We start from the raw sequence: 115,343 nt of genomic DNA on the forward strand, positions 1-115,343 counted from the left end.
TTATTGGCGATTCCGATTTTGATACTTTTTGGAATGGCAAAATTGGGAAAATTGTAATGCTGGCATAACTTTTGAAAAGCCTTTAGTAAATATTAAAATTTAACAAAAATGAAAAAACTAGTATTATTTTTAACAATCATGTTTGTGACTATGTCTTACGGCCAGGAAATCAAACAAATACCTCTAATCAATGTAAATGGGGAAGGAAAAGTAAAAGTAGCACCTGATCAAGTTTGTATTTCAGCTACGGTTGAAACAAAAGGGAATAATGCTAAAGATGTTAAAAAACAAAACGACGAAAAGATTGATGCGGTTTTAAAATTCATCAAAAAAATGAATATTCCAACGGCAGATTTCAAAACAAAACAAGTTGCTCTTAATCCGCAGTACGATTATGAGAAAAAGAAAACTTCTTACAATGCTACACAAACAGTAGAAATCGTAGTTAAAGATTTAACGAAATACGATGAATTGATGGAAGGTTTGGTTCAACAAGGAATTAACAGAATTGACAGAGTTTCTTTTGAATCATCTAAATTAGCGCAATACCAATCTGAAGCTAGAAAATTAGCGATGAAAGATGCTAAAGTAAAAGCAGAAGAATATGTATCTGTTTTAGGACAGAAAGTAGGTAAAGCTTTTACAATTTCAGACAATTCTCAAGTGTATCATCCACAGCCGGTATATGCGGCAATGAGAATGAAAGAAGCTGACTCTATGGGCGCTTCTAATGAAACTTTAGCAATTGGCGAAATCGAAATTACTGCCAATGTGAGTGTAAGTTTTGTTTTAGACTAGAAAATCTAAATACCAATATTTAAAATCCAAATTCCAAATTAACTGGGATTTGGATTTTTTTATTTTAAACATTTTTTAATGGTAAAGTAAATTTGAAAGCGCTTCCTTCTCCAGGTTCGCTTTCTACCCAAATTTCACCATTGTGTAGCTTAATAAATTCACTGCAAAGGAGCAATCCTAGTCCGCTTCCTGTTTCATTTTCGGTGCCTTTCTGGGTCACTTTTGTATTAATTCTAAACAGGTTTTCTTTTATATAATCTGGAACTCCAATTCCGTTATCGGTAATAGATATCTTTGCTTCCTGATTTATTTTAAGGAGTTTAATTTTAATCTCACCATTTTTGTCTGTAAATTTAATGGCATTACCAAGTAAATTACGTAAAATGGTGCCTATCATATTTTGATCTACTTCGGCTTCTATAAGATCAGTAGATTCCAATACAAGATTTATATTTTTGTTTAAAGCAGCATTTTTGGTGAGTTCAATATTTTCTTTAATTAATGTATTTAAGAGAACTTTTTTAGGCGAAAACGTAATCATTCCAGTTTGCACTTGTGACCATTCCAAGAGATTTTCAAGTAGTTTGTAAATATTTTTATTGGAGTCATGCAAGGTTTCTGAAATCTCTTTAATTTCTTCCCGATCGTATTGTTCCATATTCTCCAATAAAATTTCTGAAAGCGAAACCGATGAGCCAATTGGACCTCTTAAGTCATGAGAAATAATAGAAAAAAATTGGTTTCTGTCGACCAATAGTTTTTGAATTTTATTGTCTTGTTTTTCTTTTACTAAAAGCAAAAATCCAACAATTCCAATTAGAGTTAAAAGAAGCAAACAAATACTGTACAAACTGTCTAAATTATCATTAGCAATAATAAGATTTTGTGGTTCTAGATATCTGTAAACTGTTCGTATAAGAATTAAGATTTCAAATCCGATATAACAAAGAACATAAAAGGTCTTAAAGAAACTTTTTTCTTTTTCTAAAAAATAAATGATAGTAGGAAGTAGATAAATAGCAAAAACGCCAGCTCCACCAATTACCACTCGAGTATTCATTGTGGCTCCTAAAAACGTAAATATGTTGAAGACAATGATTGCAACAGTGGTAATGGCTATTTGAATCCGATATTCTTTTTTAGCATTTGCTTTTATCAGAGATAACATGGCTATAGTTTCATAGCAACAGGCAGCAAAAATCATCGAATTTGCAATATTAATTGAAGCAAAATCACTAATGATATTTCGTAAAAGAGCCAAAATCCACGCCAGGGTAAGTACTAATTTTCCAACACCGAACCATTTTAAGATCTTTCTATTATCGATTGTAGCATAAGAGAAAGAATAACTGAAAATGAGAATGCAAGTAAAAAAGTTTCCCCAAAAATAAAGAAGAAATATGGTTTTGGGATCTACTGGTAAAAGTTGGAACATTGTTAACTTAATCGTGATTAAAAATCGTGGATGCAAATGTACGGATAAAAGACACAGTGGATTATATTTTTATATTGAAGCTAATGTTAAATTAGCGAAAAAATATGTTATTTGTCGTATTTTTTATACTTTTTATCGGTAATTTTTAATATTACATTAAAATTAACAGATTAAATCCTATAAAAAAAGTACAATCAGAACGTTGTAATTTGACAGTTTTGGTTTGGTAAAAAGAAACCATGAAAGATTAAAATAAAAAAAGACAGTTTAACTTTACATATAACTAGATTTCTTAAATTTGTAATACACCATAAATCTTTCTGTTATGCCAATAATTGAACAATCAGAATATAATTTTCCTTCTATTATTCATCGTAACAGGCATATTTCTACTATTTATGCGGCTTTGATTAAGAAGTTTGATGCGCCAGGGTATGTCAGAGAAAAACTGGAGTTAAATGATGGAGATTTTATCAATATCGATTTTATTATAAATGATTCCAAAAAGGCTGTTATATTATGTCATGGTTTGGAAGGAGATTCAAGAAGAACTTACAATAACAGTTGCGCAACTTATTTTCAGGAAAAAGGTTTTTCCGTTTTTGCCTGGAATAATCGTACTTGCGGAGGCGAAATGAACCGATTGCCAAGACTTTATCATCATGGTGCAGTTGACGATCTTAATGAAGTAGTTCAGTTTGCTTTTCAGAAAGGATTTGAAGAGGTTTATTTAATCGGATATTCAATGGGAGGTGTTCAGCTTTTGAATTATTTAGGATGGACAAAAATTGATTCCAGAATAAAAGCTGCTGTCTCGATTTCTGTTCCCACTCATATTGCAACAAGTGCCGAAGTGCTTAAACAGGGTTTTAATAAAGTTTATTTAAAGAACTTCACAATTGATATCAAAAGAAAGCTGAAATATAAAGCGGCACAATTTCCAGATTTTATAAATCGTGATCAAATTGATAAGATTTCTACTTTTGATGAAGTTGATCAGTATTTTACAGCACCGCTTCACGGTTTTGCAAGCCGTGATGACTATTACCAACGTGTTTCTCCAGAATTTTCTCTTAAAGATATTACAACTCCTGTTTTAATTATTAATTCACTTGATGATCCTTTTTTAGGGGAAAGATGTTATCCGAGAGCGATAGCTCAGGACAGTAATTATGTATATCTTGAAACACCAAAATATGGAGGACATTGTGCTTTTCCACTTAGAAATTCAACCTATTCCTACGCAGAAAAAAGAGCGTATGAATTTTTTAAATCTTATAAATCTGCCGAAACTAATCAAGCATAAGGGATTCGGGTAAAAAGGCAGTTTCAGGTAAGTGCTCCATTTTTAACTTAACATACAATTTATAATTAAGTAAAGTTGCGATTGTATCCTTGTAAGTTAAATTACAAGCGATGACTAGGATATTACTATTTTTTTACTTTTTCACAATATACTCATTTGGACAGCAGATTAAATTCGAAAATTTTACTACAAATCAAGGATTGTCCAATAATTCGGTAGTTGATGTAGAAAGCGGAAAAGACGGAGGATTATGGATTGCCACCTGGGATGGTTTAAATTATTTTGACGGATACAATTTTAAAATTTTCAAGAATAATTTTAATGATCCTAAAACGATTTCCAGTAATTATATCATGAAACTTCGAAAAGATGCAGAAGGCCAAATTTGGCTTCTCACAAATGAAGGTCATGTGAATAAATATCTTGGAAATGATGAGTTTCATGAATTTAAATTCAAAAGTAAACCTACAGATCTTCATTTGTCACACAAAGGAAACATTGTAGTGCAGACTGGTGCAAAGTATTATGAGTTTAAAAATAAATCGTTTGTCGAAATACCTAGCAACAGCATCAGAAAAAATGATTTTAAAAGTCTTAAAAATATCCTTTACCGAAAATATCCTAATATCATCATTAATGACATTCTAAAAGATAAAGCAGGAAATATCTGGTTTGCTACACGAGAAAATGGCTTGTATATTATTACAAATGAATCGGATGAAAATAATATACAGCATTTTACATCCGATTTATATGCTCCTTATTCTTTTAAAAACAATGAAATAGAAACCCTTCACGAAGACGATTTTGGAAACATTTGGTTAGGACAAAAAGACGGTGGATTAAGTATGGCATACAGTGGTTCTGAAAAAATAAATTCGGTTATGCCACATCCTGTCAAAGAGCCAAATCTTCCAAATGAGACTATTAGAGCTGTGACAAAAGACAGTAGAGGGAAAATCTGGTTGGGTTATTATACAAGAGGACTTTACAACTATAATGAAAATAGTCATTTTTTTGAAAAGTTTAAAATTGATAAAGCCGCTTCAAATCCAGATTGGGAAAGAATTCGAACTTTATTTACAGCAAGCGATGGGACGGTCTGGGCAGGAACGTATAAAGGAATTCTACGAATTTCAGATCACAATGTAACAAGTTATGAAAGTAGTGCTGTAGAGGGAACGCCAATTAACAGATGTTATTCTATTTATGAAGATCAAAGCAAACAACTTTGGATGGGATGCTGGGAAGGTCTTGCAAAATTTAATCTGATATCCGGAAAATTTGAGAAGTTTAAAGGGCAAGAATTACTGAATAAAAGCCATATACGATGTGTTAAGAAAAACAATCAGAATCTAATATTATCTACAGAAAATAATGGTGTAATTGTTTTTAATCTGACAAATGGAACGCTAAAAAAAATAACGACAAAACAAGGTATTTTAGGAAACAGTATTTATTCGGTTTTTGTTGATAATGAATCGGATAATTACTGGATCGCTTCTTTGGGCGGAGTAACGATCTACAATAAAAAAAAGGGCGTCGTAAAAAATATTACCGAATCTGACGGATTGCCAAGTCATATGGTTTACGGACTTATAGATAATGGCGATAAGGTTTGGGTAAGCACTACAAAAGGAATTGCTTCTATTGATAAGAAAAATTATGCTGTTACTCCCTATAATCCTGATTTTGGATGGCAGGCAACCGAATTCTCTGAAGGAGCTTACTATCAGGATTCTAAAGGGGTTTTGTTTTTTGGAGGTGTGGGTGGACTTAATTATTTTAATCCAAATAATATACAACCGAATAATTCAATAGCAAAAATAAAACTAAAAGTAGATGGAAGCGAAAATTATGCAACAGCTATTGAAAAAGGGTTTACAGATAATGAAATAAAAATCGAAGTTATCCCAATTTTGTTTCCTACTGGAAAAACGGATATTTATTACAAACTGGAAGGGAAAGATGAAGATTGGATTTTGTTGCCTTCAGATAAGAAAATAACGTTTTCTAATTTATCATCGGGAAATTACAGTTTATTGATAAAACAAGGAAAAGACGGAATTGCTGAACCGGCTTTTTTTACGCTTCATATAACAGAAGCTTTTTATGAATCTATTTTGTTCTACATCTTATTATCAGGATTGATATTAGTGGGATGTTTAGTGGCGATGTATCTTAAAAATAAAACCACACTTGCCCAGCAAAAGTACATGGAAGAACTTATTAAAGCCCGTACCGCTGTTATTGAAAATCAGAAAAAAAATCTGGAAGAAATTAATGCAGAACTCGATCAGAAAAACAAAAAAATTGTTGAACAAAAAGAAAAACTTTTGATTCTGCACAGCAATTCAAAAAATGGAAATTTTGAAATTGAAAAGTTTAAGTCTTTTATGCTGGCCGAGTTTCAGGAACCGATAGCCAAAATAATTAAGACTTCGGGTACTTTGAAGAAAGATACAGAAACACAACGTATTTTGATGTCAGAGTCGGGTAAATTGGTCAATCTTATTTCTGAATGGAATTATCTGGAACATGTTAAAGATTTAGGACCTGTCAAAGAAACAGCTGTAAATTTATTTCCAGTTTTAAAAAATAAAGTAGAAAAACTAAAAAAAGATTCACAATTAAACGAAGTAAATTTTAGTTGTGAAATAGACAATAAAGATTGTTTTGCTATTGTAGATGTATTGCGCTTAAAACTTTCGATTTTGTACTTCTTTAATGATTTGAGTAAATATTCAGATAAAGACAGTACGCTCCGAATAATGATTACTCATGAAAATGGTTTTATAGAAGTAAAAGCAGTTTCAGACAGTATTATATTAAAAAATAACTGGGATAACATTTTACATTACAGTCCTTATTTTAGAGCGCTTGAAGTTTTATTGCAGGATTTGAAAGGCGAAATTATTTCTTCGTCTGAAGAACAATTTCAAGCAAAATTGCGCATTCCAGTAGAAATTGTAGATTCGAATGCCAATTTTAAGGAAACAATTTCCTGGAAGAACTTTAATTATCAGGATCAGTTGTCTGCAGACAAAAAATGCCTTTTGGTTTTTGGAGATCCGTATAATAATATTGCTGCCAATCAGATTTTGGAAAGTGATAAATACAATTTGATTTTCGAAAGTTCAATATCGAACTTAAATGCGATCATTAAACAGATTGATATTTCGGCTTTGGTTTTTTATCAGGCAGAATTTTCTAGAGAGCTTATTAACTTTTTAAAACTAAATAAAGAAAATAACGCTGCCAAAATTCCTCTGATTTATGTTTCTGAAAATATTAATTACGAAGAAGACGAGCAATTATTAGAATTAGGCATTGATACCCATATTAAATTACCGGCTAGTGTATCCTTTATCAGTAAAAAGATAAATAGGTTGATTAATCAAAATATGGAGCCTCTTAAAGAGTACAAAATTCAACAAAAGATATTTGAGATTCTGACAGAAGATAACCAACACATTACACCAAATGAAAAGCTTTTAAAAGAAGCTTTAGAAATCATAAAAGAAGAATTGCAAAACCCTTCATTTAATGTCGAAATGTTGGTAGAGCAATTAGGGATTTCGAGAGTTAAATGTTATCGTTTGTTTAAAGAGACATTGAATCAATCTCCTTCAGATATTTTAATGTCACTTCGGTTACAGAAAGCAGAAGTATTATTAAAAACCAAAAAATTAAACATCTCTGAAATAAGTTTTGAGTGTGGTTACAATGATCCAAAATACTTTGGACGTTCTTTTAAAAAGTATTTTGGTAAAAGTCCGAAGGAATATAAAGAATATTCTCTGTAGTATTTTTGTTAGCCCTGTATTTGCAGAAAGTTAGCCTAATGTTAATGAACAAAATTCACCCTTTTTCGGTGTTAATTCTATCCTAAATTGAATTAAAAGTCCTCTTTTCAAAAACAAAAATCCTCCCTTTGGAGGGATCGTTAAAATACTTTTGGCAAAACAAAAAAAGTATTTTAAATGAAAAAAATTTATGCATTTCTAATTCTTGCCTTCGGATGTATGTCATACTCCTATGCGCAGATTAATGTATCAGGAATTGTAGTTTCTGATGTTGAAAAAGTGCCGGTTCCCGGAGTCTCTGTTTATATAAAAGGAGAACCGAAAGGAGCTGTTACAACAGATTTTGATGGAAATTTTAAAATTAAAGCACAACAGAATCAAGGTGTTTTAGTTTTTTCTTATGTTGGATTCCAAACAAAAGAAGTTTCTTTTTCAGGTACTCAAAAATTAACTGTTTCTTTAAAGGAAGAAGTGAGTACTTTAAATGAGGTAGTAGTAGTAGGTTACGGTTCTCAAAAGAGATCTGATGTAACGGGTGCTATTGGTTCTGTAAAAGCTGAAAATTTTAATAAAGGAGTTGTTGCAAATGCAGGACAATTGATTCAAGGTAAAGTTGCCGGAGTTAACGTTGTTGCTGCGAGTGGTGAACCTGGTGCAGCTCAAGATATTATTATTCGTGGAGCAGGGAGTTTACGTTCGGGAACTACACCACTTTATGTAGTTGACGGATTTGCATTGGACAATTCTGGAACAGGAGTAGCTTCTAATCCAATGAACTTTATTAATCCTCAAGATATAGAAAGTATTGAAGTTCTTAAAGATGCATCTGCAGCAGCTATTTATGGTTCGAGAGCAGCAAATGGAGTAATTGTAATTACAACTAAAAAAGGATCAAAAGGTCAGACGAAAATAAATCTTTCTATGACAACGGGACTTTCGACTTTGGCAAATAAAGTTGATGTTTTTGGAGCTGATGAATTTAGAAGACAAGTTGCAGCTGTAAATGGAACTTTAATTGATGGAGGAGCAAATACAGACTGGCAAGATGAATTGACTAGAACTGGAGTTTCTCAAAATCTTAATTTGTCTATGAGCGGTGGGACAGATAAATCTACTTATGCCGCATCATTAGGTGTAGATAACCAGCAAGGTGTTTTACAAAATAGTGATTTAAAACGTTACACAGGACGTTTGAACTTAAATCAGAAAGCACTTAATGACAAATTTAATATTGCTTTTAACATGACAGCAAGTAAGGTTGACAATGCAAGACCAGATGCTAGAACTGTAGTTGGAAATATGTTGACTATGAATCCTACGGATGCAGTTTATGTTAACGGACAACCAAATCTTAATTTAAGCAATGATATTTTAAATCCGATGATCAGTCAGAGCTTATATTCTGATAAAGCAATCAACAATCGTATTTTAGCAAATATTTCTCCATCTTATGAATTTTTAAAAGGATTAACTTATAAATTCAATCTTGGTGTTGATTATTCTATGGCAGAAAGAGATATTCAAGTTTTACCATATGCATCTGCTACGAATACAACTTTGGGTACTTTAAACAATATTACTAGTAATAATAATAATATTTTATACGAAAATACTTTGACGTATAATTTTAATAAAGGAGCCCACAGTTTTACTGTTCTTGCTGGTCAATCTTATCAGAAAATTCAAGTAAATCAAAAGAATTACAGTTTTAGAGGTTTCCCTAATAATGGTGTTGAACCAAAAAATCAGATTGGAGCGGCAAGTGAGCTTGTGAGTAAATATTCAACTGCGGTAGAAAATGAATTACAGTCATTCTTTGGAAGATTAAACTACGCATATGATAATAAATATCTTCTTACTGCTACTATGCGTGCTGACGGTTCTTCTAAATTTGGTGAAAATAACAGATACGGGTATTTTCCTTCTGTTGCCTTAGGATGGAATATTACAAAAGAAGATTTCTTAAAGGATTCTGAAACTTTAAACAATCTTAAATTAAGAGCGAGCTGGGGACAAACTGGTTCTCAAGAAATTCCTTCTAAAATTACTAAAGCTAGTTATACAGAAAGTAATTCAGGAAACAATACCTATCCTCTTGATCCATCTGCTGTAGATTTAGGAAGTTACCCATATGGAACAATCTTTACACGTTTAGCTAGTCCAGATATTCAGTGGGAGGTTTCAACACAAACAAATGTTGGTCTTGATTTTAGTTTGTTTAATAATAGATTATCAGGTACTGTAGATTATTTTAACAAAGTTTCAAGTAAATTATTACTTCAAATTGCACCTACAGATCCTATTCAACCTGTTCCAATGTACTACACTAATATTCCTAACATGGAAATTAAAAACAATGGTGTTGAGGTCGCTTTAGATTATAGCAGTGATAAAAGCCGTGATTTCTCTTATAGCATTGGAGGGAACATCTCTTTTACAAAAAACAGAGTAGAAAATTCAGCTTATAAAATATTAACTACAGGAGGTGCACAAGGTGGTGGACAATCTGGAGCAACTATTAATGGTATTATTAACAATCAGCCAATCGGTTCATTTTATATGCTTGACTTTGTAGGAATTGGACCAGATGGTTTAAATCAGTTTGCAGATACAAATGGAGATGGGCAAATTTTGGATGATGACCGTATCGTTGCTGGAAGCGCTTTACCTGATTATATCTACGCTTTCTACCTGAATTTAAAATATAAAAACTTTGATTTTGGAGCTAATTTCAATGGTGTAGGTGGTAACAAAATTTACAACCACGTAGCAATGACTTCATTCAATAGAGGAAATTTAGCAAATTCTTTTAACACTACAGATAGAGCTACTCAATATTTAAACGAAGCGTCTACAAACTCTAATACAGTTTCTACTAGATATTTAGAAAAAGGAGACTACCTAAGATTAAATAATGCTACACTAGGATATAATTTAAGTCCTAGATTAATTGGATTAGGAGATGTAATGGATAACATTCGTCTTTCTGTAACAGGACAAAACTTATTCGTAATTACTAAATACAGCGGTTATGATCCTGAATTAAATATGGGAACTTCTATTGGAGAAATTCAGTCTTTTGGTATTGACTATTTCAGTTATCCAAGAGCAAGAACCATTGTATTTGGTCTAAACGTGGCATTTTAATAAAAAATAATAAAACATGAAAAATAAAATAATAGTAGGAGCACTGGCATTCAGTTTATTATTTACTTGGAGCTGTACCGACTTAGAAGAAAAAATATTGGATGAATCCTTAAACGGAATTGGACAAGCAGAGGCAGTAAATGGAGCAATTGCTCCAGCTTATGGTCAATTAAAATCAACTTGGATACATACCAATAATTTTGGTCTGCAATTAATTGCAAGTGACGAAGGTATCTTACCTTACAGAGGTGGTACTGACTGGTATGATGGAGGTAAATATTTAGCAGTTCATGCACATACAACGACTCCAACAAATGATTTGGTAACAAGTACTTGGAATGAAATTACAATAAACCTTTCTAGAACATTGTCAGCAATTGAAGTTCTAACTCCTCTAGCTGCAAATGGAAATGTAGAAGCACAAGGAGCTCTTTATGAAATGAAAGCCTTAAGAGCTTATTTAAGTATAATGACCTTAGATAACTGGGGAGTTGTATTTAAAAAAGAATCATCTACGATAAACTCTCAAATTATTCGAGGTGAAGAGGCAGTTAATTATATTGAAAGTGAACTATTGTCTGTTGCTGATGTAATCAACAAAGATAAAGGACCAGGAAGAATGACACAATCTGCAGTTTGGGGGCTTCTTTCAAGATTGTATTTGAATGCAGCCGTATATCGTGATCCTTATGGAACTCCTACATTTTCAGCTGCTGATATGGATAAGGTAATCAAATACACAGATAATATTGTGAACTCAGGTAAATTCAGTTTATCTCCTGAATATTTTGATTTATTTGATGATAATAACAATTCAAATAAAGAAGTAATTTTTGCATTGGATCAGCGTGGTGTTATCAAAGAAGAGCACAATCGTTGGGCTTATTGGTCAATTCCTGGATCAATGTTCCCAAGACCTGAAAAAATCGATGCTGACGGAACTGACGGACCTGCTATTACATCTGATTTTTATCAAACATGGGTTGATGCTTACGGATCTGTAGATCCTGCTAATGCTGACGCAAGATTTTATAAGAATAATGCAAAAGTACCAGATAACTTAAAAGATCTTACAGGACTTTCTCCGTTAAATGATGAAAATCACTACTACTGTGTAAAAGCAGAAGAATTTGAAATCGACAGAGGAATTATGAGAGGCATTCCTTGGGCTGCAAGAAAAGATGCTAACGGAGCATTTTACAAATGTGATACAGGATACAGAATTTATCCAGTTAAACAAATTAAAGGAAACGGACCTGATAAAAACGTTGGATACGTAAACCTTACTTTGAAAGTAGATTTTACAAGAGAAGGGAGTATGCACTATTCTGGTTATAGAGTTTCTAAATACCAATTCAGCCACACTTCTCCAGACGGAAATAACTTTAGTAGTGTAGATATGGTTTTACTAAGATATGCTGAAATTTTGATGATGCGTGCTGAAGCAAAACTTAGAAAAGGAGATACTGCAGGTGCATTAGCAGATATGAATACGGTAAGAACATCAAGAACGGCTCGTGCTCCAATTCCTGCTGCACTTCCAGCTATCAATTTAGATATTTTGTACAGAGAATACGGTTTTGAATTTTACTGGGAAGGTTTGAGAAGAAATACTCAAATCCGTTTCGGTCACTTTGAAGATAAATGGACTGAAAAAGCAGATACGGATGTTAATAAAAGATTGTTCCCAATTCCTCAAAAAGCAATTGATGGAGCGTCTAATACACCTGGATATTTAGTTCAGAATAAAGGATACTAGTTTAAGTTTGTTTTTTTACGTTAAGTGTTGAAGACTGCTCTTTGTTTTGTTTATTTTTTATAAGTAAGCAGTCTTTATTGTGTTAGTTGTTAAAAGCAGGGGAGTTTTGAACCTTTACAAACCCCCTGCTTTTTTTTAATCCATATTTTAATTTTTTTGAAAAGATTTTTTTTGAGATTAAAAGTCTAAACAAAAATCTCTTTATTATTAAGTACTCTTTTTGCCCCACTCCCAATCTACCATTTTGTTCATTCAAAATACATTAATATAATCCAAATGAAAACATCAGTTTTATTCATCTGGTTGTCTCTCTTTTTCTGGGGAACACCGGGTAAGTTGCATTCTCAAAATCCGGTTAAAATACATTCGCACAACGATTACAATCAGGTAATTCCTTTTTGGGATGCCTATTCAAACGGAGCTTCGTCTATAGAAGCAGATATTTTTCTGAAAGATAACAACTTATATGTTGCTCATAGTGAGAAAGAAATAACTACTGCAAGAACTTTAGAAGATTTGTATTTAAAACCGTTAGAAACGGCTCTAAAAATGAATTATAAAAAAGAGCAAAAGTTATTTTTACTTATAGACATCAAAACAGAAGCCGAAGCAACTTTAAATAAGCTTATTTCGGTTTTAAAAAAGTATAAAACAATAACGGACAATAAGGATATCAAAATCATTATATCTGGAAACAGACCTGATGCTGAAAGCTATACAAAATATCCATCTTTTATTTCATTTGATTTTCAGGAATTAGGAAAATCTGTCTCCAAAGAAAATTGGGAAAAAGTAGCGATGATCAGTGTCGATTTTAAAAAATACTCGGTTTGGAATGGCTTAGGAAGATTAACTCATGACGATTACAATAAAGTAGGTGCAGTTATTGCTAAAGCTAAAGAAACCAAGAAACCGTTTCGTTTTTGGGGAACTCCAGATACAAAAAGTGCATGGAAAGTGTTTTTGGAATTGGGTGTAGACATCATCAATACAGATTCTCCTTATAATTGTGTTCAGTATGCAAAGGCTTTACCTAAAAGACTTATAACGGCAAGTAATATTTCGCAAGTTTATAAACCAACTTATAAAACCGATCAAAAAGAAGTTCCTGTTAAAAATGTTATTCTTTTAATTGGAGACGGGAATGGTTTATCTCAAATATCTTCTGCTGTTTTGGCCAATAAAGGAGCATTATCTGTAACACAATTAAAAAGTGTTGGTTTTATCAAAACACAATCTGCAGATGATTTTACAACAGATTCTGCGGCGGCTGGAACTGCATTGGCAACAGGTCAAAAAACAAATAACAGAGCAATTGGAACCGATAGTTTAAAAAGACCAATTGCCAATATTATGGAAGTTTTACAAAAGAAAAACTACAGTACAGGTATCATTACAACTGATGAAGTAACGGGCGCAACTCCAGCATCTTTTTATGCTCATACAGAAGAAAGATCAAATACAGAAATAATTGCTAAAGATTTATTGAAAAGTAAATTGAATTTATTTGTTGGAGGTGGGGCTTCTACTTTTAAAAATACTTCAATTAACTCTAAATTTAAAGTATTGAATTCCGTTAAAGAATTAGAAACAGTTGCAAACGATACCGTTGGAGTTTTTATTTCTGAAGGCAGAGTTCCGTCAGTTTTAGAAGGTAGAGGAGAATTATTGGCAGACGCTACAAAATACAGTCTTGATTTTTTAAACAAAAAGAAAAAACCTTTTTTCCTAATGGTTGAAGGAGCACAAATTGATAGTTTCGGACACGTTAACAATGTTGGCGGAATAGTAGCTGAAACAATTGATTTTGATACCGCTATTTCTCAAGCGCTTATGTTTGCAGATCAAAACGAAGGGACTTTGGTTATTGTTACAGCAGATCACGAAACTTCAGGATTTGCTATTCCACAAGGAAATGTAAAAAAACGTATCATTGAAGGTGATTTTATAACCAACGATCATACGGCGACAATGGTTCCTATTTTTTCTTATGGACCTCATTCGCAAGATTTTCAAGGAGTTTATGAAAATAATGAAGTGTTTACTAAAATACTTTCTTTATTGAAATAAAGTCAAATCCGTTCAAATGATAAAAGTAATACCGAATGAAAATACCAAATAAGTCTCTCATTTTTTCAGCGATCACTTTTCTTTTTGCTTTAAACAGTAATTCGCAAACCGTTCATCAATATGTCGATCCGATGATTGGTTCAGAAGGTGTGGGAAGAGTTTTCGTAGGACCATCATGTCCTTACGGAATGGTAAAACCAAGTCCAGATTGTACTTCAAGTCCGAATAGTGGTTGGCTTCCAATACCTAAAGAAGTAACAGGATTCAGTCAGGTTCACGTGAGCGGAACAGGAGGCGGTCCCAAATACGGAAATATATCCATAATGCCTTTTTCTGGAGCTTTAGACAAAATGGACCAGACTTCTTTCAGAGCAGAAGAAAATGTAAGACTGGGTTATTATGAAACGGTTTTCAAGGAAAATAACATTAAAACTGAAATTACGACAGGCGAGAAAGTTTCATTTTATAGAATAACCTATCCCAAAAATAAATCAAAAGAATTAAAAATCGATCCAGGATTTTTCCTTGGCGAAGAAAAAATTCCAGATGGAAGAGAAGCCCAGCAGTTTGTAGGTTCTCAGATTGAAATCGTTTCAGATACCGAAGTGAGAGGTTACAGCCGAATTCGAGGAGGATGGAACAACGGACGCGCTTATACCGTTTATTTCTGGGCAACTTTTGACCAGCCGATAGCCAAATTCGTGACTTTCAAAGACGGAAGATTTTATACTGAAAAAGCACAGTTTGATTCTGGAAAGAAAACAGGAGCACTTTTATCTTTTGGAAACTCAGGAAAAGAGGAACTGAATGTCAAGATCGGAATCTCATTCTTAAGTGAATTAAAAGCGAAAAACAATATAGAAGTTGAGATTCCGCATTGGAATTTCAATGAAGTTTTGAAGACTTTAGAAAACAAATGGGAAAATCTGTTAAGCAGAATCCAGCTTTCTAAAGATACTTCAGACGAATACAGAAAAATGTTCTATACAGGTTTGTATCATACCATGATTATGCCCGTGAACAGAACAGGAGAAAATCCGTTATGGACGAACGACGAACCGTATTACGATGATTTTTATACGATTTGGGATACCTTCAGAACTTCAAGTCCATTGATCACATTGATTGACAGCAAACGAAAAGTGGAAATCATCAATGCGATGCTGAACATCTACAAACGTGAAGGCTATATGCCGGAAGGAAGAAGTGGTAATGACAACGGAAGAACACAGGGAGGTTCCAACGCTGAGGTTGTAATTGCTGATGCTTTTGTGAAAAACCTGAAAGGAATTGATTACGAATTGGCACTTCAAGCGATGTTGAAAGATGCAGAAGTTCCACCAGGTGGAAACGAAGAAAAAGAGGGAAGAGGCGGACTTATCGATTACCTGAAATTAGGCTATGTTCCTTACGGCACCGACCGCGCAGGAAATAGAACCATCGATTATGCTTACAACGATTATAATATTGCAACGGTAGCCAAAGGTTTAGGAAAAACGGAGATTTACGAAAGATACATCAAACAAGCCGACAACTGGCAGAATTTATGGCGTCCCGATTATGAAAACAACGGAGCCAAAGGATTCATCATGCCGAAAGATAAAGATGGAAACTGGCTGGATGATGTTGTTTTCGGAGAATCTAAAATCCAGAAACCGACTTTCAAATATACACCTGTTATTATCGAATCGCCTTGGTATGTATGCCATTGGTGCGTATTTTTCTACGAAGGTAATTCATGGGAATATTCATTGAGCATTCCGCACGATGTTCCAGAATTGGTTAAAAAATCGGGAGGAGAAAAAGCATTCGAAAACAGATTAAATACTTTGTTTGATTCAAAATTGTATAATGTTGCCAACGAACCTTCGTTTTTAACTCCTTGTTTGTATCATTGGATTGGGAAACCATATCTGAGCAGTGACAGAATCAGAACTATTATAAAAAACAGTTTTAATGCTTCTCACAACGGACTTCCAGGAAACGACGATTCAGGAGCGATGTCTTCTTGGTTGGCTTTCCACATGATGGGATTGTATCCGAATGCGGGACAACCTTATTATCTGATCAATACACCTTTGGTTATGGAAAGTACCATGAAGTTGGAAAACGGTAAGAGTTTTAAAATCACTGCAAAGAAAATGAGTGATAAAAGCAGATACATAAAATCGGCTTCATTAAACGGAAAAGCCTACAACAAAGCATGGATTTCTCATGATGATATTATGAACGGCGGAGAATTGGTTTTAGAAATGGATTCAAAACCTTCAACTTGGGGAACAACGATTCTGCCTCCAACAAAATAAAATGACAAGCAAGATGAAAAATATAGTTACAACATTCCTGTTTTTTGCATTTTATCAAACGGGAATAGCTCAAAATTACATTCCAACATTAAAAAATAATACAGAACTACATTATGTCTGTAAACTTCACGGACAGACCAGAACACTTCAGCTTACAGCAGAAACCACAGATAATAAACTGGCTTTTAAACTGGAAACTAGAGGTGTGAAAAGTAAGATTGTCATGCTTCCAGAAGCAGTTAAAAGCGGGACAGAATTGAGTTTTAATCAAGGAGAATCTGCACCTGTTTTAAACTTAAAACCGACAGAAACCTTTTTTATGATTTCGCAGTCGGCTTATCAGGATTTGATCAAAAACGGTTCTTTCCTATATAATAAAACAACCTATGTTTTGGATAAGAACGAAGATGCAAATCGTTTTTCGCTTGACGGAAAAAAGGTAGAAGTTTTACACGTCATTGCACAAATCGATGAAACAGAAATGTGGATCATCAAAAATCCGGAGTTTCCTTTAATTTGTAAAATCATTAAAAATCCGTTAGGCATTAATCCGACATTAGTAAAAGTAGTCGACAAGTAAGAAGATTTCAGAATAACATAATAATTTAAAGAACAGCGCCCCCAACTGTTCTAGTAGCCCGCCAGTTTTATTTAGTAACGGCGGGCTGCTGCGTTTCTATACTTTGGAGTAAAAGGTTCAAAATATTCTGATTGTCTTTTATTTAGTAAGGTAACATTACTTTATTGAACCACAAAACATCCCAACTACAGAAAGAATATGTCTATGTTTTTGATTGATTTGTCCATTTTAAAAAAATACAGGATGTGTAATTTTATTTTCAATTCAGAAATCAGTTTTTTCATTTTGAGTTTCTGAATTAGGATTAGTAATTATTAGTAAATTTTTGTTAGTTTTTATTTGAGTGGGAGATTAATGAGAGCGATTAATCTCCCTTATTTTTTATTCATGAATTAAGATAGTTTAATAAATATATGATTTATATGAAAAGTGAGAATTTTAAATTTAAAAAAGGCGATTCCATAAAAAGAGCTGTAATGCTTTCTTTGCTCTTATTTTTTGGTTCGGTTAAAGCATTTTGTCAGAACCAGGAACAGACAAAAAGCGCTTTTGGAGTAATTGAAAGACTTGTTGGTAATCGAGCCACTGAGTTCGAGTTGAGTATTGTTGAAAACAAGAATAACAAGTCGGATTGGTTTGAAATTGAAACGAAGGATAATCATGTAAAAATAAAAGCATCAAACAATACTGCAATCTGTTATGCGGCTTATAACTTTCTGAGAGACATTGGAGCAGTTTTAGTAAGTTGGGAAGGAAATAGAGTGAATCTTCCTAAAGCATGGCCAAAATATTCAAAAAAAGGAGATACTCCTTTTCAATATAGAGAATACCTAAATGCCTGCACTTTTGGCTACACCACGCCATGGTGGGACTGGAAACGCTGGGAACAAGAAATTGACTGGATGGCCATGCACGGAATCAATCTTCCTACGGCTATGGAAGGTCAGGAAGCTGCTTGGCAGGAATTATGGAAAGAATACGGTCTGACGAATACACAATTAGCGTCACATTTTGCTGGACCTGCTTATTTGCCATGGCAACGAATGGGAAACATTAATAGTTTGGAAGGACCATTACCACAAGAATGGTTTGTTAAAAAAGAAGAACTTCAGAAGAAAATTTTAGAGAGAATGCGAGCTTTAGACATGCATCCTGTTGTACCAGCTTTTAGTGGTTATGTTCCAAAAGCTTTCGCTGAAAAACATCCTGAAGCCAAAATAACAGAATTGAAATCATGGTCTGGAGGAGGTTTTGCCAGTACTTTTCTGTTAGACTCAAAAGATCCTCTGTTTAAGAAAATCGGAAAACGTTTTATTGAAATTTATACTAAAATGTATGGAAAATCTAATTTCTATTTAGCTGATTCTTTTAATGAGATTGAACCTCCGGTTTCTGAACATAATAAATATGAAGAACTTTCAAATTACGGAAGTGCCGTTTATGAAACTATAAATGAAGCACAACCAGGCGCAACTTGGGTAATGCAAGGATGGCTTTTTGGAGATAATAAAGAATTCTGGACCAAAGAAGCTACAAGTGCATTTTTAAGTAAAGTTCCAAATGATAAAGTAATGGTTCAGGATTATGCCAACGACAGATATAAAGTTTGGGAAACTCAGGAAGCTTTTTATGGCAAACAATGGACGTATGGTTATGTACATAATTATGGAGGATCAAATCCTGTGTATGGAGATTTAAGTTTTTATAAAGACGAATTGACCAGTTTATTGAAAAATCCAAATAAAGGAAATGTAGTAGGTTATGGGGCAATGCCTGAAGGTCTAAATAACAATTCAATTGTTTACGAATATATATATGATCTTCCGTGGAGTAAAGGAGAACAGCCAATAAATGACTGGATGACCAAATATCTCAATGCAAGATATGGGCAAACGACTTCTAAACCTGTAATGCAAGCTTGGGAATTATTACTGGAATCTGTTTATAATGTAAAATACTGGGAAACACGTTGGTGGAATGATTGGGCTGGAGCGTACTTGTTTTTTAAACGTCCAACAGCAACGATTACAACATTCAAAGGAAATCCGGGTGATAAGAAAAAGTTGAAAGAAGCTTTGGATATTTTAAGTAAAGAAGCCAAAAAGTTCGATAAAAAGAATCTTATTCAGTATGATTTAATTGATGTAACAAGACATTATTATTCACTTTCTATTGATGAAGATTTGATTGAATGTGTAAAAGCTTATCAGAATAAAGACATTTCTAAGGGAGATCAGCTTTTCAAAAAGATAGAGAAACAAGCTTTAGATATTGATAAAGTAATGTCAGGACAACCATTAAATAACGTCGATCAATGGGTAAAATCGGCTTCTGATTATGGAAGCTCACCTGAAGTTTCTAAATTATATGCAAAGAATGCCAAAACCTTAATTACGCTTTGGGGCGGAGAAGGTCATTTGAATGATTATGCTTCGAGATCTTGGCAAGGAATGTACAAAGGATTTTACTGGCCAAGATGGAAAATGTTTTTAGAAGCCTTAAAAAAATCAGCTGTAAATAATACTTCATTTGATGAAACCAAAGAAAGAGAATCAATCAAAAATTGGGAAATTAAATGGACAGAACAAAATTAATACAATACTTAATTACGATTAATACGTATATAAACTAAAAATTAACTTATTCTTTTAACTTAAACTTAAATTATGCCAAAAAATACGATATGAAAAAGTACCGAAATCGTTTTATTAGTAAGTATTTGATTATAGAATTTTAGAAAAATAACCTTGCGAAGCCTTACTATCACTGACTTTATAGAAATTATCCATGTTTATGAATAACATGTCCATTTGTTAACATTTCTTTAGCACTAATTTCGTCAATACTATTTAACCAATTAACCAATATCACAATGGAAAAACTTAAACTTTTATTATTAGCCTTCTTCTTTGGCTTCTCAATTAATACCTGGGCACAAAAAACAGAAGTGACCGGTGTAGTTTTAGATGACAAAGGCATTCCACTGCCAGCCGCCAATGTACTAGAGAAAGGTACAACGAATACAGTAACAACAGATTTTGATGGAAAATTTAAATTTTCGGTTTCAAATAAAAATGCAACATTAGTATTTTCCTTTATTGGATTTGAAGATCAAACTTTAAAATTGGACGGAACAAAATCTAATTATTCAATTAAATTACAATCTGCTACAAATAATCTTGAACAAGTTGTTGTAGTAGGATACGGAAAAGGATCTCGTAAAAACCTGACCACTTCTGTAACTTCTGTTAAAGCGGAAGATTTAAACAGAGGAGCAATTAGTGATGTGGGTCAGCTTTTACAAGGTAAAGTTTCTGGTTTGAATATTTCGTCAAGCGGTGACCCGACAAAAACGGCTTCTGTGGTTTTGCGTGGAGCTTCTACATTAAATAGTTCACAAGGACCATTTTATGTAATTGATGGAATTCCGGGAGTTGACATCTCAGTAATTTCTCCGGATGACATTGCAACTATCGATGTTCTTAAAGATGCGGCTGCAACAGCTATTTATGGTAACAGAGCAGCAAATGGAGTTATCATGGTTACAACTAAAAAAGGGAGTAAAGGTAGAACTCAAGTTGCCTATAATGGATATGTAGGTTGGGAAGAAGTTTCAAATAATCTGGATATGATGAATGCAGATCAATTGAGAGCTTTTACAACTAAAAACAATTTGAATTTTACTCCTGAAAATGATAAAAGTGCTAACACTAACTGGCAAAAAGAAATTTTAAGACCAGGACGCGCGGCATCAAGTAGCCATAACTTGTCTATGAGTGGTGGTGGAGATCACGGAAACTATACAGCAAGTATTACTTCTCTTAACAAAGAAGGGGTTTTGCAGAAAAGTGATTTCTCTCGTATCATTGCTCGTTTATCTGTAGAACAATATGCTTTTGATGATAAGGTTAAATTTGGTTTAAATGTTACTAATTCTAGTACAAAATATCAAAATGTACCACAACGTAATACTGTTCTTTTACAAGCAGCAAGTTATCTTCCGATTTCTCCAGTAAAAAATGCTGACGGAAGTTATTTTGAAAATTTTGTGAGTACAGGATATTTTAACCCAGTGGCTTTAATTCAGCATGGTACTGATGAAACTAAAACAGATAATCTTGTAGGTAACCTTACTGCAGAAGTAAAACTTCCATTTGGATTTACTTATAATTTGAATTTAGCACATCAGAGATTAACAGCAACTCACGGAGAGTTCTATGATAGTTATTATTCACAATATAACAGTGCGAACTTTTATAACAATCCAGATCCACCTTTGACAAAAACATTGGTTAACTTTGGTGTAAATGGTGCAGCGTTAAGAAATTCATATGAGACTAGAAACAATATTATTGAAAGTTTCTTGACATGGGATAGAACTTTTGGTTCTCATAAAGTAAAAATAGTTGGAGGTTATTCTTGGCAAGAGAATACTTTAGGAGACGGATTCCAAGCTACAACAACGAACTTTCCTGTAGACAATGTTGGATATAACAATTTAGCTTTAAGTAATTATACTTCTGTTAATGGTTATGTAGTAAATTTTGGAGATAGTAAAGCATATCAAAAAACACGTCTAATTGCTTATTTTGCTCGTTTAAATTACAATTACCAAGATAAGTATCTTTTACAAGGATCAATCAGACGAGATGGTGGATCAATGTTTGGAGAAAATAATAGATGGGGATACTTTCCTTCTGTAGGAGGTGCGTGGAGATTGGACAAAGAGAATTTTATGAAAAATCAAAGTTTCTTTAGTGATTTAAAATTACGTGGAAGCTGGGGGGTAACAGGAAACTCATCTGGATTTAATGCTTACACAGCACAGTTTATCTCTGGAAGTTTAGGAACTTTCTACTATAATGGACAACAAATTGGAGCTTACGGACCTAACCAGGCAGCTAACCCTGATTTGAAATGGGAAAAAACAGCGACAGCAAATATTGGACTTGATTTCTCTATCTTAAAAGGAAAAGTAACTGGTTCTGTTGACGTGTACGACAAGAAAACAACAGACATGATTTTCAACTACAATGTGAATCCAGTATTAGTACCAGTAGGGTCAATTGTAGCAAACGGAGGAACAATGTCTAATAAAGGTATTGAGGTTAGTTTAAGCACAACTCCTGTAAAAACTGCAGATTTCAGTTGGACTACTAACTTGAACTTAGCACATAACAAAAATGAGATCGTTAAATTAACTAGTCCATTCTTTGTTGGAGGAGATTCAATTCGTCGTGTACAACCTGACGGAGGTGGACAAACAGGAAGTACTTTACAAATCTTTAAAGAAGGAAAACCTCTTGGACAATTCTTTACATTGAAATATGCAGGAAAAAATGCTAACGGAGTTTCTCAGTATTATGACAAAAACGGTGATTTGACTACTACACCACAAATTGGAGTAGATTATCACTATGCAGGAAGCGCACAACCAAAATTATTGGTAGGATGGGCAAATAATTTTCAATACAAAAAATTTGATTTAAGTATTTTCTTCAGAGGAGTATTTGGAAACAAAATTTTCAATGCAACACGTGCAGATTTATTCAGACCAAGTACAGCAATGACCACTAATATTTTAGTTGATGCAGGAAATGAGTCACCAAACGACATAAATGCTTATAGATACTCAGATCGTTTTATAGAAGACGGTAGTTATGTAAGATTAGATAACATGACTTTAGGATATAATTTTGGTAAAGTAGGAAGGTACATTAGTGGTATACGTATTTATCAAACCATAAACAATGTATTTGTAATTACTAAATACAAAGGAATTGATCCAGAAGTTGAACAAGGAGGAACAGCTCCAGGTGTAGATTCAAATAACTTCTATCCAAAGACCAGAACGTATATGTTCGGTTTAAATGTGATGTTCTAAAAATTAAATGCTAAAAATTATGAAAAAGATATTAAAATATTTAGGGCTTCCAGTACTTATGGCTGGTTTAGTATGGTCTTGTGATGATCTTGATGTGCCTATTACAACGCAGTTGACACCTGAAGTATTTCCTCAGAATTCAACACAATACATTCAGACAGCAGGACCAGTTTATGCAGCTTTCCGCGGTGAGTTTTCATTTGCTTGGTGGTGGTCACAGACATTAACTACTGATGAAGCTATTTTGCCAGCACGTGGAGGAAACTGGTTTGATAATAGAGGTTATGCTTGTCAGCATTACCATGATTGGACACCAGATAATGGGGTTGGACCATGGGATTGGGCAGAAAAAGTTATTGGAACCAGCAATCAGGCCATCTCAATTTTAAATAGAACTATGCCTACTGGAGCAGAAAAATCAACAATGATTTCTGAATTAAAAACGATGCGCGCTATTTCTTATTTTATGATGATGGATTCTTATGGAGCTGTGCCACTTGATACAGTATATGGAGATTTCAGTTCTAAACCGAGATCGAGCCGAATAGAAGTTTTCAATTTCATAGAAAAAGAATTGAAAAGTGCAGTTCCAAATTTAAATGCCGCATCTGGAATTTCTACTTATGGTAGACCAAATAAACAAACGGCTAATGCTATGCTTGCCAAATTATACTTAAATGCAGAAGTATACACAGGAACGCAGCGCAGCAATGATTGTATTGCGGCTTGTGATGCGGTAATTAATTCAGGTTTGTATGTAATTGAACCTAGAAGCACTTACCTTCAGATGTTTTATCCGAATAATGGTCCAGCTATGAAAGAATTCATTTTTGCTGTTCCTTACGATCCTGCAGCAGTGACAGTTGGTTTTAATGGACAAATGTATCACGCACGTTATGATGTGCCTCGTTCTGAAAGAACTAAATTCGGATTGCCTTTTACGCCAAGTGCACCAAGAAGTACACTTCCTGAATTTTACGCTTATTTCAATGATGTAAATGATATTCGCAACAAACAATGGCTTACAGGACTTCAGTTCATGAACGATGGTGTTACACCAGTAACAGTTACCACAACTAAAAAAGGATACGATCAGTTTTATACAGGAGCTGATGGTGGTGCAGCGTATACGTATCAGGTAAATTTAACACCAGATATTGTACTTCGCCAGAATCCAGCTTTATTTGACTTAGGAAATGATGAAATTGCTTGGAACATGGGGTACAGAAACATAAAATTCTATCCTGATGCAACATCAACAAACCGTAACCAAAATAATGACGTACCTTTTTTACGTTATTCAGATGTTATCTTGATGAAAGCAGAAGCAATCTTACGTGGAGGAAGCGCAACTTTAGGACAAACTCCAATTTCATTGGTTAATATGGTTCGTTCAAACCGTACAACATCTGCGGCATGGACAGGGGTAACCTTAGAAGAACTTTATCAAGAAAGAAGTCGCGAATTTACTTGGGAAGCATGGCACAGAAATGATATGATTCGTTTCGGTAAATATGAAGGAAAATGGGGATTCAAAACAAATGCAGACACCTATCGTCGTATTTTCCCAGTTCCAACTTATGCAAGAGTACTAAATCCTGCTTTGGATCAAAATCCTGGCTACTAAGATTAAAGCTTAATTAGAGCGCAAATTGTAATTTAATATTGATTTAATAAAAAGGAGAGGGGAGTCAAAATTCTTCTCCTTTTTTACTAAAAAGAAAACTGGTCGATTAGTTGCTCATGATAACCAGTTCAGTTTCATTTTTGAATGAACAAAGCTTAATCGAATGCCGTTTCATAAAGCAAGGAAAGATTAAGCTTTGTAACATTCTATCAATTTGAGAATAAGTAATTCTCACTTAAATCCTATTGACTTATATTTTCGATTTAGCAATAAATCAATACAAACGCAATCCTGTCTAAAAACCATTCCCCCATCAACAAACAGAATAAATGGAATTAAAGAAAATCTTAAAAATAGGACGTATTGGAATAGGTTTAACGCTTATTTTTTTAGTGTCGTGCAACGCCCAGAAAGCTGTTTCTGTACAAAAGAAGCAAATCTCAGATCTGGTTTATCCGTTGTTGGACACTGAAAATTCAAGATGGTTTTACTTCTCTTCTGCAAGTCGTCCGTTTGGAATGGTAAATCTAAATCCCGACACTGAAATTAAAGGTGATTGGGGAGGCGGATATAAATATACCACAGATACCGTTAAAGGTTTTAGCCATGTTCACGAATGGCAGATGTCGGGTGTATCGGTTATGCCTGTAACAATTTCGGCAAAAAATAAAGCAGGAATTTTTAAAGACTTTTATTCAAAATTCAGTCATAAAACAGAAGTAATAACGCCAGGATATCATTCTTTAAAATTAGACAGGTATCAAATACAAACAGAATTAACCAGCACACCACGAGTTGGTTTTCATAAGTATACTTTTCCAGCAAAGGCACAAAAAGCAGTTCTTTTTAATCTGAATACGATTTTAGGACCTTGTGAAAACACCAACGGGAAATTAGAAAAAACTAGCGATTACGAACTTTCAGGATCATTAGTTTTAAGTACTAATTTTAGACGTCCAAAACCGTTGACTGTTTTCTTTAAAGTGAAAACAAAACAGCCGATTGCTTCTGTAGAAAGAGATCATGCAACAGGTAATTATTTGGTTTATTTTAATGAAAAAACACCAACGATATTGATGAAAGTTGGTATTTCGTACACTTCAGTTGAGAATGCCAATAGTAATATACAAACCGAATTACCAGATTGGGACTTCAATAAAACAGTGGCTGATTCCAAAAAACAATGGAGCGATTTATTGGGAAGGATAAAAATTGAAGGAGGAACAGCAACCGATCAAAGAAGATTTTACACCGATCTATGGCATGCCCTGCAAGGGAGAAAAACGATCAGTGATGCAAATGGAGCCTATCCTGATAATACAGGGGACAAATTCAGGGTGGGACATTTGCCATTAAATGCAGACGGAAAACCAAAATTCAACCATTACAATTCAGATGCCTTTTGGGGTGCGCAATGGACGATCAATAATCTTTGGGGATTAGTTTATCCAGAAATTATGGAGGAATTTGTGTATTCGTTAATGCAATATTACAAAGACGGAGGAATCATTCCGCGTGGACCTTCAGGAGGGAACGATACGTATGTAATGACGGGAGCTTCAACCACACCTTTTATCGTTAGTGCCATTCAGAAAGGAATTGTAAAAGAAAATTTGGAAGATATTTATATCGCGCTCAAAAAAAATCATATGCCAGGCGGTATCATGGAAAAAGCGGGCTATGAACACAATACCAATATTGGTGGCGGATTAAAGTATTATTTAGAGAAAGGTTATGTGCCGTATCCGCTTCCAGAAGGTAATTTTGGAAGTCACGAAGACGGAGCCAGTCAGACTTTAGAAAATGCTTATCAGGATTGGACTTTAGCGCAATTAGCTAAAAAACTAAATCACGAAGAAGATTATAACTATTTCATGAAAAGAGCCAAAAATTATCAGAATGTTTTTGATCAATCCATTGGATGGATGCGTCCGAAAAACGTAGAAGGGAAATGGCGTGAAAATTATGATCCGTACCAATATGAAAACGGTTTTATAGAAGCAAATGGAGCGCAATCAACTTGGTTTGTGCCACATGATATTGATGGTTTGGCCGATTTAATGGGAGGAAAAGAAAAAGCAGTTACTAAATTAAATCAACAGTTTGAAACCGCTAAAAAGCAAAATTATACTTCTGGTACATCACACGATGCAGAATTACACCCAGAGTTCAGCCGAATTCCAGTCAATTTTGGAAATCAGCCTTCTATGCAAACTTCGAATATTTTCACATTATTAGGAAGACCAGATCTAACGCAATATTGGACAAGAAATGTAGTAAAAGCAACTTTCAGCGGATTATCGCCTGCAACAGGTTATAATGGCGACGAAGATCAGGGATTAATGGGGAGTTTAAACGTTTTGCTTAAATTAGGTTTATTTCAAATGAATGGAGGAACAGACAAAGATGCTGTCTATCAAATTGGAAGCCCGATTTTTAATAAAATCTCCATTGACTTAAATCCGAAATATTATTCAGGAAAAACATTCGTTATCAAAGCCAATAATAATAGTCCTGAAAATGTGTATATAAAAGACATTAAATACAACAACAAAGCAGTACAAAATTTCACACTGTCGCATCAGGAAATTACCAATGGAGGCGAATTAGTTTTAGAAATGTCGAAGTAAAATTTTATGCCACAGATTAAAAGGATTTAAATGATTTTTTACTCAGATTGAAACTAATCCTTTTAATCTGTGAAATCTGTGGCAAAAAAAAGTTTTTAGTTCTTAAAGAAATACATAAGTAATGAAAATATACAGTAAAAAAATACTTTTAGGAATATCATTTTTGTTTACAATATTCATCAACGCTCAAACCGTTCATCAATATGTAGATCCAATGATTGGTTCCGAAGGCGTAGGCAGGGTTTTTATTGGTCCGTCATGTCCTTACGGAATGGTAAAACCAAGTCCAGATTGTACTGTGAGTCCAAATAGCGGTTGGCTTCCAATGCCGAAAGAAGTAACAGGATTCAGTCAGGTTCACGTGAGCGGAACAGGAGGAGGTCCGAAATACGGAAATATATCTATTATGCCTTTTTCGGGAGCTTTGGACAAAATGGACCAGACTTCTTTCAGAGCAGAAGAAAACGTAAAATTGGGTTATTATGAAACGGTTTTCAAGGAAAATAAGATTAAAACCGAAATTACGACAGGCGAGAAAGTTTCATTTTATAGAATAACCTATCCAAAAAATAAATCAAAAGAATTAAAAATTGATCCAGGATTTTTCCTTGGCGAAGAAAAGATTCCAGATGCCAGAGAAGCGCAGCAATTTGTAGGTTCTCAGATTGAGATCGTTTCAGATACCGAAGTTAGAGGTTATAGCAGAATTCGCGGTGGCTGGAATAATGGTCGTGCTTACACCGTTTATTTCTGGGCGGTTTTCGATCAGCCGATAGCCAAATTCGTCACTTTTAAAGACGGAAAATTTTATACTGAAAAAGCACAGTTTGATTCAGGAAAGAAAACAGGAGCATTACTTTCTTTTGGAAACTCAGGAAAAGAAGAACTGAACGTCAAAATTGGAATCTCATTCTTAAGCGAACTAAAAGCCAAAAACAATATAGAAATAGAAATCCCGCATTGGAATTTCAATGAAGTTTTGAAGACTTTAGAAAACAAATGGGAAAATCTGTTGAACAGAATCCAGCTTTCTAAAGACACCTCGGACGAATACAGAAAAATGTTCTACACAGGATTATATCATACAATGATTATGCCCGTGAACCGAACAGGAGAAAATCCTTTATGGACTAATGACGAGCCGTATTATGATGATTTTTATACGATTTGGGATACCTTCAGAACTTCAAGTCCGTTAATCACATTGATTGACAGCAAACGAAAAGTAGAAATAATCAATGCAATGCTGAATATCTACAAACGTGAAGGATATATGCCAGAAGGCAGAAGCGGTAATGACAACGGAAGAACGCAGGGAGGATCCAACGCTGAGGTGGTGATTGCCGATGCTTTTGTGAAAAAACTAAAAGGAATTGATTATGAACTGGCGCTTCAAGCGATGCTTAAAGATGCAGAAGTTCCTCCAGGAGGAAACGAAGAAAAAGAGGGAAGAGGAGGACTTATCGATTACTTAAAACTAGGCTACGTTCCCTACGGCACCGACCGTGCAGGAAACCGAACTATCGATTATGCTTACAACGATTATAATATTGCAACGGTAGCCAAAGGTTTAGGAAAAACAGAACTTTACGAAAGATACATCAAACAAGCCGACAACTGGCAGAATTTATGGCGTCCAGATTATGAAAACAACGGAGCCAAAGGATTCATCATGCCGAAAGACAAAGACGGAAACTGGCTTGATGATGTAGTTTTCGGAGAATCTAAAATCCAAAAACCAACTTTTAAATACACGCCGGTTATTATCGAATCGCCTTGGTATGTATGCCACTGGTGCGTGTTTTTCTACGAAGGAACTTCTTGGGAATATTCATTTAGTTTGCCACATGATGTTCCGGAACTGATTAAAAAATCAGGTGGGGAAAAAGCTTTCGAAAAACGATTGAATATCTTCTTTGACAACGATTTATTTAATGTTGCCAACGAACCTTCATTTTTAACGCCTTGTTTGTACCATTGGATTGGAAAACCGTATTTAAGCAGTGACAGAATCAGAACGATTATCAAGAATAATTTCAATACTTCAAGAGAAGGTTTGCCAGGAAATGACGATTCAGGAGCGATGTCTTCGTGGCTGGCGTTCCACATGATGGGATTGTATCCGAATGCCGGACAACCTTATTATCTGATCAATACGCCTTTGGTTACAGAAAGTACCATGAAGTTGGAAAACGGTAAGAGTTTCAAAATCACAGCAAAGAAAATGAGTGAGAAGAACAGATATATAAAATCGGCTTCATTAAATGGAAAATCTTACAACAAAGCTTGGATTTCTCACGATGATATTATGAACGGCGGAGAAATGGTTTTAGAAATGGATTCAAAACCTTCAGCTTGGGGAACAACGATTTTACCTCCAAAAAAATAAAAAAATAAAATGATAAACATGAAAAATATAATCACAGCATTCCTGTTTTTTGCATTTTATCAAATGGGAATATCTCAGAATTACATTCCGACATTAAAGAATAATACAGAACTGCATTATGTCTGTAAACTTCACGGACAAACCAGAACTTTACAGCTGACAGCTGAAACTTCAAACAATGCATTAGCTTTTAAACTAGAAACTAGAGGAGTAAGTAGTAAAATCGTTATGCTTTCAGAAGCTGTCAAAAATGGAGATGATTTAAGTTTTAATCAGGGAGAATCTGCACCTGTTATAAACTTAAAACCAACAGAAACATTCTTTATGATTTCGCAGTCGGCTTATCAGGATTTGATAAAAAAGGGTTCGTTCGTTTACAATAACACAACTTATGTTTTGGATAAAAGTGAAGACAAAAACGGAGTTTCTATTGAGGGGAAAACTGTCGATGCATTGCATGTAAAGGCTCAGATTGATGAAACCGAAATGTGGATTGTAAAAAATCCAGAGTTTCCGTTGGTCTGTAAAATCATTAAAAATCCGTTGGGAATTAATCCGACATTGGTAAAAGTAGTCGACAAATAAGAGTTATATTTTTTCATTAATAAAGACAATAGCATGAAACATCATATGAGCCGTGGAGAATTTATCAGGTTGAGCAGTTTGTCATTAGGAGGTGTTTTAATGAGCAATACGCTTTTTGCAAATGATTTTTTTGCAAGTGATATCAACTCAAAAGAAGATCTTCAGTTAATGAAAAAACTAATCCTGAACAATGATGCGAAGGTCAAAAGTATATTGAACAAACCGTCATTGGATCCGACTATTAGAATTAATAATTTTCGAGGCATTGCCAATTCTATCACAGTAATGGCAGCTTCCTTATGCAATTCTGGTTCAGTATATTATAAATCTCCAATTTTAGTCGAAAAACTAAATGAGTCGATTGACGTTTTATTGAAAGAACAATACAGCGACGGAACGTTAGATGCTGGAGGAAACAGACAATCTCCACCCGATACCGCCTTTATTTTAGAATATGTATGTCCAGCCGCAGCTTTATTGAACAAAAGTAAACAGCCTAATCTGACAGTGCTTCGTGAAAAAGTAAAGAAATTTATTTTAAATGCAGGAGAAGCAATGATAACAGGAGGTGTTCATACGCCAAATCACAGATGGGTTATTTGTGCCGCTTTAGCGAATATTAATTCACTTTATCCAGATGTTCGATATGTAAACCGAATTGACGAATGGCTGGCAGAAGGAATTTATCACAACGAAGACGGCCATTATGCAGAACGAAGCGGCATTTATTCGGCTGTAATAGATAAAGCTTTAATAACGATGGCAAGATTGCTCAAAAGGCCGCAATTGCTGGAAATCGTAAACAAAAACCTGATTACTTATTTTTATTATACCGAAACAAACGGCGATTTGGTTACGGTCGATTCCAAAAGACAAGATCAGTTTATGGATTTGAAAGTGACTAAATTTTACTGGCAATATCGTTACATAGCTATTTGTACCAATAATCCGATGTTTGTTTATATGGTAAATCTGATTGAGAAACTTCCAGAGTTTACAAGTGATATTTTATCAGATTCGTTAGCTTTTTTTATGGAAAATGAAGAGCTTCAGAAACAAGTTCCTACTGAAAGCAATGTTCCAAATGATTTCGAAAAGTTTTTTGTCCTTTCGAATTTAGCCAGAATCAGAAGAGAGAAAACTTCCATTACTTTATTTGGAGGAAATGATCAGCCAGTTCAGATTGTATCCGGAAGATCATCAAATCCAAATTTTTTAATGTACAGAAAAGGAGAGGCGATTTTAAAATACATGCGTCTTTCAACTTCCTTTTTTAGAATGGGATATTTCAGCAGTAACGGAATCGTAAAAGAAGGAAACAAATATATTTTGACAGAAACCAAAGAAGCAGATTATTATCAGCCTCTTGCCGCTCCATATCGAAAATCAGATGGAGATTATAAATTATCAGAATCAGCCGATGGAAGATTTTGGAACAAAATGGATTTTGAGTCGAGAACAAAAAGCAATGTCAAAAAACAAATTACAGTAATTGAAATTACCGAAAATAACGGAACATTAAATTTAGATTTTAAAGTAGATGGTCCGCCAAATGTTGAGGTAACAATCGAAATGTGTTTCAACGAAAAAAGCATTGTAAACGGAGCAGTAACAAATGAAAAGAATAATTATTTTCTTAAAACTGGTTTCGGAGAAGTTGCAGATGCAGGAGATTCCATAAAATTTGGCCCAGGAAAATGTGAACATTTTAATATTGAAAACCTCGAAAGCGAGCAATATACCTATCATCAGGGAAGTTTACGAACCAATGGAGAACATGTTTACATAACTGGATTCACGCCTTTTCATCATCAAATGACAATTTCTTAAGATTAAATTGAAATTCTTGGTAGATTATAAAAGTTGTTTTTAAATTTACGGAAATTACATCTAACCTATAATATTTAAAAATTATGAAATTATCTATCGTAGCCTCTTTGCTTTTTTGCGGCATTTGTTTAGGACAAAATAATACAGACACTAGTTTGTATATGAAGTCTGATAAAATTACTTATTTAACAGATATCGGCTCAGAATCAGGGGATTTATATAAAACGATTGGACACCACGGACCAGCAGTTGAAAACGAATGGATGGCTTTGCGAATTTATTTCAGTGATAAAGTGGCTATCGATGTGTACAATAAAGCAAAACAAGGTCTGGAATTAAAAAAAGCAAATTGGTACCCAACACCAGAACAGCAAAAAGAAGGATGGGGAGCAGATTATTATAAAGTAGCATCTACCGTAGGTTTAGGAGGTGTAAAACTTTGGGACGGAGAAAAATTAGTACCGTTAAATCCAGTAACAAATCGTTTGGCTCGTGTGGGCAAAACAGAAAATACTTCTTGGATGGAAATGATTTCAAGAGGTGTTCCTTACAAAGGAAAAAAAGTAGATATTTTAGTTCGTGTAACTGTAACTTCAGGTAAAAGAGATGCAAAAGTAGAAGCAGTTTCTTTAACTGGAGAAAAAGTACAATTTGCAACTGGAATCAACTATTTTAAAGATTTCGCAACCAAAAAAGGAGCTAATTACATCGCAGTTTGGGGAAAACACCCAGAAGACGTAGCAGCAGAAATTGTTGAAGTTGGAGCAGCAATTAAATATAATCCGAAAGATTATGAAAAAACGACAGACGATGGAACACAATATTTATTGATTTCAAAACCTGCCAAGACCTTAGAGACTACCATTTTATCTTCATGTGCAAGAGAAACAGAATTGAACACTTTAGATAAATTGGAGGCATTTATTAAAAAATAATTGAATTATCCTTTAAACAAGGACGCGGATTAAACGGATTTACTTCGTAAAGACGCGGATAAAAACGGATAATCTATTTATATTTTTAAAAAGATTAATAAAAATCCGTTTTTATCCGCGTCTTCGCGTTAGCGAATCGTTTTAATCCGCGTCTGATTTTACAGATTTTCTATTTTTAAAAATAGGACAAATAACGGATAATCATAAAATTAAAAACAAATTACATGTTTAGAATATCGGCTATATTAGTACTTTTATTTTTTTTATATTCCTGCAAATCACAGCGGACTTCAAAAAAAGAAATTCAGATTGCTTTTATAGCCGATGCTCATTTACAGGATATTTATGCCAAATTTGAAGATAACGATTACAAGGGAATTCCAAATCCTGTAACAGGCGAGTACGCGAATATTCGAACGATGAATGCTCAGTTGCATTCTACGAGAATTTTCAATGAAAACTATTTCGCTTTTTTAGAAGCTTTAAACGATATTGTAAAAAGAGGCATAAAGCAAGTTGTACTTCCTGGTGATTTCAGCGACGACGGACAACCCGTTCACGTTCGCGGCTTACGAAAAATTCTTAATGAATATTCTCAAAAATACGGACTTTCATTCTTTGTCACCACAGGAAATCATGATGTGGTAAAACCTTTTGCGCAAGATGCTGTTAAAACTGATTTTTTAGGAAAAGACGGAAAAGAACAAATTATCAGCAGTTCTCCAAACAACTTCAATAAAAGCAAAAGCGAACTAGAACCTATTATTACAGCCGATATAAAAAATTGGGGTTACAAAGAAACAATTCAGGAAATGCGCGATTTTGGTTTCTTTCCTAAAAAGACCGATTTGTATTGGGAAACACCATTTTCAGACTACACGTATCAGAATTATACTTTTAAAAAAGCACAAAAAGAATCTGCTTTAGAAAAAAGAACGTATGTAATTAAAAACACCAATTTGTATCTGCCCGATGCGAGTTATTTGGTTGAGCCTGTAAAAGGAATCTGGCTTTTGGCAATTGATGCGAATGCCTATGTTCCGAATGAGAAATTATCGGGCGAACTGAATAACCCAAAAGATTTTTCGGGAGCGAATACAGGTTACAATAACGTTCTGATTTATAAAAGTCATTTGATTAATTGGGTCAAAAAGATTTCCGCTGAAGCGAAACAAAAAGGAAAAGTACTGATTGCTTTTAGTCATTATCCAATGGTTGACTTTAATGATGATGCTTCGCCAGAATTAAAACAGCTTTTTGGTGCCAATAAAATGCAATTGCAAAGAGTTCCAAGTGAAGAAGTGGCGCAACAATTTGCGGATGCTGGAATTCAAATTCATTTTGGCGGACACATGCATATCAACGACACAGGTGTTCGAACTACTGAAAAAGGGAATACGCTTTTTAATATTCAAACGCCGTCGCTTGCGGCATATATGCCGGCTTATAAAATTTTGACGATTCATTCTCCTTCTGAACTTGAAGTAGAAACTATTGTTGTGGGTAAAGTGGCGAAATTCAATAGTTTGTTTCCTTTTTATGAAGAGGAATATGCACATTTGAAAGACATTAAAAGCACAACCATTTGGGAAAAAGAAATTCTGAATGCTAAAGATTATGAAGAATTTACCAATTGGCATCTCAAAGAATTGGTGCGTTTACGCTTCTTGCCAGAAGATTTTCCAGCCGATTTCCTAAAGTCAATCGTAAATCTTTCAGGAATAGATTTGTTGGAAAAAAATAAAAACACACAAGAAGTGGATAAAGATTTGAAAGAGAATTCTCTAACGCTTTCTGATTTTGAGTCTTGGAATGGTTTTGATATGATTTTCGATTTTTACCGCCTAAAAAGTGCTGATGAACTGGCTTTTTCAAAAATTGGAAAAAATAAATTGAAACAGTACGAATTGATCTGCAAGCAGTTAAAAAAGTCAGATAATCCAAAACTAGTTTTATGGGCAGAAATATTCTACAAAACCATGAACGGTGAGCCTTCCGATCATTTTAAAATTAATCTGAAAAAAAACAAGATTGATAATTTATCTGTTAAATAATTTTGATATTTATTAAATCAAAAAGATTAAATTGCGTTTATAATTTATTTACATGAGCCAAAAATCCTTTATAGTATTCTTGTTATTTGCCGTATTTTATAATTCGTATTCACAGAATATAAAATTTGCGCATTATAATGATAATAATGGCTTGTCTCATAATTCGGTACGCCATATTGTACAGGATAAAAAAGGTTTCATGTGGTTTGGAACGTTCTCTGGATTAAACCGTTTTGATGGTTATCAGTTCAAAAACTATATGAGTTCTACGCCTGGAAAAAATAAATTATATAACGACGATATCACCGCTTTAGAATTGGACGACAAAGCCAATCAGTTGTGGATTGGAACCCGAAAAGGATTGACTCTTTTCCAAATGGATACGCATGTTTTTACTACTTTTTTTCATAAAAAAGACGATCCAAACAGCCTTCCAGATGATGAAGTTAGGTCAGTTCATGTAGATAAATTCAAAAGGGTTTGGGTAGGAACCAAAACAAAAGGAGTTTATTTATTTTCTCTGAAAGATAACCAATTTAACAAAATTCAGCTGAAAGGTTTTGATTATGTTAAAGAAATCTTTGAAGATAAAAAAGGTAATGTCTGGGTGGGAAGCTATGAAAAGTCAGGTGTAGCCAAAATTACAATGGACACAAAAGGCGCAATTGTAAGGATTAATACCTATACGCTTTCTGTTCCAAATTCAAGTATTAAAAATCCATACATCAACTTTATTTATGAAGATGCCAAGTCGGATATTTTTATTGGAAGTCGTGAGGGATTGTATAAATTGGATAAAACGACGAATCAGTTTGTTAATTTGTATATTGATAACAAACAGGTTAGAGGTGCTTTAGGACCTTATTTCCTATCTGTTGCACAAGCTCCTGACGGGAAATATTGGGTTGGAACTTTAGGTGGTTTATTGGTCTGCGATCAGCTAGAAGACATTCAAAAAGGAAATTACAAATGGTATTATTCGATTTTGTCTGATGATACTTCGCTTGTCGATAATTTAATTGCATCACTCTACTTTGATAAATCTGGCGTATTATGGATTGGAACCGAAGACGGTTTAGATAAATACGATCCCTATGAAAATCAGTTTACTTTAAACAAAGATATATCAAGATCTATTGGTAATCAAGCTCCTAGGATTAGAGGTTTTGCTAAAACTTATGATGAAAAAGTAATTGTTGCGACCTATCATAACGGACTTTATATTTCGAATATAAAAGGCTCAACTCCGTTACACAATACGGGAAAAGATATCGCTAGTATTTATTCTGATGACGGCAGGATTTTTTATTGCGGTCTTTGGGATGGAAACATTCTGGTTTACAATTACATGAATAATTCCTCTAGAGAAATTCATGCTGGATTTGAGAAATCGCCTGTTTTTGCTTTTAGAAAAATTTCAGATGACAAAATGATTGTCGGTTCCTTTGGAGAAGGGGCTGTAATTCTAAATACGAAAACGCTTCAGGTAGAAACCTCAAACAAACTTTTACCAGATTTTCAGATTAATGCAATCGAAAGAGATGCCAAAAACAATGTTTGGTTTGCCACAGAAACAGGCGTTGTAAAATACAATATCAATTCGGGAAAAATAGAAACGTATTCATCACTTTTTATCAAAGAAAAAGGCGTGCCTCATGATGAAAATGTGAGTGATGTTTTGGTAGATGTGAAAGGAAAAATCTGGGCTTCAACGCGTTTTGGATTGTGTTTGTTCAATCCAAAAAAGAATGAATTTGAGCCTGTAAAAAATCTAAAAGAACTTTCAGGAAAATGGATTACTGATATTTTATCAGATGCAAACGGAAATCTTTGGCTGAATATCAACAACAATAATATTGCTTTTGTAAAATCGAATTTAAAAGACATTAGTATTTACCATGTAAACAGCGGTAACAGATTGGATGTTTTTAGCTCAAGCGGTTTCTTTTATTTTAATAATTCGAATATTTTCCTTGGAGGTAAAAACGGAATTATTTCTTTTTCGCCACCAGCAATGAAAAGAAACAATTGGTCGCCATTGCCTGTTATTTCCGAATTTAAAATTCAGAACGAAGAGGTTTTTCCAGAAATGGAAATTAATGGGGAAATTCCGCTTTCAAAAGACCTGAATTATGGAAATGAAATAGAATTAAGCCATAAAAATAGAAACTTTTCGCTTCAGTTTTCGGCTCCGTCTTTTGCAAACGAAAAGCTGAATAAGTTTCAGTACATGCTAGAAGGTTTTGATAAACATTGGATTACGGCAAATAGCACCTCGAGAATTGTGCAGTATACCAACCTTTATCCAGGAAATTATACGTTCAAAATTAGATCAAGCAACAGTGATGGGTATTGGAGTAAAACGGTTTCGTATAAAATAAAAATTCAGCCTCCATTTTGGCTTACACCAACTTCGTTTTTAATGTTTTTTGCGATTTTGTTTGGGATTTTCTATTTCATCAGAAAAGAAATCAAAAACCGAATTCGTTTAAAACAAGAATTACTTACAGAGAAAGTAAATAGAGAACACGACATTAAATTGAACAATGAGAAATTACGTTTCTTTACGAATATTTCGCATGAATTAAGAACGCCTTTAACACTGATTTTAGGTCCTGCCAAACAATTGCTGGAAGAAAATAGTCATGCAACCGATTACGAAAAAAGCCGTTACAATCTAATTTATCAAAATGCCAGTAGATTATTAAATCTGGTAAATCAGGTATTGGATTTTAGAAAAGCACAATCTGGTGAATTAAAACTTAAAGTAACCAAAACGGATATTCTGTCGTATTCCAAAAATATCTTTGATTCGTTTAAGGAAATGGCTTATGATAAAAAGATTAAGCTCAATTTTATTACCGAAGATGATGAAATAAACGGTTGGCTAGACAATGATAAATACGATAAGATTTTGTACAATCTTTTATCTAATGCTTTAAAATTTACCAATAAAAACGGAAATGTTGATTTGGATATCAGACTGAAAGATACCGTTGAAGATATTTTGGTTATTGAAGTAACCGATGACGGAATTGGTATTCCGGTAAAAAGTTTGGAGAAAATCTTCAAACGCTTTTATCAGGCAACCAACAGCAAAGCCAATAATACGGGGTCGGGAATTGGTTTGTCATTGGTGAAATCTTTGGTAGCCATTCATAAAGGAACTATTTCGGTAGAAAGTACACAAGGAAAAGGAAGTACGTTTAGAGTGGAACTTCCAATTGACCGCTCTGCTTACGAAATGAAAGAAGTATTTGAATACGCTTTGAAAAATGATAATCAGAGTATGTTGATTCCTGAAAAAACGGTAAAGAAAATTATTCAAAATACCGATTTAAAAGAGAAAATCTTGGTAATCGAAGACAATAGTGAACTTAGAAAATATCTGGTTGATTACCTGTCTGATTATTACAAAGTGTATGATGCAGAAAATGGAGAAGAAGGTCTGAGAATCTGCCGACAAATTAAACCGATTGTCTGTGTTACCGATGTCATGATGCCAGTTATGGACGGATTGGAATTCTGCCGACAGCTTAAAAATGATGAATTTATCAGTCATATTCCAGTCGTAATGCTTACGGCGCTTTCTGAAAATATGGATAAAGTGAAAGGTTACGACACAGGCGCTGACGGCTATTTGGTGAAACCTTTTGAGCCGTTATTGCTTAAAACGGTAATTGAAAACATGATCAAATCAAGATCGGAACTCAAACAAAAATTCTCCGGAGAAGTAGAAAGTAAAGTCAGCATGTTGACTCATTCGCCAATTGATGAGGAATTTATGGAAAAAGTTACCAATTTAATCAATGATAATTTAAGTGATGCTGATCTTTCAACTGATTTTCTTTGTGATAAACTGGGTGTTAGTTCTTCTAAATTATATCGAAAAATCAAAGAATTGACCGATTTAGCACCAAATGAATTTATCAGAACGATTCGTTTAAAAAAATCAGCAGAACTGCTCAAAACCAAAAAATACAATGTATCTGAAGTAACAGATTTAGTTGGGTTTAATGATCCATTGTATTTCAGTCGTTGCTTTAAAAAACAGTTTGGTTTCCCGCCGAGTAAGCTTATTAATTAGTTTTTTTTGCCACAGATTATAATGATTTAGAGGATTTTTTCTTATGCCACGAATTACACAAATTATCACAAATTTATTTGAGATGGAATCTTTGTCAAGTTTTTACACAATCTTGTCATTCCGACAAAGGAGACCCGAGCGATAGCGAACAGGCGAAGCAAATTTCCACAAGTAATTCCACAAGTAATTCCACAAAGATTTTAAGCCCAATATTAAAAACATAGTCCAAGGTTTCAACCTTGGGTGCACAACGTATTTCCAATCTGAGCGTTCCCAAGGTTGAAACCTTGGGCTATGTTCAAATACGACGTAATCTTGTCATTTCGATGAAGGAGAAATCACACTCGGGATTCAACAAAGATTTTTTAAACATTTTCACAAACAAAAAATCATATTAATCCTTTTAATCTGTGGCAAAAAAAATCACCACGATTATAACTTAAATATTCAAAAAACATATAAATTATTGTTATTTAATATAAAAATCCTACAGTAATCAAAAAAATCCATGTTTTTGATGTATTAATCCATTTTGAAAAAGAGATGTAATTCTATTTTTGTCTTGTAACTTTTAACTATTTACCATTATGAAAAAGCATATAGACACAGACAATCCGTTGAATAATTTAGATGAGTGGGAAGATGATTTGTTAATGCGCTATCCTGATCCTTCTGAAGAAAATGAAGAGGTAAAAGAAAAGCAGAAAGAAGAATTCAGAAATTATGTCGATTCGGAAAGAGTAGAAACGGTTAAAGAGTTTTACAGGATAAACCACACCTATCAAACTTACGACTTCGTTTGCAATAAAGAACAGGAATTTTTGCAATTTAATAGAAAAGAAATGTCAATCTGGGAAGCTGTTGAGTTTTTAAACACACTTGTAGACGACAGCGACCCAGATATTGATTTAGATCAAACACAGCACCTTTTACAGACTTCAGAGGCGATTCGTGCAGACGGTCATCCAGATTGGTTTGTATTGACAGGATTTATCCATGATTTAGGCAAAGTTTTATGTCTTTTTGGAGAACCGCAATGGGCAGTTGTGGGAGATACATTCCCAGTTGGATGTGCGTACTCAGATAAAATTGTCTATTCAGAATTTTTTAAAGAAAATCCAGATTTTACAGATGAAAGATTCAATACTAAATTTGGGGTTTACACCGAAAACTGTGGATTGGATAAGGTAAAAATGAGCTGGGGACACGACGAATATTTGTATCAGATTATGAAAGATTATCTTCCAGATCCAGCTTTATACATGATTCGTTACCATTCATTTTATTCACAGCATAAAGAAAATGCGTATTTACATTTAATGAATGAAAAAGACATTGAAATGTTTGACTGGGTTAGAAAATTCAATCCATACGATTTATATACAAAAGCTCCCGTTAAACCAGATGTACAAGCATTACTTCCTTATTATAAAGAATTAGTTGCTAAATATTTGCCTGAGAAGTTGAAGTTTTAAAAGTTTATATCAACACATAGAAACATAGATTTTTTTTTGAATGTAAGAGTACTAATTAAAAGAAACTAGTTTCCCACACATAGCTATGTTTTTTGTAATGAAATGAAATGCCTTTTTCTACAAAGAAAAACTATGTTTCTATGTGTTAAAAAATAATTGCCAGCTATCTAAAACCAAAATAATGCAGACCACCAAAACCAAAATATTTTTTATAAGCCTATTGCAACTTTGCGTTGCAGTTGTTTCGGCTCAAGAAAAAGACCGTAATGATTGGGAAAATCCAGAGGTTTTTCAAATCAACAGAGAACCGGCTCGCGCTGCTTTTCTTCCTTATGCAGATGAAAATTCTGTTATAATAGATAAATACGAGAATTCACCTTGGTATTTTTCTTTAAATGGAAAATGGAAATTTTCTTGGTCACCAACACCAGACGAGCGTCCGAAGGATTTTTATAAAACGGATTTCAGTACGTTGCATTGGAAAGAACTTCAAGTGCCTTCGAATTGGGAACTAAATGGTTACGGCGTGCCTATTTATACCAATATTACATATCCTTTCGAAAAAAATCCGCCTTTTATCAATCATTGGGACAATCCGGTTGGGTCTTATAAAAGAGATTTTGTGCTGCCAGAAAACTGGAACGGCCGACATGTTTTTCTGCATTTTGAAGCAGGAACTTCTGCCATGTATATTTGGGTGAATGGACAAAAAGTAGGTTATACTGAAAACACTAAAAGTCCAGCAGAATTTGATATTTCTAAATATCTAAAACCTGGAAAAAACAATGTAGCAATAGAAGTATACAGATGGAGCGATGGTTCTTATTTGGAAGATCAGGACATGTGGCGACTTTCTGGAATTGACAGAAATGTGTATTTGTATAGCACAAATAATGTTCGCATTTCAGACTTTTTTGCCAAACCAGATTTAGATGCGAAATACAAAAACGGAAGTTTGAATGTGGATGTAAGTTTAAAAAATCTGACTTCAACTCCGGTTAACAATCAAAAATTAGTTGCAAAACTAGTTGATGCTTCTGGAAAAAATGTATTTGTAAAAGAATTGAATGTCAATATAGAAGCTTCAAAAATTCAAACTTTAAATTTTGCTCAAAATGTATCGAGTCCAAAATTATGGAGCAGTGAGGCGCCTAATTTGTACACGTTGATTTTGACTTTAAAAAATGCAAAAGGAGAAATCGTAGAGACCGTTGGAACGCAAATCGGATTCAGAAAAGTAGAATTAAAAGGAAGTCAATTATTGGTAAACGGAGTTCGATTAATGGTTCATGGCGTTAATATTCATGAACATAATCCAGAAACGGGACATTATCAGGACGAAGCGACGATGATGAAAGACATCAAAATGATGAAACAACTGAATATCAATTCAGTTCGCTGCAGTCATTATCCGAACAATATTTTATGGGTAAAACTGTGTAACAAATACGGTTTGTTTTTGGTAGATGAAGCCAATATCGAAAGCCATGGAATGGGAGTAGAAGGACAGCCTCTAATTTGGATGAATCCAAAAACGAATCCAGGTTATCTTCCAGAATGGAGAGAAGCACATTTGGACAGAATTTATAGTTTGGTTGAAAGAGATAAAAATATGCCATCTGTCATTATCTGGTCGTTAGGTAACGAAAGTGCCAATGGACCTGTTTTTCACGATGCTTACAAATGGATCAAAAAGAGAGATAATACAAGATTAGTTCAGTTTGAACAAGCCAAAGAAAACGAAAACACAGATATCGTTTGCCCAATGTATCCAACGATTGAATACATGAAAGAATATGCGGCAAGAAAGGAAGTGAGTCGTCCGTATATCATGTGTGAGTATTCGCATGCAATGGGAAACAGCAGTGGAAATTTTCAAGAATACTGGGATATCATTCGCGGAAGCAAAAACATGCAAGGCGGATTTATCTGGGACTGGGTTGATCAAGGATACAAAAGAAAAGATGATGCGGGTAGAGAATACTGGGCTTATGGTGGTGATATGGGAAGTCAGAATTATTTAAATGATGAAAACTTCTGTCACAATGGTTTGGTTTATGCCGATAGAACACCACATCCAGGTGCTTTTGAAGTGAAGAAAGTCTATCAGAATATCTTGTTCAAAGCGATAGATATTAAAAACGGAATCATTGAAATCAATAACGATTTTGGATTTACGAATCTCAATAAATACAATTTTAGATATGAAGTTTTAGAAAATGGAAAAGTGATTAAAGAAGGAACTTTGAATGTTGCTTTAGATCCAAAATCTAAAAAACAATTTAAAATTGATTTACCAAAATTAGAATCAAAAGAAGGAATCGAATATTTATTGAATGTTTTTGCGAATACCAAAACAGGTTCAGAATTATTGCCTCAGAACTTCGAAATTGCCAAAGAGCAATTTGTAATTGAAGACGGAAAATATTTCGCAAAAGCGGATAAAGCAACTACAGCAAAAGTTCAAGATGAAAATGAGCAATTTATATTGAGTTCAGATAATGTTACGGTTAACATCAGCAAAAAAACGGGATTGATTTCGTATTACAGTTTAAAAGGGGAAGAATATTTCAAACAATATCCGGAACCTAATTTCTGGAGAGCACCAACTGATAATGACATTGGAAACAAAATGCAGATTAGAACCAATGTTTGGAGAACAGCTGGAAAAAACACTTCGTTAGAAAGCATTCAGCAAACAGAAGAAAACGGCAAGAAATACATCGTTGCAAAATTAAAATTGAATGATGTTAGTTCCGATTATACGATCAAATACGCATTAGGAAATGACGGTGCTTTAGAAATTCAAGCTTCTTATAAAAAAGGAAATAATCCGGTACCAGAATTACCGCGTTTCGGAATGATTTTCACTTTAAAAAATACATTAGAAAATTTAGATTATTACGGAAGAGGACCATTAGAAAATTATCCAGACAGAAAAACATCATCTCTAAAAGGAATTTATACTAGTAAAGTTGCAGACCAATATGTGCCTTATACACGCCCACAAGAAAATGGATACAAGACGGATATACGCTGGTTTAAATTGTCAAGCAATAAAGGAAATGGCTTGGAAATAAAAGGTCTGCAGCCTTTAGGTATGAGTACTTTGAATAATTATCCGAGTGATTTTGATGGAGGAATTTCCAAAAAGAACATTCACTCCAGCGATATTACTCCAAGAAATGAAGTTGTAGTTTGTGTCGACTTAACCCAACGCGGATTAGGAGGTGACAACAGCTGGGGATTACCGCCTCATGAACAATACACTTTAACCCAAAGCGAATACAGCTACGGATTTATCATTAAACCACTTTAACTTAAATAAAGTTTAGTTTTCAGTCTCGGTTTTCAGTCACAATTAGAACTGAAAACTGCGACTGTGACTGAAAAACTAAAAAAAACTAACTGAAAACCGAGACCGAAAACTAAAAACTAAAATGAGTAACACTACAAGCGGAAGATTAATTTCTTTAGATGCACTGCGCGGATTTGTGATGTTTTGGATCATGAGCGGCGAACATATTGTTCATGCTTTGGCCAAAGCTGCGCCAATTCCTGTTTTTGTTTGGATGTCATCGCAACTGCATCATGCGGAATGGAATGGTATTACCTTCTATGATATGATTTTTCCAGTGTTTTTGTTTGTTGCTGGCGTTTCGATGCCGTATTCTTTTGAAAAGAAAATACAATTGGCAGGCGTGAATTCGGCAAAAGATTTGCCATCCAACGAAAAACGTAAGATATATTTATCAATGCTGAGAAGAACTTTTATCTTACTAGTTCTCGGATTTGTGGTAAATGGATTATTACGATTTGATGGTTTCGATAATACGCGTCTGGCAAGTGTTTTGGGAAGAATCGGTCTGGCTTGGTTTTTTGCTGGAATTATCTATTTGAATTTTGATATTAAAAAACAACTAATTTGGTTTTTCGGTATTCTGATTGGCTATTATGTTGCAATGAAATGGATTCCAGTTCCGGATTTTGGAGCAGGAATTTTAACCAAAGAAGGTTCATTAGAAGGTTATATTGATCGATTGCTTTTACCAGGAAGATTACATAGTACAGTTTATGATCCAGAAGGAATATTTTCAACTCTTCCGGCTATTTCAACAGCTTTATTAGGTGTTTTTGTCGGAACATTTTTAAAAGCAAAATCTTCATTTTCAATAAATGTAAAATTGCTTTTAATGACTTTAACCGCTGTAGTTTTAATCATTGCAGGTTTGATTTGGGATATCAGTTTTCCAATCAATAAACATTTATGGACGAGTTCCTTTGTCTGTTTTGTTGGCGGATTTAGTATCTTATTTTTTGTCTTTTTTTATGTGATAATTGATTTATTTGGTTTTCAAAAATGGGCTTTCCCATTGATTTTAATCGGTTCCAATTCAATTTTAATTTATATCGCTGCAGAAGGTTTAGTCGATTTTAAACACACCGCAGATTATGTTTTCGGCGGACTTATCAATTTTACGCCGATTGATTGGCAGCCATTTTTTGCTGCATTATCCGTTACCGTCGTACAGCTTATTTTACTGTACTTTTTATATAAAAAGAAATGGTTTCTAAAAATTTAGAAGGAACCGTAGATTTTTTTAACACATAGAAACATAGATTTTATGATTAAAAGAAAAAGAGAATAAAAAGAAACTAGTTTCTAACACATAGCTATGTACATTTAAGCAAATGAAATGCCTTTTAAAGATTTCTAAAGCTATGTTTCTATGTGTTTAAACAATTCTCAAAAAATACATTTTACTATCTAACCACACAATAACCACACAATTATGAATGTATTACAAACCGCAGATTACATTGTTTTCTTTATCTACTTTGTCATAGTAACCGCCTATGGAATGTATATTTACAGAAGCAAAAAAACAGCTGCAACGAGTTCTAACGAATATTTCCTAGCCGAAGGATCGCTTACTTGGTGGGCAATTGGAGCTTCTTTAATCGCTTCCAATATTTCAGCAGAACATTTCATCGGAATGAGCGGTTCCGGTTTCGCTATCGGACTGGCGATTGCTTCTTACGAATGGATGTCGGCAGCTACATTAATTATCGTAGCGATGTTTATCTTACCTGTTTATTTAAAGAATAAGATATTCACTATGCCTCAGTTTTTAGCCAAAAGATACAGCGGAACGGTAAGTACAATTATGGCTATTATCTGGCTATTGATTTATGTATTTGTGAATCTTACTTCCATTATTTATTTGGGAGCTTTGGCCATTTCTTCTATTGCGCCAGTAAGTTTTCAATTTTGTGTTATCGGTTTGAGTTTGTTCTCTGTAATCGTGACTTTAGGCGGAATGAAAGTAATCGGATATACTGATATGTTTCAGGTTATTGTTTTAATTCTCGGCGGATTGGTGACGACTTATTTGGCCTTAACATTACTTTCTGATCAGTTTGGTTTTGGAAAAGATATTCTAAAAGCACTTTCTATTATTGCCGATGAAGCGCCAGGACATTTACACATGATTTTAGAAGAATCAAATCCGCATTATAATGAATTACCAGGAATGTCGGTTTTAGTTGGCGGAATGTTGATCAATAATCTAGCGTACTGGGGATGTAACCAATACATCGTTCAAAGAGCTTTAGGAGCCGATTTGAAAACAGCGAGAAAAGGAATTTTATTTGCTGCTTTCTTAAAATTATTGGTTCCAATTATTGCTGTTTTACCAGGAATCGCCATGTTTGTCATGCATGAAAACGGAATGTTTCAGCAGGAAATGGTGGATGCAGCAGGCGTTTTAAAACCAGATCATGCGTATCCAACTTTAATGAATTTACTTCCTGCGGGATTAAAAGGGGTAGCTTTAGCGGCTTTAACGGCAGCAATTGTGGCTTCTTTGGCAGGAAAAGCCAATAGTATTTCGACTATTTTTTCTTTAGATATTTATAAAAAATATTTCAATTCACAGGCATCAGAAAAGAAACTGGTTCGTACCGGAAGATGGTGCGTTGTGGTGTGTATGATAATTGCCGCTTTTGTAGCTCCGGCATTAAAATCTTTAGATCAGGCGTATCAATTTATTCAAGAATATGTTGGGTTCTTTTCACCAGGAGTTTTGGCGATTTTCTTGTTGGGAATGTTCTGGAAAAAAACAACTCCAGCTGCTGGATTGGCAGGTGCATTGTTAACAGTGCCTCTTGCTGCAATATTAAAATTCCTGCCAATGTGGACCGATGGTGCTTTTCCACATTATCCTTTCTTAGATCGAATGACGATTGTTTTCTTTATTATTGTTTTAATAATGGTTGGAATCAGTTTGGCAAAACCAGTTTCTGAAGTAGAATCTAAAATGCACGAAATTGAGGTTGATAAATCAATGTTTAAAGTGTCATCAGAATTTATTGTTGGTTCGTTTATTATCAGCGGAGTTTTAGTGGCTTTGTATACTGTTTTCTGGTAAGATTTTATAATTGCCACAAAGGCGCGAAGTCGCAAAGTTTTTGTTTCACGCAGATCTGGCAGATTTTAGCAGATTTAATTGGATTTTTTTATAAAAATATCTGCGGAATCTGCTAAAATCATTTTAAATCTGCGTGAAAAAAATTAGCAAAGAGATTAAATTAAAGATTAAATAATAAAATGAAAATGAAATCTATAATCGCCATACTTATTTTCTGTATTTCGATGACCGTTTCGGCGCAAAAGGTTTTTGATATTAAAAAATACGGTGCAGTTGGAGATGGCAAAACTTTAAATACAAAAGCTATTCAAAAAGCAATTGATGCAGCTAATAAAAGTAAAGGCGGAAAAGTTGTTTTTTCTAAAGGAACTTTTCTATCGGGAAGTATTGTTTTAAAAAATGATGTCGAATTATTCTTTGAAGATGGAGCAACTTTGTTAGGAAGTACCAATCCAGATGATTATCCAAAATATGAGGGAATTAGAGCTTTGATTATTGCCAATGAATCTAAAAATATTGCTGTAAACGGAAAAGGAATTATAGATGGACAAGGAAGAGAATTGGCTTTAGCAATTGATTCTTTGCATCATACAGGAGTTCGAATTGATCCAAAATACAATTACAGAAGAATGCGTCCTGAAGACGGAAGAGGAAAACTGATTTCGTTTGTAAAATGCGATTCAATAACCATGAAGCATATTACCTTGAAAAATAGTCCAGGTTGGACACAGTGTTTCAGAGAATGTAAAAACATTGTAATTGATTTTATGAAAGTGGAAAGCAGAGCATATTGGAACAATGACGGAATTGATTTGGATGGCTGTGAAAATGCTCGGATCACAAACTGCAACGTAAACGCTGCTGATGATGGAATTTGTTTAAAATCAGAAGTGCCGGGATTGCATAATAACAATATTTACATTGCAAATTGCACTATTAGATCGAGTGCCAATGCAGTGAAATTTGGAACAGGTTCTTATGGGAGTTTCAAAAATGTGACAATCGAAAACATCAAAGTTTTTGATACGTTCAGATCGGCGGTTGCGATTGAATCGGTTGATGGAGCTGAAATCGAAAATATCAAAGTTTCAGATATTACCGCTGTAAATACAGGGAATGCAATTTTAATTCGTTTAGGGCATAGAAACGGAGATAAGCCAGGATACATCAAAAATGTATCGGTTAAAAATGTAAAAGCACAGATTCCGTTTGGCCGTCCTGATATTGATTACGATATGCGCGGACCAGAAGTAGATTATTTCCATAATCCATTTCCATCTTCTATTGCCGGAATTCCAGGTCATTCTATTGAAAACGTGACTTTAGAAAATATTGAAATCGTTTGTCCGGGAAGAGCTTCAAAAGGAATGGCGTATCATCCGTTAAGCCGATTAAAAGATGTAAAAGAAAACATCAAAGGTTATCCTGAATTTACCATGTTCGGAGAATTGCCTTCTTGGGGATTTTACGTTCGCCACGTCAACGGAATCGAAATGAAGAACATTAAATTGATTTTGGATAAAGAAGATTTTCGCCCTGCTTTTGTTTTTGATGATGTTAAAAACCTAACAATGAAAACAATTGATATTCCATCAGATAAAAACGATCAGATTATTTTTAAAGATGTTTTGTCAAGTAATCTAGACAACGAATCGTTAAAAAGAAAAATAGAACCAGAACAAAATAAATTTGAATTGCCGGCTCATTGAGAGTTGGCCACAAAGGCGCTAAGACACAAAGTTTTTTTGTTTCACGCAGATAAAGCAGATTGAAGCAGATTTAATTAGATTTTTTTATAAAATATCTGCGTGATCTGCTTAAATCCTTTTAAATCTGCGTGAAACAAGAAAACTTTAAAAGAAAACTTAGTGCCTTAGCGCCTTTGTGGCATAAAAAAATTAAAAAATATGAAAAAGAAATCCATCATCACGCTATTAATTTTCTGCCTTTCGTTAACCGTTTCGGCACAAAAGATTTACGACATTAAAAAATACGGAGCAAAAGGAGACGGAAAAACAAATGATGCAGCAGCAATTCAAAAAGCAATTGATGCCTGCAGTCAAACAGGAGGAAGAGTTTTAATTCCGGCACCATTTACCTTTTTATCTGGACCAATTGATGTGAAATCAAAAGTGGATTTGCATATCGAAGCGGGCGCTAAATTATTGGCAAGTCCAGATGAAAAACTGTATACAAAAAGCGCTTTTAGAACCAATCCTGGAGAAGGAACGATTTGGATTGGTGGAGAAAACATCGAAGATTTCACCATTAGCGGAAGCGGAAAAATAGACGGAAACGGGATTTCTTTCATGGGAGCAGAGGAAGATGACGCTTATATTTTAAAACCGTTTAATGTTCTAGATCCAAGACCTCACGTTTTAACGATTATTGGAGGAAAAAATATCAGAATCAAAGATGTTCATATCGGAAATTCGGCTTATTGGACGGTTCATTTAATTGGTTGTAATGATGTTGTTATCAGCGGAATTACTTTATTGAATAGTTTGAAAGTGCGTAACAGTGACGGAATCGATTTGGATCATTCTAAAAATGTGAGAATCAGCGATTGTTATATCGAAAGCGGTGACGATTGTATCTGTTTGAAAAACCGTAGAGAATTTGAAGAATTTGGCGCTTGCGAAAATATTACGGTTACCAATTGTACCATGACAAGTAGCAGTTGTGCGATTAAAATTGGTTCAGAAAATATGGATGCGATCAGACAAGTCGTTTTCAATAATTGCATCATTAAAAACAGCAACCGTGCTTTAGGAATTCAGAACCGAGATGAAGGAACCGTAAGCGATGTTATTTTTTCTAATATTATTATCGAAAGTAAATTGAACACCGATACGTGGTGGGGAAAAGCAGAACCGATTTATGTAACGGCTTTCAGCAGAGCAAAAGGGAATCATAAAGATGCCAACTGGCGTTTTCCAAAAGGGGCAACAGAAGGAAAAGTGGGAGAAATCAAAAACATTTATTTTACTAATATCCAGTGCACAGGAGAAAACGGTGTGTTTGTAAGCGGCGAATCTAAAGATAAAATCAAGAATATTGTTTTTGAAAACGTAAGTGTTTTTATGGATAAAACTACTTCTTTTCCTGGCGGATTATACGACAGACGTCCTGCAAATGTCGAAGGTTTTGTAAAAGGAAGTACTTCAGGTTTTTATTTTGACACCGCAGAAAGTATCAAAGTTCAAAATTGTACTGTTCAATGGGGAAAAAACAAACCAGAATATTTTAAATATGCGGTAGAAAGCAAAAATGTTGATGTTTTGAAAGTAGTCAATTTAGATGGAGAAGCGGCTTTTCCAAATAAATATGAGGCCGTTAAAAAGTAATTTAAACGCATAGAACATTTATATTTATAAAAGTCACGATAAACCTTTAGAGTGTGATACTTTTTCCAACTTTTAAGGTAGATTTTAAAAAGATAATTTGATATATTGCAAGTATATTCTCAATATAAAAACATTACCATGAAAAGAAATGTAATTTCAACACTATTTATAGGAGGGCTGTTATTCAGTAGTATTAATGCAAGTGCTCAAAAAGCGAATTTAGAAGTCGATGCTTCCAAAACGATAACTAAAATTCAGCCAACTATGTTCGGTTTATTTTTTGAAGACATCAATTTTGCTGCAGATGGCGGACTTTATGCTGAGATGATTAAAAACAGATCTTTTGAATTTGAAAAACCTTTGATGGGATGGGAGCAGCCAAAATCGAGCAGGTCTTCTATGAACAAAGAATCAGGAATGGCGTTGCCTGTAAACGTTGCTGCAAGCAATACTAATTTTTGCAGGGTAGAAATAAACAATGCAAAAGGCTATGCTTTGATAAATGAAGGATTTAGAGGAATGGGAGTAAAGAAAGATGCTAAATATAATTTTTCTTTAAAAGCGGCAAATCATGACGGAGCCATCAAAAAAATCATCATTCAGTTAATTGATAAAGATCAAAAAGTAATTGGAGAAACGAGTATTGTTCCGAAATCAGATCAATGGACGAATTATACCGCTCAGATTGTTGGTACTCAGACCGAAAAGAAAGCAAAACTTAAATTGACTTTTGAAGGAAATGGAACAATAGATTTAGATATGATTTCGCTTTTTCCTGAAGACACTTGGAAAGGAAGAAAAAACGGACTTAGAAAAGATCTTGTACAACTTTTATATGATGTAAAACCAGGTTTTTTACGTTTTCCGGGAGGTTGTATTGTAGAAGGAAGAACGTTGGCGGATCGTTACCAATGGAAAAAATCGGTTGGAAATGTTGAGGATAGAAAAACGATGATGAACCGTTGGAATGTCGAATTCAACCATAAATTAACACCAGATTATTTTCAAAGTTTCGGATTAGGATTTTACGAATATTTCCAGCTTTCAGAAGATATTGGGGCAGAACCGCTTCCAATTTTAAGTTGTGGAATGGCTTGTCAATATAATACAGGAGAATTGGCTCCAATGAGCGAATTAGATCCTTATGTTCAGGATGCTTTAGATTTGATCGAATTTGCTAACGGCGCTGTTACGACAACTTGGGGAAAAATGCGTTCTGATATGGGACATCCAAAACCATTTAATTTAAAATTTATCGGAGTTGGAAACGAGCAATGGGGAACGGATTATATTGAAAGATATAAAGTTTTCGAAAAAGCAATCAAAGCAAAATATCCGAACATCATTATCGTATCTGGAAGCGGACCTTCGCCAGACGGAGAACATTTTGATTATGCTATGGCAGAACTTAAAAAACTGAATGCAGAACTGGTAGACGAACATTATTATAAGAGTCCACAATGGTTTAGAGAAAATGCAGGTCGTTACGACAATTACGATAGAAAAGGTCCAAAAATATTTGCAGGTGAATATGCTGCACAAAGTGTTTCAGGAGCGAATCCAAATAACAGAAACAATTGGGAGTGTGCATTCTCTGAAGCTGCTTTTATGACAGGTTTAGAAAGAAATGCAGAAGTTGTTCAATTAACTTCTTATGCGCCTTTAATGGCTCACGAAGATGCGTGGCAATGGACACCGGATATGATTTGGTTTAATAACTTAGAATCTTACGGATCAGCGAATTATTATGTTCAGCAATTATTTTCAACTAATAAAGGAACAGATCTTTTAAACATTACAAAAGATGGTAAAGCTTTAATTGGTCAGAATAATTTATATGCCTCAGCAGTAAAAGATGTAAACAGTAAAGAAATCATTGTAAAACTGGTTAACACAGCAGCAGAAGCACAAGAAGTGAATATTGATTTGAAAGGAGCAAAGTTAGGCTCAAAAGGAACAATGATAAGATTGGCAAGTGCAAGTACACAAGATGAAAATACATTTGCTGATCCAAAAAAAATCACGCCAAAACAAAGCGAATACAAAGTAACAAAAGGAAAACAAGATTTAAATCTTCCTGCTTACTCAATAACGGTTTTAAAACTGAAAACGATTTAAAAATAGCATTCAGTCCAGGTTTTGTTCCATCAAAAATTAATATACATGTTGTACCATTCTCTTAAAAAAAGTGTTTTTTTAGTATTCCTATTAGCAGGATTTTCTGTTGCTGCACAAGATTTAAAACTGCAATACAATCAGCCCGCTGTTGAATGGACTGAAGCATTGCCAATAGGGAATGGTACACTTGGTGCAATGGTTTTTGGAAGAGTAGATTCTGAATTAATTCAGCTCAATGAAGCTACTTTATGGAGTGGTGGACCGGTACAAAAGAATGTAAACCCTGATGCCTTTAAGAATCTCGCTTTGATTAGAGAAGCGCTTACAAAAGAAGATTTTGAAAAAGCATATGCTCTAACCAAAAATATGCAAGGGCCTTACAGCGAAAGTTTTATGCCGTTGGGTGATCTTATTTTAAATCAGGATTTTGGTGGACAAAAACCAGATTCATATAATAGAAATCTGGATTTACAAACAGGATTAGCGGTAACCAATTTTAAAGTCGGAGGCATAAATTATAAAAGAGAAATCTTCGCATCAGCGCCTGCACAATGTATTGTAATTAAACTTTCGGCAGATCAGTTAAAAAAACTTTCTGTTACAATTGATGCAGCGAGTCTTTTAAAAAATCAAAAATCAATACAGAACCAATCACTGGTTTTAAATGGTAAAGCGCCTTCTCACTCAGATCCAAGTTATATTAATTACAACAAAGAACCAGTTGTTTATGAAGATGCTACAGGATGCAGAGGAATGCGTTTTGAATTGATTATTAAACCAATTGTAAAAGATGGTGAAGTAAGTTCTGATGGAAACAAATTAGTGATTAAAAACGCTTCTGAAATACTACTTTTTGTTTCAGCTGCTACAAGTTTTAACGGATTTGATAAATGTCCGGATAGCGAAGGAAAAGACGAACATAAATTTGCTGAAGCTCCGATTAAAAAAGTTGTTGCTAAGAAATATGATGTTTTATTAAAAGAGCACATTACAGATTTTCAAAAGCTTTTCAACAGAGTTTCGTTGCAATTAAATGCAAATGAAACGAAGAAATCTAATCTTGCAACAGATATTAGATTAGAACAATACGCAAAAGGAGAAAAAGACGCTGGACTTGAAGCTTTGTTTTTTCAATACGGACGTTATTTATTGATTTCTTGTTCACGCACACACAATGCGCCAGCCAATTTACAAGGAATCTGGAATCAGAAACTTCGTGCACCTTGGAGCAGTAATTATACCACAAATATTAATGTACAGATGAATTACTGGCCTGTAGAATCAGGGAATTTGTCTGAATTGTTTTTTCCTTTGAATGACTTCATCAAGAATGTTTCGGTTACAGGAGCAGAAACAGCCAAAAGTTATTATCACGCCAAAGGTTGGGTATTGCATCATAATTCAGATATCTGGGCAATGACTAATCCTGTTGGTGATTTTGGAAAAGGAGATCCAATGTGGGCCAATTGGTATATGGGAGCCAACTGGTTAAGCAGACATTTATGGGAACATTACGAATATACTGGTGACAAAGAGTATCTTAAAAAAGTATATCCAATTATAAAAGGAGCAGCTGAATTTAGTTTAGATTGGCTTCAAAAAGATAAAAATGGTTATTTGGTAACGATGCCTTCGACTTCGCCTGAGAATAAGTATTATTACGATGGGAAAAAACAAGGAACAGTTACAACAGCTTCAACAATGGATATCGGAATCATAAAAGATCTATTTGAAAATACGGTTGAAGCCACTAAAATTCTAAATATTGATGCAGATTTTAGACAGACTGTAACCAAAGCTGAACAAGAATTATTACCATTTCAAATTGGAAATAAAGGACAGTTGTTGGAATGGTACAAAGATTTTGAAGAAGAAGATCCACATCACAGACATACTTCTCATTTGTATGCTTTACATCCAGCCAATTTAATTTCGCCACTTAAAACGCCAGAATTAGCTGCTGCTGCAAAGAAAACACTCGAACTTCGTGGTGATGACGGAACAGGTTGGAGTTTGGCATGGAAAGTAAATATGTGGGCAAGACTTTTGGATGGAAATCATGCGTACAGATTATTCAAAAATCAATTAAGACTGACTAAAGAAAATAATACAGAATACAATAGACACGGTGGTTGTTATCCAAATCTTTTTGATGCGCATCCGCCTTTTCAGATCGATGGAAATTTTGCAGGAACTGCTGGTGTAATCGAAATGTTAATGCAAAGCCAGAACAAAGAAATACATTTACTCCCTGCGTTGCCAGATGCATGGTCAGATGGTGAAATTAAGGGAATTAATGCCAAAGGTAATTTTACTGTAGACATAAAATGGAATTCTGGTAAAATGAGTCAGGCTAAGATTGTATCAAATAATGGAGGAACTTGTGCAGTTCGATCTGCAGAACCATTTGTAATTGAAAAATTGAATATTAAAAGTAAAAAATCATCTATAGGTTATACAGCAGTATTTGAAAGTAAAAAAGGAAGTACGTATACGATTTCAGCTTCAAAATAGATTTTAAAGGTCTTTTTTGAGCGTATTCGACATAATTTTAGCTTTTATTTTTATAATACAGGATAAAGGGTGTATTTCTTAAAATTCTAATGATTCATTATCATTATAGATGCTGACGGAGAATTTATTGCGAATTCTTTCGTTTTTAAGTCTGAATGAAATTTTAAATCTAGATTTTTTAAAGAAAAAAAATGACCTAAGCTTCATTAAATCAAATATTTATAATATATTTAACACACCAAACATGGGAATTGTGTAAAATTTGTGCATAATTTTGCAAGGTCAAAATAAAACACAAATAATGATGTTATTTTTGACATAGCACCCAAATCTGATTTTAACTTTTAATTTTTAGCCTGCTTATGAGAATATTTTTTGTAGCACTGCTTTTTTCTTTAAGTTCGTTTACAACCTACAACATAACGAACAAAAAGGAAGTTTTAAATGAAATTGAATTCGCAAGACTTAAAGAACATGTAAGCGAGATAAAATCTTATATCTCTACAAATCATGGTTATAGCAAGAAAATTGCTTTCCTTGTAGATATGAAGATTAAATCAGGAAAGAACCGTTTTTTTGTTTACGATCTTGAAAATGAAAAAATTATAGATCAGGGACTTGTAGCTCATGGTTCAGGTTCTGAAACTGGTATCAAAGGAGATATTTTACAATTCAGTAATGCTCCAAATTCAAATTGTACTGCATTAGGTCGTTATGGCATAGAGAAAGCTTACAAAGGGGTTTTCGGAAAAGCTTACCGATTAAGCGGTATGGACCAAACAAATAACAATGCGCTAAAAAGAGCTATCGTATTACATTGTTATAAAGAAGTTCCAGATGATGAAAAAGAATACTACATCATCAACAGTCACGGTTGTCCAATGGTAAGTGAAGCATTCTTTAAAAGACTTGACAAAATCATTGAAGGTTCTAATTCAAAAATAATGCTTTCTGTTTATTACTAACAGAAGAATAAAAATAAAAAGAGTTTTATCTCAAAAAAAACAAGGGTCTTTGGCTCTTGTTTTTTTTTTTTTGAGCTTATTTAAGATTTTATAGATTCTGTTGTTTTTAATGTTTTAAACCTTCTAGTACGAGGTTTTATCTTTTTTATCTGTACAAGGCATTCGTTAATCAGATTTTTTATTTCGAGGTAAGAAATATTATGAATAGAAGTAATAGTGTTTTTTACGCCTTCAACATAGTTTCCGGCTATTTTAAGATCTGTTTCGAGATTTTTTAAAATATGGTTTTCTATATTTTTATTTTTCTTGTAATAATAAATGCAATTCTGAAGGTCTTCAATCTGGCCGCTAAGATCAGAAATTGCATTTTTTGAGATGGCGCGACTATAATAATATGAAAACTCCAACGGATTATCTTCAATCACTTTATCGAAGTCTTCAATAGCTTTGTAATGATAATTTAGTTTTTGAAAACATCTCGCCCTTAATTCATAAACAGTACTGTTAAAACCTGAATTTACAGCATTATCAAGATGATACAAAGCTTCATCAAATTTACTTGACAGAAAAAGCTGTTTCCCTTTTTCGAGATCAGCGGTTTCCTGTTCGTGATTTTGCTCTGGAAACTTACTTTTAAATTGAATTCCTAAATTGACAAACCATTTCATAACTTAAAAATTTAGATGGTCAGGTTGTTCAGATTTACAAATCTGAGTTTAGATGAGGGAGGTTTAAAGATAAATAAAATTTTGAAATACAGATGTTTATAAAGTGTTTTGTTGAAAAAAATATAGTGCTAAGTTTATTCATCCCCCGTTTTTTAGGAGTGTTTGATGAGAATAAATTATAAAAAAAAGTTTAGTGAGAAAATAAAAAAAGAGATACTCTATTATTTTAAGTATCTCTTTACGATCTGTTAGTATAAATTGCTTTATCTGTTGATATTGGCATTGAGCCAAAGATTTACATCATCGAACATTTGTTTGTTTACTGTATGACCTTCATTGTACGAATGAAATTCGGGATTCAGGTTTTTAGTTTTAAGAAATTCTAATGCATCTATGGCATATTGATGATTTAAAACAGCATCTTGTTTTCCGTGAGAGATAAAGATTTTAAGGTTTTCGAGATGTTTTTCATCAGCTATTAATGGTTTTATCTCTGGTAGTAATCTTCCGCTCATAACAGCAATTCCTTTTACTTTTTCTGGCGCTGTCAAAGCTATGCTATAGCTCATAATGCCACCTTGACTAAATCCCATTAAATAAACTTCATTAGAATCAAAAGTAATTTCGGTTTTCAAGTCATCGATAAAATCAATAATCATTTTACGAGCATTTTCGGCTTGTTGCTCATTAATTTGAGGTTTTCCTGTTGAAAAATCAACCTGAAACCAAGCAAAACTATTTGGTCCAAAAGTCAACGGACCACGAGCTGAAACCACTACAAAGTGATCTGGTAAATCAGGAGCAAATGAAAAGAGATTTTGTTCGTTTCCACCAACGCCATGCATTAAAATAAGCAAAGGAGGGTTTTCTGTTTTTATTTTGGGCTGTCTAATTAAATAGTGCAGTTTGGTATTTTTTGTATCTGAATTCATAAAGTTGAAACTGAAAATTGAAATTAAAATTAGGATTCCGAAAGAAATCCAAAGTTGCTTTTTTATACTCATGCTTTATCTATTTTAACAGACATCATATTCAATGATCCTGCTACAATGGCATCGTTAAAAATAGTCGCTTTTTCATCTTTTTCTCTAAGAGATAAAGTGTACAAAAGTGGCATATAATGTTCTGGAGTAGGAACAGCCAGCTGAAACTCTTTTCCTTGTTTGTCAAAATGAATCAAAGACTGATGATCGTCTTCTAAAATCATCTTTTTCATTTTCTCATTGGCAATATGAGCCCATTCGTAAGAATATGAAGGAAGCATCATTTTATCCCAAGCAGCCAAACGTAAATTATGAACTGAATTTCCGCTGCCAACAATAAGAACACCTTTTCGTCTTAAGGCAGCTAATTCTTTTCCTAACTCATAATGATAAGAAGCTGGTTTAGTATAATCGATACTCATTTGTATAATTGGAATATCTGCATTTGGATATAAAAATTTTATTACGGTCCAACATCCGTGATCCAGACCCCAATCATCACTTAATCCAACAGAAGTAGAGGTTATAATTTTTTGTGTTTCTAATGCCAATTCTGGACTACCAGGTGCAGGATATTGAACGTCAAAAAGCGCCTGAGGAAAACCTCCAAAATCGTGAATCGTTTCTGGTTTTTCCATTGCCGTTACAAAAGTTCCTTTAGTTTCCCAGTGTGCAGAAATACAAAGAATAGCTTTTGGTTTAGGAAGCGTTTTTGCAATATTTTGAAAGCCTTGTGTGAAATTATTATCAGCCAAAGCATTCATCGGATTTCCGTGTCCAAGAAACAGCACCGGCATTCTTTCGGTTGCGGCGAAAGAATCTGAAACAGTTTTAAGAGAGCTTAATTTCATAGCTGCAGCTCCAATAGGTAAAATTGCCATGGTTTTTAAAAAATCTTTTCTGTCCATTTTATATCGTATTTAATTCTTTTAGAAATGTCTTTTTTTGTTGATACAAAGTTCAGACTAATCACCATAAAGAGGGTAACGATTTTAGGAAGAATGGTTGTGTTTTTAAGAAAGCAGTTTCTGTATTTCGTCTCTAAACTCGGTTGGAGTCAAGCCCGCTTTACGTTTAAAGGCGTGTGTAAAATAAGTCTTTTCATTAAAACCGAGTTCATAACCTATTTCTGCCACGTTTTTATCGGTGGTCATTAAAAGGTTTTTCGCTTCAGTTAATTTTCTAGTTTCTATTATTTCAGAAACACTCTGCTGTAAAATACTTTGGCAGATATTGTTTAAGTTGCGAGAAGTCATAAAGAGTTTTTCTGCATAGAAATTTACATCTTTAGATTCCTTATAATGATCTTCTAATAATCGAAGGAAACTTTTGAAAGTAGAACTTTGAATTTTCTTAGATTCGTCATTATCCAAATTCATTTTACGACGTTCCGATTCTATAATCGTAAACAAGGCGCTCAACAATTGTCTAATTACAGCTAAATCAGGAGCTTCTTGAATATATTCATCATAAATCATTTTACAAAGTATATCCAGTTTTTCAAAGCACTGATTGCTCTGCATGCTAATATTAGCTTTATCATGAAAAGAGGCGTAAAGGCTAAAAGTAGTTTCGGCTATAAATTCGCTTTTAAATCGCAAAACCCATATATCGCATTCACCATCTTTGACAAGAGGTTTGGCACGATGAATTTTTCCCTGTGTTACAAAACTGATAAAAGGTGCATCGATTACCTTAGAATTAAAATCTATAAAATGTTCCAGTTGTCCTTTATTACCAATAATGAGTTCTTCAAAATTATGAGAATGCGGTTCATTTACAGATTGCATTATTTTTTCTGATTCTGATGCTGTAATTCGAAATACTTTGAAAATCTCTGTCATGTGGTATTCTTTTAAAGGCGGGATATAAAGGTAATTATTTATGACAATTCCGTTATTTAGTTTAAGGGTTATTTACAATGGATTAGTTGATGATGTTTTTTATAAATAAAACAATATCAAATACTTATTCTTGGGTAATTATACCTGTTTGTATAAGTTTATTTTTAGTGTATTGGGTTGTAAATTATATATACTTAAATTTTAGTCATAATTTATTGGTAATTTATAGGTCATTACACAAATTAACCAATATTTGTTTAAAAACAGGATAATATAGTATTAGCATGTGGTAATATAAGCAATTTTCTTAACTATTAATTAACATAATTTTACAAGTGTTGAAAATACACTAACCAATACTTTAAAATTATGAAACCAAACAATCAAGCTTTTAAAAGTACAAAAGGATACTGTTGCAAGGAGAAAATATTCTCTATGTTTTTATTTTTGTTTGTTGTTTTTAGTTCATTTTCTCAGCAGAAAATCAGCGGTAAAATAACAGATGCAAGCAATCTTCCACTTCCCGGAGTATCCGTTTTAGAAAAAAACACATCTAATGCAGTTGCAAGTGATTTTGACGGAAATTTTGAAATCACGACGAAAGGAAATAATCCAATATTAGTTTTTTCTTATATAGGTTTAAAAACACAAGAAATAAAAGCAGACGGTAAAAAGGTAATCAAAGTAGTTTTAGATTCTGATTTGAATGAATTAAATGAAGTCGTTTTAATTGGATACGGTTCGCAAAAGAAAGGAGACGTTACTAGTGCGATTGCTTCTGTTAAATCAGAGGATTTTGTGCAAGGAAACGTTCGCGACGCGGCGCAGTTAATTCAAGGAAAAGTGGCTGGACTTACTGTAACGGCACCTTCTGGAGATCCAACGGCAGGTTCTCAAATTCAGTTAAGAGGAATCTCAACTATTTCTGGCGGCAGTGGTCCTTTAATTTTGGTTGATGGAGTTCCAGGCAGTTTAACTACGGTTGCACCTGAGGATATTGCTTCGATTGATGTTCTAAAAGATGGATCTGCAACGGCAATCTACGGAACACGTGGAACGAATGGAGTTGTTATTATTACAACAAAGAGCGGAAGTTCTAATACTAAGCCAACAATTGAATACAATGGTTATTCTACAGTTTCAACAATCAGCAGGAGAATGAATTTTCTAGATGCGGGGCAATTAAGACAAAAAATGGCCGAAGGTTACACTTTTATTGGAGCTAATAATCAAGATTTTGGAGCAGATACAGATTGGCTTGATGAAATTACGCGTACTGCCATTACACAGACGCATAATATTTTGTTTAGAGGTGGAAACGACGTAACAAATGCCAGTGCTTCGATCAACTACAAAGGAGGTGACGGTATCTTTTTAAAATCGGACAATACTAGAATGACTGGAAGAGCCGATATTAGTCATGCGATGTTTGATAAAAAATTAAAAACCAATATTGGTTTCATAACAAGTGAGCAGATTTACAATGCTTTGGGAGACGGAACAAGTTTTAATCCTTACATCTACAGACAAGCTTTAATACGTAACCCGACTGAGCCAATTAAAGATGCACAAGGAAAATGGAATGAAAGAGATGTTTATTTCTATGACAATCCTGTTGGTTATATTGAAGAAACACAGGGAGAAAACAGATTTAGAAACACTCGTTTTGATTTCAGTATGAGTTACGATTTTACGGATCATCTTAGAGTAAAAGGAGTTTACACGAGAAAAGGAAATTCGTTTATAAAAGGATTCTATCAGACTAAAAATCACGTCTCAACAGTAAAATATGCACAAGACGGATTTGCTTCAAGAAGTGCAGAAGATTACAGAGGGAATTATGGTGAGTTTACTGTAGATTACAAACAATCTTTCGGAAAACACAGTGTTACAGGACTTGCAGGTTATAACTACGAAGACAATACAACCGAAGGTTTCTGGGCAACCAACAGACGTTTTCCAACAGATGCTTTTACGTACAATAACATTGGTTCTGGTCAAGGTTTACAGCTTGGAGAAGCAGGAATGGGAAGTTATAAAAATGCCAACACTTTAATTGCATTTTTCGCCCGTGTTACCTACAACTATGATAACAGATATTTATTAATGGCCAGTCTTAGACACGAAGGATCTTCTCGATTTGGAGAGGACAATAAATGGGGTAATTTCCCAGGAGTTTCTGTTGGATGGCGTATGAATAATGAAAATTTCTTAAAAGAAACAAAATGGCTTACCAATCTTAAATTAAGAGCAGGTTTTGGTATCACAGGAATTAATGCTGGTGAAAATTATCAGTCTTTAAGTGGTTTAACTTATGGAAACTATTTCTTAAATGATGGAAAATGGATTAGAGAATTGGTTCCAACAAGAAATGCAAACCCAGATTTAAGATGGGAGAAAAAAGAAGAGCTTAACTTCGGTTTAGATTTCGGATTTTTTGATGAGCGTATCAGCGGTTCGATTGATTACTACAGCAGAACAACAAAAGATGCTCTTATGGATTACAGCGTTCCAACTCCTCCATATTTCTATGGTACAATTGCTGCTAATGCTGCCGAAATTAAAAACTCAGGTTTAGAGATTTTGTTAAATCTTACGCCAATAAAAACTAAAAATTTCTCTTGGGTTGCAAACTTCACTTATTCCACTAACACAAATAAAATGGTGTCGTTATCAAATGATAAATTTCAGTTGACGAATAACTTTTTTGATGCAGGATATACAGGAGAACCAATTCAGATTTCAACACACCGTGTTCAGGAAGGACAGCCAATTGGTAATTTCTACGGTTTAAAAAGTGTAGATATTACAGATGATGGTATCTGGATTATAGAAAGACCAGACGGAACTAGAATTCCAGCAACGGAGTCAACAACAGAAGACCGCCAAATATTAGGGAACGGTTTGCCAAAATCATACTACGGTTTAAACAATACAATTCGCTACAAAAATTGGGATATGAATATGAATTTAAGAGGAGCAACAGGATATCAAATTCTAAATTTCTCTAGAATGTTTTATGAAAACCCAACCGTGGCATACAACACTTTAGATTCTGCATACGACAAAGTATATGGTAAAGCAGTATTAAGCGATGTACAGCGTTATGTAAGTTATTATGTTGAAGATGGAGATTTCTTAAAAATTGATAACGTTACAATTGGTTATACACTTCCAAAATCGACTTTTAAATTTATTGAGGCTTTAAGAATTTATTTTGCAGGAAACAATTTAGCGACTTTCACAGGTTATAAAGGAATTGATCCAGAGGTAAATAGAATCGGACTAGATCCAGGTAACGATGACAGAGATAAATACCCTTCTACAAGATCATTTTCATTAGGACTTAACATCACACTTTAAAAATAAGAGATATGAAAAATTTAATAAATCAATTATCTTTCCTTAAAAAGAAGATTTTATATTTCGGCTTCATTATTACAGCAAGCGTTTCATTGTTTGGCTGTACAGACTTAGATGAAAAAGTATTTTCAGAAGTAACAGAATCCAATTTCGTGGCTTCGCAATCAGATATTGTGGCTATTATGGCTTCTGCTTACACGCCAATACGATATGTTATGGACTGGCAAGGTTTGTTTGATTTGCAAGAAGAACCAGGAGATGCCTTTGTAACGCCAACACGACCAAACGGTTGGGATGACGCAGGAACTTATAAAAGAATGCATTTTCATGAATGGACCAAAACAGACTGGCAACCAAGAAATACATGGATTACCTGTTTTAACGGAATCAATGCGGCAAACCGAGTTATGCTTCAAATGGAATCTGGAGGTTTTCCTATTAGCGCAGAGCAAAAAACGTCAATTCTAGCTGAAATGAGAGCGGTAAGAGCACTTTACTATTCTATTTTGGTTGATACGCATGGTAATGTTCCTGTTATTCCTAGTTATAGTGATAAACTGCCAGTACAAAATACTAGAGTTGAGGTTTATAATTTTATTGTAAGTGAGTTAACAGAAGTTATTCCTGATTTGGCTGCAAAAGTAGACAAAAGTACTTACGGACGTATGACGCAATGGGCAGCTTATCATGTATTAGCGCGAGTGTATCTAAATGCTCAGGTGTATACAGGAACTGCACAATGGCAAAAATGTATCGAAGCTTGTAATAAAATTATTGATAGTGGTTTGTTTAAAAAATCAGATTCTTATAAAGCCATTTTTAGTGCAACAAACGAAAGTAACCCGGAAATGGTTTTTGCAATTCCTTACGATCAAATTTATGCTGGTGGATTTAGCGCTCATATGAAGATGTTATTACCAAGCCACAGAAGAGTATTCGGAATGGAAGCACAGCCTTGGGGAGGTTCAAGCTGTAATCCGCAATTTATTGATACTTACAATGCAAAAGACAATCGTTTAAAAGACACTTGGTTAATGGGCAACCAATATAATATTGACGATGGTAGTATTGTGTATGTGCTGACTAAAGCAATGCCAAGTATTTATTTCTGTGAAGAAACAGAAGGTTTTAGATGTGGAAAATATCAAATAGAACGTGGTGCAAGAGGAAGTCTTAATAACGATTTACCTTTCTTAAGATACACAGATGTTTTGATGATGAAAGCAGAATGTTTATTAAGAACAGGACAAAGCAACGAAGCAGCGCAAATCGTTACAGAAGTACGTACAAGATCTTTTGATAATCCAGCTGATGCAGTTGTAACAGGAGCACAACTTCAAGAAAACTCAGTATTTAAATACGGAACTTTAGCTAAAAACGGAACTATCGATCAGCTTGGAGATCAATCGGTAGTACAATATGGCAGATTTTTAGATGAATTAGGATGGGAATTTGCAGCTGAAGCGAGAAGAAGAACAGATTTAATTCGTTTTGGAGTTTATCAAAAGAAAAATTGGTACAACCACGTTCCAAAAGGAGATTATACAATGCTTTTCCCAATTGGTTTAGAAGAATTAAATACAAATAGTAATCTGAAACAGAATCCAGGATATTAAAAATAGTTAGTAGTTGAAGTAAGTTTTTACAAGTTTTGGTTAGCTTGTAATTGTGAGTTGAGTGAAAAGCTGTTCTTTTAAGAATGGCTTTTCATTTTAAAATAAATAAGAGATGAGATCTAAAATGAAAATCATAAAAATCAGTGCTTTTTTAATTCTTTTTCAAACCGCAATTTATTGTCAGGCAGTAAGAAAAGTTGAGAATGAAGAAATAAAAATAAACTATTCAGTAACTTTTGAAAATCCCGAATCAAATTATCTGGAAGTGGTTTTGGATTTTGAAAATCTGAAATCGACAGAAACCAATTTAATTTTACCAGTTTGGACTCCAGGTTATTATTTAATCTTAGATACACCAAGATACATTGTTGATTTTGAAGTTTCAGATTCAAACGGAAATACCTTAAAATGGAAAAAGAAAACCAAAAATAATTGGGTTGTAGCAAACGGAAAGTCTTCAAAAATAAAAGTAAAATATAAAGTTTTCGCCAATAAAAAATCAGTTGCCGAATCGTATGTCGATGCAGAAAAAGCTTTTCTAATGCCGAATACTATTTTTATGCATGTAGAAAATACACTTCAAAATCCAGTAATGTTGACAATAAATCCGTTCAAAAAATGGAATGAAATTTCAACAGGATTACAGTCAATTCCTGAAAATAAAATGATTTTTAAAGCCAAAAATGTGGATGTATTTTATGATAGTCCTATTTATTTAGGAAATCAGAAAGTAATACATTTTGAACATGAAGGAAAAAAATATGCTTTAGGAATTGTAACGCCTCAAGGCTTAAACGAAGAAAAGTTTACATCAGATCTCAAAAAAATAATGTCTGCCACAACTTCATTAATGAAAAAAGTACCCTATGATTATTACAGCTACATCATGATGGAAGCGGGCGGAGGCGGATTAGAACATTGGAACTCGCAAGCTGTTTTTACCGGCGGTACTTTCGATTTTAAATCTGATGCCGATTATAAAGACTTTTTAAATTTTATAACACACGAATATTTTCATCTTTACAATGTAAAAGCAATTCGCCCAATTGAGTTAGGACCTTTCGATTATAATAAAGAAAATTATACTTCGATGCTTTGGGTTTCTGAAGGTTTTACAGTTTACTACGAATATATTATTATGCTAAATGCAGGTTTACTTGACGGAAAATCGGCTTTAAAATATCTTACCGAATCCATAAAAAGATATGAAAATATCGAAGGAAGTAAACACATGTCGTTGTCCAGATCAAGTTTTGATATCTGGCTTAATTTCTTTAACCGAGAAAGTAACGCGCAGCAAACTACAATTTCATATTACAACAAAGGACCAATAATTGGTTTTCTGTTAGATTTAGAAATTAGAAATAATACTAAAAATCAAAAATCTTTAGACGACGTAATGCGTTATTTGTACAACGAATATTATGAGAAAAAACAAAGAGGTTTTACTGAAACCGAATTTTGGCAGGCTGCTGAACAAACTGCTGGAAAATCTTTAGATGAAATAAAATCTTATGTAGAAACGGTAAACGAAATTGATTATCAGAAATACTTAAAATATGCAGGATTACAAGTAGATCTAAGTCCGATAAACACAAATGCAAAAAAAGAAAATGTAATAGAAAGAAGTTTCGAATTTAAAGAATTACCAGAAGCTTCTGGTTTACAATTAGAAATTAGAAAATCTATTTTTAAGTTTTAAAATTGTTGGGTTTTGTTTCACGCAGATTTGGCAGATTTAGGCAGATTTTAAAAGATTTTTATTTTGTTGAATTGCCTCCAGCTTTAGCTGGAGGAAAATGAAGTCCAAAAAAAAGGCTTTAGCCAAAATGCAGATATTTGACTAAAGCCTTTTTTTAAAATAATTTGTAAAGAAATTTCAATAAAAAAACTTTGCGATTTCGCGTCTTTGCGAGATTAAAAACATTAAAACTGAGCACGATAATGAGATGGAGAAATTCCTTTAAGTTCTTTAAACTTCCTATTGAAATTTGCAATATCCTGAAATCCGCAAAGTTCAGAAATAGAAGCAATCGAAAGATCCTTTTTATGATGCAGTAATTTACAAGCATTTTCAATTCTGATTTCAATCAAAAACTGAAAAAAAGTTTTGTTGGTACGTTTCTTAAAATAACGGCAAAATGCATTTTTACTCATATTTGCTTTTTCAGCAACTTCTTCCAGAGTAATATTTTGATGGTAAAATTCAATCGCATATTCAAAAACCGCACTCATTCTTCGACCTTCATCATCGGTATATTTCTTTTTATAAACGAAGGAAGAAAGCGGTGTTTTCTCAGAAGAAATAATAATATTTATAATTTTTAAGAAAGAAGCAATTCGTTGAATTCTATTTTGTTTTTTGAGTTTGATGAAATGATGAATAATCTTTTTTTGGTTCGATAAGATCTTCATTCCATATTCAGAATCCTTAAAAAAATCTTCAACACTGCTCATATCGTTAAGGCTGAAAAAATCTTGTCCAAAAGAAGTTTTAGTAAAAAACAAAGTCAGCATTACAGATTCTGGACTCGCTTCGACATTACTTCTAAAAACATGAGGCACATTTTCTCCAATTACTAAGATATCACCTTCTTTATAATCGTTTATTGAATCTCCAACAAGCAGAGATCCAGCACCTTTTAGAATATAACTGATCTGAATTTCTTCATGCTGATGCAATTGATCGTAGAAAACCTGCTCAATATCTTCTTGATAAATCAAAGCTTCGCGCTCTGTTTTCGGTATTTTAAATGGTAAGATTTTCACCTTGTTGTTTTTTGTTTTTGTAAATATTATCAAAAAAAAGAAATTACACAATAGATGTGGTAATATAGTCTTGATATAGGCTAATAATAACAAAGACGGCTCTTTAGATAAGTTTTATTTTTGATAAAAATTAAGATATGAAGATAAACTGGGAAGGCGTAATGCCGGCTGTAACTACCAAGTTTACAGCAGATGGTCAACTAGACCTCGTAATGTTCGAAAAAAATATTAAAGCGCAAATTGACGCTGGAGTTAATGGAATTATCCTTGGCGGAACACTTGGAGAAGCAAGTACATTAACCAAAGAAGAAAAAGAGGTTTTGATCAATGCAACCTTAAAATTTGCTGACGGAAAAATTCCAGTTATCGTAAATATTGCTGAGCAGACAACTAGCGAAGCAATTACTTTGGCAAAACGTGCAGAAGAGCTAGGCGTAAACGGTTTAATGCTTTTACCTCCAATGCGTTACAAAGCAACTGATTTTGAAACCGTTGTTTATTTTAAAGAAATTGCAAAAAGCACCTCTTTACCTATTATGATCTACAATAATCCAGTAGATTATAAAATTGAAGTAACGCTGGATATGTTTGAAGAACTTTTGAAATTAGACAATGTTCAAGCGGTAAAAGAATCAACTCGTGATATAACGAATGTGATTAGAATTAGAAATCGTTTTGGCAGCCGTTTAAAAGTTTTATGCGGCGTAGATACTTTGGCGCTTGAAAGTTTAGCAACAGGAGCAGACGGATGGGTTGCCGGTTTAGTGGTAGCATATCCTGCAGAAACGGTAGCAATTTACAAATTGGTAAAAGCGGGAAGAGTCAATGAAGCTGTAGAAATCTACAAATGGTTTATGCCATTGTTAGAATTGGATATTTCACCGCAATTGGTGCAAAACATCAAATTAGCAGAAGTAGCAACTGGTCTTGGAACAGAAAATGTTAGAGCGCCAAGATTACCATTGCAAGGAGCTGAAAGAGAGCGTGTTTTGAATATCATTAATACTGCTATGAAAAACAGACCTACTTTACCAGATTATAAAAATATTTAATCAAAATTAAAAAGGAAGCGATGACTACAGGAAAAAATTATATTGGAGACTTGCTTTCCGCAAAAGGTAAAACGACATATAAAACAATCAATCCCGAATTAAATTCGGAGAATGAAACGGTTTTTTATGAAGCTTCCCATGATGAAATTGCTCAAGCTGTATTATTAGCCGAAGAAGCTTTTAAAACATACGGAACAATTGAAGACACAAAAAAAGCCGATTTTTTAGACGCTATCGCGGAAGAAATTGAAGCGCTTGGCGATGAATTGTTAAATACTTATATGCAAGAATCTGCTCTTCCTGCGGGAAGAGCAAATGGAGAGCGGGCAAGAACCATAGGTCAGTTAAGAGCTTTTGCCACAATGCTTCGCGAAGGTTCTTGGGTGGAAGCGATCATCAATAAAACCGAAGGAAAACCAGACATTCGAAGAGTGCAAATTCCGATGGGACCTGTTGTTGTATTTGGAGCCAGTAATTTTCCGCTTGCTTTTTCTACTGCGGGTGGAGACACGGCAAGCGCTTTGGCAGCAGGTTGTCCTGTAATTGTAAAATCGCATCCGTTGCATGCAGGAACAGGCGAATTGGTAGCTTCAGCTATTATAAAAGCGGCCAAAAGAACCGGAATGCCAAATGGTGTTTTTTCAAATTTAAACAGCAGTGGTATTGAAGTTGGAAAAGCTTTGGTGGAACATCCTTCAGTAAAAGCGGTTGGTTTTACAGGAAGTATAAAAGGAGGAACTGCACTTTGTAAGATTGCAGCGAGCAGAGAAATTCCAATTCCAGTTTATGCAGAAATGGGAAGTATTAATCCTGTATTGGCTTTACCATCGGCTTTGAAGCAAGATGCTGAAAAATGGGCTAAAAATTATGCTGCCTCAATCGTTGCTGGAACAGGTCAATTTTGTACGAATCCAGGACTTATTTTAGGAATAAATAGTTCGGAATTAGAAAATTTTATTGCTATTTTAGCTTTAGAGGTCGACAAAATAGAGCCAGCATGCATGCTTCATCCCGCTATTAAAAGTCAATATGAGAGTTTGAAATCAGAAGTTCTTGGACAAGAGGGATATACGCAGCAAACCAGTTTAGACAAAGCGGTAAAACCAAATTATGCTTTACAAAATGTAATCACGGTTGACGGCGATACTTTCTTAAAAAATAAAACATTTCACAAAGAAGTTTTCGGACCTTTTTCTGTAGTTGTAAAATGTGATAACATTGAACAACTCAATACTATCATTCAGGATTTGGAAGGACAATTGACAGGAACTGTTTTAAATGCTGATTTAAACGAATGGGAAGATTTTGCAGCAGTAATTCAGAATCTTAAAAATAAAGTGGGACGATTGATTTTTAATAACGTTCCAACAGGAGTTGAGGTTTGTTCTGGAATGACACACGGTGGTCCGTTTCCTGCCAGTTCGGACAGTAAATTTACTTCGGTAGGATTAACAGCTGTAAAAAGATGGGTGCGCCCTGTAACGTATCAAGATTGGCCAGATCAATTGCTGCCAACTGCGTTGCAAGATAAAAATCCGTTAGGAATTAATAGAATAGTAAACGATGTATTAACCCAGAATCCTATTTGATATATGCCAAGAAAAACATTTTTTTGCGTCGATGCGCATACTTGTGGAAACCCTGTAAGAGTAGTTGCCGGTGGTGGTCCAAATTTGGTCGGAAACAACATGAGCGAAAAACGCCAGCACTTTCTAAAAGAATTCGACTGGATCCGAAAAGGACTGATGTTTGAACCAAGAGGTCATGACATGATGAGCGGGAGTATTTTATATCCGCCAAGTAATCCTGAGAATGATTTCGGAATTTTATTCATCGAGACTTCAGGTTGTCTGCCAATGTGCGGTCACGGAACCATAGGAACCATCACAATTGCAATTGAAGAAGGTTTGGTAACACCAAAAATTCCTGGAAAAATCAAAATGGAAGCGCCTGCAGGTTTGGTTCAAATTGAATACCATCAAACCGGAAAAAAAGTAGATTGGGTACGTTTAACAAATGTAAAATCGTATTTAGCTGCCGAAGGTCTTACAATTGATTGTCCAGAATTAGGCGAAATTGTTTTTGATGTGGCTTACGGAGGAAATTATTACGCTATTGTCGATCCGCAAAAGAATTTTTCTGGAATACAGGATTTTACAGCAGGAAAAATTGTGCAGTACAGTCAAGAAGTACGCAAACGCATTAATGAGAAATATCCAAATCTTTTTATTCATCCAGAAAATGATACTATTCGCGATGTAAGTCATATGTTATGGACAGGAAATCCTCTTGATCCAACTTCTTCAGGACGAAATGCTGTTTTTTATGGAGATAAAGCCATAGATCGTTCGCCGTGCGGTACAGGAACTTCGGCTAGAATTGCACAGCTTCATGCCAAAGGAAAATTAAAAAAAGGAGAAGAATACATCCATGAAAGTTTTATCGGAAGCAAGTTTATTGGTAAAGTAGAAGAAGAAACTTCTATTGGAGTTATTAAAGCCATAGTGCCAAGCATTCAAGGCTGGGCAAAAGTGTACGGTTATAACAACATCATTATTGATGAAGATGATGATCCGTATGCTTTTGGATTTCAGGTGATTTAGAAAAAATGATAATATAAAAAATTCATTGGTTTGCAGAATCTTTCTTTTGCCAATGAATTTTTAAATTTTAGGTATAAATGAAAAAAGTAAGTATTATTGGCGGGGGAATAATTGGCTTATGCTCAGCCTATTATTTAGCCAAAGAAGGTTATGAAGTTGTTGTTTTTGATAAATCGGATATGAATGACGGTTGCTCTTACGGAAATGCCGGAATGATTGTTCCTTCGCATATTATTCCGCTTGCTCAGCCGGGTATGATTGCGCAAGGCGTAAAATGGATGTTCGATAGTCATAGTCCGTTTTATGTAAAGCCGAGATTGAATATGGATTTAATGAAATGGGGTTTGCAGTTTTACAAACATGCCAATTTGAAACATGTCGAAAAAGCAATGCCTGCTCTTTGCGATTTGTCTCTTCTCAGCAAAGAATTATATAAAGATCTTGCCAAAGAAAGCAATTCTTTTTTCTATGAAGAAAAAGGACTTTTGATGCTTTATAAAACAGATAAAACAGGAGACGAAATTCAACACGAAGGAATACTGGCAGAAAAATTAGGCTTACAAGTAGATTTTTTATCCAAACAAGAAGTTTCTAATTTAGAAAAAGGAACCGTAACAGATGTAATTGGCGGTGTTCATTACAAAAGTGATGCTCACATTTACCCGCAAAAATTCATGCAGTTTATAAAGGATGAATTAAAAACATTAAATGTAGAAATTCAGACCAATACCACAGTAACCGATTTTGTTTTAAAAAACAATTCAGTTTCAGAAATTATAACAGACAAAGGCGCTTTTACAACAGATGAGGTGGTTTTAGCAACAGGATCATGGAGTCCGCATATTGCAAAAAAACTGAATGTCAATATTTCGATTCTACCTGGAAAAGGATATAGTTTTACCTTAAAAGATCAAAATCATAAACCTTCTATTCCAAGTATTTTATGCGAAGGAAAAGTAGCAGTAACACCTATGAATAATGACATTCGTTTTGGAGGAACAATGGAAATTACGCATACCAATGATACCAAAATTAATCAAAACAGATTGCAAGGAATTGTAAATTCGATTAATGACTTTTATCCAGAATTAAAAATCAACATGCCAAAAGAAGAAGATACTTGGTTCGGATTTAGACCGTGTACGCCTTCGGGAATGCCAATAATTACAAGAGATAAAAAACTTAAAAATTTGACTTTGGTTACGGGACACGCCATGATGGGATTAAGTCTTGCGCCTGCAACAGGAAAAATTGTATCAGAAATCATCGCAGAGAAACCAACTTCTGTAGCAACCGAAATGTTTCAACTTTAATAAAAACAGCTTCATTTTGTAAAAAAGATGAAGCTTTTTTGTTGCCACGAATTACACGAATTTACACGAATTAATTTTTCTAAAAAAGTTGCTCAGCATCAGCGAGGCGAAATATTTATAGAAAATATGATGAACGTATAGAAAGAGCTCCGTAGGAGTGAAACCTTTGCGTCGAGAATATATCGCTCCGCTGGAGCTTTAATAAATTGGGATAAAATTTTATCTATAAATATTAAGCTTCTCTGAAGCTTTTAAATAAAAGGCTGATAATTAGAAATTATCAATAAAAACTGAAGCTTTTTTTTGCCACGAATTACATGAATTTACACGAATTAGTTTTTCTAAAAATAGTTACTCAGCCTCAGCGAGGCGAAATATTTATAGAAAATAAGACGAACGTACAGAAAAAGCTCCGTAGGAGTGAAATCTATGCGTCGAGAGTATATCGCTCCCCTGGAGCTTTAATAAAAATGAGGTTAATTTTATCTATAAATATTAAGCTTCTCTGAAGCTTGCAAATAAAAGGCTGATAATTAGAAATTATTAATAAAAACTGAAGCTTTTTTGTTGCCACGAATTACATGAATTTACACGAATTAGTTTTTCTAAAATAGTTTGTCCGCCTCAGCGAGGCGAAATATTTATAGAAAATAAGATGAACGTACAGAAAGAGCTCCATAGGAGCGAGATATTAAACTATTCGAAACACAATCAACATTATGAATTAAAATGAAATATTGATTTTAACCAAAAACTCTAAATCCTAACCATATTTAGAGCAATGCATTACAAAAACAAAAAACAACCAAAAAACAACCAAAAAATGGAAAACCAAAACCAGGACGAATTCAAAAAAGAGCTCGGACTTTTAGACGGCACTATGCTTGTCGTAGGTTCGATGATAGGATCGGGAATATTTATTGTAAGTGCCGATATTGCCCGGCAGGTTGGTTCTACAGCTTGGCTTATTTTAATCTGGCTTCTTTCTGGAATTATCACGATGATTGCCGCTGTAAGTTATGGTGAACTCAGCGCCATGTTTCCTAATGCTGGCGGACAATATGTTTACTTAAAAGAAGCTTACAATAAATTAATCGCCTTTTTATACGGATGGAGTTTTTTTGCTGTCATTCAAACCGGAACTATTGCTGCGGTTGGAGTGGCATTTTCTAAGTTTACAGCGTATCTCATTCCAGCCGTTAGTGACGAAAATATTCTTTATGAAATTGGAAGTTTTAAACTTAATGTAGCGCAAATTGTTTCTATTGTAACCGTTATATTTTTAACCTATTTAAATACTCGTGGCGTTAAAAACAGTAAAATGCTGCAAACTATTTTAACGATTATAAAAATCCTTTCAATCTCTGGATTGATCCTTTTTGGATTTACGCTTGCTGCCAAATCTTCTGTATGGAATGCCAATTGGACAGATGCTTGGACGCCTCACGCTTTCAATAAAGAAACGGGTTCTTGGATGCCAATTGGAACTACCGCTTTACTTTCAGGAATTTCTGCAGCAATGGTGGGAACGTTATTTTCCAGCGATTCTTGGACTGGAGTTACTTTTATCGCAGGAGAAATTAAAAATCCAAAGCGAAATGTTGGATTAAGCATGTTTTTGGGAACTTTAATTGTAACCGTAATTTATGTTTTGACCAATTTGATGTACGTTGCTGTAATTCCGTTAAGCGAAATTGCGGGGGCAAAATCGGATAGAGTAGCAGTTGTAGCTTCTCAATATATTTTTGGAAATATTGGGACGTTGATCATCGCAATTATGATTATGATCTCGACATTTGCCTGCAACAACGGATTAATTATGGCGGGCGCCAGAGTGTATTACACCATGGCAAACGATGGTTTATTCTTCAAAAAAGCGGCACAATTAAACAAAGCAAGTGTTCCTGCTTGGGCGCTTTGGGCGCAATGTATTTGGGCTTCGGTATTATGTTTTACGGGTAAATATGGTGATTTATTGGACTATGTAATTATCATCGTTCTGATATTTTATATCCTTACCATTTACGGAATCATTCGTCTTCGCAAAAAAATGCCCGATGCCGTTCGTCCGTACAAAGCTATTGGATATCCATTTTTACCTTTGCTTTATATTTTAATTGCCTCTGCAGTTTGTATTTCTTTATTATTTGTGAAATTTTCAACTTGCGGATGGGGCGTTTTAATTATGTTAATCGGAATTCCAGTTTATTATACAATTAAAGAAAAAGAATAAAATAGTTTCATTCAGCAAATTAAATCTAATTTAATCTGCTGAAATCTTTATAAATCTGCGTGAAAATCGCTTGCAAAAGTATTTCACGCAGATTTATAAAGATTAAAACTGATTTTCGCAGATTTTCCCAAGTATTTCAAAAACTGTTAGAACCAATATATGGCTTTTTAAGGCTAAGAAAAACGTACTTCAAAAGACCATTTCGCATTTAATAACCAATATTCTCTGCAAATCAAATTCCATGGGTAATATAATATTAGTATCTGTTAATATTAACCCATAACCCTCAAAAAATATTATATATTTTTATTGATATGAAAATTATGGGAACAACTAGCAAAAAAATAAGTGTAATTTTAACACTTTCGTGGTGTTTGATGAGTCAAGCCCAAGGAACATTGAAAGATTATAAAAGAGCAAATGCTGTAGATTCTTTGTTTAAGAATAAAATCAGCAATACTCCAAAAGAATTTCATTGGGTTGGAAATGAGTATGTATGGTATAGTAACAACATTTTAAAAGGAAAAGAATTTCTTTTAGTGGATACCAAACAGCAAAAACAATCACAAGCTTTTGACCATAATCGATTGGCACAATCTTTAGCTAAAGTTTTAGGAAAAGAAATAAATGCAAAAGACTTACCAATAGAAAATTTAGAGTTTGATAAAAATCTGTCAAAATTGACTTTTACATCAGATGCTTTTAAGTTTTCGTATAATTTAAATACAAACGAATTAACGAAAACTGGAGATTACATAAAACCACCAAAAAGAGATCGTTATTGGGGTGGTAATTTTGACGAATTAGGAAATAAACCTGTAGGTTCGCCAGATTCGTTGTATGTGGCTTTTATTAAAAATTACAATTTATACATAAAAGACAAAAAGACCAATACAGAAACGCAGTTGAGTTATGACGGCTCAAAAGGATTTTATTATTCTTCTTATTTACAATGGTCGCCAAACAGCAAAGAAATTATGGCATATAAAGTCAGACCGGGCGAAGAACATAAAATTTATTTTGTAGAATCTAGTCCATCAGATCAATTTCAGCCCAAATTACAAACGCGTGATTATTTAAAACCCGGAGATCAACTGCCATTTAAAAGTCCGCAATTGTTTGTAATAGCTTCCAAAGAACACATTCCAGTTGCAACCGATTTATTTCAACAACAATATGATGTATCTGGATTTGAATGGAAAGATGACAATAGTGCTTTAACTTTTGAATACAATCAAAGAGGACATCAGGTTTATCGTGTTTTGGAGTTAAATGCCACAACTGGAAAAGTAAAAACGATCATAGAAGAAACAAGTCCAACTTTTGTGGAATATAGTGGCAAGAGATACCGTTACGATATCAAAAAAAGTAATGAAATAATCTGGGCTTCGGAAAGAGACGGATGGAATCATTTGTATTTGTACGATGCTGTTACAGGAAAAGTCAAAAATCAGATTACAAAAGGAAATTGGCCCATTCGAGAAGTATTGAAAGTTGATGAAGAAAAAAAGCAAATCTATTTTACAGCCAGCGGATTAGACAATGATCAAGATCCGTATTTATTGCATTTCTGCCGAATTGATTTCAACGGAAAAAACTTTACTCGATTAACGACAGAAAACGGAAATCATAAAGTTACTTTTTCGCCAGATTACAAATATTATGTTGATCAATATTCAAGAGTAGATGCTGCACCAATTACGGTTTTAAAAAACATCGAAACACAAAAAACAGTTGTCGAAATGCAAAAAGCTGATATTTCGGCATTGCAAAAAGCAGGCTGGAAAGCGCCAGAAGTTTTTACAGCAAAAGGAAGAGATGACAAAACAGACATTTGGGGTATAATTGTTCGTCCAACCAATTTTGATCCTAATCGCAAATATCCAATTATCGAATATATTTATGCAGGACCGCAGGACTCGTTTGTTCCAAAGAATTTTCAACCGTATTATTGGGCAATGACTTCTTTGGCAGAACTCGGATTTATTGTAGTTCAAATTGACGGAATGGGAACTTCAAACCGCTCAAAAGCTTTTCACGATGTATGCTGGAAGAACTTAAAAGACGGTGGTTTCCCAGATAGAAAACTTTGGATGAAAGCCGCTTCCGCAAAATATCCCTATATGGATATAGATAAAGTCGGCATTCATGGAACATCTGCAGGAGGACAAAACGCTGGAGCAGCGCTGGTTTTCAACTCCGATTTTTATGATGTTGCCGTAGCATCTTGCGGCTGTCACGATAACAGAATGGATAAAATGTGGTGGAACGAACAATGGATGGGATATCCAATTGGACCAGAATACGAAGCTTGTTCTAACACCGCAAACGCAGCGCAGTTAAAAGGAAATTTAATGTTGATTTTAGGCGAATTAGATGATAATGTAGATCCTGCTTCAACGATGCAGTTTGCCAATGCGCTAATCAAAGCGAATAAAAATTTTGAATTGGTAACCGTTCCCGGAATGGGACATTCTGCTGGAGGAGATTTTGGGGAACGCAAACGCAGAGATTATTTTGTACAGCATTTATTAGGCGTTATCCCGCCGAGCTGGGAAGAAATTTATAAGTAGACAATTTCTGAAAAGAAAGAAAAAATAAAGGTTTTGTAAATCAGAAGAAAAAGAATTAAAGATGAAAAAGTTTCAATTTTTTGTTTGTGCGGTATTAAGTTTTTGGACATTATCAAACACAACTTTACAGGCTCAAAACGGCGATCAGATTTTAGACGGAATTGGCGAAACAGGTTTAATTGCACGTTATGTTTTTAATGGAGATGCAAAAGACTGGTCGCGAAATAATTTGCATGGTAAAATTGAAGACAATAAAGCCAAATTTGTAAATGATGAATTTTTCGGAAAAGTGCTTTCGCTTCCTGCCGACAGTAAAGCTTTTGTTTCTATTCCTAGTGACGGATTGATAGGAGAAGAATCATTAAGTGTTTCGGGTTGGATTTTCTTAAGAACAGCTCAAAAAGGACAAACTGTTTTTGATTTTGGAAAAAGTACTAATTCTCATTTGTTTTTTGTTCCGACAGGTACAGAAAATGAAACGGAAATGCAGACTCAAGTTATAACAGAAAAAGGAGCAAAATATAAAACACAATCGCCAGCGCTTGAAGCAGGTAAATGGAATCATGTGGCTGTTGTCATTAATATTCCTTCTAAATCTATCAGCACTTTCGTGAATGGCAAACTGGCAGCTGAAACTAAAAATGCCGATTTGGATTTATCAAAACTATTCGATTACAATACCGCATCAAAAAATAAACTTTACATCGGGAAATCACTTGGTGACGAAAATAGTTATCTGAATGCCAAATTGCACGATTTCAGAATTTATCGTGTGGCATTAACTGATAAACAAATTACCAGAATATTTAATAATGCCTTTAGAGAAGGTGAGGAAGAAGAATCAGGAGAAGAAAAAACAACCGATTTACCAAAATTTGCCAGCACAACGCCACAGCTTTACAATCAGTTTTTGACAAGTGTATCAGATGTTAAGGTACAAACTGTTGCAGGAACGCTTCCACGATTACCAAGTTATGTAAAAGGTGTTTATCGTGATGGAATTCAAGGACCAGAAGTACGTGTAATCTGGCCTTCGCCGAAAGACAATAGTCAGGCACTTAAAAGCGGACAATATACCGTAATTGGAACTGTTTCGGGAACAGATTTAAAACCAAAAGCGGTTGTAACAGTTATAGATGGAAAAGCTACGAATTCGCCAAAACGTAAATTAGAAGCTTTTAAACTGGAAGAAGTTTCATTGAATGCAGATGCAGATGGACATCAAACCAAATTCATTGAAAATCGTGATAAATTCATTTCAACATTAGCCACAACAGATCCAGATTCTTTCTTGTATATGTTTCGTAATGCTTTTGGGCAAACCCAGCCAAAAGAAGCAGAACCGCTTGGTGTTTGGGACACTCAGGAAACCAAACTACGCGGACATGCGACTGGACATTATTTAACGGCAATTGCTCAGGCTTACGCCAGTACAGGTTATGATAAAACGCTTCAAGCCAATTTTGCTAATAAAATGAATTACATGGTTGACACTTTGTATCAATTATCACAGCTTTCTGGAAAACCAAGAACTACTGGAGGAAAATTTGTTGCTGATCCAACTGCAGTGCCGTTTGGACCAGGAAAAACAGCTTTTGATTCGGATTTAAGTCCAGAGGGAATTCGTACCGATTATGAAAATTGGGGAACAGGATTTATCAGCGCTTATCCACCGGATCAATTTATTATGCTGGAAAATGGAGCGACGTATGGCGGGCAAAAAACTCAAATTTGGGCGCCTTATTATACGCTTCATAAAATTCTTGCTGGATTAATGGATATTTACGAGGTAAGCGGCAATGAAAAAGCATTGCAGACCGCAAAAGGAATGGGAGACTGGGTTTATGCGCGCATGAAAAAACTCCCGACAGAAACTTTAATTAGTATGTGGAACCGATACATTGCGGGTGAATTTGGCGGAATGAACGAAGCAATGGCAAGATTATACAGAATCACAAAAGATCCTCATTATCTTGAAGTAGCTCAGTTATTTGATAATATTAAGGTGTTTTATGGAGACGCTGAACATTCGCATGGATTAGCTAAAAACGTAGATACTTTTAGAGGATTACATGCGAACCAGCACATTCCGCAAATTATGGGAGCACTTGAAATGTATCGTGATTCCAATACTCCAGATTATTTTAATATCGCCGATAATTTCTGGTACAAAACCGTAAACGATTATATGTACACGATTGGTGGTGTTGCAGGAGCAAGAAATCCTGCAAATGCAGAATGTTTTATCAGTCAGCCGGCAACAATTTATGAAAATGGTTTTTCATCTGGTGGACAAAACGAAACTTGTGCGACTTACAACATGCTTAAATTAACAGGAGATTTATTCCTGTACGAACAGCGTGGCGAGTTAATGGATTATTATGAAAGAGGATTATACAATCACATTCTTTCTTCTGTAGCAGAAAATAGTCCAGCAAATACGTATCATGTTCCGTTACGACCAGGATCTGTAAAACAGTTTGGAAATGCTCATATGAATGGTTTCACTTGCTGTAATGGAACAGCTATCGAAAGCAATACGAAATTCCAAAACTCGATTTATTTTAAAAGTGCAGATAACAATGCCTTATACGTTAATCTGTATGTGCCATCAACTTTAAAATGGACAGAAAAGAACATTACAATCGAACAGACAACCGATTTTCCAAAACAAGATTTTACGAAATTAACCATCAAAGGAAATGGAAATTTTGATCTAAAAGTTCGCGTACCACATTGGGCAACCAAAGGATTTTTTGTTAAGATAAACGGAAAAGAAGAAAAAGTAAAAGCAACGCCAGGAAGTTATTTGTCTTTAAACAAAAAATGGAAAAATGGCGATACAATTGAGTTAAGAATGCCGTTTGAATTTCACCTAGAACCCGTAATGGATCAGCAGAATATTGCGAGTTTATTTTACGGACCAATATTGTTGGCAGCGCAGGAAACAGAACCAAGAAAAGACTGGCGCAAAGTAACTTTTGATGCAAAAAACATTGGGAAAACAATAAATGGAGATCCTAAAAAATTAGAGTTCACAATAGACGGAGTTTCATACAAACCATTTTATGATACTTACGGCCGTCACTCTGTTTATCTGGATGTTACCTTGAATTAGTTGATCCTTATTTGCCACAAATTACGCAAATTAAGAGAATTGAATTAGTGTTAATTGGTGTAATTCGTGGCAAAAAATATATGGATAAAAGTTTGCCACAGATTAATAGATTAAAATGATTTTGTTTCACGCTCCCGAAGCTATCGGTCTACAGATCTAAGCAGATTGATCAAATATGACATATAGAAATTTGTGAAAATTTGCGCAATTTGTGGTAAAAAAATAAGGTTAAAATAATTTTTGTTTCAAGCTCCAGACAGATGTCGGGACTACAGATATAAGTAGATTTTTTTAGAACTGATAAAAAAGAAATTAGCGAAAATTAGTGGAATTAGTGGCAAAAAAAATCTTTAAAATCCATTTAATCTGTGGCAAAAAAATAAGTAACGAAAGCCAAAACATTTAGCATCATCAAACCATGAAAAAATCAATTCTAAGTTTTATTATATTTTTATTTATGATTACGCCTTCTTTTTCAAGCGAACTAATAGATGTCGTCAATACTTTTCAGGCAGATAAAATCGCACTTCAAAACTTCTATTCCAACAAAGAATCAGAAGAATATTATGTACGTTTTTCCAAGTTTTATTCCGATTGGACAAAAACAGTAAAAAACATCGATTTTAAAAATTTATCCAAAGACGGCAAAGTAGATTATTTATTATTGAAAAATTTAATCAGCAAAGAAGATTATTTTTTACAAATCGATTATAAAGCTTATAAAGAAATCGCTTCGGTATTGGATTTTTCATCAGAAATAAACGTATTTATTCAAGAAAGAAGAAGAGGAAAACGACCAGTTTCCAGTCAATTAGCCAAAACATTTGACGATGCGGCAATTAGCATTGATAAAAAAATGGAAGATCTTAAAAACAAACCTTTTAAAGATTGGTTTGCAGCAGAAAAAGCGTCTAAATCGGTTGCTTCATTTAAAAGAGCATTAAAAGAAGCTTATGGATTTTATTACAGCTATGATCCTGATTTTACTTGGTGGATGGAAAAACCATATAAAATCTTAGCCGAAAAATTAAAAACATATGAAGATTTTTTAAAAACAAACTACGCACAAACAAGCGTAAAAGATGACGGGAGCGGAATTATAGGAAAACCAATTGGAAGAGATGCCATCATCAAAAGTTTGTCTTACGAATACATTCCCTATTCTCCTGAGGAATTAATTACAGCAGCACAAAAACAATTTGAATGGTGTAAAAACGAAATGATCAAAGCTTCAACTGAACTTGGTTACGGCAAAGATTGGAAAAAAGCATTAGAGCACGTAAAAGATACTTATGTTCCTGCAGGTGAACAACCGCAAGCCATTACAGATCTTTACAATCAATCGGTTAAATTTATTGAAGATCGTGATTTAATTACGTTGCCCGATTTGACCAAAGAAACTTGGCAAATGATTATGATGACACCAGAACGCCAAAAGATAAATCCGTTTTTTACAGGAGGCTGGGAAATCAGTATTTCTTATCCAACAGAAGACATGGATCAGAAAGATAAACTGATGAGCATGCGAGGTAATAATCCGAATTTTTCTTTTGCGACAGTACAGCACGAATTATTGCCAGGACATAATCTACAGTTTTTCATGAACAGCCGTCACAAATCGTATCGTCAGCCTTTTGATACACCTTTTTGGATGGAAGGCTGGGCATTGTATTGGGAAATTATTCTTTGGAACAAACAATTTCCGCAGACACCAGAACAAAAATTAGGCATGTTATTTTGGAGAATTCACCGTTGCGCCAGAATCATTTTTTCATTGAAATACCATTTAGGCGAAATGACACCACAGCAATGTATTGATTTATTAGTCAATGAAGTGGGGCATGAAAAAGCCAATGCAGAAGCAGAAGTCAGACGATCATTTGCCAGCGGAGACGCACCATTATACCAAGTCGCGTACATGACAGGAGGTTTGCAGTTTTTTGCTTTAAGAAATGAATTATTAGCAAAAGGATGGACAGAAAAACAGTTTCACGATCGTGTTTTAAAAGAAAATATGGTGCCAGTTGAAATGCTCCGAATTTTATTAGAAGATTTACCAGTTTCGGAAGATTATAAAACCAATTGGAAATTTTCAACCGACTTTAAATAATTATTTTAACACATAGTAACATAGATTTAGAAAGCTTTAAAAGGCGTTTCACTTTTTTAGATGCACATAGCTAATTCTGTTTTTATCTGAATTTGTTATTAGAATTAAAACGAAACCAAAAGAAAAACCAACTGTCCAAAAACAATAAATTATGAAGAAGATTACACTATTTGCTTTGATAATTTGCTGCTCGATTGCTGCGAATAAGCTGCAGGCGCAAGAATATTGGGATAAAATTAAAGCGAAAAAAGCAACGCTTGAAATAGACAAAGGATTTATTAATTTGAACACCAAGTTTTTTGATTTAAAGTTGGTTAAATCCTCTCAAACCGTTGCTGCTTTATCGCCTCTTTCAGATAAAAGTTTCGATTTTACGCCAGGAGACCGATTAGCAATTCGTGATAAAGACGGTTTGTATCAATTAGGAGATATCAATCTTCGAGTAAAAGCAACAGACGGAAGCTGGAAAAGTTATTCTACAGCGTCAAAAAGAACAGCAGTTACAGCTTTGAATGTTTCTGGAACTGTTTTGGCTGGAGCAGATCTTTCGAATACATTACCCGCTGATATTCCCTTAACGATAAAACGTTATTACGAACAAAAAGATGGGGATTTAGTATTGCGTTTTGAGATTACAAACAAATCAAATTCTCAACAGGAAATTGGTGCTTTGGGCGTTCCTATGGTTTTTAATAATATTTTGGAAGGAAAATCATTGGATGAAACACACGTTCAAAATGTATTTTTTGATCCTTATATTGGTAAAGATGCAGGTTATTTAGAAGTAAAAAGATTAAGCGGACACGGGCCAGCATTATTGTTACTTCCAGAAAACAATATGCCATTTGAAGCGTATCGCCCGTTATTGGATGATGAAACTCCAAGAAGTATTGTTTTTGAAGGTTTCCACGAATGGATGCCATTTAGTAAAGCTTACGCCGAGCAAGAATGGAAAAATGCCGAACAATGGAATACGCCAACTTCATTGATACTTAAAGCAGGAGAAACTAAGAATTTCTCGTTGAAGTTTGTTTTGGTAGATCAAATAGAAAATATTCAATCGGCATTAATTCAAAACCGACGTCCAGTTGCTGTTGGAATTCCGGGTTATGTCTTGCCTCAAGATGTAAACGGACAGCTTTTTCTAAAATACAATAAAGCAGTAAAATCGCTAAAAGTAGAACCAGAAGGAGCTTTGGCTTTAGAACAAAAAACAACTGACAAAAAGGATTATTTGCAATATGCAGTACAAGGAAAAAAATGGGGCAGAGCAAGAGTAACAATAACGTATGAAGACGGGTTACAGCAGACAATCAATTATAAAGTCATAAAATCTGAAAGTGACGTAATAGCCGATTTTGGACATTTTTCTACAACAGCGCAGTGGTTTGATGTAAAAGATGATCCTTTTCATAGAAATCCATCTGTGATTTCTTATGATTACGAAACTAAAAAACAAGTAAGTCAGGACAGTCGTGCTTGGATTGCAGGTTTAAGTGACGAAGGCGGTGCAGGAGGCTGGCTTGGCGCTATCATGAAACAATTCATTTTACCTAATAAAGAAGAAATTCAGAAGCTGGAGCAGTTCGTAGACAAAACATTGTGGGGCGGACTTCAATATAATGGTGCTGATACGCTTAAGTACGGAGTGAAAAAAAGTCTTTTTTATTATGAGCCAACGAAAATGCCGGAAGGCACATACAGCAAAGATATTAATTATAAAACTTGGGCAGCTTGGGATAAAAAAGGAGCAGATGACCCAGGAAGATCCTACAACTATCCGCACGTTGCTGCGGCGCATTGGACCATGTATCGCTTAGCAAGATACCACCAAGGTTTAGTAACTAATCATACTTGGGATTGGTATTTAAAAAATGCTTACGAAACCACTATTGCAATGACGAGATTAGCACCTTATTATGCGCAGTTTGGTCAAATGGAAGGAACTGTTTTTTTATTGATTTTGAAAGATTTAAAAACAGAAGGTTATACGGAAATAGCTAATAATCTTGAAGCAAAAATGAAGCTAAGAGCAGACCATTGGAAATCATTAAATTATCCTTTTGGAAGTGAAATGCCTTGGGATTCTACAGGTCAGGAAGAAGTCTATATGTGGTCTGATTATTTTGGTTATACTGATAAAGCAAAAGTTACCCTTGACGCCATTTTAGCTTATATGCCTACAATGCCACACTGGGCTTACAACGGGAATGCGCGTAGATATTGGGATTTTCTTTATGGAGGAAAACTCTCAAGAGTAGAACGTCAGATTCATCATTATGGTTCGGCTTTGAATGCGATTCCGGTTTTAGAACAATTTAGAAAAACACCTGATTTTCATTTATTAAAAGTGGGTTATGGAGGTCTGTTAGGTGGTATTTCAAATATTACAGAAGACGGTTTTGGATCGGCTGCTTTTCATTCTTATCCAGAAACATTAAGAATCGATTATTTGTCAGGAGATTATGGTTCTGGTTTTTTTGGTTACGCAGTTAATACAGCAACTTTTATTACCAATGAAAAAGAATACGGCTGGCTGGCTTTTGGAGGAAATTTAAAAGAAAAAGGAGATGAGGTTGAGGTAGCAATTACCACTGCGGCGAAATCTAAAGTATTTATTGCACCAAAAAAAATATGGTTAACATTAGACGCGGGAACTTTTAAAACCGTAAGTTACAATACTAAAACTGGTGCTGTCACGATTACATTAGATGCTAAAACAGCTTTTACGCCAAATGCTTATTTACGAATAGATCAGGACGTAAAATTGTCTTACGAAAAGGTGAGAGGCGCTTATAAAATTGCTCTAAAAAGCAAACCAATTCAAATTAAATTATAAGATAGAATGAACCAAAAATCAAAAAACAACTTCTTGAAAAAAGTATTATTTACGCTGTTAGGCATATTGATTAGTTTAAATTCAAATGCGCAAAAGTTTGATAAATATTTTCCCAAAAAAGACCTAACTACTGTTGGAGTTTACTATTATCCTGAACATTGGGATGAAAGTCAATGGGATCGTGACTTGAAAAAAATTGCCGAAATGGGATTCGAATTTACTCATTTTGGTGAATTCGCCTGGGCTCAATTAGAACCTCAAGAAGGAGTTTATGATTTTAAATGGCTGGATAAAGCAGTTGCAATCGCCACAAAATATAAGTTGAAAATTGTAATGTGTACTTCAACGGCAACGCCTCCAGTTTGGCTGGTTCGCAAGCATCCAGATGTTTTAGCGACTTACGAAGACGGAACTAAAACCGATCACGGTTCGAGACAGCACGCTTCATTTTCTAGCAATTATTACAGAACATATTCGATGAAAATGATTGAGCAATTGGCAAAAAAATATGGCAATAATAAAAACATTATGGGCTGGCAGGTTGATAACGAACCTGCACGTTTTCTGGATTATGGTGCAGATGCACAACAGCGTTACCGTAATTGGTTAAAAGAAAAATACAAAACTATTGAAGCCTTAAATCAGGCTTGGGGAAATAGTTTTTGGAGTGGGATTTATTCCGATTTTAGTCAAATTAATATTCCATTGCACAAAGAATGGGGAATGAATTTACATTCTCAATTGGATCATTACCGATTTGCAGATGAAGAAACCGCAACTTTTCTAGACGAGCAGGCAATTACGATACGCAAATTTGCAAGCAAAGATCAATGGATTACCTCTAATTACAGATCCAATTACAACGAAAGTTTTGTTGGAATGAGCAAAGAATTAGATTTCGATTGCTACACAAGATATTTGGTTTATGGTGGAAGTTTAGGAACAGGTTCGCAAGGGTATCGTTTAGGTGATTATTCTAGTATCGGGATGTCCAATGATTTTTTTCGTCCGTTGAAAGGAATGTACGGTTGCATGGAATTACAGCCAGGACAAGTAAACTGGGGAAGTATTAATCCGCAGCCAATGCCGGGAACGGTTCGTATGTGGTTGTGGCATGTTTTTGCAGGCGGAAGTAAATTTGCTTGTACCTACCGTTTTCGTGCGCCTTTGTACGGTTATGAGCAATATCATTACGGAATTGTCGGTACAGATGGTGTAACGCCAACTCCGGGCGGTTTAGAATTCAATCAGTATATTAAAGAAATGGATATGCTGCGAAAAAATTATGATCCTAAAGCGGGATTACCAAATGACTATTTAAAACGCAAAACAGGGATTTTGTTCAATGGTGATAATGTGATGGGAATCGATTTGAATAAACAAACTAGGGAATGGAGCACAATGGGGCATTTCTTGAAATATTATAAAGCCACAAAGTCTTTTGGTGCTCCAGTTGATTTTGTTCGTGATACAACTAATTTTTCAAGATATCCTTTTCTAGTTGTTCCAGCGTATCAAATGATCGATCAAAAAATGATTGATAAATTAACCTTGTACGCCAAAAACGGAGGAAACTTAGTCTTAAGTTGTCGATCTGGAATTCAAAATCGTCAAGGACATCTTTGGGAAGCTAAGTTTTATGAACCAATGTGGAATTTAATTGGTTCTCAAATAGAATCATATGATTTGTTAATGCCTCAATCTCCAGGAATAATAAAATTTGACAATCAGGAATTTGGCTGGACAAGTTGGGGAGATTTACTAAAACCGAATAAAGGAACAGAAATTTGGGCGACTTACGGAAGCGAATTTTACGAAGGAACTCCAGCAGTTATTTCTCGTAATCTAGGAAAAGGAACTGTAACTTATATTGGCGTGGATTCTAAAAATGGTGATCTTGAAAAACAGGTTTTAAGAAAATTATACCAAAAGCAAAATGCCCCAATTGAAAATTATCCTGAAGGAGTTATGGTAGATTACAGAGACGGATTTGGTATTGCAGTCAATTACTCCGATAAAATCTACGAAATAAACTTACCAAAAAATGCCAAAATTATCATCGGAAATAAAGCAATCAAAACGGCTGATGTATTGGTTTGGAAATATTAAAATCGCTTTAGCAAATCAAGAAAGATAAGTTTTAACACATAGAAACATAGGCTAAAATAACTTGGAAAAGAGAAAGTAAAAAAACTAGTTTTTACACATAGTTCTATGTGCATTAATGCCAGTGAAGCGCCTTTTGACACAAAGAAAAACTATGTGTCTATGTGTTAAAAAAAATGGTAATGTCTAAGTATTTAAGATTAACAAAATGCTGAGAAAGAAACTATTTTACAGTCTTATTGTACTCGCTTTTACAGCAGTTGTTTTTGCTCAAAAGGATAGCAAGGCTGAGGTAAGTAATCCCATTTTACCAGGTTGGTTTGCAGATCCAACCATTAAAAAGTTTGGAGACATTTATTATATCTACGCCACTACGGATAACGAAATGTTAGCATCTGGAGCTCCAACGGTTTGGTACAGTAAAGACTTTAAAAATTGGTACAATTACATCATGGAGATTCCGTCTTTTTCAGCAAAATCAATTACCAATTTTTGGGCGCCTGATATTGTTGAAGGTGATGACGGTAAATTTTATTTGTATTTTGGAAACTGCGAAATGGGTTGCAATATTTATGGCTATGTTTCAGATTCACCTGTTGGACCTTGGAAAAAATTGAGTGATCAGGATGTGCCTGTTATTTCTAATGGTTATCCGAGAGAAAATTTCCCTTCACTTGATGCACAATTTTTTAAAGACGATGATGGAAAAGTATACGGTTATTGGGGAACTTGGGTGCATTATAACGGAGGTTACGCGGTTGGCGAATTGAATAAAACAAATATGAGCGGAATGATGAATGCTAAAAATATTCCGTTAGAACAAACTCCCGCTCCGTTTGAAGCCGCTTATATGATGAAAAAAGGTTCAAAATATATCTTAATGTATTCTGGAGCTTCTTGCCATGATGAAACTTACAATGTTCGTTACTCATATTCCAATTCGCCTTACGGACCTTTTACAGCAGGACAAAACAATCCGATTTTGAGTACTAATGAAGATCAAACGGTTCACGGTCCTGGTCATCATTCTGTTTTAGAAGAAAATGGCAATTATTACATCGTTTATCACAAACACGATTATCCAATGACGAGAGGCGGAATGGCGAGACAGATTTGTGTGGATCAAATGATTTTTGAGAACGATTCGACAATCAAAAAAGTAGTGCCTTCAAGTCAAGGAATTAAAGATTTATTGAAATCGGATGTTCCAGAGAATATTGCTTTTGAGGCAAAAATATCGGCTTCTTCATTTTATCATTTGAAATCAACTCAATACGATTATGAGTACAAACCGTCGTTTGCTACAGATGATAATAATGCGACCATGTGGAAAGCGGCAGATAATACTTCGCCTCAATATTTAATTGTCGATTTGGGTACTGAAAAGAATATCAAAAGAGTAATGACGCAATTTGAATTTGCAAGTTATTATTATCAATACAAATTGGAATATTCTTTGGACGGAAAAAAATGGAATTTATTTGCTGACAAATCCAAAAACCGAAGAGCAGGAAGTCCAATGATTGATGACAATGATGTAAATGCCCGATATATAAAACTAACCGTTTTAGGAACTGAAAAAATGGGACTTTACGCTGCTGTTTGGAACATTAAAATTTACAGTTCTTTATTTGATATTCCGTTACAATTGCAAAATAAAGAATCAGAAAAAGCTCCAGCGGGAAAAAGTTCTAGAAAGCTTTTGGTTCATTTTGATGCAGGAAAAATTAAAAATAATGCTGCTATAAATACGATTTCAAATAAAGGTTTATTAGGTGGTATTTTTACAAAAAGTGGCGATGTTTCATTAGAAAAAACAGATGGTATCAAAGCTTTTAATTTTAAAAATGGTGCGTATTCATTAGATAAAAAAGTGCCCAACACTTTAGCATGGAATGGCTCTTATACCGTTGCCGTTTGGGTTAAAAATCCAGAGATAGCAAAAGAAGGCGAAATTTTAGCGTCATGGTGTGACAGAACCGAATTTGGTTTAGCAAATTCTTACAACGCATTGGCTTATAACAGTGGTAATTATGGTGCAGGCGTACACTTAGACGGACATTTTGATATGAAATTCAATAAAGTTCCCGAAGCCAATAAATGGCATCATATTGTTTTGAGTTTTGATGGAGTTGTAGAAAAAGTGTATGTAGATGGTGTATTAGATAATTCGCAAATGATGCTTTTATCATCAGCAATTGACAAGGCTAAAATTGTTATTGGAGCTTCAGATATTGGAGAAAATTTCTCTGGATTTATGGCTTCATTGCGTTTGTACGATTATGCAATTAATGGGAAAGATTTAGTTAAACTAATGAATGACTCAAAACCTAAAAAAGAATAAATAGTAATTTAGGCTTTTTAATATTAAAAACAACAAAAATGACAAAAGGTATAGGCGGTTCAACTGCTGCCATTGAATTAGAAAAAATAGAAAACAGAACTCATGGTGTTCAGCCTATTCAATTGGAAGAATATCAAGAACGTATTCAAAAAGCAGTTCAGTTAATGAAATCACTTTCTGTAAAAGCACTTTATCTGAATGCTGGAACAAATCTGTATTATTTTACAGGAACACTGTGGAGCGCTTCGGAAAGAATGGTTGGGGGAATATTGTTTGATGACGGCTCTTTAGAATATATCGCCCCAAAATTTGAAGAGGGGACTTTCAAAAAATACATGAAAGTACAATCCAATATTAATTGTTGGGAAGAACACGAATCTCCGTATGTTTTGTTTGGAAAATTATTAGCTGATAAAAATGTTTCGGGAAAAATTGCGATAGATGAATCAGCGGCTTATTTTTTAGTGGATGGAATTGCAAAAGCTAATGTTTCATTTGATTTTATAACGGCACAGCAAATTACTTCTACTTGCAGAATGCAGAAATCTAAAAATGAAATTGCTATAATTCAGAGAGCAAAAGACATTACGATGGAAGTACAAAGAGCTGCCGCAAGAATATTAGAACCCGGAATTACAGTTAGCGAAGTGACAGATTTCATTAATAAAGCCCACATCAAAGCAGGAATTTCTTCGGGTTCTTATTTCTGTATTGTTTTGTTTTCAGATGATACGCAGTATCCGCATGGTGTTTCGGTTCCTCAGCCTTTACAAGAAAATCAAGCGGTTATTGTCGATACAGGATGCAGACTAGAAGGCTATCTTTCTGATATCACAAGATCTTATGTTTACGGAGAACCTTCAGAAGAATATAAAACGATCTGGAACTTAGAACAAAAAACACAATTTTCGGCTTTTCAAGCTGCTCAAATTGGTGCAACTTGTGGTTCTGTCGATGACGCTGCTAGAAAAACATTAGCGGAAGCAGGATTAAGTCCAGATTATGAATTACCGGGATTGCCGCACAGAGTCGGTCACGGAACAGGATTGGATATTCATGAGTATCCTTATTTAGTCCGCGGAAGCGAAATAAAACTTTTGGAAGGAATGGTAGTCAGTAATGAACCCATGATTTGTGTTCCAGGAAAATTCGGAATCAGACATGAAGATCATTTTTATATGACAGAAAACGGTCCAAAATGGTTTACAACGCCAATGCATAGTGTTGAGAATCCTTTTGGATATTAAAGAACTAATAAATCCAATTTAATGCAAAATCAAAGACGTTTTATCAAGATTTTATCAGCTATTATTTACGGTGCTTTTTTTATGGTTTCGGCTCAAGAAATAAAAAAGAAAGAACTCTATATTCCTAAAAAAGTATGGATGCTACCCGAAAATAATGATTATAAAGATCCAAAAAGCGACTACAACTTTGATTACATGGTTACTTCAGAGAATTTTGTAATATTCTGGCACAAAGATTATGGTAAAAATCCGATGTCTAATGTAGAAGAGACAGAACGATTTGATCCTCAAAAAATGCTGAGCGAATGTGAACGTATTTATGATGTTTATGTCAATCAGTTAAAATTGGTACAGTCTGGACATTCGCTCATCGATCAATATAAAATTTTGGTTTTTGTATTTAAAGGAGAAGAAAAAACGGCTTTTGGAGGCGGTGACGAAGATAAAGTTGGCATTTTCTGGACACCAGCTGTTCGTGTAAACAAAGAACCTTATGGCGTTTTGGCACACGAATTAGGACATAGTTTTCAGTATTTAAGTCATGCTGATACAGGCAAAGGTCCCGGAGGAGCAATTATGGAAATGTCGGCGCAGTATATGCTTTGGCAGGTTTATTCGGATTGGATGACTTTTGAAAATTATCATTTGGTTGATTATTTAAAAGGAACTCATTACGCTTTTTTGCATCCGTACAATATGTATCATTCACCTTATGTGATTGAATATTGGTCGGAGAAACATGGAAAAGATTTCTTTGGAAAACTAATGCGCAATTCTGAAAAAGAAGAAGATGCGGTAATGACTTACAAGCGTTTGAATGCTATAAATCAGGAACAATTTAATGATGAAATGTTCGATGCTTCAAGAAGATTTATTACATGGGATTTGCCAAGAATCGAAGTTGTTGCCAAGCCTTATGCAAACAAACATTTCACGAAAGTGAACAAATTACAAGATAATTGGTATCGAGTGGATTCGACAAATTGTCCTCAAAATTACGGTTATAACGGAATAAAACTTACTGTTCCAAAATCAGGAACAAAACTAATTGTAAACTTTAAAGGAATTGCTGGAGCAGATGGTTTTTCAAAAGTAAAAGTAGAAAAAGCAGGCTGGAGATATGGTTTTGTGGTTCAGTTGAAAAATGGAAAACGAGTTTACAGCGAAACTTTCAAAAAGAATACTGCCAAAGTTTCATTTAAGGTACCGAAAGATACGGAGTATTTATGGCTTGTAGTTATGGGAGCACCAACAGAACATTGGCAGCGACCAAACAGATGGGGAGAAAAAGCAGATAAAACTCCTGATGAACAATGGCCGTATGAATTTCAATTATTGGGGACAACGGCTGTGGATTGCGAAGAAGAAAGAAAATAGATTTTTGACTAAAATGAATTTGCATCATCTTTAAAAAATATAAAATGAACCGATTATTACTTTTACTATTTACAATTGTTTTTTCAACTATTCAGGCGCAGGAAAGTTCACTAATTAAAATTGAAACCGAAAATTCGGCTTTGGTTTTAAAAGTGGGTAAAAACAAAAAACTGTATCAAACGTATTTAGGAACAAAGCTAAATGACGGTTCGGAATATGAATTTATTTCAAAGGAAAATACCAAGAAATTTGTCATTAATGATGGAAATCCGTTAATCGATTTGCGTCATCAGGTTTATCCAACTTTCGGGACAGATAATTTGTTTGAACCTGCGATTCGAATGACGCACAACGATGGAAATCCTTCTTTAGAATTAGAATATCAAAGTCATATTTCAGAAAAAATAACAGAGGATATTTCACAAATTACAATTCAATTAAAAGATCCGCAATATCCTGTTTTTGTTGCACTTCATTATAAAATATTCTATAAAGAAAATGTAATTGAGACTTGGACGGAAATTCAACATAAAGAAAAGAAATCGGTTGTACTTTATAATTATGCCTCAGTAGCCTTGCATTTGGATTCAGATAAATATTGGTTGACCCAATTTTATAGCGATGTTGTGGAAGAAATGAGAATGGAAGAAAGTCAGTTGACAAGAGGAAGTAAAGTCATCGATTCAAGATTAGGCGTAAGAACGAATATGTTTGCGTCACCAAGTTTTTTTCTTTCGTTAAATACTAAAGCAGAAGAAAATACAGGAGAAGTTATTGCTGGAACAATTGCTTGGTCAGGAAATTTCAAGCATACATTTGAAATTGATAATAACAATGAATTAAGAATCATTTCGGGAATAAATGAATTTGCTTCTGAATATACTTTAGAACCTGGAAAAACATTTAAAACACCTTCGTTTGTTTATACGTTTTCCAACAAAGGAAAAGGACAGGCGAGTAGAAATCTGCATTCGTGGGCAAGAAAATATGGAATTAAAGATGGAGAAAAACTGCGTTTAACTTTACTGAACAATTGGGAAACTACTTTTTTTGATTTCGATCAAACCAAATTGAGCAATATGTTTGATGATGCTAAAACATTAGGTGTCGATATGTTTTTGCTTGATGATGGTTGGTTCGGAAATAAATATCCAAGAAGTGGTTCTACATCTGGTTTAGGAGATTGGGAAGCTACAAAATCGAAACTTCCAGACGGAATTGGTTTTTTAATGAAAAAAGCCAAAGAAACCAACGTAAAATTTGGTATTTGGATTGAACCTGAAATGATTAATGAGAAAACAGAACTGTACGAGAAACATCCAGATTGGGTTTTAAGTCTTCCTAATCGGGAAAAAAATATTTATAGAACACAGTTGGTTTTAGATTTATGCAATCCAAAAGTGCAGGATTTTGTTTTTAAAGTGGTAGACGATATTATGCAAACCGAATCGGGTGTTGCTTTTTTTAAGTGGGATTGCAACCGAATGATGACAAGTGCTTATTCGACTTATTTAAAGAACCAGCAGTCGCATTTATTTATTGAATATACCAAAGGATTGTATAAAGTTTTGGATCGAATAAAAAGCAAATATCCAGATCTTCCGATGATGCTTTGTGCAGGAGGTGGCGGAAGAATAGATTATGGACTTTTGAATTATTTTACTGAGTTTTGGGCAAGTGACAACACAGATCCTTTTGACCGTATTTTTATTCAGTGGGGATATTCTAATTTTTATCCAGCAATGGCAACTTGTAATCACGTGACTTCTATGGGAAGTCAATCGATTAAATTTAGAACCGATGTTGCCATGATGGGAAAATTAGGTTTTGATATTCATGTAGGCGGACTTAAAGAAGCCGAATTGCAATATTGCCAAGAAGCCGTTTCTAATTATAAACGTTTAAGCACCACTATTGGACAAGGAGATTTGTACAGATTAGTTTCTCCGTACGAAGAAAGTAGAGCCGTATTGATGTATGTAAATGAAAACAAAACGAAGTCGGTTCTTTTTTCTTATACCTTACATCCGCTGACTGATCCAAATTATGGTTTAGTAAGGCTGAATGGATTAGATCCTTCAAAAAAATATTTGGTAAAAGAAATTAATCTAATGCCAAAAGGTAAAGCGACTTTTGAGGAATCTGGTAATATTTTTTCTGGTGATTTTTTGATGAAAATTGGATTGAAAGTTTCTTCATCCAGACAAGAAAATAGTGTTGTACTTGAAATAACAGATTCGAGTTTATTATAATTGAAATAAAAAAAGCGGTTGAAAAATCAACCGCTTTATGGTAAAAACAAACACAAACAATATTACTTTGTATATTTTTTTCTAAGAAGATTAATTTCTTTAGAACCAATTCCCATTTCTTGCTGTAAAAAGTTTTCTACAGTTCCATATTGTGTTTTGATGCCTCCAAAAAACAAACGGATTAATTCTGGTTTTAAAGCCATTTGTTCTTCAACCTGTGCTTCTGTCAAACCACTCATTTTTGCTAGCGGTGCCATCATTCCGTTATTCATTTTCTTCAAATAAATATTTGATGCTACATAGTCTGCTTCTATAGTTTCTTCTGGAACATTTAAGATATAAAGAAACAAAGCAGTTGCCATTCCTGTACGATCTCTACCACCTGTGCAGTGATACATTATGGCTTCTTTTTTATCTGCTGTCATCAATTTTACAAATAAAGGACGAAAACGATCTCCGCTATATTTTACACCATCAGTTCCGTAGAATTTCTCTAAAAAGTTTCCTTCTTTCAATAATTTTACCATTTGCATTGCATTTGGAAGACTGTCGCTTCCTGCAGGACTTAAAGTGTAATCTGTATTTTTCGGCAAACGATCTGGCGCTGCTTTTGCTTCAGCAACTCCTCTGAAATCTACAACTGTGTGAATTTTCTTTTTGTCTAATAAAGCGACATCTTCATCAGTCAATTTATCTACACCAGCACTTCTAAAAACTTTTCCCCAAACAACTTCTTTCCCGTCTTTTGTTTTGTAACCTCCAACATCTCTGAAGTTCATTCCCCCTTTTACCGGAACTAATCTTTTTATACTGTCTGTAAGTTGCGCGCTTGCTGCTGTTTGTATTAAAATCGCTAATGCAATCATTGTATTTCTCATTTTTTATATGATTTAATTTATTATTTATTTTTTAGAAGATGTCGTAACGTAAACCAGCTTGTCCGCGACTTCCGTACCATTCTTGAGAAGTAATACGACGTTTGTCTGGACCCATGTACATTTTTACAGGAGAATCGCTTAGGTTGTTTAATTCAACAAAAACTTTCAACTTTTTAGAAATATTTACTGTGGCAGAAGCGTCGATAGTAAAGTTTGAATCTGTCCAGATATAATAATCTGGGCCTAATTGCTGGTTGATGCTTTCTACAGAATTTCCGCGGTAATTTCCAGCCAGACGTAACATTACACCATTTCTTTCATAGAAAAGAATTGCATTAAATAAGTTTTTAGATTGATTTGGTAAACCTGTTTTGTCATTTACAGTTCCAGTTGCGGTTACACGAGGAACTTCCGTTTTAGAATCAATGAAAGTGTAGTTAAATTCAACTCCAAATCCGCTCCAGAAACCGTTTAAGAAATCAAATCTTTTGTTGATTCCGGCTTCAAATCCGTATAAGGAAGCTTTGTTTAAATTTTTTGCCTGAGTAACTAAATAATCATTTCCTTCAATATTTTGCATGCTGATATCTGTAAATACAACATCCGTAATATTTTTGTAGAATGCGCCTCCGGAAATAATTCCAACATTATCAAAATAATATTCACCCATTAAATCGAAATTATTACTGAAAGTTGGTTTCAAATCAGGATTTCCTTGTGTAATAGTCATTGGAGAAGCAGTTGTATTCGTCGAACTTCCAGGTGTCATGTCTCCAAAATTCGGACGAACAAATGTTTTGGTATAAGCAGCACGAAGATTTGATTTTTCGTTTAATTTATATTTCAAATGAAGCATTGGAAGAAATGAATTGTAATTATTCTCCACCACAGACGGACTTAATGTAATAACAGCAGGCGTTCCTTCTGTAGTCGCTTTGGTTCCGTTCAAAGTCATTTTAGTGTATTCGTTACGTAAACCTCCAACGATTTTTAAATTATCAGTTGCATCAATTTCTGCCATTGCATAACCTGCAATTACATCTTCATCTCCTGTATAAAAAGAAGTTGCATTTGTTTTAGAAGTATAATCAACAAAACCGTTTGCAGTTTGGAAAGATTGTCCATACATATTAAACAATTGATCTTTAGTTAAAGGATTTACAATGAACTGACTGAAATCGCCATTCATATTTCCGAAAAACTTACTTCCGTTAGGGAAATTGGTTGTCTGTAAATTCGAAAGCGGTACTAAAGCTGGTGAGTTTGGAACTCCAACCGCTGCTCCCGGAAGATATACATAATTTGATCCGTAAGTGTTTGTTCTGTCTTTATGACGATATTTTGCTCCGAACTTTAAATTGACTTTAGAACTTGCTTCTACTTTTAAATTAACTTGACCAATTTGATCTCTTTCGCTATTGTCTAACTGCGCAATTACTAATTGATTCAATAATAATTTTGAAGGATCCATCACTTCTGCTGAATTGGCAAGACCCGTTTCGAAATTATCTACAGTACCACCAACTCCGTTTGGAGAATCAAATCCCCAGTAACGTTTTCCATCGCTTGAAAGATTATTGAAACCACCTGTAATTCTTTGACGGAAAGTTGCAATAGGAAGTCCTTTATTATTTGAAGTCGAAGGCGTATCTAGATAATATTCAGATTTATGATTGCTGTAACTCCAGTCCAATTTAAATTTTTGGTTCATTTGATGTTCTCCGCCAACTTCAAATCCGTTTAGTGCTGTTTGGTAATGAGAATATCTATAATTGTATTGAAAACGAGTATTGGTATAATCAATATAAGATTCATAAACAGGACGAATATCATCAAATTTATTAGCCATTCCTCTAAAGAAAATTTTATCAGAAGGCGTGATTTTATATTCTAAACCAACGTTTAAACCTTTCGTTTCACGTTCTCCCATATAACGTTTAAAAAGTACGGTATTAAGAGATCTTTTTTGCTCTACGATTGCTGCGCCCGTATTGTAGGTTGCGGCAAATTCATCAGAACCCCATTGTCTGCTCCAGATTGCACCAGAAACAATAACACCCAATTTGTTATTGAAGAAACGATCTCCGTAGGTAAGAGATGCATTGTAAGTTCCGTTTTCGCTAAAAGTATTATAACCTCCCGCAGCACTTACATTTAAGGTACGTTTTGTGGGTGCGGTGCGTGTAATAAAATTGATAGATCCTCCAATAGCATCGCCTTCCATATCAGGTGTTACAGCTTTTGCGACTTGTACATACTGAATCATTTCAGAAGGTACAGCATCCAACACTGATGATCGATTTCCCATAACATTAGAACTCGGAAGACGATTACCATTAAAAAGAGTAGAAGTCCATGCAAAAGGAGTTCCTCTTACCGTTGCCTGATCGGCTTCACCATGATAACGTGCAACAGCGACACCCTGCATACGTTGTACAGCTTCGGCAGCATTACGGTCTGGTAATTTACCGATTGCATCTGCCGCCATTACATCCATAATAGCCAATGAATTTTTCTTGATGCTATAAGCTTTTGCCTGAGATGGCGCCATAGTACCTTTTACCACAATTTCTTTAAGAGAACTTGAGCCGTCTGGTGTTAGTTGAATAATACCTAGATCATTGATTCCTTTAACAAGCGTTAACGTCATTGTTTTTGTTTCAAAACCAATATAACTTATTTCAATAGTAGCTTCTCCTTCAGCAGTTGCTGTAAGTGTAAAAGCCCCTTCTAAATCTGAAATGGCTGAATTGTTAAATGATTTTCCAACAATGTTTGCAGTTGGAAGTGATCCAGATTCACTAGCAACAATTCCTTTTATGGTTTGTGCATGAGATGATATAAAAGAACCGACTGTAAAAATGGCGGCGAAAAGTACTTTTTTAAATTTCTTTTCTTTTTTAAACAAAGATTTTAAGTTGATTTTTGGTGTCATGTTTTGTAGTTTTTTTGCAAAGATTGTCACGATTTAAGCTATGAAACGACTTTGTCAAACTAGAACTACTTTAGAGAAGTGTCAATCTTTTGCTTTTGTTTTAATGTGTTGATTTTTAGTGTTTTGACTTTTGTTATTAAATTGTTATGAATCAATTTTTTCGCAATTCCTAAACATTAAATTAACAGGGTCTTGATACTTTAGCACAAAGATTTTAAGATGAAATACATAATTGCCATAGGAATATTTCAGGCACTTTTAGCCGCAGTTTTACTTTTAAGAAGCAGATATAAAAAAAATGCAGACGATCTATTAATTTCCCTCGTAATCTGTATAGGAATACATCTTTCTATCAAATTTTTTATTTTCACTTTCGTGGAAGATCAGCAGGTACTGAATATGATGAATACTTTTATCGGATTTTGCTATATTCCTTTACTGTATTTATATACTTTAAAAACCATTAGACCAGAGTTTGTGAGTGCTTCTAAATGGTATCTTTTTATTCCGTTTATTATTGGTGCTATTGGCTATTTTTCGACCGTTTGTGTTTTATTTGTGACTTCTCCAAAGGCCTATGAAGTTTTATATTGGTACAATACGATTAGCCTTTACACCTTACTGCCGTTGGATATTATTTTTTCGTGCGGAATTATTTATTTGGCCATTACTAAGCTGCCTAGAAATTGTCAGGAAAAAAAGCTGATTGTACAGTTGGCTTCTCTCTTTTTATGTATCGGAATTTTAGGCGTTCTGTTTACAGTTTTTAGTTCGTTTATTTTTTCTTTGAATTACCTTAGTAGAAGCATTATTTATACACTTCTTATTGTCATTACAATCAGAATTATTACTTATAAATACGGTACAGTTATAGATCCTGCTTTACAAAATTCAAATCAGGAGATGTTTTTGTCAGTGGGAAATTTTAATGTGATTTCGGCAGTTGATAATCATGAAGTAAATTCAGAGCCTAAAGATTTTTTAGTCAATGATACTATTGTAATTGAAGAAAAAGAACCTGAACAACCTCAAAAAAGAAGAGAGATATTAAGTCAGAGCGAAATGTTTAAAATATTGCTCAAGCTCGAAAAAGCAATGGAGAAAGAGCAATATTTTACAGACAGTGAATTAACACTGGATAAGCTTTCAAAACTGACCAATCTTAATAAATATCATATTAGCGAAACGTTGAATCATTTTGTAGATAAACCTTTTTACACCTTTGTAAATGAATACAGAATTCAATATGTAAAAGATAAATTCAAAAAATTATCAGAACAAAATCTTACTATTAATATTTTAGAATTAGCCTATGAATCTGGCTTTAATTCTAAATCTTCGTTTAATAGATATTTTAAAGAAGTTACCTCACAAACACCAACAGAGTATCTTAATTTGATCGTTAAAGAAACCGTTTTTTAGATTTAATTATCAAAGAAATAAACAATCAGCATTTTACACGGCTTAGAACTTTTGTTTAAAGGTACGTGTTTCAGTCTTCCATCAAAGAAAAGAGAATCTCCTTCTTTTAATGTGTAGGTTTCATTGGCAATCAAATAATCTACTTCTCCAGAAAGAATGTATTTATATTCGTAAGCATCTGTTGTAACCTGATCTCTATAACTGTTTGGTTCCAAAGTTAAAAACACAATATCAACCGTTGAATTTTTAATCGTACGTGTTAAAAAACGTTCGTACAAGAAACCGCTTGATCCTTCTTTCTGAAACTGATCGTAATCATCTTTTCTTTTGATAATAACCAATTCTTCTTCCTGCGAAATATCCTTAAAGAATTCGCTGAGGTTAACTTGTAAAGCCGTTACTATACTTAAAAGAACCGTTAGCGACGGGATGCTTCTTCCGTTTTCAATCTGCGAAATCATTCCTTTTGTTACTCCGCTTAAATCTGCAAGTTCCTGTAACGTAAAGCCTTTATCGGTTCTATATTGTTTGATTCGTTTGCTAATTTCTAAAATTACTACTCCTTCCATGTTTAGTATATGTATACAAAGTTTATTTAAATTAAACATTATTTTACCTTTTGTTTACATATAGTAAACAAAGGTATAGTAATATTGCACTGTAAAAATAAACAAAAAATATGGAATTAATTGTATTTGACATGGCTGGTACTACAGTCCAAGACGAAAATAAAGTTGGCTTAACATTGCAGACTGCTTTAAAAGAATTTGGTTACGAATTTTCGATAGAAGAAATCAATGTTGTAATGGGATATGAAAAACCAGTTGCGATTTCAATCTTATTAAACAATCAAAATGGAGATGTTTCTTTAATAAATAAAATTCACCAATCATTTGTAGAGAAAATGATTGCTTACTACAAACAAAGTAATGAAGTAAAGTCAACTCCGAATGCTTACGAAACCATTCAGTATTTAAGAAGCAACGGAATCAAAGTAGCTTTTGATACTGGATTTTCAAGACCAATCGCCGATGCTATTTTCGAAAAACTAAACTGGAAACAAGGAATCGATTTTGATTTCAGTATCACTTCAGACGAAGTAGAACACGGACGTCCTTATCCAGATATGATTTTCAAAGCAATGGAACATTTTAATATTTCGGATGCTTCAAAAGTTGGAAAAGTAGGTGATACAATGTCTGACTTACAACAAGGAGAAAATGCAAAATGCGGATTAGTAGTTGGTGTTACAACTGGCGCTTACAGCAGAGAGGAACTGCAAAATCATTACCACAATTATATTATTGATAATCTTTTAGAGTTAAAAAACAATCTTTAATTTTTTATAAATCATGAAAACATTCCTGTATGTTGCATTTATATTGATTTTTTGCTCTTCGTATGCGCAAGAGATAAAAGGTAAAATTAGTACTGAATCCGGACCTTTATATCCGGCTTCCATTTTGATTGCTGAAAAATCAAAAACAGTAACCAATGATCGCAATGGTAATTTTGTTATCAAACTTGAACCGGGAGTGTATCATTTGGAAATTTCGAATGAACATTATGCTCCAAAGCATATTTCGGTAACGATTTCAAATAAAAATGTTGACTTAGGAAATATAATAATTGGGCAGGAAGAAAAATTAGATGAAGTCGTTTTAGAATATTACACCAGCGGAGAAAAAAAGGCAATTGAAATGCGACAGCAATCCAATGCTATTATGGATGTGGTAAGCGCCGATGCAATGGGTAAAATGCCCGATATCAGTGCTGCAGAAGCGGTTCAGAGAATTCCTGGTGTCAGTATTGACCGAGATCAAGGAGAAGGAAGATATGTAACGGTAAGAGGAACGCCGTCGCAATGGAGTTCGGCTACCATTAATGGTGATCGTATGCCGTCTGCCAAAACTTCGGGGGATTTATTAGGAAATCGTACCGTTCCAATGGATTTACTTCCGACCGAATTCTTAGAATATATTCAGGTAATTAAAGCGATTACACCTGAATATGAAGGAGATGCTATTGGAGGAACGATCAATTATATTCCGAAATTTTCTCCTAAAAAAGAAACATTTCGTATTACAGGAGGTATTCCAGTAAACCTGCGTGCCGACGATAAAGTAGGGTTCAATAGCACTGTTTTGTACGGTAACCGATTTTTCAATAAAAAGTTTGGCTTTTTGGTGATGACCAATTACAATCGTCGTACGTATTCAACTGATGATTATGAAGTAGTTTACGGAAATGAACTGCACAACGTAAACACGCTTGACGTGAGAAATTATCAAGGAGTTAGAACCAATAAAGGTTTCAATGCGGCAACTGATTTTCGTTTCAATAAAAGAAATAAAATCTATGCAAGAGGTTATTACAGTCAGTTTTTAGACGAAGAAGAAAATAGAAAAACAATGCATTATTTTAATAAAACGACAAATAATGCAGTTCTAAGATGGAGTACTGTTGACTATTTATTCAAAAATTATGGAGGTGAATTTGGTTACGAAAGCAAATTAACCGACAAGTTAAAAATGAATGCAAAAGTAGCTGCGTATAATTCGTGGGCAGGTTACAATGGACCTTCATCTGCAACTAAAAACGATCGTGGTTATTACTACGGAAACTGGATTCAGACTGTCAAATACGACAATCTGGTAAAAGTGGATGGCAAAGATTATAAGTTTCTTCAAGGTGACGGACCAGCAGGTTATGTAGGTGATCCTTCCGATAATATTCAGCCTCATTTTAATAAACCTTATGATCCAGAAAAATATTATTTGGACAGATATGTAACTTCGATTCGTAATGTCGAAGAAAAGGATAAAGTAGCTGCTATAGATTTTAATTACAACGCTAATAAAGATTTGAAAATCAAATTTGGAGGGAAATTTAGAGATAAAAGTAGTACTTACGATTACCGATACATTACTTGGATTTATGATACAAAAGCACCAAAAGCTTATTTGAATCAGTGGGAAAGAGAAGCATTTCCATCCAACAATTGGTTTCCTGAATTGAATAATACGTATGATAATCTGAAATTCAATTATCCAACAGAACGTTCTTTTATTGATCCAATGGGAAATCCTGCGATTGCCAAAAACTTGAAATACAATTATCAGGATGCAACAAACTCCAGTTATGCAACAGGAAATTATGATGCAACAGAGAAAGTTTGGGCAGGTTATGCTTCTGGAGAATGGGATATCAATGAAGATTTCCGTTTGGTAGGAGGTGTTCGTTACGAAAACACAGCGGTAGATGCCAAAAGTTACGAGTTCAATGACATTACAAAAGTGGTTACGCCAGTTTATGGAACAAAAAACTACGGAGCTTTTTTACCAATGGCACATTTAATTTACAAACCGTCTAAAAAACTAGATTTAAGAGCGGCAGTAACCAGAACTTTTGCACGTCCAGCATTTAACGAATTGAGTCCGAGCACGAGAGTAAATCCAGACAATCATACAGTTGTAGAAGGAAATGTGGATTTAAAACCGACTTTCTCTTGGAACTATGATGTAATTGGAACGTTTTATTTAAACAAAACGGATTACTTAACGGGAAGTGCCTTTTATAAAGATTTGTCGGATCTTATTTATACACAGTCGCATGATGAAGTTAGAACTGTTGGAGGCGAGACTTTCTTGTATAAAGTCTCAAAACCATTGAACTCTGATAGTGCCTTTTTATACGGATTTGAAGTAGGTTTCAATAAAAAGTTCTCTGAATTGCCTGGATTTTTACGATTTTTCAGTTTGAAAGGAAATTACACTTTTACTAAATCTCAAACGACATTAGAAGAAAGAGGAGATGAGAAAATCGGATTGATGAACCAATCTCCAAATATCTTCAATGCATCGCTTATCTACGAATACAAAGGTTTTGCAGCAAGATTGGCAGCCAATTATCGTGAGGCATTTTTAGTAGAAATTCGTGATAATCCAGGAGCTGATAGATATCAGGATAAAGACTTTCATTTGGATATGAACCTTTCATATACGACATCTAATAAAATCACTTTTTTCATTGATTTGAATAATTTGAACAATCAGGAATTACGCTATTATCACGGTGTCGTTTCAAGACCTGAACAAGTTGAATATTACGGAATTAGAGGTCGAGTAGGAGCGAGTTACCGATTTTAATAATAGTAAGCCAACATACAGATAACATTCAAGCAGTAATATTGCCAATTTTATATTTAAGATGAACAGAAGACGTTTTGTAAAACAATCAATGCTGGGGATGATGCCGATACTGTTCCCTTCATCATTTTTATCGCTGCTAAATTCAAATGAAAACAAATATTTCATTCATGGAATAGCTTCGGGAGATCCAACCGAAAATGCGGTAATTATTTGGACACATATTAACACCAATTCTATTGGAGAATGCAAAGTAGAATGGCAAATTTCAACCGATAAAAATTTCAATTCAGAAGTTAAAAAAGGTTTTGTTACCACTTCGCAAGCAAGAGATTATACGGTGAAAGTAGATGTGACCAATCTTAAAAAGAATCAGGTTTACTATTACAGGTTTATTTATGACAAGGCTGTTTCAGATATTGGAATCTGTAAAACGCTTCCAGATTCGGCAAAAAAGCCTTTGCAAATTGCAGTAATCAGCTGTAACAATTACGAAGATGGTTATTTTACCTCTTTCCGTCATATTGCAGACAATCCAGAAATCGATTATGTTTTTCACTTAGGTGATTACATTTATGAATATGGAACAGGACAATATTGCAATAAAGTATTTTTGGAACAAAGCCATAGAATAAATGATCCGCTGCACGAATTGGTTTCGTTGTCAGATTACAGAAAAAGATATGCTCTTTATCGTAAAGATAAAGAGCTTCAAAAAGCGCATCAGCACAAACCTTTTATCTGTATTTGGGATGATCACGAATTGGCTAACAATGCTTATAAAGATGGTGCTAAAAACCATCAAAGCGAAGAAGGGAACTGGACAGATAGAAGCGCAGCCGCTATGCAAGCTTATTTTGAATGGATGCCTGTAAGAGCTAAATCAGCTTCAGAAATGATTCGTTCGATTAAAATAGGAAACGATGCTAATTTCGTTTTTATGGAAGAAAGACTGGATGGAAGAGACAAACAGTTATTAAGCAATGATCTCGGAAAACAAAGTCCAGATCGAAAAATGATTTCGTATAAACAGTTCAAGTTTTTATCTGACGAATTAAAAAATAGCAATGCTCGTTGGAACTTTTTGGTAAATCCTGTTATGTTTACGGGATACAAAAGCAAAAAAGAAGAGTCTGTAAAAGAAGAAGATTGGTGGACAGGTTATCCTTATCAAAGAAATCGACTTATCGAAGTTTTTCAAAGTTTAAAAAATCCACCGATTATTTTGACAGGAGATCATCATCAAAGTCATGTTTTGGAATTGTATGCTAAAAACCAGATTTCAAAAGAAAATTTTGCAGCATGGGAATTTCTAACGCCGTCTATTACTTCGAAAAATGACGATCGTCTTTCTGAAGAAAAAATAATCAAAAAGAGTGAAATGCTTTATAAACTGAATCCGCATATGGTGTACAATAATATTGCAGCTCATGGTTATTTTATTTTGAAAGTGGCTCAGAAAGAAATCAATATAGACTACAAATTCAATCAAGATATTTTACTGCCCAACAGTGGTGAAAAAAATGGACCTCAATTTAAAATTGATAATTTAAACAACTTAACAAAAAATGTGTAATTCATGCGTAATGCTCTTTGACGACAGAGAGCGAAGCATTCTTCCAGAATTTACAGCACTTCCTGAACTTAAAAGCAGTGAAATATTAGTAAAAAACAAATACGCAACCTTATGCGGAAGCGATTTACACACTTTTACAGGAAGAAGAAAAGAGCCATCACCAATTGTTTTAGGCCACGAAATTGTGGGCGAAATTATAGAAATGGCTTCCAACGAACCTTTTTATGATTTGAATGGAAACATTTTAAAACTTGGCGATATCGTTACTTGGACGATTTTTGCAGCTCCAAATGAAGATGAATTTGTAAAAGATAAAATGCCTCAAAAATCTGCAAGTTTATTTAAATACGGACATGTAAAATTTACTGAAGAAGAAAAATTCAACGGCGGATTAGGAACACATTGTATACTTAAAAAAGGAACAGGAATTTTAAAAGTGCCATCTTCTATAAACGAAAAATTCGCCCCAATAATCAATTGTGCTGGAGCTACGGCAATGGCAGCTTTTCGCTTAATCGATAAAATTGAAAATAAAAATGTACTGATTCTGGGTGCAGGAGTTCTTGGATTAATTGCTTCATCAATTGCAGATCAAAAAAAGGCAGCTTCTATTACGGTTTTGGATATTGATATGGATAGGCTCGAAAAGAGTAAATCTTTTGGTGCCAAATACCTTTATAACGCTTTATCGCCAATTGAAGAATTAGAAGCCATTACATCTCAATTTTACAAAAAAGGTTTTGATGTGATAATCGATATGAGTGGTTCTGTTTATGCAATAAAAACAGGATTACAATACAGCGCAATAGGAGCACAGCATATTTGGATTGGAGCGGTAACGCCAACAGAAGATATTGCGGTAAATCCAGAAATGATGATTAGAAAATTATTGAGCATCAAAGGAATGCACAATTACAATTTTGAAGATTTTGTAAATGCTGTTTCCTTTTTTGAAGATCATTTTTCAGCTTATCCTTTTCAAACTTTTATAGAAAAAGAATTTGAACTTAAGGAAACCAAAGAAGCATTTGAATATGCTGTACAACATAAACCTTTCAGGGTTTTAATCAATATTTAAAAATGAGAACAATCTCAAAAAAATATCAAATGCTTTTCCTAACCATGTTCTGTTACCTGTTTTTCTACACAGGTCGACATAACTTTGGTTGGGCAACAAAAGCAATGCGGGAAGATTTAGGAATCTCGTACACTTTCATTGGTTGGATCAGTTTTGCCATGCTGATTGGTTACTCAATCGGTCAGTTTATTAATGGAAATTTGGCAGATCGTTTCAGTCCAAAATATATGGTGCCGCTTGGCGCTTACCTTTCCATTGCATGTAATTTAGGAATCAGTTTTACACATTCGCCATACATCATTTTGATTTTATGGTTTTTGAATGGCTATTTTCAATCAATGGCTTGGGCGCCAGGCGGAAGAATTATCGCCAATTGGTTTTCTAGCGAAGAAAGAAACAAAGCATTCGGAATGTACACAATGGCTGCAGGATTTTCTTCAGCAGTTACTTTTGCCATTTCGATTTACATTACTTCATTGCATTTAGAATGGCGAATGCTGTTTCGGATTCCAGTTTTATTGCTTTTGGTTTCGGCAACCGTTTTTCTAATTTTTATAAAACCATCGCCAGTTGCAATTGAAAAAAAAGCAACAGGATTCGACTTCGACGCCATCAAAAAAAGCTACAAAGATGTTTTAGGAAATAAAAAATTTCGAATTGTCTGCTTGTCTTTTGGTTTAGAAAGTATGGCGCGCTATGGATTGATATTCTGGATTCCAGTTCACTTTTTAGGAAACGATTGGCAGAGTGATCCTTCTTTGATCTGGGTAACCTTTCTGCTTCCGTTAGGAATGGCTTTAGGCGCTTTCTCCTTCGGACAACTTTCCACTTATTATTTCAAAAGTAATTACCGTTCTATTTTCTTCGGAATGTTGATTTGTTCATGTCTTTCTTTTTTATTGTTTTTTACTCATAACGCAAGTTTAGTTGTTGTAAGTCTGCTTTTAATAACCTGCGGCTTTTTTGTTTACGGACCACAATCAAACTTTTGGGCATTATGTCCAGAAATTATGGGAACAGAGAGAACAGGAACTTCAATAGGAATTATGAATATGTGCGGTTATTTATTTGCCGCTTTAGGCGAACCACTTTTAGGATTTATTATTGAAAAAACAGGAGAAACAAAATTCTTGTTTATAATAATTGCTTTAATCTGTCTACTTTCTTCTTTGAGTATTTATACAATACAGAGAAAAAATAAAGAGTAAAATTTGTTGTGTTTATGTTTTTGATAATTTTTGTCAAGTGAGCTTTTCACTTGGCAGAAATTATTTTGATTTAATAAGGTTTTCAATTCAGGAAGTAGAAACATTTATTCAGTCGTGTTCAAATAAGTATTTTCTAAATTGATCTGTTTAGATTTTTATACTCTGCTTTATAATACTTATTTTTACCATTATAATTATTGCTGATCTGTTTTGGACTAAGTAATAAATCACCTGAATATGAATATCGGAAAAAGAACTTTAACTCATTTTACAGTGCTTTTATTATTGTTTTTTGGAACAGCAAAGGCACAGCAAAAATTTACAATCGTAGCGGCTGCTAACTTAAAAGTAGCTTTAGATTCTATCAATACGGTTTTTAAAACTCAAAATCCTGGTATAAGTCCACAGATTACTTATGGCGCTTCTGGTAAATTTTATGAACAGATTTCCAATGGCGCTCCGTTTGATTTGTTTTTTTCAGCCGATATGGATTATCCCAATAAGTTGGAAAGTAATAAAATGACTGCTTCTAAAATAAAGATGTATGCTGTTGGGAAATTGGTGATCTGGAGTAAAAAAACAGATCCCAATAAAACAAAAATGAATAGTCTTCTCGGAGCTGAAATTCGTAAAATAGCCATCGGAAATCCTACAACTGCACCATACGGAGAAAAAGCGGTAGAAAGCTTAAAATTCTACAAAATATATGATAAAGTAAAAAGCAAACTGGTTTTTGGAGACAATATCACACAAGCTACCCAATTTATAACAACCGGAAATGCCGATATCGGAATCACAGCTTTATCTCTTGTATTGACTCCCAATATGAAGAAAGAAGGAGGTAAGTATTATATTATTCCAGAGAAAAGTCACTCTTCATTAGAACAAGGATGTGTAGTGTTGAAACATGGCCAAGGAAATGCAAATGCTTTAAAATTTTATAATTTTATATCATCAAAAAAGGCAATTGAGATTCTAAAATATTACGGTTACGATACTAAAACGAAATGAATGTACTAAAAGGAATAATAACCGAAATTCAATCGCATGAAGGAATTTCTTTAGTGAAAGTAAAAGCCAATAGTTTTATTTTCTCTTCTATTGTTTTAGATACACCAGCAACGGCACTTTATTTAGAAGAAAATAAAAGGGTTAAAATTATTTTTAAAGAAACAGAAGTCATTATTTCTAAAGATATAAGTCCGCTAATTAGTGTTCAAAATCAAATTCCTTGTCAGATTGAATCGATAAAGAAAGGAGTGATTTTAAGTCAGATAAATTTAGTGGCAGATGGAGAAAAGATAAAATCCATTATTACAAGTAATGCTTGTGAGCAATTGAATTTGAAAGAAAACGACAGTGTAATGGCCTTGATAAAAACAAATGAAGTAAGTTTAGCTGCCAATGATTAATCTAGAACCTTTATGGCTTACAGCAAAATTGGCTTTGATTACCACACTGATTCTTTTTGTGGTTTCGATTCCCTTATCATATTGGTTGTGTTATAGCCGATTTCGGTTGAAAGCCGTTGTGGAAGCTCTTATAAGTTTGCCTTTAGTTTTACCGCCATCTGTTTTGGGTTTTTATCTTTTGATTGCTTTTAGTCCAGAAAATGCTTTCGGAAAATTTTTGGCTGATTATTTTGATGTACGACTGGTTTTTACTTTTGAAGGATTAATTCTGGCTTCGGTTTTATATAGTTTGCCTTTTATGGTAAACCCGATTTTATCGGGACTAAAAAATCTCTCTCCAGCATTACAGGAAGCTTCTTTTACTTTAGGAAAATCAAGATTTACAACCATTACCAAAATTTTACTTCCTAATATTCGTGCTTCATTGTTTACAGGTATTATTATGACATTTGCCCATACTTTAGGAGAATTTGGTGTTGTTTTAATGGTTGGAGGAAGTATTCCCGAAGAAACAAAAGTAGTTTCGATTGCTATTTATCAAGAAGTGGAATCTATGAATTATCAAAACGCCAATATTTATGCAGGAATATTGTTTGTGTTTTCTTTTTCAATTCTTTTAGCGGTTCATTTAATTAATAATAAATCCCGAAAAACGACTCTTTATTAATGATACAGATTGATGCCTATAAAATCCTTCAAACAGCTGATGGCGAACTACCTTTGGATATTTCTTTAACAATCCAGAAAGGACAGTTCGTTGCTATTTATGGAAATTCGGGTGCTGGTAAAACCACTTTACTTCGTATTTTATCTGGTCTGACTGATGCCGAAAAAGTAAACATAAAGGTAAATGAATCTGTTTGGGATGATGCTGATAAAAAGTTTCATCTTCCTGTTCAGAAACGATCCATTGGTTTTGTTTTTCAAGACTTTGCTTTGTTTCCGAATTTAACAGTAAAAGAAAATCTGGAATTTGCGTTATCTAAAAATGATTCGAAAGAAATTGTTTCCGAGTTGATCGATTTAATGGAATTGCAGTCACTTCAAAATAGTAAGCCTCAAAATCTATCAGGAGGACAAAAACAGCGTGTAGCTTTAGCAAGGGCAATTGTTCGTAAACCTGAAATACTTTTGTTAGATGAGCCATTATCTGCCTTGGATGATAACATGAGATTTAAACTTCAGGATTATATTCTAAAAATCCATCAAAAATACAAATTGACCACTTTGATGATTAGCCATTCTATTTCGGAAATTTTCAAACTTTCGGATAAGGTTATTGTCGTTGATAAAGGTAAAATTATAAAAGAAGGAACTCCTGAAAGGGTGTTCTCAGAACAAAAAATAAGCAGTAAATTTCAGTTGACTGGAGAGATTATCAGTATTGCTAAAAGTGATATTATATACATAGTTCAGGTTTCATCAGGAAATGCTATTGTAAAAGTGATTGCCACAGAAGAAGAGGCAAAAGAGTATAAAATTGGTCAAAAAGTACTTGTTGCCTCAAAAGCATTTAATCCGGTTATTCAGGTTTTGAAATAAAGTTAAAAAAAACTTATGCCATTATTTTTATTTGTTAAGTATAAATACTTATTTTTAAAAAACTAAAACTAAGTATTTTTGATGTTTAACGTAAGTAAGAAAAACTTTTAGGTAATATTAAATAAGCAGAGGTAAGATTCTAATGGAGCGTTTAATGATAGTTTTTGTGAGATAATTGATTAAAAAGATTAACTAACCCAATACATTTTTTTTAACCATCAGTATTCATTTAAAAACATACTGAAAACATCGTAAACTATGAAATTAAAATTTGCAGTATTGCTACTCTTTCCAATGATTGGATTTTCGCAGCAAAATAAAACAACAGAAATTGATTCTTTAAAAACATCCAATGTCTTTATTCTTGGAGAAGTTATTATTACTCATAATCAAAACAAGGACACTTTAAACCGTGTAACATCAGAAAAGATGGAATCTCAGAATAAAATGGAAGTTTCAAGAGCTTTAAATCTGCTTCCAGGTATTACGTTGACGGCTTCCGGTCCAAGAAATGAATCGATGGTTTCGGTAAGAGGTTTTGATTTGAGACAGGTTCCTGTTTATATGGACGGAATTCCCGTTTATGTGCCTTATGATGGTTATGTTGATTTGGCCAGATTTACGACTTTCGATTTGGCTGCTGTTGATGTTTCAAAAGGATTTTCTTCTGTTCTTTATGGACCGAATTCATTAGGTGGAGCGATTAATTTGATTTCTAGAAAACCTTTCAAAAAACTGGAATATGACGGTGCTTTGGGGGCTATCAACGAAAACGGTTATCGCGGAAACATTAATATCGGATCTAATTTAGGCAAATTTTATGTTCAGGGCGGTTATTCCTATTTAGACCGAAATTCGACCAGAATGTCTTCTGATTTTGTTCCGATGAAAAATGAAGATGGAGGACAACGCGATAATTCGTATCGAAAAGATCAGAAAGTAAGTTTCAAAGTAGGTTGGACTCCAAATAAAAAAAGCGAATATGCTTTAGGATACATCAATCAACAAGGTGAAAAAGGAAATCCTGTTTATGCTGGAAGCGACACCAAAAATTCACTTTTAAATAATCCCCGTTTTTGGCAATGGCCAGTTTGGAATAAAGAAAGTTATTATTTTATTTCAAACTCCAATCTTGATGATCAGAACAGTTTAAAAACAAGAATATATTACGATAAGTTCAAGAATACTCTAAATAGTTATGATGACAAAACCTATTCGACAATGACCAAAGGTTATGCGTTTCAGAGTCTTTACGACGATTATACGTATGGTGGAAATGTAGAATACAACACGAAACTTATACCCAAAAATGATTTTAAAGTGGCAGTTCATTTTAAAGAAGACGTTCACCGCGAGCATAATTTAGGAGAACCTGTACGTCATTTTATTGACAATACCATCTTATTCGGAATTGAAGATGTATATAAAGTTTCAGATCAATTTACAGTTATTCCTGGGGCGAGTTATAATATTAGGAAGAATATTCAGGCTCAGGATTATAATAGTACGACAAAAGTAGTGTCAGATTATCCTGCTGCAGACGCAAGTGATGCCTACAATTTACAAATCGGACTTTTTTATCAATTAAACGAAGCTCAGAAATTAGGAGCAACAGTTTCTCAAAAAACACGATTTGCAACAATTAAGGACCGTTATTCCTATCGAATGGGAACTGCAATTCCGAATCCAACTTTAAAACCAGAAACAGCATTAAATTATGAAGTCAATTATACAGCTTCACTATTCAATAAAATAACCTTTCAAACGGCATTATTTTATAGCTCATTAACAGATGCTATTTTGAGCGTAAGCAACGTACAGCCAGGAAGATCGCAAATGCAGAATTTTGGCGAAGCAGAATATAGAGGAATTGAAGCGCAATTAAATTATTCGATTCTAAAAAACTTATCTTTTAATGCTAATTATACATATTTGGAAAGAAAAAATATTACGAGTCCAACTATTTATTTTACTGATGTTCCGAATACAAAAGTTATGGGAACGTTGGAGTTTGAGCCAATTAAAGTTTTAAGATTAATAGCAAATGCCGAATTTAATTCGTCTCGATTCAGTACAAGTTACGGTACAAGAGTTCCCGATTATACATTATTAAATTTTTACGCATCAGGAAAAATATTGAAAAATTTTAGCCTTGATGCCGGAATAAGCAATATATTCGATAGAAATTACAGTCTTGTAGAAGGATTTCCAGAAGAAGGACGAAATTTCTTTGTGACACTTCGTTTTTTTAATTAATAGAAAATTCAAATAAGAGATTTAAGAATGTTTCTAATAAAAGGATAAATGTATACAAAAGCACATTATAAAATCTTTACACTATTATTTGTGTTAGTGGTCGCAAGAATTTTCATAGCGGCCACTGACATAAATCCTGTATATGTTGATCCTTACAAACTGGAATATCCCGATTATTTTGGTAACAGGATTAGTATTCCAGAAGATAATCCGACCACAAAACAAGGTGTTTTTCTGGGAAGAATGTTGTTTTATGAAACCAAATTGTCTTCAAACCAAACCATTTCCTGTGCGAGTTGTCACCAGCAAAAACTGGCTTTTACAGATGGAAAAGCTTTTAGTGACGGAATAAATAATGTACCAACGAAAAGAAGTTCGATGTCATTAGCGAATCTTCTTTGGGTACGTAATTTTTTCTGGGACGGTAGAGCTAAAGGTTTAGAAGAGCAGGCAAAATTTCCACTCAACGATCCGCATGAAATGGGAGCTTATTTAGAAAAAGCAGTTTTAGAACTTCGAAAAACCAAAGAATATCCACCACTTTTTAAAGAAGCATTTGGAACTTCTGAAATAAACTCGGAAAAAATCACCAAAGCAATTGCACAATTTGAGCGTACTTTAATCTCTGCCAATTCCAATTACGATCAATATCTTAAAGGAGAATACAAGCCTACTGAACAAGAATTGAATGGTATGGAATTGTTTATGAATTCGCCTCAGCCAGAAAAGAACATTCGCGGAGCTAATTGCGCTCAATGTCACGGAACACCAAAAATGTATATGGAATTGTTTCATAACAATGGACTTGATTCAGAACCAAAAGATATTGGCCGTGAAGAATTGACAGGAATGCCAAATGACAGAGGAAGATTTAGGGTTGCAACACTTCGTAATATAGCACTTACTGCGCCTTATATGCACGATGGAAGATTCAAAAATCTGGAAGAAGTTTTAGATCATTATAACGAACATATCAGTCCAAGCAAATCTTTAAGCATATCTTTGAAAGATCGTTCGAATAATTTAAATGGAAAAGATTTAGGTTTGACAGTAAATGAAAAATCAAATATTATCAGTTTTCTGAAAATGCTGACTGATTCTACTTTTATCAACGATCCAAAATTCTCTGATCCGCATTTGAACAGAAGTAAATAACGATTAAAAACAACAAAAATGAAAAAGTACTTTTTATCTATTATTTTTTTTACTGCATTATTTTGTGTGGGTATTTCGAATACTTTATGGGCACAAAATTCTTCTAAAGAAGCTGTAATTAAAGTGGAAGGAGAGGTTTTAAAAACACTTTCAATCAGTCTTTCAGATTTTGCAAAAATACCTCATGTAGATGCCAGTATGAAAGATCGCGACGGAAAAATTCAACAATATTCTGGTGTTCCTGTTATTGAATTATTAAAACTTGCCGGAGTAACTTTAGGAAAAGAACTCAAAGGAGAAAATTTGACCAAATATATGATGGTGCGAGCAAGTGATGGTTACGAAGTTCTTTTTTCTCTGGCAGAATTGGATCCAGTGTTTACAAATAGGGTGATTATTCTAGCTGATAAAAAAGAAGGAAAACCATTAGCTGATGGAGTAGGACCTTTCCGCTTAGTGGTACCAGATGAAAATAGACCTGCACGCTCTGTTCACGAAGTTTCTCATTTAATTATTCGATTTGCAAAGGAGTAATTAAAATAAGAATTATTGCAAGTATGAAAAAATAGAAAGCATGGCAGAAAATAAAGACCAAATAATACTTAATGTAGTCCGTTCCTTTTTATTAGATAACGATTATGAAGATGGAGAGTCCATTGATGTTCATCATTCTTTCAGAAAATGGAAAAATGATTTTTTATTGAATATCTATGTAAACTTGAATACAAGTGGTTGGATGGAATTTTCACGAATAAATATTCACTTTCCTATTGTTGAGCAAGAAATACTAGCACTTGAGCCTCCAGGTATGAATTGGAGTTCTTATTTAAAAGGAGAAAGTTTTTTTCCAACAATAAGTGACAGGAAGTCTGTATTGGCATATAATACAAAAAAGAATCCTGTAGAAACAGAAGAACATGGCTTGCAGTTTGCGCAAAGTGTCATTAAGTACATGAAAAATGAAGGAAGACAATTTGAAGAACATTATAGTTATTTGCCTAATGTTTTAAAAGAAATGGACAAGTTGGAAAAAGATGGAAAATATTGGTATGAAATATTAGGAGGAGGAGGGGCATATATTTTTAGAGGATTGATTATTTCAAAATTGTGTAATGATAACGATTTTGAAAGAAAATTAGAAAAGGCAAGTGAAATTTATAATGATGCAGATAATAATCCCGAATTATGGGTTCCATATTTCGAAAAACTGAAAGAAAAACTAAAAACAATAGAGCCAAAGTATAA

General features: G+C 34.1%; 68 protein-coding genes (2 of these 68 only partly in view). 59 read left to right on the plus strand and 9 right to left on the minus strand.

Translation table 11 applies throughout. The features are described 5' to 3' along the window. Positions 1-57 carry the 3' portion of a rhomboid family intramembrane serine protease gene (locus tag NQQ59_RS10920; protein ID WP_144219167.1) on the plus strand. Its footprint begins 582 nt before the window's first position, so only the last 57 of its 639 coding nucleotides appear in the window; the start codon falls outside the window, past its left edge; it ends in the stop codon at positions 55-57. A gap of 51 nt (positions 58-108) precedes the next feature. Then, a complete protein-coding gene (locus tag NQQ59_RS10925; protein WP_144219168.1) occupies positions 109-798 on the plus strand; it encodes an SIMPL domain-containing protein in 690 nt (229 codons plus the stop codon). Between the two features lie 64 nt (positions 799-862). On the opposite strand, the gene NQQ59_RS10930 is transcribed toward NQQ59_RS10925, so the two are convergent. After that, on the minus strand, positions 863-2,233 hold the full coding sequence (locus NQQ59_RS10930) for a sensor histidine kinase (protein WP_144219169.1): 1,371 nt from the start codon (positions 2,231-2,233) through the stop codon (positions 863-865). Positions 2,234-2,558: 325 nt separating this feature from the next. Between NQQ59_RS10930 and NQQ59_RS10935 the strand changes: the two genes are divergently transcribed. The 26 genes from NQQ59_RS10935 to NQQ59_RS11060 all read left to right on the plus strand — a co-directional run bounded on the left by NQQ59_RS10935 (position 2,559) and on the right by NQQ59_RS11060 (position 56,078). Further along, complete coding sequence (locus NQQ59_RS10935; RefSeq protein ID WP_144219170.1) at positions 2,559-3,539, plus strand: YheT family hydrolase; 981 nt, start codon at positions 2,559-2,561, stop codon at positions 3,537-3,539. A 110-nt stretch (positions 3,540-3,649) separates the two neighbouring features. Beyond that, on the plus strand, positions 3,650-7,345 hold the full coding sequence (locus NQQ59_RS10940; protein ID WP_144219171.1) for a two-component regulator propeller domain-containing protein: 3,696 nt from the start codon (positions 3,650-3,652) through the stop codon (positions 7,343-7,345). Between the two features lie 177 nt (positions 7,346-7,522). Next, positions 7,523-10,492 (plus strand): SusC/RagA family TonB-linked outer membrane protein, encoded by a 2,970-nt coding sequence (locus tag NQQ59_RS10945; RefSeq protein ID WP_144219172.1) that lies wholly within the window; start codon positions 7,523-7,525, stop codon positions 10,490-10,492. A 16-nt stretch (positions 10,493-10,508) separates the two neighbouring features. Continuing rightward, positions 10,509-12,251 (plus strand): RagB/SusD family nutrient uptake outer membrane protein, encoded by a 1,743-nt coding sequence (locus NQQ59_RS10950; RefSeq protein WP_144219173.1) that lies wholly within the window; start codon positions 10,509-10,511, stop codon positions 12,249-12,251. A 276-nt stretch (positions 12,252-12,527) separates the two neighbouring features. Next, positions 12,528-14,321 (plus strand): alkaline phosphatase, encoded by a 1,794-nt coding sequence (locus NQQ59_RS10955; protein ID WP_144219174.1) that lies wholly within the window; start codon positions 12,528-12,530, stop codon positions 14,319-14,321. A 35-nt stretch (positions 14,322-14,356) separates the two neighbouring features. Then, positions 14,357-16,627 (plus strand): GH92 family glycosyl hydrolase, encoded by a 2,271-nt coding sequence (locus tag NQQ59_RS10960; RefSeq protein WP_257698215.1) that lies wholly within the window; start codon positions 14,357-14,359, stop codon positions 16,625-16,627. A gap of 13 nt (positions 16,628-16,640) precedes the next feature. Further along, on the plus strand, positions 16,641-17,207 hold the full coding sequence (locus NQQ59_RS10965) for a hypothetical protein (RefSeq protein ID WP_257698216.1): 567 nt from the start codon (positions 16,641-16,643) through the stop codon (positions 17,205-17,207). 422 nt (positions 17,208-17,629) lie between these two features. After that, positions 17,630-19,801, plus strand: coding sequence for an alpha-N-acetylglucosaminidase (locus tag NQQ59_RS10970; protein WP_144219177.1), 2,172 nt, complete (start codon positions 17,630-17,632; stop codon positions 19,799-19,801). Positions 19,802-20,079: 278 nt separating this feature from the next. Then, a complete protein-coding gene (locus NQQ59_RS10975; protein WP_144219178.1) occupies positions 20,080-23,091 on the plus strand; it encodes a SusC/RagA family TonB-linked outer membrane protein in 3,012 nt (1,003 codons plus the stop codon). Between the two features lie 19 nt (positions 23,092-23,110). Then, positions 23,111-24,718 carry a RagB/SusD family nutrient uptake outer membrane protein gene (locus tag NQQ59_RS10980; RefSeq protein ID WP_144219179.1) on the plus strand — a complete coding sequence of 536 codons (1,608 nt, stop codon included), beginning with the start codon at positions 23,111-23,113 and terminating at the stop codon, positions 24,716-24,718. 329 nt (positions 24,719-25,047) lie between these two features. Further along, positions 25,048-27,348, plus strand: a complete 2,301-nt coding sequence (locus tag NQQ59_RS10985) for a GH92 family glycosyl hydrolase (RefSeq protein WP_144219180.1) — start codon at positions 25,048-25,050, stop codon at positions 27,346-27,348. Positions 27,349-27,469: 121 nt separating this feature from the next. Beyond that, the gene (locus NQQ59_RS10990) at positions 27,470-29,737 is read left to right on the plus strand and encodes a GH92 family glycosyl hydrolase (RefSeq protein WP_144219181.1); all 2,268 of its coding nucleotides are present in this window, start codon (positions 27,470-27,472) and stop codon (positions 29,735-29,737) included. Positions 29,738-29,755: 18 nt separating this feature from the next. After that, complete coding sequence (locus NQQ59_RS10995) at positions 29,756-30,322, plus strand: hypothetical protein (RefSeq protein ID WP_257698217.1); 567 nt, start codon at positions 29,756-29,758, stop codon at positions 30,320-30,322. A 33-nt stretch (positions 30,323-30,355) separates the two neighbouring features. Then, entirely contained in the window at positions 30,356-32,152 is a 1,797-nt protein-coding gene (locus NQQ59_RS11000; RefSeq protein ID WP_144219183.1) for a hypothetical protein, read from the plus strand. Positions 32,153-32,235: 83 nt separating this feature from the next. Continuing rightward, the gene (locus tag NQQ59_RS11005; RefSeq protein WP_144219184.1) at positions 32,236-33,087 is read left to right on the plus strand and encodes a DUF4861 family protein; all 852 of its coding nucleotides are present in this window, start codon (positions 32,236-32,238) and stop codon (positions 33,085-33,087) included. Between the two features lie 224 nt (positions 33,088-33,311). Then, entirely contained in the window at positions 33,312-35,141 is a 1,830-nt protein-coding gene (locus NQQ59_RS11010) for a metallophosphoesterase (RefSeq protein WP_144219185.1), read from the plus strand. A 52-nt stretch (positions 35,142-35,193) separates the two neighbouring features. Continuing rightward, on the plus strand, positions 35,194-39,228 hold the full coding sequence (locus NQQ59_RS11015) for a hybrid sensor histidine kinase/response regulator transcription factor (RefSeq protein WP_144219186.1): 4,035 nt from the start codon (positions 35,194-35,196) through the stop codon (positions 39,226-39,228). Positions 39,229-39,815: 587 nt separating this feature from the next. Next, positions 39,816-40,703 carry an inositol oxygenase family protein gene (locus NQQ59_RS11020; RefSeq protein ID WP_144219187.1) on the plus strand — a complete coding sequence of 296 codons (888 nt, stop codon included), beginning with the start codon at positions 39,816-39,818 and terminating at the stop codon, positions 40,701-40,703. Positions 40,704-40,884: 181 nt separating this feature from the next. Beyond that, complete coding sequence (locus NQQ59_RS11025; protein WP_144219188.1) at positions 40,885-44,022, plus strand: glycoside hydrolase family 2 TIM barrel-domain containing protein; 3,138 nt, start codon at positions 40,885-40,887, stop codon at positions 44,020-44,022. Positions 44,023-44,143: 121 nt separating this feature from the next. Continuing rightward, on the plus strand, positions 44,144-45,286 hold the full coding sequence (locus NQQ59_RS11030) for an acyltransferase family protein (protein WP_144219189.1): 1,143 nt from the start codon (positions 44,144-44,146) through the stop codon (positions 45,284-45,286). Between the two features lie 210 nt (positions 45,287-45,496). Next, the gene (locus NQQ59_RS11035) at positions 45,497-47,134 is read left to right on the plus strand and encodes a sodium/sugar symporter (protein ID WP_144219190.1); all 1,638 of its coding nucleotides are present in this window, start codon (positions 45,497-45,499) and stop codon (positions 47,132-47,134) included. A gap of 185 nt (positions 47,135-47,319) precedes the next feature. Beyond that, the gene (locus NQQ59_RS11040) at positions 47,320-48,843 is read left to right on the plus strand and encodes a glycoside hydrolase family 28 protein (RefSeq protein WP_257698219.1); all 1,524 of its coding nucleotides are present in this window, start codon (positions 47,320-47,322) and stop codon (positions 48,841-48,843) included. Positions 48,844-49,041: 198 nt separating this feature from the next. Further along, on the plus strand, positions 49,042-50,481 hold the full coding sequence (locus NQQ59_RS11045) for a glycoside hydrolase family 28 protein (RefSeq protein ID WP_144219192.1): 1,440 nt from the start codon (positions 49,042-49,044) through the stop codon (positions 50,479-50,481). Positions 50,482-50,619: 138 nt separating this feature from the next. Continuing rightward, positions 50,620-52,599, plus strand: a complete 1,980-nt coding sequence (locus NQQ59_RS11050) for an alpha-L-arabinofuranosidase C-terminal domain-containing protein (protein WP_144219193.1) — start codon at positions 50,620-50,622, stop codon at positions 52,597-52,599. 45 nt (positions 52,600-52,644) lie between these two features. Beyond that, positions 52,645-55,113, plus strand: coding sequence for a glycoside hydrolase family 95 protein (locus tag NQQ59_RS11055; protein WP_144219194.1), 2,469 nt, complete (start codon positions 52,645-52,647; stop codon positions 55,111-55,113). Between the two features lie 362 nt (positions 55,114-55,475). Continuing rightward, a complete protein-coding gene (locus NQQ59_RS11060) occupies positions 55,476-56,078 on the plus strand; it encodes a murein L,D-transpeptidase catalytic domain-containing protein (RefSeq protein ID WP_144219195.1) in 603 nt (200 codons plus the stop codon). 80 nt (positions 56,079-56,158) lie between these two features. Here NQQ59_RS11060 and NQQ59_RS11065 read toward each other — a convergent pair whose 3' ends face one another. From NQQ59_RS11065 to NQQ59_RS11080, 4 genes are all read right to left on the minus strand, one after another. Continuing rightward, positions 56,159-56,746: a tetratricopeptide repeat protein gene (locus tag NQQ59_RS11065; protein ID WP_144219196.1), complete on the minus strand. Its 588-nt coding sequence runs from the start codon at positions 56,744-56,746 to the stop codon at positions 56,159-56,161. 263 nt (positions 56,747-57,009) lie between these two features. Beyond that, entirely contained in the window at positions 57,010-57,750 is a 741-nt protein-coding gene (locus NQQ59_RS11070) for an alpha/beta hydrolase (protein WP_144219197.1), read from the minus strand. Beyond that, entirely contained in the window at positions 57,747-58,580 is an 834-nt protein-coding gene (gene ygiD / locus NQQ59_RS11075) for a 4,5-DOPA-extradiol-dioxygenase (RefSeq protein WP_144219837.1), read from the minus strand. Before ygiD ends, NQQ59_RS11070 begins: the two co-directional genes overlap by 4 nt. A 162-nt stretch (positions 58,581-58,742) precedes the next feature. Next, the gene (locus NQQ59_RS11080; protein WP_144219198.1) at positions 58,743-59,573 is read right to left on the minus strand and encodes a helix-turn-helix domain-containing protein; all 831 of its coding nucleotides are present in this window, start codon (positions 59,571-59,573) and stop codon (positions 58,743-58,745) included. A gap of 369 nt (positions 59,574-59,942) precedes the next feature. Here NQQ59_RS11080 and NQQ59_RS11085 point away from each other — a divergent pair, with 369 nt between their 5' ends. The 3 genes from NQQ59_RS11085 to NQQ59_RS11095 all read left to right on the plus strand — a co-directional run bounded on the left by NQQ59_RS11085 (position 59,943) and on the right by NQQ59_RS11095 (position 66,254). Next, positions 59,943-62,936, plus strand: a complete 2,994-nt coding sequence (locus NQQ59_RS11085) for a SusC/RagA family TonB-linked outer membrane protein (protein ID WP_144219199.1) — start codon at positions 59,943-59,945, stop codon at positions 62,934-62,936. Between the two features lie 11 nt (positions 62,937-62,947). Next, on the plus strand, positions 62,948-64,552 hold the full coding sequence (locus NQQ59_RS11090) for a RagB/SusD family nutrient uptake outer membrane protein (RefSeq protein WP_144219200.1): 1,605 nt from the start codon (positions 62,948-62,950) through the stop codon (positions 64,550-64,552). Positions 64,553-64,676: 124 nt separating this feature from the next. Then, complete coding sequence (locus NQQ59_RS11095; RefSeq protein WP_186296643.1) at positions 64,677-66,254, plus strand: M61 family metallopeptidase; 1,578 nt, start codon at positions 64,677-64,679, stop codon at positions 66,252-66,254. Between the two features lie 224 nt (positions 66,255-66,478). On the opposite strand, the gene NQQ59_RS11100 is transcribed toward NQQ59_RS11095, so the two are convergent. Beyond that, positions 66,479-67,321, minus strand: a complete 843-nt coding sequence (locus NQQ59_RS11100) for an AraC family transcriptional regulator (RefSeq protein ID WP_144219202.1) — start codon at positions 67,319-67,321, stop codon at positions 66,479-66,481. Positions 67,322-67,458: 137 nt separating this feature from the next. On the opposite strand from NQQ59_RS11100, the gene NQQ59_RS11105 reads away from it, so the two are divergent. The 14 genes from NQQ59_RS11105 to NQQ59_RS11170 all read left to right on the plus strand — a co-directional run bounded on the left by NQQ59_RS11105 (position 67,459) and on the right by NQQ59_RS11170 (position 94,488). Further along, a complete protein-coding gene (locus NQQ59_RS11105) occupies positions 67,459-68,373 on the plus strand; it encodes a dihydrodipicolinate synthase family protein (protein WP_144219203.1) in 915 nt (304 codons plus the stop codon). Positions 68,374-68,393: 20 nt separating this feature from the next. Beyond that, on the plus strand, positions 68,394-69,962 hold the full coding sequence (locus NQQ59_RS11110; protein ID WP_144219204.1) for an aldehyde dehydrogenase (NADP(+)): 1,569 nt from the start codon (positions 68,394-68,396) through the stop codon (positions 69,960-69,962). 3 nt (positions 69,963-69,965) lie between these two features. Continuing rightward, positions 69,966-70,976, plus strand: a complete 1,011-nt coding sequence (locus tag NQQ59_RS11115; RefSeq protein WP_144219205.1) for a 4-hydroxyproline epimerase — start codon at positions 69,966-69,968, stop codon at positions 70,974-70,976. 77 nt (positions 70,977-71,053) lie between these two features. Then, positions 71,054-72,289: an NAD(P)/FAD-dependent oxidoreductase gene (locus NQQ59_RS11120; RefSeq protein WP_144219206.1), complete on the plus strand. Its 1,236-nt coding sequence runs from the start codon at positions 71,054-71,056 to the stop codon at positions 72,287-72,289. Between the two features lie 823 nt (positions 72,290-73,112). Beyond that, positions 73,113-74,522, plus strand: coding sequence for an APC family permease (locus NQQ59_RS11125; RefSeq protein ID WP_144219207.1), 1,410 nt, complete (start codon positions 73,113-73,115; stop codon positions 74,520-74,522). 323 nt (positions 74,523-74,845) lie between these two features. After that, positions 74,846-77,095 (plus strand): S9 family peptidase, encoded by a 2,250-nt coding sequence (locus NQQ59_RS11130; protein ID WP_144219208.1) that lies wholly within the window; start codon positions 74,846-74,848, stop codon positions 77,093-77,095. Between the two features lie 61 nt (positions 77,096-77,156). Next, positions 77,157-80,213: a beta-L-arabinofuranosidase domain-containing protein gene (locus tag NQQ59_RS11135; protein WP_144219209.1), complete on the plus strand. Its 3,057-nt coding sequence runs from the start codon at positions 77,157-77,159 to the stop codon at positions 80,211-80,213. 418 nt (positions 80,214-80,631) lie between these two features. Then, the gene (locus NQQ59_RS11140) at positions 80,632-82,323 is read left to right on the plus strand and encodes a DUF885 family protein (protein WP_144219210.1); all 1,692 of its coding nucleotides are present in this window, start codon (positions 80,632-80,634) and stop codon (positions 82,321-82,323) included. Between the two features lie 151 nt (positions 82,324-82,474). Further along, positions 82,475-85,162, plus strand: coding sequence for a DUF5695 domain-containing protein (locus NQQ59_RS11145; protein ID WP_144219211.1), 2,688 nt, complete (start codon positions 82,475-82,477; stop codon positions 85,160-85,162). A gap of 33 nt (positions 85,163-85,195) precedes the next feature. Beyond that, the gene (locus NQQ59_RS11150) at positions 85,196-87,271 is read left to right on the plus strand and encodes a beta-galactosidase (RefSeq protein ID WP_257698222.1); all 2,076 of its coding nucleotides are present in this window, start codon (positions 85,196-85,198) and stop codon (positions 87,269-87,271) included. Positions 87,272-87,476: 205 nt separating this feature from the next. Then, complete coding sequence (locus NQQ59_RS11155) at positions 87,477-89,612, plus strand: family 43 glycosylhydrolase (protein WP_144219213.1); 2,136 nt, start codon at positions 87,477-87,479, stop codon at positions 89,610-89,612. 38 nt (positions 89,613-89,650) lie between these two features. Continuing rightward, positions 89,651-90,859 carry a M24 family metallopeptidase gene (locus NQQ59_RS11160; protein WP_144219214.1) on the plus strand — a complete coding sequence of 403 codons (1,209 nt, stop codon included), beginning with the start codon at positions 89,651-89,653 and terminating at the stop codon, positions 90,857-90,859. A 21-nt stretch (positions 90,860-90,880) separates the two neighbouring features. After that, positions 90,881-92,236 (plus strand): DUF6055 domain-containing protein, encoded by a 1,356-nt coding sequence (locus NQQ59_RS11165; protein ID WP_144219215.1) that lies wholly within the window; start codon positions 90,881-90,883, stop codon positions 92,234-92,236. Between the two features lie 44 nt (positions 92,237-92,280). Beyond that, on the plus strand, positions 92,281-94,488 hold the full coding sequence (locus NQQ59_RS11170; protein WP_144219216.1) for an alpha-galactosidase: 2,208 nt from the start codon (positions 92,281-92,283) through the stop codon (positions 94,486-94,488). Positions 94,489-94,550: 62 nt separating this feature from the next. Here NQQ59_RS11170 and NQQ59_RS11175 read toward each other — a convergent pair whose 3' ends face one another. Both NQQ59_RS11175 and NQQ59_RS11180 read right to left on the minus strand, forming a co-directional pair. Beyond that, on the minus strand, positions 94,551-95,366 hold the full coding sequence (locus NQQ59_RS11175; protein ID WP_144219217.1) for a tyrosine-protein phosphatase: 816 nt from the start codon (positions 95,364-95,366) through the stop codon (positions 94,551-94,553). A gap of 31 nt (positions 95,367-95,397) precedes the next feature. Next, the gene (locus tag NQQ59_RS11180; protein ID WP_144219218.1) at positions 95,398-98,301 is read right to left on the minus strand and encodes a TonB-dependent receptor; all 2,904 of its coding nucleotides are present in this window, start codon (positions 98,299-98,301) and stop codon (positions 95,398-95,400) included. Positions 98,302-98,520: 219 nt separating this feature from the next. Here NQQ59_RS11180 and NQQ59_RS11185 point away from each other — a divergent pair, with 219 nt between their 5' ends. Continuing rightward, a complete protein-coding gene (locus NQQ59_RS11185) occupies positions 98,521-99,723 on the plus strand; it encodes a helix-turn-helix domain-containing protein (RefSeq protein WP_144219219.1) in 1,203 nt (400 codons plus the stop codon). Positions 99,724-99,725: 2 nt separating this feature from the next. Here NQQ59_RS11185 and NQQ59_RS11190 read toward each other — a convergent pair whose 3' ends face one another. Next, entirely contained in the window at positions 99,726-100,292 is a 567-nt protein-coding gene (locus NQQ59_RS11190) for a helix-turn-helix domain-containing protein (protein WP_144219220.1), read from the minus strand. 110 nt (positions 100,293-100,402) lie between these two features. On the opposite strand from NQQ59_RS11190, the gene NQQ59_RS11195 reads away from it, so the two are divergent. The 13 genes from NQQ59_RS11195 to NQQ59_RS11255 form a co-directional block, all read left to right on the plus strand. Then, on the plus strand, positions 100,403-101,062 hold the full coding sequence (locus tag NQQ59_RS11195) for an HAD hydrolase-like protein (protein WP_144219221.1): 660 nt from the start codon (positions 100,403-100,405) through the stop codon (positions 101,060-101,062). A gap of 13 nt (positions 101,063-101,075) precedes the next feature. Further along, complete coding sequence (locus tag NQQ59_RS11200) at positions 101,076-103,871, plus strand: TonB-dependent receptor (protein ID WP_144219222.1); 2,796 nt, start codon at positions 101,076-101,078, stop codon at positions 103,869-103,871. 61 nt (positions 103,872-103,932) lie between these two features. After that, positions 103,933-105,447, plus strand: coding sequence for an alkaline phosphatase D family protein (locus tag NQQ59_RS11205; protein ID WP_144219223.1), 1,515 nt, complete (start codon positions 103,933-103,935; stop codon positions 105,445-105,447). Continuing rightward, positions 105,440-106,525, plus strand: coding sequence for a zinc-binding dehydrogenase (locus NQQ59_RS11210; protein WP_144219224.1), 1,086 nt, complete (start codon positions 105,440-105,442; stop codon positions 106,523-106,525). Before NQQ59_RS11205 ends, NQQ59_RS11210 begins: the two co-directional genes overlap by 8 nt. Before the next feature lie 2 nt (positions 106,526-106,527). Beyond that, positions 106,528-107,733, plus strand: coding sequence for an MFS transporter (locus NQQ59_RS11215; RefSeq protein ID WP_222104890.1), 1,206 nt, complete (start codon positions 106,528-106,530; stop codon positions 107,731-107,733). Positions 107,734-107,970: 237 nt separating this feature from the next. Further along, complete coding sequence (modA, locus tag NQQ59_RS11220) at positions 107,971-108,744, plus strand: molybdate ABC transporter substrate-binding protein (RefSeq protein ID WP_144219225.1); 774 nt, start codon at positions 107,971-107,973, stop codon at positions 108,742-108,744. After that, positions 108,741-109,145, plus strand: coding sequence for a TOBE domain-containing protein (locus tag NQQ59_RS11225; RefSeq protein WP_144219226.1), 405 nt, complete (start codon positions 108,741-108,743; stop codon positions 109,143-109,145). The genes modA and NQQ59_RS11225 overlap by 4 nt, the downstream gene beginning before the upstream one ends. Next, the gene (modB, locus tag NQQ59_RS11230) at positions 109,138-109,812 is read left to right on the plus strand and encodes a molybdate ABC transporter permease subunit (protein WP_144219227.1); all 675 of its coding nucleotides are present in this window, start codon (positions 109,138-109,140) and stop codon (positions 109,810-109,812) included. Before NQQ59_RS11225 ends, modB begins: the two co-directional genes overlap by 8 nt. Next, entirely contained in the window at positions 109,812-110,687 is an 876-nt protein-coding gene (locus NQQ59_RS11235) for an ABC transporter ATP-binding protein (RefSeq protein WP_144219228.1), read from the plus strand. Before modB ends, NQQ59_RS11235 begins: the two co-directional genes overlap by 1 nt. Before the next feature lie 258 nt (positions 110,688-110,945). Then, a complete protein-coding gene (locus NQQ59_RS11240; protein WP_144219229.1) occupies positions 110,946-112,943 on the plus strand; it encodes a TonB-dependent receptor plug domain-containing protein in 1,998 nt (665 codons plus the stop codon). A gap of 48 nt (positions 112,944-112,991) precedes the next feature. Continuing rightward, positions 112,992-114,098 (plus strand): cytochrome-c peroxidase, encoded by a 1,107-nt coding sequence (locus tag NQQ59_RS11245; RefSeq protein ID WP_144219230.1) that lies wholly within the window; start codon positions 112,992-112,994, stop codon positions 114,096-114,098. Positions 114,099-114,116: 18 nt separating this feature from the next. Further along, on the plus strand, positions 114,117-114,632 hold the full coding sequence (locus NQQ59_RS11250) for a molybdopterin-binding protein (RefSeq protein ID WP_144219231.1): 516 nt from the start codon (positions 114,117-114,119) through the stop codon (positions 114,630-114,632). Between the two features lie 40 nt (positions 114,633-114,672). After that, a protein-coding gene (locus NQQ59_RS11255; protein ID WP_144219232.1) for a hypothetical protein crosses the window boundary here: on the plus strand, positions 114,673-115,343 show its 5' portion. It continues 7 nt past the right edge of the window; 671 of the gene's 678 nt are visible here — the first part of the coding sequence; it begins with the start codon at positions 114,673-114,675; its stop codon lies off the right edge, out of view.

The organism is Flavobacterium panacis (assembly GCF_024649945.1).
GTDB lineage: Bacteria > Bacteroidota > Bacteroidia > Flavobacteriales > Flavobacteriaceae > Flavobacterium > Flavobacterium panacis.

Coding starts and splice junctions, on each gene's coding strand:
- NQQ59_RS11160 (WP_144219214.1), top strand. CDS start 89,651: ATGACAAAAGGTATAGGCGGTTCAACTGCTGCCATTGAATTAGAAAAA.
- NQQ59_RS10955 (WP_144219174.1), top strand. CDS start 12,528: ATGAAAACATCAGTTTTATTCATCTGGTTGTCTCTCTTTTTCTGGGGA.
- NQQ59_RS10975 (WP_144219178.1), top strand. CDS start 20,080: ATGGAAAAACTTAAACTTTTATTATTAGCCTTCTTCTTTGGCTTCTCA.
- NQQ59_RS10925 (WP_144219168.1), top strand. CDS start 109: ATGAAAAAACTAGTATTATTTTTAACAATCATGTTTGTGACTATGTCT.
- NQQ59_RS11195 (WP_144219221.1), top strand. CDS start 100,403: ATGGAATTAATTGTATTTGACATGGCTGGTACTACAGTCCAAGACGAA.
- ygiD (WP_144219837.1), bottom strand. CDS start 58,580: ATGAAATTAAGCTCTCTTAAAACTGTTTCAGATTCTTTCGCCGCAACC.
- NQQ59_RS11185 (WP_144219219.1), top strand. CDS start 98,521: ATGAAATACATAATTGCCATAGGAATATTTCAGGCACTTTTAGCCGCA.
- NQQ59_RS11120 (WP_144219206.1), top strand. CDS start 71,054: ATGAAAAAAGTAAGTATTATTGGCGGGGGAATAATTGGCTTATGCTCA.
- NQQ59_RS11005 (WP_144219184.1), top strand. CDS start 32,236: ATGAAATTATCTATCGTAGCCTCTTTGCTTTTTTGCGGCATTTGTTTA.
- NQQ59_RS11065 (WP_144219196.1), bottom strand. CDS start 56,746: ATGAAATGGTTTGTCAATTTAGGAATTCAATTTAAAAGTAAGTTTCCA.
- NQQ59_RS11020 (WP_144219187.1), top strand. CDS start 39,816: ATGAAAAAGCATATAGACACAGACAATCCGTTGAATAATTTAGATGAG.
- NQQ59_RS10940 (WP_144219171.1), top strand. CDS start 3,650: ATGACTAGGATATTACTATTTTTTTACTTTTTCACAATATACTCATTT.
- NQQ59_RS11180 (WP_144219218.1), bottom strand. CDS start 98,301: ATGACACCAAAAATCAACTTAAAATCTTTGTTTAAAAAAGAAAAGAAA.
- NQQ59_RS11130 (WP_144219208.1), top strand. CDS start 74,846: ATGGGAACAACTAGCAAAAAAATAAGTGTAATTTTAACACTTTCGTGG.
- NQQ59_RS11090 (WP_144219200.1), top strand. CDS start 62,948: ATGAAAAATTTAATAAATCAATTATCTTTCCTTAAAAAGAAGATTTTA.
- NQQ59_RS11135 (WP_144219209.1), top strand. CDS start 77,157: ATGAAAAAGTTTCAATTTTTTGTTTGTGCGGTATTAAGTTTTTGGACA.
- NQQ59_RS11110 (WP_144219204.1), top strand. CDS start 68,394: ATGACTACAGGAAAAAATTATATTGGAGACTTGCTTTCCGCAAAAGGT.
- NQQ59_RS11170 (WP_144219216.1), top strand. CDS start 92,281: ATGAACCGATTATTACTTTTACTATTTACAATTGTTTTTTCAACTATT.
- NQQ59_RS10960 (WP_257698215.1), top strand. CDS start 14,357: ATGAAAATACCAAATAAGTCTCTCATTTTTTCAGCGATCACTTTTCTT.
- NQQ59_RS11235 (WP_144219228.1), top strand. CDS start 109,812: ATGATACAGATTGATGCCTATAAAATCCTTCAAACAGCTGATGGCGAA.
- NQQ59_RS11145 (WP_144219211.1), top strand. CDS start 82,475: ATGAAGAAGATTACACTATTTGCTTTGATAATTTGCTGCTCGATTGCT.
- NQQ59_RS11190 (WP_144219220.1), bottom strand. CDS start 100,292: ATGGAAGGAGTAGTAATTTTAGAAATTAGCAAACGAATCAAACAATAT.
- NQQ59_RS11070 (WP_144219197.1), bottom strand. CDS start 57,750: ATGAGTATAAAAAAGCAACTTTGGATTTCTTTCGGAATCCTAATTTTA.
- NQQ59_RS11035 (WP_144219190.1), top strand. CDS start 45,497: ATGAATGTATTACAAACCGCAGATTACATTGTTTTCTTTATCTACTTT.
- NQQ59_RS11000 (WP_144219183.1), top strand. CDS start 30,356: ATGAAACATCATATGAGCCGTGGAGAATTTATCAGGTTGAGCAGTTTG.
- NQQ59_RS11165 (WP_144219215.1), top strand. CDS start 90,881: ATGCAAAATCAAAGACGTTTTATCAAGATTTTATCAGCTATTATTTAC.
- NQQ59_RS11205 (WP_144219223.1), top strand. CDS start 103,933: ATGAACAGAAGACGTTTTGTAAAACAATCAATGCTGGGGATGATGCCG.
- NQQ59_RS11245 (WP_144219230.1), top strand. CDS start 112,992: ATGTATACAAAAGCACATTATAAAATCTTTACACTATTATTTGTGTTA.
- NQQ59_RS11060 (WP_144219195.1), top strand. CDS start 55,476: ATGAGAATATTTTTTGTAGCACTGCTTTTTTCTTTAAGTTCGTTTACA.
- NQQ59_RS11240 (WP_144219229.1), top strand. CDS start 110,946: ATGAAATTAAAATTTGCAGTATTGCTACTCTTTCCAATGATTGGATTT.
- NQQ59_RS11105 (WP_144219203.1), top strand. CDS start 67,459: ATGAAGATAAACTGGGAAGGCGTAATGCCGGCTGTAACTACCAAGTTT.
- NQQ59_RS11095 (WP_186296643.1), top strand. CDS start 64,677: ATGAAAATCATAAAAATCAGTGCTTTTTTAATTCTTTTTCAAACCGCA.
- NQQ59_RS11025 (WP_144219188.1), top strand. CDS start 40,885: ATGCAGACCACCAAAACCAAAATATTTTTTATAAGCCTATTGCAACTT.
- NQQ59_RS10985 (WP_144219180.1), top strand. CDS start 25,048: ATGGAATTAAAGAAAATCTTAAAAATAGGACGTATTGGAATAGGTTTA.
- modB (WP_144219227.1), top strand. CDS start 109,138: ATGATTAATCTAGAACCTTTATGGCTTACAGCAAAATTGGCTTTGATT.
- NQQ59_RS10970 (WP_144219177.1), top strand. CDS start 17,630: ATGAAAAGTGAGAATTTTAAATTTAAAAAAGGCGATTCCATAAAAAGA.
- NQQ59_RS11125 (WP_144219207.1), top strand. CDS start 73,113: ATGGAAAACCAAAACCAGGACGAATTCAAAAAAGAGCTCGGACTTTTA.
- NQQ59_RS11200 (WP_144219222.1), top strand. CDS start 101,076: ATGAAAACATTCCTGTATGTTGCATTTATATTGATTTTTTGCTCTTCG.
- NQQ59_RS11045 (WP_144219192.1), top strand. CDS start 49,042: ATGAAAAAGAAATCCATCATCACGCTATTAATTTTCTGCCTTTCGTTA.
- modA (WP_144219225.1), top strand. CDS start 107,971: ATGAATATCGGAAAAAGAACTTTAACTCATTTTACAGTGCTTTTATTA.
- NQQ59_RS10990 (WP_144219181.1), top strand. CDS start 27,470: ATGAAAATATACAGTAAAAAAATACTTTTAGGAATATCATTTTTGTTT.
- NQQ59_RS11050 (WP_144219193.1), top strand. CDS start 50,620: ATGAAAAGAAATGTAATTTCAACACTATTTATAGGAGGGCTGTTATTC.
- NQQ59_RS11155 (WP_144219213.1), top strand. CDS start 87,477: ATGCTGAGAAAGAAACTATTTTACAGTCTTATTGTACTCGCTTTTACA.
- NQQ59_RS10965 (WP_257698216.1), top strand. CDS start 16,641: ATGAAAAATATAGTTACAACATTCCTGTTTTTTGCATTTTATCAAACG.
- NQQ59_RS10945 (WP_144219172.1), top strand. CDS start 7,523: ATGAAAAAAATTTATGCATTTCTAATTCTTGCCTTCGGATGTATGTCA.
- NQQ59_RS11080 (WP_144219198.1), bottom strand. CDS start 59,573: ATGACAGAGATTTTCAAAGTATTTCGAATTACAGCATCAGAATCAGAA.
- NQQ59_RS11210 (WP_144219224.1), top strand. CDS start 105,440: ATGTGTAATTCATGCGTAATGCTCTTTGACGACAGAGAGCGAAGCATT.
- NQQ59_RS11140 (WP_144219210.1), top strand. CDS start 80,632: ATGAAAAAATCAATTCTAAGTTTTATTATATTTTTATTTATGATTACG.
- NQQ59_RS11115 (WP_144219205.1), top strand. CDS start 69,966: ATGCCAAGAAAAACATTTTTTTGCGTCGATGCGCATACTTGTGGAAAC.
- NQQ59_RS11040 (WP_257698219.1), top strand. CDS start 47,320: ATGAAATCTATAATCGCCATACTTATTTTCTGTATTTCGATGACCGTT.
- NQQ59_RS11030 (WP_144219189.1), top strand. CDS start 44,144: ATGAGTAACACTACAAGCGGAAGATTAATTTCTTTAGATGCACTGCGC.
- NQQ59_RS11215 (WP_222104890.1), top strand. CDS start 106,528: ATGAGAACAATCTCAAAAAAATATCAAATGCTTTTCCTAACCATGTTC.
- NQQ59_RS10995 (WP_257698217.1), top strand. CDS start 29,756: ATGAAAAATATAATCACAGCATTCCTGTTTTTTGCATTTTATCAAATG.
- NQQ59_RS11010 (WP_144219185.1), top strand. CDS start 33,312: ATGTTTAGAATATCGGCTATATTAGTACTTTTATTTTTTTTATATTCC.
- NQQ59_RS11250 (WP_144219231.1), top strand. CDS start 114,117: ATGAAAAAGTACTTTTTATCTATTATTTTTTTTACTGCATTATTTTGT.
- NQQ59_RS10930 (WP_144219169.1), bottom strand. CDS start 2,233: ATGTTCCAACTTTTACCAGTAGATCCCAAAACCATATTTCTTCTTTAT.
- NQQ59_RS10980 (WP_144219179.1), top strand. CDS start 23,111: ATGAAAAAGATATTAAAATATTTAGGGCTTCCAGTACTTATGGCTGGT.
- NQQ59_RS11055 (WP_144219194.1), top strand. CDS start 52,645: ATGTTGTACCATTCTCTTAAAAAAAGTGTTTTTTTAGTATTCCTATTA.
- NQQ59_RS11015 (WP_144219186.1), top strand. CDS start 35,194: ATGAGCCAAAAATCCTTTATAGTATTCTTGTTATTTGCCGTATTTTAT.
- NQQ59_RS11085 (WP_144219199.1), top strand. CDS start 59,943: ATGAAACCAAACAATCAAGCTTTTAAAAGTACAAAAGGATACTGTTGC.
- NQQ59_RS10950 (WP_144219173.1), top strand. CDS start 10,509: ATGAAAAATAAAATAATAGTAGGAGCACTGGCATTCAGTTTATTATTT.
- NQQ59_RS11225 (WP_144219226.1), top strand. CDS start 108,741: ATGAATGTACTAAAAGGAATAATAACCGAAATTCAATCGCATGAAGGA.
- NQQ59_RS10935 (WP_144219170.1), top strand. CDS start 2,559: ATGCCAATAATTGAACAATCAGAATATAATTTTCCTTCTATTATTCAT.
- NQQ59_RS11175 (WP_144219217.1), bottom strand. CDS start 95,366: ATGAGAAATACAATGATTGCATTAGCGATTTTAATACAAACAGCAGCA.